Source organism: Pseudomonas sp. NFACC56-3 (assembly GCF_900100025.1).
GTDB classification, from domain to species: domain Bacteria; phylum Pseudomonadota; class Gammaproteobacteria; order Pseudomonadales; family Pseudomonadaceae; genus Aquipseudomonas; species Aquipseudomonas fluorescens_AA.
The window spans coordinates 57,672-173,014 of sequence record NZ_FMTK01000009.1 but is presented as its reverse complement, the minus strand read 5'-3'; the positions used below and the strand labels follow the sequence as shown (position 1 = coordinate 173,014).

Genomic DNA, 115,343 nt, shown 5'->3' with positions numbered 1-115,343 from the left:
GAAGTACAGGGCCTTGCGAAAGTGCACGGGATGACTGAGGGCGATCTGGTGCGGATCATGGGGCGCCTGATGCGAATACGATGGCATGCTGTTGTCGATCAGCGGCACGCTCCGCCAAAAGGCCTTCCTGTCGCGACCCGGGTCGAAGGTATAGCGCAGCCAGTGCTCGGCCTCCTCGTGGTGCTGTTCGGCATTCAAACGATGGGCGACCAGCCAGGGTAGATAGAGGAACAACTCGGTGAAGTAACGGCCATAGGCGCCATGGAAATCCATGCCGTTGGCCAAGTCACCGGGCATCGCGGGTTCCTGCAGGTGTTGCGTCGTCCAGTCGAACAGTTCATCCAGACTGTTTTCGGTACGGCGGATCAGTTCGGTGGCGAATACCGTGTTCAATCGGATTGGCGGGCGAAGTCGGCTGGAGGCGTCACTGGTTTCGATATCGGACTTGGCGAAGTCGATGAACTGGGTGGTTCCCAGGCCGGGTGTCGTGATGTGGGTAATAGTCGGAGGTTGCTGGCGCTTTAAAGGGAGCTTCAGCGTAATAGCCTTGAGGACGGAATAGAGCTTCGTTGCCGGTTCGAGGGGATGGACGAACGCCACCCCGAGAAGAAGGGTGGTGCCGTCGTGACCGGGATCGTTACCGGGCCACTCGAAATCGAAGGACTGCGGCAGGTGCTCTGCGGGTGTGGACTCGGCCACGACGGTCAGGTCTTCGTAGGTCAGGGGCCGGTCCGCTAAGGTGGGTGGTTGCCGGAAGACGACATATTGCCTGTCCAGCGGTTCATCGCAGGAAACGGCGAGGTGCCCCACGTCAAAAGGTTTGGCGTGCTCCGCTTGCAGGGTAATGGTTTCCGAGCCGGTGGTGGAGGAGCTTCCATTCCTGCGTCGGCTCACCTCGATCATTCGCCTTACGGCATCCGTGGAAACGAATTTACCTTCAAGGCTGGTATGGCCGGATAGCGTGATGGCGGGCGAGTGTTCACTGTCTCTCAGTATGTCAGGCGTGTGCCTGAAGGACAGCGTGAAGCTTCGGTCGAGAGAGACCGGGGGGGAGATGAGATAAAAGCCCGAACCTCCAAGAAGCTTCATATAGGGGGTTCGCGGCAGGCTTTTGCCAGGGAATATCAAACTCAATTGGAGGTGAGGTTCAAAACTGGAGGAGTTGTTCATGCTCACGCGCATTCTGTCGCGCTGCAGGTATCGCCCGGAATCTACGCTGATGGTGCCGATGTTTGCCGTCATGTGCAGCGTGAGCCTGGTCCCGTGCCTGGTGTAGCGGAGTTTGATCCGATCGCGATGGGCGCGTCCGAAATCCGACATGGTAGGGGGCATGTCGCTGGGCGGGATGGCTTCCACGAGTTCGAGGTCTGTGGAGGTTTTGGCTTGGATGCGCTGGATGGCAGCGTCCAGGAATGCTTTCTCGGCGGTAGGGTCCGCCGAGCTGAGCGGTTCAAGGCTGAGGTGCTTGTCGATGCAAGTCGTTCTGTTGAAGACGAGGTTGTTGTCGGTGGTGACGCCTGACGCTGCCAGGGATTTATAACCATACAAGGCAAGAAACAGGACGTCTTGCGAACCATTGCTGTGCTGTACCGCAACGGTGCGTATCAATGCCTTGATCGTGTTCACGTCCTTGCTGCCAAGCACCTCATCCTCGCAATAGCCTTGCAACGCCACCCGCGGAGCGCTCCAGTTGCCGTCCCGTTTCTTGAAGCAGTAGCTCAAGCGCAAGAGGGGGTGAGTTTTGCCCGATGACGTGGTGGTGGCCTGCGAAGGGGCGCTGCTTGAAGCGGAGGGATCCTGGTGGATGCATTCGGCCCACGTCACGAACAGGCGATTGTTGAACCAAACCGGTCGGATCGTCTGTTCGGCGGCGCTCTCGGGAATCGGCACATCGGCTTTTTCCCAGTCCGACCAGGCGCATGGATCCGTCTGATCCTGCTTGGGTGTTTTGGCTGGCGGTGATAGGGGCGTGCCATCCAGTGGGCGTTGTGCCATGTTCAGTGAACGCCAGAAGTAGCTGTTTTCGGAGCGGGATTTGGCAATGAAGTAATAGGTGCTGTTGGCAAAGTCCGAGCCGTCGATGTAGCCGTTGAGAATGTTCAGGTTGGCGACTTCTTCGAAGCGAGTCAGGTAGGCCATGACCGCCGTTTGAACGGCATCGGGTTGAATCTGGTTCTGGCTGAGCTCGTTTTCCAGTTGCCGGAAATTCTCGCTTTTGTTGGCCCTCAGGGCGGGGTCGAGATAAGTCGCGGGGAAGTACAGCAATTTTTGATGGGCGGCCCAGATGGGGTACTGATGCATCTCATTGCGCCATGTTTTCAAACGCTCAGCGCCGATACTGGCCGGATCGTAACCGGGCTCCAGATTCATCATGATGCGATTGATGTACTGCTGCAGGCTGGCAATGGCGCAGGCCACGGGCGTGGTGGGCACGTCCTGGCTGACCAGCACATCGAGCAGCCAGTATTCGTAGAGGTCCCGGGCTGTCTTGAGCTGGCGGGTTTTCGTCGTGGCCTGGTCGGGCGCGACCTTGTTCAGGTAAAACGCCAGCAGGGCATCGCGCAGGTTTTCATCGAGCTGCTTTTTCAGGGCAACGGTCATATTCGATCCTTGAATATTGAAGTGGGGTGGTCAATGGCTGGCCGCGATCAGCGCTTCGCCGACGGTTTTCCAATCCGAAGCAGGGCTTTGGGGGGGCAGTGTGGTTGCCTTGAGCAGCAGCTCTGCCGACAACCCTGTGCTGACGCAGCACGCCTGGCAGCGCATGACCCAGTCCAGCGCTTCCATTGACGTCGCACGTCGCGGTTCCAATTGCGCCGTGAGGCGTTGCACTTCTTCGCTGTTCCAGTTCAGAAGGCTGGCCAGCAGGCTGTTGGCTTCTTTTTCCGCCTGTTGGCCGTTCTGGTTGGCGACATGCAGGTAGTGCAGCAGGTTTTCTTCGGACTGCGCCTGGTGACGGGCGCAATGACTGAAGCGCTCGAGCAGATACAGCGTCTGGGGCGTGAGGGCTCTGGAAGTGTTCGAGGCCAGCCATGTCGGGTTTTCCATCAAGGCGTTCAGCGTGCTGCTGCCCAGGTGCAGATGCTGGCAAGCCTCGGCGGTGCGAAGTACTTTTGCCAGCGCCTGCGGCATGATGTCCGGGGCAGCCTTGATGGCCGCGACAAGCGCCTCGGTATCGGTGCCGGCCATTTGCATCACGTGAGGGACGAGCTCGGTGGAAAGATCGGCCATGTCATGCAGCAGGGTTTCAATCAGGTGCTGAGGGTCGTGCTCGGCGTTGGTGTCCGCTCGAAGTTTCGCCAGGCGTTGTTTCAGGTTCTGGCTCAGCGGCAAGCCCGCTTCTGGTTCAGCGAACAGACGACACCACTGCAGCACATCGAGACCGTTTTGCCTGAGCCAGTCGACGGCCCAATCCAGGGCCATCAGCACGTCGAGAATGTCGGGCGTCGAGGATGCCGGGGGAGACAGTCGTCCGGTCGCCAGTGCCTTGCCGTAATCGTCCCCTCCCAATAGTCGGGCCAGCTCGGTGCACTCCAGCGGCGATAGGCCCAGCATCCGGGCGATGCGGGCCTGGCGGTAGAGGGATGAAACCGTGGGCAGGTCGTGTTCCAACCCCGGCAGGTATTGTTCGCTCTGTTGCGCAAGCAATAGCAACGCGTCCTGGGTCATGGGCAATCCGAGGCCGGCACTCAAGTAGCTGAAGGTTTGCTGGTCGGTGACAGCCAGTCGCTTCTTGGGGTATTGCCACACGGGGTTTTCAAGCAAGCGGGTGCGATTGAACACCTGATCGAACAACGGGACTCGTTCCCCGCAGGCTTCAACCGGCATGTCGTGCAGCAAAGAAGCAAACTCTTCCGGCGCGATGCCATGACGTTGGTTCAGGTACCGGTAGACGCCAAGGGTGCGCAACGTGTTGGCACTGAGCGTGTCGCTCCCCTCGGATCGCAGGGCGTTGATGATCAGTGTGTCCAGTTCGGCCACGGGGATACCGGTCCAGCGATGCAGGCGGATCATGCGCTGGAGACGGTCGAAACGTTCATCGGAATAGTGCAGGAAGACGCGCGACGCCCCTTGGGTTTCGATGCGCAGGGCGTCCGTCCGCTCCGACCCGTTGATATAGCTGGCGCCATAAACGCTCTGCGTGGCGTCCGGGCTGTTGATCGAGCTGCGAGGGCTGTAGCGGCCTTGCGCCAGGAATTGTTCCACCTGGTCCGTCGTCAGCCCGGTGCGTTCCTGGAAAAAATCGAGCTGACCCAGGCGTGTGATGTCCTGGGTGCCATAGCTTTTCTTCAGCGCGTCAGGCTTGGTGCTTGAAACGCTTGGCGCGAGCAGCAGGTTCTGTTGTTCCGGGCTGAGTCCGGACAACAGCTTTTGGGCATCGACATGAGATGTCGTGACGCGCCCGTACGTCGAGGGGCCTGGTGAAAATGGCAATTGCAGGCTGATCCGATAATTCAGCTCGCCCAGCGCGGGTTTGCCTGCGCCCAGCCCGAGCAGACACTGGTGATGGTGCAGGTCGTAGGGCAACGAGAAGGGATAGTGCTCGCTGGCCAGCACCTGCTGGACGGTCTCGTTCCTGCCGGTACTGGCCAGGTGCGCCGCGATGTTGCTGCGCAGGGTGTCGTTGATGATCTCGAGCATCGGGCACGTGGCGAAGGCGCTCTTTCGATCGAGCATCAGCTTGCCGAGGTCCGGCCGTCGCTCCTCCAGGGTCATCCTGGCGGCTTGCAATGAGGCCGGTAGCTGCTCCAATTGCCGGGCGAACAGATAAAGGGCTCGCAGATACGCCACGGGTGAGTCGATGGCGGCGATGTCGCCTTCATGGCAGAACTGATCCCAATTTTCTTCAAAGAGTGCCTGATAGCCGGAGGACGCTGGCGTTGAATCCGAATCCGGGCTGTACCGGAAGCTTGGCTGGGTGTCCTTTCTGGGTGATACGCGGTGCTCCTGGTACAGGCGGCTGATTTGTCCGGCATAACTCACCGCGCTGTCATACACCCGGCCGGCATCCGCGTCGCTGTGCTTGGCGAGTTCGAGGGCGAACTGCGTTTTGCCCATGCGCACGATGTCGAACACCGACGTCACACCCATGTGCTGCAGGGCTGTTCTGAATTTGGTTTCTGAAGTTTTGTTGCCGGCAGGGAAGGCGACGAGCCGGTGCAACAGCGAGTCGTTGCTAACGTCCATGTGGGTCTATCTCCTGTTCGAACGGAATGTGCGTTTCGGGAGAAAACCGTACAGGAGCACGCAGAAAAAAACGGTAGGACAGCAGGGGAAGATGTGTACGAAAGGGCGATGCGTGGGGCGGTTTTTAATTACGGTGGCCCTAGGGGCGGGTGAGTGGCCGCTAGACAAGTTGAGCGCTTTAAACTAGCTTGCAATCAATGATTTCATTGATTGCAGGTGTTTCATGGCCAGCCTCACTATTCGAAACCTGGACGATCAGATAAAGGAACAACTGCGTATCGCGGCAGCCTATAACGGCCACTCCATGGAGGAAGAGGCCCGGCTGATTTTAGGGCGTGCCTTGGCAAGGGTGAGTCCTGAAGGTGGATTGGGGAGTCGCATCCGAAACAGATTCAGTGCCCTGGGCGGTGTGGAACTGGACCTGCCTGCGCGTGACGAAAAGGCCAATGCGGCGGATTTATCTGAATGATAGTGCTCGATACCAACGTGATTTCAGAGTTCATGCGTGCAGAGCCGAACGCCAGGGTCCTGGCCTGGGTTGATTTGCAACCTGCAATGGAACTGGTCATTTGCGCTGTTACCGTGGCGGAAATTCTTCATGGTGTCGCCCGGCTGCCTTCCGGCAAGCGCAAGCAAAAGCTTGAAGCCCATGCAATGGCAATGTTCGAAGAGGATTTTGCTGGCAGGATCCTGCCTTTCGATGCCCATGCGGCGGTTGAGTACGTGACCCTCGTTGCGTCATGCGAGGCCAAGGGGAGGACGGCCGGCATGGCTGATGCGCAGATTGCCGCTATTTGCCGTACTCACGGGGCGCTGATTGCAACTCGCAATACCCGAGACTTTGAGTGCTCAGGGGTTGACGTCATCAACCCCTGGAACGCTTGAAGGGGGCTTCATCCATAACGCCCGTATTCCATCGGAACCGGGCGTTGTCCGTGATCAAACCCTGAAGTGGCTGACCATCATCTGCAATTGACTACCCAGCCGCGCCAGTTCCACGCTGGAGGCGGCGGTTTCTTCGCTGGCGGCGGCGGTCTGTTCTGACACGTCGCGCACGTTGATGATGCTGCGGCTGATCTCCTCGGCCACGGCGCTTTGCTGCTCGGCAGCGGCGGCGATCTGCTGGTTCATCGACTGGATGTTCGACACCGTGCGGGTGATGTTTCCCAGGGACTCCCCAGCCTTGCGGGTCAGGGCCACGCTGCTGTCGGTGAGACTGCGGCTGTTGTTCATCACGGCGGCCACTTGCTGGGTGCCGTTCTGCAGGCCGGCCACCAGGCCTTCGATTTCCTCGGTGGATTTTTGCGTGCGCTGGGCCAGGCCACGGACTTCGTCGGCCACCACGGCGAAACCACGCCCGGCTTCACCGGCGCGGGCCGCTTCGATGGCGGCGTTGAGCGCCAACAGGTTGGTCTGCTCGGCCACGGCCTTGATCACGTCCATGACGCTGCCGATCTTGTCGCTTTCCTGTTGCAGCACGGTCATGGCGTCGGTGGAACGCACCACTTCGCTGGCCAGGCGTTCGATCTGGGCGATGGCTTCGCTGACCACCTTGTCACCGGCACGGGCTTCGCCATCTGCGGCGGCGGCTGCCTGGGAGGCTTCTTCGGCGTTGCGCGCCACTTCCTGGACCGTGGCGGTCATCTCATGCATGGCGGTCGCGACCTGGTCGGTCTCGACTTTCTGGCTGTTGACCCCGGCGCTGGTCTGCTCGGTCACGGCGGACAACTCTTCGGCGGCGCTGGCGATCTGGGTCACGCCATCGCGGATGCCGCTGATCAGGTCACGCAGGGTCACGCCCATGCGTGCGATGCCTTGTTGCAGTACACCCAGTTCGTCACGGCGGGTGACGATGACATTCTGCGACAGGTCGCCACTGGCAATGCGTTCGACCACGGCCAGGGTTTCGCGCAGCGGGCCGGTGATCTGGCGGGTAATGATGACGGCCGCAATAACACCGACCAGCAACGCCAGCAAGGTGCTGATCAGTTGCAGGGTGCGGGCCTCGGCGCTTTCAGCGTCGCGGCGGTCGAGTTGGATCTGGTACAGCTGCTCGCTCAAGGTCACGATGGTCGCGCCCTGGTCGGTCATTTCCTTGCGGGCCTGGACCACATCGGCGGTGGCCACTTTGAAGGCCTGCACGGCGCTGCGGTATTGGGTCAGGGCGTTTTCCAGCTGGCGCAGTTCATCCTGGCGGCTGCTGGAGAAATGTTCATTCAGCGGCTTGAGCGAAGCGATGGCGGCGTCCAGTTGGGCGATGGCCTTGCGTTCGGTGTCGGCGTTGCTGTTGGCGGTGTAGCCGCGCACTTCATAGCGGGCCAGCATGAAGGCCTGTTTGGCCTCGGTGATGGCCTGGAACTGGGTGAAACGTTCATCGCTGAGGGCCATTTGCCGCACGTCGGCGTCGAGGTCCTCGATCAGTTTGTAGGCGACGTCGGCGTTCGCGCCCATGACATCGCGGGCGCTGTTGCCGGCGCGATAGGCGCTGCGCATTTTGTTCAAGGACACCTGATAGGCACCGATGACCGCGCTCTGCTCCTTGAGCAGCTTGACGTTTGCCGGGCTCTTGAAACTGCTGAGCAGGGCGTTCTGTTGTGCCACGAAACCATCGAGGGTGGTCTGCACATTTTGTGCGGCGGTTTCGTCGCCATTGGTCAGCATGTATTGCAGGCGGGTGACGCGCAGTTTGGTCAGGCTGGCGTTGAGCTGGGTGATGTCGCTCATCCAGTTGCTGCGCTGGATCAGCCCTCCCAGGCTGGTCCAACTGGTCAGGGCCAGCAGGCAGGTCAGGACCAGCACCAGGCCGAAGCCCAGGCCCAATTTCATGTTGACGCTAATGTTGCCAAACCAGCTATTCATCAAATTCCTCCAGAAACGTTGTGCTGCTTGATCATCGATTGGCTGGAAGATTGTTGTTGTTAAGAGCCAGCAAGAGCATGTAGCAGGGCTGTATCGGCGAGGGGGCCTGGATCTGAAGCTTTTTTTCACATCGGTTTCACTGCCTGCCTACGTTGGCCTCTCTACTGTCGCGCCATCGAATGACTGGGTGGATGCCGTCGGGGCGGCTTGATGTGGAACTGAGACTGAGCCTTTTCGGCCTGACGCGCTCGATCGATGCGCGCTGGTTCGCCCGTTACCGAAACACTCTGGTCGTGCTGGCTTCGGCGCTGCTGGTGATCCCGTTGACCTTCTGGCTGCTGAGCCCGGCAGCGGTGCCGGACCTGGCCCATGGCAACATCGCCGGTGCCCGGGCCTTGGCCGATGGCTGGGCCAAGGGCGAGATGATCGTGCTGGTGCGCCATGTCGAGCGCTGCGACCACTCCAAGGCCGCGTGCCTGAATGAGCGCGAGGGCATCACGGACCGCGCCCGTGCCGTTGCGGTGGGCCTCGGTGCCCGGTTCGAGCAACTGGGCCTGGACAACGTCGACCTTTACAACAGTCCGCTGGTGCGTGCGACCCAGACGGCGGGGTACATGTTCAACAAGGTGAGTACCGGTGACGATTGGCTGATCAATTGCCGGCATGACCTGCTGCGTAATGCCCTGGCCCATAAGGTGGCGGGGCGCAACCTGATTCTGGTCACCCACAGCGAATGCATGCAGGCCATGGAAACCGCGCTCCAGCGCCCGACTTCGGCGTTCGGCTATGGCGCTTCGCTGTTCGTTTCCACTGCCCAGCCCCAAGCGCCACGCTTGCTTGGGTTTATCGAGGCCTCTGACTGGCACTCGGTGGCGTTTCAGTAATTTTTCCCACGATTAGGACCGCTCATGCTTACGTCTGCTCGCGCCCGTTTCTACGGACTCAACCTCGGAATTCCCTTGGTCTGTGCCGCCGTGGTGTTCCTGCTGTTCGATATGACCCGCATCGACATCGCCATCAGCGATCTTTTCTACGATCCGCTGCACCAGGTCTTTCCGCTAGAGCACGTGCGGCTCTTCGAGCAAATCACCCACAAGTGGGCGAGGGTCATCCCGAACTGGACCGGCGAGGCGGCCATAATGGGGGTGCTGTTGTCGTTTTTCTGGCCGATCTTCAAACCGGAAAAGCGCCCCGGGCTGCTTCGCCTGCTGGATAAGGCCCGACTGAGCAAACCATTACGTTTTGCCCACAAGCATCGTCGCGACTTTCTCTACGTGGTCTTCGCCTTTTCCCTCAGTACCGGGGTGATCCATTACCTCAAGGGCCACACCAGCGTGTACTGCCCGGTGGAAACCACCCAGTACGCCGGCAAGATCGAGCGCAAGGAATGGTTCCAGAACTTCGACCTGCTGAACGTCGCCGGTGACGGTCGTTGCTGGCCCGGTGGTCATGCGTCCGGCGGCTTCACGATGCTGGCGCTGTATTTCGTCGCCCGCCGCTACCGCTGGCGTCATTCGAAAGCCTTGATGTATGGGGCGCTGGCCCTGGGGTTTGTCTACGGCACGACCCGGGTCTTGCAGGGTTGGCACTACATGTCCCACACGTTCTGGGCGGGAATTTTCGTCTGGTTGAGTTGTTGGCTGATGGCGTTGCTGTTTTATGGGCGAGCGGCCTTGGAGCAGCCTGTGTCGACGCGACAGCGAACGACGGCAACGCCTGCCTTGCCTGCGTTGGGCAGCACACGTTCGTCAGTCTGAACGCCAGGCAAAAAAAAGCCCGCTGGGAGCGCGGGCTAAAACCTTAGTTTCTTGAATGAGCGAGGGGACTTTACCCAATCCCACGCAGGCGTGGGGTGAAGAAAAGTTCATGAGGCCGCGTTCTTGCACGACCTCATGGGTTTGGCCCCTTCTCACCGCACATCGAACCGATCCAGGTTCATCACCTTGACCCACGCCGCGATGAAGTCCTTGACGAACTGCTCCTGGGCATCCGGGCTGGCATAGACTTCGGCCAGGGCCCGCAGCTGCGCGTTGGAGCCGAAGACCAGGTCAACGCGAGTGCCGGTCCATTTGACCTGGCCGGTCTTGCGGTCGCGAGCTTCGAAGGTTTCCTGGGTGTCGGAAAGGGCTTTCCATTCCACGCCCATGTCGAGCAGGTTGACGAAAAAGTCGTTGCTCAACGTCCCAGGCCGTTGGGTAAAGACACCGTGCGCAGTGTGGCCGACATTGGTATCCAGTACCCGCAGGCCGCCAATCAGTGCCGTCATTTGCGGGGCGGTGAGGGTCAGCAGTTGTGCCTTGTCGATCAGCAGCGCCTCGGCGGACACGCGGTACCGGCCCTTGAGGTAGTTGCGAAAACCATCGGCGATGGGCTCGAGAAAACCGAACGACTCGACGTCCGTCTGCTCCTGGCTCGCGTCCATGCGTCCTGGCGTGAAAGGTACTGTCACGCTGAGCCCGGCATTGTTCGCGGCCTGTTCAATACCGGCGCTGCCAGCCAGCACGATCAGGTCCGCCAGGGAGATTTTCTTGCCGTCGGCTTGGGCGGCGTTGAACTCGCTCCGAACCCTCTCCAGGGTTGCCAGCACTTGGGCCAGCTGTTCTGGCTGGTTGGCTGGCCAATCCTTCTGCGGGGCCAGGCGCAGGCGGCCACCGTTGGCACCGCCGCGTTTGTCGGAACCACGGAAGGTGGAGGCCGCGGCCCACGCCGTGGACACCAGCTGTGAAACCGTGAGGCCCGAGCCCAGCAGCTTGGCTTTGAGGGCGGCGATGTCGCTGTCGTTGACCAGCGGATGGTCGACCGCCGGGATAGGGTCTTGCCACAACAGTTCTTCGTTGGGCAGTTCCGGGCCGAGGTAGCGTGAGAGCGGGCCCATGTCACGGTGGATCAGCTTGAACCAGGCGCGGGCAAAGGCGTCGGACAACTGCTCCGGGTTTTCCAGGAAGCGCCGGGAGATTTTTTCGTAGATCGGGTCGAAGCGCAGCGCCAGGTCGGTGGTCAGCATCGTTGGATTACGCCGTTTGGCCGGGTCATGGGCATCGGGGATGATGCCCGCGCCCGCGCCGTTCTTCGGCGTCCATTGATGCGCGCCTGCCGGGCTCTTGGTCAGTTCCCATTCGAAGCCGAACAGGTTCTCCAGGTAGTTGTTGCTCCAGCGGGTGGGCGTGGTGGTCCAGGTGACTTCCAGGCCACTGGTGATGGTGTCGGGCCCCTTGCCGGTGCCGAAGGTGCTCTTCCAGCCCAGGCCTTGCAGCTCCAGGCCAGCGGCCTCGGGCTCGGCGCCGACATTGTCCGCAGGCCCGGCGCCGTGGGTCTTGCCGAAGGCGTGGCCGCCGGCAATCAGTGCCACGGTTTCTTCGTCGTTCATCGCCATGCGGGCGAAGGTTTCGCGAATATCCAGCCCGGCGGCGACCGGGTCCGGCTGGCCCTCGGGGCCTTCCGGGTTGACGTAGATCAGCCCCATCTGCACGGCGGCCAGCGGGTTCTCCAGGTTGCGTCCTTCGTCAGTGCGGCTTTCTTCGTTGCCAGGTTCGGCCACCAATTGGCCTTCGCCGGGATCCTGCATGGCGGCTTTGTCGGGCTTGCCATAGCGAACATCGCCCCCCAGCCATTTGTTTTCGGAACCCCAGTAGACGTCTTCATCCGGCTCCCAGACATCGGCACGACCACCGGAAAAGCCGAAGGTCTTGAAGCCCATGGACTCCAGCGCGACGTTGCCGGTGAGGACGATCAGGTCGGCCCAGGAGATGTTGCGGCCATACTTCTGCTTGATCGGCCACAGCAGCCGACGCGCCTTGTCGAGGCTGACGTTGTCGGGCCAGCTGTTGAGCGGCGCAAACCGCTGCTGGCCGGAACCCGCCCCACCGCGTCCATCACCGGTGCGGTAGGTGCCTGCACTGTGCCAGGCCATGCGGACAAAGAGCGGTCCGTAGTGGCCGAAGTCCGCTGGCCACCAGTCTTGCGAGTCGGTCATCAGCGCATTCAGGTCTTGTTTCAAGGCCTGGAAGTCCAGGCGCTTGAACGCTTCGGCATAGTTGAAATCCTCGCCCATTGGGTCGGACAGCGAGGAGTGCTGGTGCAGGATCTTCAGATTCAGTTGGTTCGGCCACCAGTCGCGGTTCGTCGTGCCACCGCCAGCGGCGTGATTGAATGGGCATTTCGATTCGTTTGCCATGAGAAGCTACCTTTGGTCGTATTCATCCAGCTATCCGGCCCGGCGGGCTTCGAATAGCGACAGGCGAAATAAATGACACAGGGCGCAGGGCTCACAGTTCGCTCAACTGATCATGTTCTGCCACGCGGCAACGTCTAATTGCCAATACGATGGCCCACGGCAAGCCCAGTACGTTTCTGAACGCTTCCTATCTCTTGTCAGGTTTCACGGGCCGGATTACACCAGCCTGAATTCAGGCTAGTTCCCCTCTGGCAGATAGCTAATAGGCGCAGTATTAACGCTCGATAGGGACAATCTTTTATCGGCGTCCGGGGGTGAGGCAGATATGAGCGGCGCCTGCCGTGACGGGCCCCATCATGAACAAATGCCCGCGCAGCACGGCCTTCCACGAAGCGGGTCATGCCCTGGCCTTCTGGTGGAACGGTCAACCGATAAGACGCATCAGCGTGCGTGCCAAGGTCGAAGCCTGCGCGGGGCCTCTGTTCGACCTGCGCGGCAAGCCTCGATTCATGATCAAGGCGTTGCCACTGGCCCCATCCGACTCGGATGAAGGCCACTACTCGCTAGCGCTTCACTGTTTCCTCAAGAGAGAAGCGTCCCAGTGGGTTTTGTTGGAAGTGCTCGATGTTCTTGCGTGAAATATTGATGTACGGGCTGTAGTAGAGATCGATCCAGTTGACGTCCTGCTTGGCGATTGCCTGAAGGTCGGTATACATCTGCTTGCGCTTGGTCGGGTCCACTTCTACTCGCGCGGCCGCGACCAGATCCTTGACCTTGTCGTTCTTGTAGCGGGTCATGTAATTCATGTTGGTGTCATGTCCCAGCACGAAGGTGGTCTTCTGGTCCGGGTCGAGGATGTCGTTGGTCCAGTACATCACGGACAGATCGTAGTCGCCGTCGATCAGCATCTGCCAACTCTGGGTTGGGTCGACTTTCTGCAAGGTGGCTGTCACGCCGACTGCTGCGAGCTGTTGCTGGACCAGCACGGCGATCTGCTCGTCGGCTTCATTGCCCGCATTGACCACATAGTTGAGCTTCAGGCCTGAAGCGCCTGCATCTGCCAGCATTTTTTTGGCTTTCTCCGGGTCGTACGGGCGCTGCAGATTATCGGCATTGTGATAAAGCGCTCCTTTAGGAATGTAGGAGTACGCCACCTGGCCATGGCCGAACGTCACGGTATCGACCAGGGATTTTTTGTTGATCGCAAAGTCCAGGGCCTGACGTACTTCAGGCTTGCCCAGCAGTCCGTGCTCATGGTTGATCAGCAGATGATCCTCACGGGTGGAGGGATCCATGTGTACGACCAGGTTGGGATCTTTCTTCAGGGTTTCGACGCGCGAGAAGGGCACGAAGATCGCCGAATCCAGTTCGCCGGCCTGTACCTTCAACATCCGCGTATTGTCATCCGGGATGGAGATCCATTCCACGCCATCCAGGCTCACCTTGTCGGCCTGCCAGAAGTTGGGGTTCTTCTCCAGCACCACGCGATCACCGCGTAGCCACTCCTTGACGATAAAGGCGCCAGAAGCGACGGGGTCCTGGGCATAGGCTTCCTCACCCATTTTCTCCATGGCCTTTTGCGACAGGATGGAGACGTTGGGCAACGCCAGTTGCGCGAGGAAGGGCACTGAAGGGCTCGTGAGTGTCACCACCAGTGTCTGCGGGTCGGTTGCCTGGGCCTTGTCGATAATCTTGTAGGAGTCGCTCCACAGTGACCCTTTGTTGTCGCGGATGCGCAACAGACTGAACGCTGCATCGCTGGCGGTAATCGCTGAGCCGTCGGAGAACTTGGCCGAGCGCAGTTTGAAGGTATAGGTCCTGCCATCGTCGGAAACCTGCCAGCTTTCGGCCAACCCCGGTACCAGCTTGGTGCCGGTGTTGTCGACGCGCACCAATACGTCGTAGACATTGGAGAACACCCAGTTATCACGGTTCTGCGCGCTTTTGATCGGGTCGAACGTCGTACTTTCTTCACGGCAACCGATGGTCAGCACGCCTGCTGCCTGGGCGACACCGGCCGCCAGTGTGCAAGCGGTCAACGTCGCGGCGGTCAGCAACTTCAAATGTTTCGATCGCATGGTCAAACTCCCTATTGGTGAATGTTTTTAGAGCAATGGCTCTCCGAGCACGCAGCTATAACGATGTCCATTGATGTCATGGCTGGGGGGCGGCGTTTTCGCGCAGATGGGTTGTGCATACCGGCAGCGCGGGTGAAAAACGCAGCCGGATGGAAGGTTCAGGGGGCTGGGGGGCTCGCCAGGCAGGGGTTCGCTCAGCAACGGTCGAGTCGGGTCGATGTGGGGAATGGACTGGATCAGCGCGACGGTATAAGGATGCCGCGGGCTGCTGAACACGGCCTCCGTGGGGCCTTGCTCGACGATCTCGCCGAGGTACATTACGGCGACCCGATCACAGAGCCGCCGAACGATCGCCAGGTCGTGAGCGATGAACACTATCGCCAGGTTCATGCGCTGTCGCAGCTCCAGCAGCAGGTTGATGATCTGTCCCTGGATGGAAACGTCCAGCGCGGCCACGCATTCATCGGCGATGATCAACCGTGGCTCGATGGCCAGTGCCCGGGCGATCCCTACACGTTGGCATTGACCGCCACTCAACGAACCCGGTTTGCGGTGGGCCAGCTCCGGTCGCAGGCCGACCAGGTTCAGCAGTTCATCGACCCGCTGGCGAATCAGCGAGGCAGGAGTCGCACAGCGCACTCGCAGCACTTCAGCCAGGGTGTCGCCAATGCTCATCCGTGGATTGAGGGCGGTATAGGGATCCTGAAAAATCATCGCGGTTTCGTGGCGCAGTCGCTCGATGTCGATCCGCTTGCCTCGGGCCATATCCACGCCATCGAACAGGATTTGTCCGGCGCTGACCTCAGTGAGGCGCAAGATGGCCCGACCCAGGGTGCTCTTGCCGCTGCCCGACTCCCCCACCAACCCAAGCACCTCCCCGGTGGCCAGACTCAGCGACACGCCGTTGACGGCTTTCACCCATTGCCTGTTGATTCCGAACGGACCACTGCCTGGGGCGGCGAAGCGCACCTGCAGATCTTTCACGTGCAACAGGCTCATGACGAAGCTCCCACAGGCAGCGGGTAATGGCAGGCCACCCGGTGTGCCTCTGTCGTGACTTGCATCTGTGGCAACAGCCGCGTGCACTGGTTGCCCTGTTGAAGGCAGCGAGGATTGAAGCGGCAACCCGTGGGCAGCGCATTCAGCAGAGGAGGCTGGCCGGCGATGGTTTTGAGCATGGCATGGCCGGCGCTGGTAGCCGGTTGGCAGTCGATCAGGGCCGCCGTATAGGGATGTCGTGGGTGAGCCAGCAGATCAAGCTTGTTGCCGTGCTCGCAGAGCCGACCGGCGTACATCACCGCGATGGAATCACAGGTCTGGGCGACGATCCCCAGGTCGTGGGTGATCATGATGATTGACAGCCCACGTTGGTCGCGCAAATCCAGGAGCAGGCGCAGGATCTGTGCCTGTACCGTGACATCCAGGGCGGTGGTCGGCTCATCGGCGATCAGCACCTGGGGGTTGCAACCCAATGCCACGGCGATCATGGCGCGTTGACGCATGCCACCGGAAAACTCATGGGGATAACTGTCGACCCGCGTTAGCGGATCGGGAATGCCCACCTGGCGTAACACATCAATGGCCTTCGCCCGTGCTTCACGTTTGGACGCCCCCTGATGCAGGCGTATGCCCTCGCCGATCTGTTCGCCAATACGCATCAACGGGTCAAGATGACTGCCGGGATTCTGAAAAATCATCCCGAGCCGCCGACCCCGTATGCCCCGCATGTCGGCTTCATCCAGTGTCAGCAGGTCCTTGCCGGCAAGGCGCACGGCCGTGCCTTGGACCCGCAGGTTTGCAGAGGGCAGCAAACGCATCAAGGCCCGGCAGGCCATCGTCTTGCCTGAGCCGCTTTCACCCACCAGACCGAGGATTTCGCCTTCGGCCAAGTCAAATGACACGCGATCCACCAGCGTGACCTCGCCCTCACCGTGGCCGGCGATCACGCTGAGGTCCTCGACGTGCAGCACCGGTGTGCTCATGGGCGTTCTCCGAGGTGCTCGGCGACACCGTCGGCCAGCAGACTGAAGCCCATGGCCAAGGTGACGATCGCCAGTCCCGGGAAGGTGCAGATCCACCAGGCGCTGGTGATAAAACTCTGGCCTTCGGCGACCATCGTGCCCCACTCGGCGGTGGGGGGCTGAACCCCCAGGCCGAGATAGCTGACCGCCGCCCCATTGAGCAGTACCAGTACCGCATCGGACATGGAAAATACGATCGAACCGAACATGGCATTGGGCAACAGGTGCCGAAACAGAATGCGTCCATGGCCGAAGCCCAGGCTTTTGGCCGCCAGGGCGAAATCGCTGTGCTTGAGCACCAGGATCTGCGAACGGATCAGCCGTGCATAGGACACCCAACCCACCAGGGCCATCGCAATATAAAAGCTGCTCAGGCCGGGGCCGAGGATGGCCATGATTGCCAACATCAGCACCAGGAAGGGGAAGGCCAGGATAATATCGATCAGGCGCATGCAGATCGTGTCGAACCGGCCACCGATATAGCCGGCCAAGGCGCCGACGCAAGTGCCGATCAAGAACGGGAACACCACTCCGATCACGGAAATCTGCAAGTCGATGCGCGCACCCCAGATCACTCGGGAAAGAACGTCGCGACCGAAATTGTCCGTGCCGAACGGATGGGCCAGGCTCGGCCCCAGCAGGCGAATATCGGTGTTCTGGGCAATCGGATCGAAGGGCGCGACCCAGGGTGCCAAGAGTGCGAGCAACAGCCAGCCAAACAGAATCGCCAGGCCTAGCACGGTGGCCAGGCGACCGTTGCGCAAGCCGAAGCGCAGCGCAAGACGCCAGGCGGGACTGAGGGTCTGGCCGCTCATCGCATGTTCACCCGCGGATCAATCATCACGGTCAGCACATCGGCGAGGAAATTGACCGTGACGGTGGCGAGGGCCAGCACCATGGCCACGCCTTGGACCACCATGTAGTCGCGGGTAAAGATGCCGCGTACCAGCAATTGACCGATGCCGGGAATGGCAAACAGACTTTCGATGACCACCGTGCCGCTGATCAACCAGCCGATATTTACCGCCAGCAGGTTGACCGCCGGTACCAGGGAGTTGGGCAGCACATGCCGACGAAATATCGCCCGCTCGGACAAGCCCCGGGCCCGTGCGGCGGTGGCATGATCGGCTTGTAGCTCCATGAGCATGCTGGCGCGCAGGTTGCGCACCAGAACGGCGGAGAGTGCCAAGGCAATGGTCAGGCACGGCAAAACCATGTGATGCAGTTTGTCCCACCCTGTACGTCCATAGCCTGAGACCGGGAACAGTCCCAACTGCACACTGAGCAGCAGGATCAACATGATGCCTAGCCAGAACGCCGGCATGCCGAGCCCTGCCGTGGTGAACAGGCGAATCAGATGATCCTGCCAACCGCTCTTGTTGCGTGCCGCTACCGTGGCCAGCGGCACGGCAATCAGCAGCGCCAGCAGTACGCTGCCGAGCACCAGGAACAGGGTTGGCTCAATGCGGGTACTGATCAGCTGCAAGGCGTCGACTTTGTAGAGCAGCGATTGGCCGAGATCGCCTTTGAGCAGGTTCTTGAGAAAGTAGAAGTACTGCATCCACAAGGGCTGGTCGAGACCGTACTGGGCACGAATCCTGATCAGCGCCTCCGGCGTGCTGCGCGAGCCCAGCAGCGCCCTGGCGGGGTCCCCGGGGATCGAGCGCACGAGCACGAAGGTGATCATGCTGATGCCAAACAGCACCGGCAATAGCTGTAGCGGGCGCGACAGTATGAAACGGTAGCGCGCCAGGTTCATGGGCTAGTTCCGATGGCGGTGCAGAAAGTCCAGCAGGACCGGGAAGTAGGCGTGGGGCTCTTCGTAGAACGGCATGTGGCTGCTGTTGGGGAACACATTCAGTTGTACATCCTTGAGTGCCATTTTCATGCGCATCGCACAGGCTGGCGTCAGTTCATCATGTTGACCGGTGGTGATCAGCACAGGCATTTCGAAGCCGGCCATCTGCTCGATGCGATTCCAGTCCTTGAGATTGCCGGTATAGAGAAATTCGTTGGGGCCCTGCATGGTCATGTAAGGCCCCATGTTCCAGTCGCCCAGGGAACGTGTCACCGGTGCTGGCCACTCGTCCAGGCGGCAGACATGACGATAGTTGAGCAGGGTGATGGCCGCCTGGTATTGCGGATGATCCAGGGTGCCCAAGGCTTCGTGGCGCTGCATCATCGCGACGGTCTCACTGCCCAGGGCAGCCCGTAGACGCTCCAGCTCCAGGGACAGATGAGGAATATCGCCGGCGGTATTTTCCAGGATCAGGGTTTTCAGCGATTGAGGGTGATGAATGGCGTACTCGATCGCCAGCCAGCCACCCCAGGAGTGCCCCAGCAGGTGCACCTTGCCCAGGTCGAGGGCTTGGCGGACGGTCTCTACCTCCGCCACATAGCGGGTGATGTCCCACAGGGATTCGTCAGTAGGCCTGGCCGAGGCGCCGGTACCCAACTGATCGAAAGCGATGACCCGCAAGCCCTTTTCCTTGAGCCAGCCATGGCTGTCACGCAGATAATCGCAAGGCAATCCCGGGCCGCCATTGAGGCACAACAGCACGTCGTCGCCGTCGCCAAAGCCATAGGCCACCAGACGATGACCATCGACTTCCACGTCGTACCGCTGGTCTGGCTCGATCTCACGCCACATCATTGCTCTCCTGCTCAGGTGCGCCCGTTGGCTAAACCTTACCGAGGAAGCTACGCGCCCATAAGCTAGCAATTCTTATAGGTTTGATCCCTGGCATTCCCTCGCTCAGGCGTGGCATTCTACTTGCACGATTTCAGGATTGAAATTAATAAGGGAGCTGAATGGATGCAGGCCAAGCTGTCTGACTTCAATACCCGTCTTTTGTCTGGCAGGAGCCTGGACGAACAGCTGGATAACACCCTGGGGATGGTCCAGGCGCTAGGCTTTGAAGCCTTGGTGTACGACTACAGTCCGGTGCCGCTGGATCATGATGGGGCACTGATCACCCCGACTGTGCTGAAGTTGCGCAATACCCCCCATGATTGGCATTCGCTCTGGTGTGAAGCAGGTTATTACCAGATCGACCCCGTCCAGCATCTGGCAATCAATGCCATATCTCCTTTTGTCTGGTCCTATCGACCGGAGGCCGACACGGTGCTGCAGTCGTTCATCGGCCAGAGTCATGCACCGGTCGTGAGCTACCTGCGGGATTCGCGCATGACCTGTGGCGTGACGGTGCCGATGCATTTGCCCAAAGGTGGCTTTGCGACATTGACCGGGCTGCGCACCGATACGAAGGGGAGCATCCTGCAGGATGTCCGGCAAACGCTGGGCGACTTCAGCCTGATTTCCCATGCCTTGCAAGAGGCGGCTTTTCCGCTGCTCGGCAAGGAGGCCCGCGCATGCCCGGTTCGCCTGACCAAGCGCGAGCGTGAGTGCTTGAGATTAGCCGCTGAAGGGTTGACGGCGGCGGACATCGCCCGGCAACTGAATCGTTCCTTGGCCACCATCACCCTCCACCTGACTTCTGCAATGCACAAGCTTGGCGCCAGGAATCGAGTCCAGGCCGTGGTCAGGGCGGTGCACTATCGGTTGCTCGATAGCTGAAATCGGGTAAAAACCTATCTGTTTCTCTAGTTATTCCGCCGTCCAGTCCCCGGTATCGTGTTCCGCAGGATTTCTAGGGAGTGGCACGAAATGGATGTTCCCGTAACGCACGAAGGCTTTGCGCCTTTTGGTCCGTATCAGACCTGGTATCGCATCACGGGCGATTTCAGCAGTGGCCGTACGCCGCTGCTGATCCTGCATGGCGGCCCGGGCTGTACACACGATTATGTCGATGCCTTCAAGGATGTTGCCAACAGTGGCTATCCGGTGATTCATTACGACCAACTGGGCAATGGGCGTTCCACCCATCTTCCGGAAAAAGACCCCTCGTTCTGGAACGTGGCGCTCTTTCTCGATGAGTTGGAGAACCTGCTGGATCACCTGGGCATTCGCGACCATTACGCACTGCTGGGGCAATCCTGGGGCGGCATGCTGGCCAGCGAACATGCGGTGCTCCAGCCTGCGGGCTTGCGCGCGTTGATTATCGCCAACTCCCCGGCGGACATGTCCACGTGGCTCCTTGAAGTCAATCGCTTGCGCCAGCTTCTACCCCTTGAGGTGCAGCAAACGCTGCTCAAGCACGAGCGGGCCGGAACCTTGACGTCTACCGAGTATTTTGAGGCCGCTCGGGTTTTCTACGACCGTCATGTCTGCCGTGTCACGCCCTGGCCCGATGAAGTCGCCCGGACCTTTGCCCAGATCGATGCCGATCCTACCGTTTATCACGCCATGAATGGCCCCACCGAATTCCATGTGATCGGCAGCATGAAGGACTGGTCCATCACCGATCGCTTGCCTCGGATCAGCGTGCCGACCCTGCTGATTTCAGGCCGATACGATGAAGCGACGCCGTTGGTGGTCAAACCCTATGTGGATCATGTTCCCGACATTCGCTGGGCGTTGTTCGAACACTCCAGCCATATGCCCCATATCGAGGAACGGATGGCTTGCATGGGAACCGTGGTGAGTTTCCTGGATGAGCGTCTGTAGGCGTCTGCGCAATCCGAGCAGTCGTTTTGTGTTGTGTTTTTCGACGCGTCCTGTGAGACGCGTCTCTTTTTTGGATGGAAAATTCCCGCTCTCTTGAACCGAAAGCGATATGCAGGGTCTGGTGTGCGCGTGGTTTTGCGCATCAGCAACGTGAGTGTTTCATGGGGGGTAAGCCGGCATTCGGCTCTTCGTCCGCTCACGAGCTTGCTGTCATTTCTGTATCGAGGGATCGAACATGTTCTCACCCGCCCTGTGGGCGAGGTCGTGCCTGGCTTTGCTGTGCCTGTTCACAGGGGGGTATTAAATAATGAATACGTGGTCGGATTTTGTTCGAGCTCTTGGCCAAGATGAAGGAGGGCCAATGGTGACGGAGCTGTACCAGAAGGTAGGAGAGCCGCCAGCTATTTCAGAGACCCGGATAGCTATAATGATCCCGAAGGGAAGACAAGGTTTTATAAGTTTATTAAGCCCGGCTTGGAGCTGGGATTTCGTTCGGGGGAAATTAAACCAAATTCATTTTTTCGTGCAGCGCCACGAAGGGTATTCGGCATACAAGGCAGATGTTCTTGGTCGTAAAGCTTAAGCATGGCGTGTTCAAGATGTTATTGCAAAGCTAGGCCCACCTAGCAAAGAGGCCCTAGGTAGGGTTGATATGCTAATCGGCTATGTACAGCCATGGCTAAAGTACGATTTTGAAACACACGCTCTACGCATGGAGTTTTCGGAAAATGGCCCGCCTATGGAAAGCAACACTTGTGTGAAGTGTTACTCTAGGCTGAGCAACAGATAAAGTGCTGGGGTTTTTAGTTGATGCAAATAATCGTGGGGCTGTTTTTTGTTCTGTGGGTTATATTCGTTTTCTCCAAAGTGTTGTTTTGTTTAATAAGGCGGAGGTAAGGGGGGACTGATTTTAGCGAAAAAGGGAGGAATTTGAATGGCGCTTGCTTAGCCTTCTTCAAGTGTCCGTTCTTCCTGATCTCGGCCCTTGCTGATCGAATCAATTTGCCCCTTTGTTGCTGTCCGCATCGTCACACAATCAGTTATTTATTCGGTTAGAAAGTTCACGAAGGCGGATTAGAGTTCTAGATAAACTCGGGGAGCGCTCTGCAGCTCTTTGAGGTTGCCACATGTCATTCACCCATTCACCAAGTAAGGCATTGTAGCCAATCCCCTGACCTGCCACGGCTCCCCGCTGTGCGACGAGTTCATCTCTGATTGCTTTCGGAGCATGTTGGGCTAGTGAAAGTAATGTTTTCTTCGGATCGAAGAGCTCGTCAGGCCTACTAGGTACTGGGCTTTTTCTACCTAGAAGGTGCTGAATCCCAACTTCATCTGCAAGCAGCCAAGATTCAACCTCTCGAACGGCGACCCGGAACAAGAAATTTTCAGGTCTGTGAAACTTTCCTGACCACTCAGTTATAAGGGCATTTGCGCATTTTTTTGGTCTAAATCAGTAATCAAGAAAACTGGTGCTTGTTTTGCCATTTGGCAAAAGTTCCCAACTCTACTTTTGAGATAGCCGAAGCCATTTCGCCTCAAGCATTGACCTACCTCTAAGCCAGCCTCTGCAGCTAATCGGATGCCTACTCTTTCACTTAGCTCATCCTCGGTCGCGAGGAAAATCCAACTCATCGCCACAGGCTCATCTGTTCACTTAAATTTGGATGTGTTTTAGGAAGCACAACCTCGGCAACTGATAGTCCGCTTTCGAGTGCAAAGGACTCTTTGTCATCAATGCCTCTGACTCTTGTTCCCTCTAACTCTGGCTCCAGTAATAACACCCCTCTGCCGTCAATGCCTGGATTACTCAGAAGTGCTTCGCTGTGAGTGCTTATGAGAACTTGACGTTGCTTCTTTCCGCGTAGTGCGCGTTGTAGGAGTCGGGGTATTTCTCTCACTATCGAATCGTTCAAAGACAGCTCCGGTTCTTCGAGGAGTAAAAGTGAGTCTCCCTCAAGCAGAACCCAAAGTAGTCCAAGAAGCCGTAGTGTTCCGTCAGAAAATTGCTCTTCTCGCTGCCAGCCAGCATTAGGGCGATAGTGGCTATAACGCGCTTCTAAGTGAGGGTGTCCCTTTATTTTGTCTGGAGCAAATCGCAACTCTTTAAACTGAGGTACAGCTATAGTTAAAGCGGATTCAATTTTTTTGAGTCTGGCATCTCTTGTTTTGGCTGGTGTTAATGCTATACGTTCAAGAAAACCCTGTCCGAATGGATCATCCTCTAATCGCTGTCCTCCAAGTTGCTCTGCATATTTTAATAGTTGTGGGACCAAGTGAAGGTAGGTTGTTTCGCCGAAAAAAATCGCTAGCTCGCGAAACTTTGCGTTAACTTGAATTTGCTCTAGTGCTGTTTGAGTTAGGCGCATGGTGTCCTCAATGTCGCCTTTGTTCGGTCGATCTAAGACTAGTTTTTCCTTTTGCCATACTTGTTCTATGGAGATGAGTGTGCGCTGTGCTCCCTTACCTTCGGGTTTGAATCCTAGAATGTATCGCCAGAGCGGCTCGGCATCATCTGCGTTATCGGATAAATGAATTTCAATCCGGACTTCTGGGTCGCGCCGAGCGTGTAGGCATCTAAGTTTCTGAACTCCGCCCCTGTCATGGATAGCTTTTTGCAGTCCGCCGCCTTGAGGTTTACATATGTCTCGTAAAAACCTGAAGACATCAAGGAGATTTGATTTTCCCGCAGCATTTGCGCCTAGCAGATAAGTACGTTCGCGCAGCGGGATATCCACATTTCGGAAGTTACGCCAATTTTTCAGTATTAGGTGGGTGACGATCATTGAGTCAGTCTCAGGTTGAACAAGGTCGGCTACAGCGCTAAATTCCTAGAGATCTTGAGGTTGCTGAAAATCGCGCTCGATGTTGGTAAGGTGGATTGGCAATAATAGGGGGTTGTGCCCCTGAATATTAAAGGGAAAAGCAACAAGAACTCAAAGGATAATGCGGAGATTCTGGAGAAAAATCGTAACCTGGCTTGATGATGAGAGCGCTTCGCTCAGATTGATCGGTCCCCGAGCAGATTCTCATTTTTGAAGGGAGGTAATCTGTTCCATGTGCATGCTGATACCGGTGTAGGTTTTTGCCCTAGCTACTAGTGAAATAGTCAGTAAGTGCGTGTGCTGATAAAGCATTTGAACGAAACGGGCGACCCGAAAGGTCGCCCGTTTTCATTTACTCAGCCGCCTGCGCCCGCAACCGCCTCCCAATAACATCCATCACGTCACACCCATCGCGCAACGATATCGTCAGCATTTTGCAAAGGTCGGAGAGCACCAGCGTGTCGGAGCTGATTTCCGAGCGAAACGCGATGTTTTCCAGCAGTTGGGTCACGGTGCGGATGCGGTAGTCGGCGGTTTCGAAGAGGACGTCGAGCGGGGCTTCGGTGTCGATGAGCAGGGTGGCGGGGATGCAGTCGATGCCGGTGATGGGCATGTATCTATTCATAAGTTGTGGCCTCGTTAGTAAGTAAGAGCTACCCACTGTTCGTCGCCAAACGAAAAGGTGGCAGCTGTACGCAGGTTGGCGAACCGGAACGAGGCACCGGCAGACCCGGAGATCTCCCGCGCACAACTGCCATTGCGGCGGCAGTATCGCGGATGCGGGAGCGCCTGCAAACAAGCAATCGCTCTCGCACCTCGTTGCCGGGTCGCCAAACCCGAGTCGCCATTAGGACGACGACGGAATATAGGCCGCATTGTCCGGGTGCTACAAGACGCCGCTTTCCGAGCTTGATGTAGGACGTTTAGCCTGTCTGTGGTGGTATTCGTTACGTGGGGTTGGGCTGCTGGCGGCGGCGAGGTGTTTGCTTCCGTTTGGGGGCGGAGCGTTCATAGAGGGGGGCTGCTGCGCAGCCCAGCGGGAGCAAGCTCCCTCGCCACAGGGGATTTGTACAGCCTTTAGGTGGGTGAGTTGTCCTGAGGGGCGCCGTCGTTGATCTTCTGCTAGAAATCTGTAATTCGGAACAAGGCCCGGGTACCTCGTTTTCCGTCTCAATATCCTCTTCAGCAAGGCTCTTTTTTGTGCTTCCCTTATGGCCACTTTTCTCTTTCGCAGCCGGCCCAGCGCTCGCCCACTTCGGACTAGTAAACCGTGCACAACCCCACCCGCAACGCGCTGACCACCCAACTCACCACCCACCCCGATGACATCACCACACGTGCCGCGCTTTACCGCGATCTGCTCGACACCGCCGAGGTTTCATTGGACGGCGTACGCCTCGCCGCAGGCCTGTGCGATCCGGCCGCTAACGTCGTGATTGCTCAGTTGAACACCACGGCACATACCAACCGCCCCGGGCCGTTGCTGGCGCAGCTTCGTAACTTGCCGGTCGATCATCTAGAGTTGGATAACGCCGAGCTGGCCTGGTGCGACGCCCTGGCTGGGCTGCCCTTGCGCACGTTGGTGCTCAACAGCCCACGTTTCAGCTGCGATCCAAGTGTATGGCAACGCTTGCCAGGCCTCGCTCTCGAGAACCTGGAAATCAGCGGATTCTCCCGAGACGATAACGCCACCAGCCTGCCTTCCCTCGAACGGCTGCGCCGGCTGACGTTAAGCACCTATGGCGAAGACTTCGACGACAAATTCTTCAAGCAACTCGGCAATAGCTCGCTGCAAGAACTGTCGCTGAACCGTTGCGATGACGTCACCGACGATGGCCTTCTCGGGCTGTCAAACCTCAGGTTGCGATCACTCACGTTGGAACGCGTCGGCGAGCTGACGTCCCGTGGGATGGCGCACTTAGGCAGTCACCCCCTTGAGCAACTGTCCCTCGGTTGGAACGGTGCAATTCTGGAGGACCCTGCATGGCTCTCCGGCCTGAGCGCATTGCGCTCCCTGAGCCTGGATCAATGTTACGCAACGGATGCCATGCTCCACGCTATCTGGGACCTGCCCATCGAACGGCTTTCGCTCCAGTCTTCGTATGTTGGCGAGGACGACCTTGAGATATTGGAAGGTATGCCACTCGCCGACCTGAATCTCAAATCTTCACAACAAGTGATCGAGCGGCTCGATGTGCTGCACAGGTTTCCACTCAAGCGCCTGGGGCTTTCCGATGTGCAAGGCATCGATGCAGATACGTTGAGCGATCTGCGTGGTTTGGCGTTGGAGTCCCTGGACCTGTCATTGAACGACCTCACTTGGAAGGAACTGAAACAACTCGCCGGCCTGCCACTGAAGCGGCTGAATCTCAGCTTTTGTCGCGGCGTGGATGGGAAGGTTCTGCGCAAGCTTGTCGAGTTGGGTTTGCCGTTGGAGCAACTTGAAATAAGCGGTCTGGATCTGCGCGATGCCGACCTGGCCTGCTTGTGCGATCTGCCGCTGCGGCGCCTGGGTTTGTATGACAGCCCTTGGCTCACCGACGCCGGAGTGGCCCACCTTGCTCGGCTGCCGTTGAGTGATCTGACGATCTCGGCAGATCCCGGGGAATCGCGGATTACCTCAGCCGCAGTGCCGGTGTTGGAGCAATTGCCGTTGCACACACTGTGGTTGCTGAACTGTTCCGGGATCAGTGCCGAGGGTTGGGATCGGTTGGCCAGGTTGCCGGCTCGCGTCAGCGGCCCGGGTATTTGATGCTCGCCGCAGTCTTGCTCTGTAGATTCAAACCTGGGAGCAAGTTGTGCTCCCACAGGTTTTCGCCGTTCGATGACTGACCCGCATCAAGCCGAGCCCCATCATGAACGGCCAACTCTTTACCAGTTGTAACTCAACTTAGCGGTGACTTCACGGCCCGGGTTGTAGTAGTTCGCGGTCCCCGAACCAACCACATGTTGCTCATCCAGAAGGTTGCTGACGTTGATCGCCAGGTCAGTGCCTTTGAAGAGTTTGTAGTTGAAGGCCGCATCGAAGAGCGTCGTGCCATCGCTGGTGCCGGTGTTGGCCGCGTCGAAGTAATAGGAACCCACATAACGCGCACCCAGGCCAACGCTGACATCGGTGTCGGAGATGTTGTAATAGCTCCATAGCGACGCGGAGTGTTTGGGGGCCGTGGCGAACTCATTTCCTTTGAGTGAACTGCCGTCGTACAAAGTACCGCGCAACACTTCGGACTCCATATAAGAGTAGCCACCCACCAGGCTCAGGTTGGGGGTCAGCTCAGCCTTGGCTTCCAGGTCCAGGCCGCGTACCCGTGATTCGCCAACGGTTTGTTGCTCGATGACACCGCTGGGCAGTACGACGGCGATGCTGACATTTTCCTGGGTCAGGTCGTAGACCGCCGCCGAGAACAACGCGTCCATGCCGATGGGCGCATATTTCACCCCCACTTCATATTGCCTGCCTGTCTTGGGGACCACGCCGACCGTGGGTGGCGAGACCGACTCGACCATGCTGACGTAGGTCGACACTTCGTCGTTGACGATATAGGTCAGTGCGCCGCGATAGGAGGTTTCCGAGAAATCATCCGACTCCTTTACGTTGTTGATGTCGGTACTGGACAGATCCAGCGAGTCGTTGCGCACACCGGCGGTGACGATAAAGCGCTCAAAGAAGGACAGGTTCTGCTGCAGGAACACGGCCTTGGTTTTCGTGTCGAGCTTGTCGTTGCTATAGGGCGCTACGCCGCTGGGTACACCTGTGAACACGGGGTTGGCCAGGTCGATGGAGCCTGTCGTGGCATAGACGGAGCGCTCTTCGGTCGAAGAGTCGCCGTACTCCACGCCCACCAATGTACTGCTGTCGATGTTTTCGAAGCGGGCATCGTATTGCAGCATCAAGTTGCCGTTCAGTTGCTCGGCGTCGCTGTCAGTGCCAAAGATATAACGCGGGACTGTGGTGCCGGTGCGGGTAGGGGAGTCGCTGAGGAACACATAGCCGAAATCATCGGTCAGTTTGCTGTAGCGCAAGTTGCTGCGCAGCACGAAGCCATTGTCGAAATCATGGCTGAAGGTGCCGCTGATGTTGGTGCGCTCGACATCGTGGAAGTTGTAGCTGGGCTCGCCGTAGAACTTGTCACGGTCGTATTCCTTGTCCAGCGGGTAGCCGCCGCTGTTGGGAGAGCTTTGGGTTTTCAGGTAGTCCACGATCACCGAGGCCGAGGTGAAGTCCGTCGGTGACCAGGTCAGGCCGCCCATCAGGAACTTGTTGTCGTCCCGTGAATGGTCGTACTCGCGATCGCTGTCTTGCATCTTTGCCGTGAAGCGACCGGCCACGGTTTTTTCTTCGTTCAGCGAGTCGCCGACATCGATCCCGGTTTCGACATGGTCGAAAGAACCGTAGGTGACGTAGCCCTGGCCGAACTTGTCGAAGCGTGGCTTCTTGCTGACAAAGTTCACCGAGCCGCCCGGGTCGGCCGGGCCGAACAACGTGGAGTTGGCGCCGCGTATTACTTCAACGCGCTCATAGGCGAAAGGCTCCTCGCGCACGCCGCGCATTGAACCCAGGGTCAGGCCGTCCCGATAGGTCGTGGCCTGGAAGCCGCGGATCTGGAAATAATCGTTACGGTCGTCAGTGCCGTAATAATCGGTAATCACCCCGGGCGTGTATTGCAGCAGCTCTTCGGTCGTGCTCACGCTGCGTTGCTTCATTTCCTTGTCGGTCACCACGGAAACCGAGGCGGGCGTGTTGAGGATGCTGGTGGCCACCTTGCCGCCGACCCAGAGTTCCTGGGCGACCACCGAGTTGGCGTCTTCGGTGCCATCGACCCTGGCCTTGGCGTTGACGAGGATAGGCGCAAGGCGATATTCCTCGAGTTCGGCATCCGCCTTGGTTTGCGGCGTCAGCAAGTAAGCGTTCGGGCCTTGCTGCTGTATGGCGATGTCGCTCCCCTGCAACAGAGACGACAGCGCTTCGGACGTATCGAGTGTGCCGCTCACGCCCCGGGTATTGCGGTTCGCTACGCTTGAAGCGTCGAAGGAAAGACTGATACCCGCCTCGCGGGCAAAGCGGTCAAGCGCCGGTGCCAGGGGACCGGCGGGAATGTTCCACTGATGAACCTGGGTCTGCTCAACGGTCGAGGGCTGCGCCAGGGACGGTAGCGCATAGCTGCTGACGATGACGCCGAAGATCGCACCGTGGATGGCACGATTCAGTCGATGACGCTGGGGAACCGGGGACGCACTCATTAACTCGCTCCGTGGAAAGGGGATCGGCAGATCGGCCTGTAGGTCGGCCTTTTCTTACATGCCGAACGAGAATGAGAAATCACCTCATTTTTATTTGATGTTGATAGGCGGCGACGAAAACACTCAGCTGGCGGCGCTCAACGTCACCCAATATTGGGTTCGATAATCGATCCGCAGGTGCAGTGACTGCGCAACCAATGCCAATACCTGGTCGGTGTCGGCGAGCTGAAAGGTGCCGGAAACCCGCAGGCCCGAGACCTCTTCGGCGCAGCGCAACAGGCCAGGGCGATAGCGCGACAAGGCCCCGATGAAATCACCGAGGCGCATATTGCGTGCGCTGATCACTCCGTCGCTCCAGCTCCATACATCCAGGCCGTTATCCTTGAACTCACGAATGCCACCTGAGGTGAACAGCCGCTGGTTGCCGGCCTGGACGGTGTCGTTGACCGCAAGGGTTTTGCTGGAGCCAGGAAATACGCTGACTGCGCCGCGTTGCACCGCCAGAAGGGTCCCGTCGTTACGCTCGTACGCCAGGAAACGGGCATCCAGAGTGCTGATCAATCCGTCGCGTGTTTGTACCCAGAAAGGGCGCAGTTGGGCCGAGCCCGCATCGGCGCCGGTATTGACGATGATTTCGCCGCGCCGCAGAACGATCAGGCGCCGCTGCGGGTTGAAATAGCTGTCGATCGCACTGTCGCTGTTGAGCTGGACAAGGCTGCCATCATCGAGCTGGAAGCGCTTTCGCTCGCCGGTCTTGCTGTGCTGCTGGGCCAGCATGGCCGGCAGCGGTGTGTAGTCGCGGCCCAGCCAGGTCGCGCCACCCAAGGTGGCCAATGCACCCAGTAGCTTGAGGCTTTGGCGCCGATGCAGGCCTGAGCGGGCACCTTTGAGGGTGTGCCGGGCCAAATCAGGTGGTACGCCCGCGAAGTCATCGCCAAGCGCTTCCACGCGCTGCCACGCTAATCGATGTTCCGGACGCTGTTGCAGCCAGTGCTCGAAACTGCGCTGGGTTTGCTCATTGGCAGGGTTGAAGCGCAGGCGTACCAGCCAATGGATCGCCTGATCGACCATGGCTGGATCCAGCGCTTGCGCTTCACTGTTCGGCATAACGCAAGCGATAGCAGTGTTGCAGGGCCTTGGCCAGGTCGCGTTCCACCGTGGAGCGGGAAACGCACAGTTTTTCGGCTATTTGCAGGCAGGTCAGGCCGTCGAGCTGGGCGAGTAGAAAAGCCTCGCGAACCCTCGGTTTGAGCAGGTCCAGCAGGCGGTCGATCCGCTCGAGGCTATCAAGAATCAGCAGTCGCTCTTCTTCAGAGGGGGCCGCTTGTGGAGGGAGCAGCGCGAGGCTCTCGAAGTAGGCGCGTTCGAGCTCGCGACGGCGATACCGATCGATCATCAGCCCACGGGCGATGCTGCTCAGATAAGCCCGGGGTTCGCGCAAGGGGCTCAATTGACGCGACTTGAGCAGACGTACAAACGTGTCCTGCGCCAGGTCCGCCGCGCTTTCGTGACAGCCGATGCGCCGGCTCAGCCAGCTGTGCAACCAGGAATGGTGGCTGCGATAGAGCAGGGTGAGGTCGGCATTGCCCAGTGTGTCGTTGCTGCGCATCAGCATCCCGGAAACATACATAATTGATAATGAATCGCATTATATTCAGGCGGCTGACGTCAGTGCAAATGTGCCGGAGCCTATGGTCGAGACGGGCCCTGGCATCCGGGCCCTGATAGGAATAGGCAATGCTGCAAGGCAAACCGGCATAGGTGCCGAGGTGTTGCGCCGATAGCATGGCCTCGTTCCCACCTGATTGGAGGCTCGCCATGAGCAGCAGAAAAACCCTATTCATCACCGGCGTCAGCAGCGGCCTGGGCAATGCCCTGGCGCGGGAAGCGCTTGCGGCGGGCCATCGGGTGATCGGCACCGTGCGCAGTGAAGCGGCGCTGCAGGCCTTCGAGGCACTGTCCCCGGATCAGGCCCATGGCGTGCTCCTGGATGTCACTGACTTCGAGCGGATCGACAGCGTGGTCGCTGTCACACAAGCCCGCCACGGCCCGGTCGACGTACTGGTCAACAATGCCGGCTATGGCCATGAGGGCATCTTCGAAGAGTCACCCTTGCAAGAGATGCGACGCCAGTTCGATGTCAACGTGTTCGGCGCGGTGGCGGTGACCAAGGCGTTCGTGCCGTATTTTCGCCAGCGTCGTGCCGGTCATATCCTCAATATCACCTCCATGGGGGGCACTATCACCATGCCGGGCATTGCCTACTACTGCGCGAGCAAGTTTGCGCTGGAAGGTATCTCCGATACGCTGAGCAAGGAACTGTTGCCGTTCAACATTTTCGTGACCGCCGTGGCACCGGGTTCGTTTCGCACCGACTGGGCGGGGCGTTCGATGCAACGCACCCCGCGAAGCATTGTCGACTACGACGCCAGTTTCGACCCGATACGCAAGGCGCGGGAAGAGAAAAGCGGCAAGCAGCCGGGTAACCCACAGAAGGCGGCCCGAGCGATGTTGCAACTGATCGACAGCCCGACACCGCCGGCCCACTTGCTGCTGGGCAGTGATGCCCTCAGCCTGGTGCGCGACAAGCTGAGCCGGGCGGCCAGGGAGATCGATCAATGGGAAGCGCTGAGCCGTTCGACGGACGATTGAATGGCAAGCAAGAGGCTCGTCAATGACCCAGGTGGATGCCTGCACCGCGCGAATGGTGCGGTTGATGGAAAAGCTCGCACCGGTAGAGGGCTACAACCTCAGCGCGCTGGAGGACATCCGTTTTCTGCGTTCGAACCGACCGCTGACGCGCACGCCGGTGTTGTATGAGCCCGGCATCGTGATCCTGTGCCAGGGACGCAAGCGTGGCTATCTGGGCGACGACGTCTATGTCTACGACGCCCAGCATTACCTGGTGGTGTCTGTCCCGGTTCCCTTCACCATGGAGACCGACGCCAGCGCCGCGGAGCCCATGCTGGCGGTCTACATGCGCCTGGACCTGCAACTGGCCAGTGAGTTGATGTTGCAAGTGGACGAAACCCTGGGCCCCAGCGATGCACAACCCAAAGGCATGTACGCCTCGCCCATGGACGACTTGCTGCGCACCTCGACGCTGCGTTTTCTGGAGGTCATGAGTCGCCCGGGTGAAGCGCAGATCCTGGGACCTTCGCTGATACGGGAAATCTACTACCGGATCCTGACCGGCGAGCAGGGCGGCTCGATGCGCGCCGCGCTCAGTCGCCAGGGGCACTTCGGCAAGATCACCCGGGCGATACGCAAGATCCACAGCTGCTACCACGAGCATCTGGACGTCGAAACACTCGCCCACGAAGCCAACATGAGCATCCCCAACTTTCACCTGCACTTTCGCAGCGTGACGGACTCCACGCCCATGCAGTACTTGAAATCGACTCGCCTGCACCAGGCGCGGTTATTGATGCTGCGCAACACCATGAGCGCCTCGACGGCGGCGTTCAACGTCGGCTACGAAAGCGCCTCGCAATTCAGCCGCGAGTTCAAGCGCCTGTTTGGCCGCACGCCACAGGCGGAGATTGAATGGATGAAGGCGACTTATGCGTTGCCGGCGCCTGCCGGGCCGTCCATTTATGTGTCGTCGCATTAAGGGGCGGTGGTGGGGCGCGCCAGCGTTGATACTGCCCAGCTATAAAAAAGCACGGGTGATCGGTGCCTTTCAACAGGTCGTCTTTACCTATCGTGAACAATCATGCGTGTCGGCGGGCGCCCATTGGCTGCCAGTGGAGTGCAAGTCGGAACTCGTTGTTGCCATTGATCACTGGCTTCAAAGTAAAAAGCTTTGATGCCCCCGAACCGGTCATTCGTGACGGGCAGAAAACGACCAGAATCTTCCCCGTCACAACGGACCGGAATGGGCCAAAACTCTCATCGTAACTCCACAAAAAAAAGGCATGGTTTTCACTGTTTTCAGCGTCGCGCGGACAGCTGTTGTGGCGCCAAAAATGCATCGTGGAAATAGTTACGGAACGCCTGCATCGCCGGGCTGAATTCGCGCTCGCGATGCCACGCCAGTCCGACACTCATCGGCGTCACCTCGTCGGTGACTGTCAGGGTTTCGATGCGTTTTCCTTCCAATGACCAGGGGCGGTGCACCAGGTCCGAGAGGATTGCCACGCCGCTGCCATTGGCGACCATGCTGCGCACCGCTTCGACTGAACTGGTACGCACCCGCACGTTTGGCTGTTGATGCGCCTGTTCCCAGTAGCGCATGGCGCTTTGTTCGGCTTCGTCGACGGTCAGCAGGATGTAGGGTTCTTTCGCGACGTCGGCGAGGCTGACCGCCGAGCGTTCGCACAACGGATGGCGGCTGGGCAGCCATAACCGCCGTTCGGAGTTGAAGAGAATCTCTGAAACGATGTCCGGGTGCGTGAGGTTGGCGGTGAGCACCACGGCCATATCGAAACGACCTTCCAGCAAGCCTTGTTCAATGGCTTGCCGTTCCTGTTCATGGACTTCAATCGCCACGTCCGGATGCCAGTGTTCCAGGCGCTGCAAATGGTGCGGGAGGAAATAACCGATCACTGTGTAGCTCGCCGCCAAGCGCAACACGCCGCTGGCGCGGATGTCCGGCAACGGGCTGTTCAACGCGTCATCGACGCTGCGCAAAATCACGTAGGCCCGATTCAAAAAGTGCCGCCCGGCGTCGGTCAGGCTCATGCCCTGGGCCGAGCGCTGGAACAACAGCGTGCCAAGAATGCCTTCCAGTTCCTTGATCGCCGTGGTCACCGCCGACTGGGAAATATTCAGATGAATCGCGGCCTGAGAGATTTGCCCGATCTCGGCGGTGGCGACGAAATAGCGGACTTGGCGCAGGGTCAAGGACATGAGCACTCCGGGTGACGGTGTATCTGTTTTTCAGAAGATGGTCTATCTGATAATAGATCTTCCCAAGGGGGTGTGAGGAATCTAACTTGGCCTTCACGAAGTCACAAGCGTTGGGAGCAAGCGTCATGCAGGCAGTAGACTTCAACTCGGACATGGGCGAAGGCTTTGGTCCCTGGACCATCGGCGATGGCGTCGACAACGAGCTGATGGGTTTTATCAGTTCGGCCAACATCGCCACCGGTTTTCATGCCGGCGACCCCAGCACCATGCGCCGCACCGTCGAGCAGGCCAAGCGCCTGGGCGTGGCTATCGGCGCGCATCCGGGGTTTCGCGACCTGGTTGGTTTTGGCCGTCGGCACATCCATGCGCCGGCCCAGGAACTGGTCGACGACATGCTCTATCAGTTGGGTGCCCTGCGTGAACTCGCCCGGGTTCAAGGCGTGGCCCTGCAACACATCAAACCCCACGGCGCGCTCTACATGCACCTGGCCCGCGACGAAGAGGCCGCCCGTTTGCTGGTGGAAAACCTCCAGCGCCTGGAGCCGGAATTGCTGTTGTATTGCATGCCCGATTCGGTGATCTGGCGGGTTGCCACGGAACTTGGCCAACCGGTGATTCGCGAGTTCTACGCCGATCGCGAATACGACCTCAGCGGCTCCATCGTCTTCACTCGCAATGTGCGGGCCTACGACCCGGCCCACGTCGCCGAGCGAGTGCTGCGTGCTTGCCAACAAGGCGTGGTGCGCACCGCCGAGGGCGAAGACCTGGCGATTGAATTCGATTCCATCTGTTTGCACAGCGACACGCCGGGCGCCCTGGCGTTGGTCGAAGCCACGCGTCATGCACTGGGTGGCGCGGGCATAGAGGTCCGAGCACCGCGCTGAGACCGAACGAAAAACACCTGGCACACAGACGCCAGGGTTTGCCCATCGATTCACTTTTTGCCTGCCTTTCTATAACTATTCCAAGAGGAACAGACATGGCTGAACACACTGTAATCACCCCGTTGCCGGGGACCTTCTACCGTAAAGCCTCTCCGGAATCGGCGAACTTCGTCGAGGTCGGCGCGCAGGTCAGCGCCGACACGGTCATTGGCCTGATCGAGGTCATGAAGCAGTTCTCCGAACTGCCCGCCGGGACGGCTGGTCGCCTCAGTGCCTTCTTGGTGGAAGACGGTGATCCGGTGGCGCCGGGTCAAGTCGTCGCAACACTCGACGACGAGTGAGGGGGCGATCATGACCCAAGCCATTCGTAAACTGCTGGTCGCCAACCGTGGCGAGATTGCCGTGCGGATTATCCGCGCCGCCAAAGAACTGGGCATTCCCACCGTTGCTGCATGCAGCGCGGCGGACGTCGATTCCCAGGCCGCGCGCATGGCCGATGAGGTGCTCATTCTTGGCCCGGCCCGTGCCGACAAAAGTTACCTGAACGTCGAGGCCTTGCTCGGCGCCTTGAAAGCCACGGGCGCCAACGCGGTGCATCCCGGTTACGGCTTTTTGTCGGAGAACGCTGATTTCGCCGAAGCGGTGGTGGCTGCCGGCGCCATATTCGTCGGCCCGAGCGCGGAGACGATCCGGCGCATGGGCGATAAAGCCGAGGCACGGCGTACCGCACACGCCAATGGCGTGCCGGTGGTGCCGGGTTCGCCGGGTGAATTGTTCGACCTCGAGTCGGCGCTGAAGGCTGCTCAATCCGTTGGCTTCCCGTTGTTGATCAAAGCTTCGGCCGGTGGCGGCGGCCGCGGTATTCGGCTGGCGGAAAACGCCGAGCAACTGAGCGAAGAATTTCCCCGTTCCCAGCGCGAAGCCCAAGCGGCGTTTGGCAATGGCGCGGTGTATCTGGAGCGATTTATCAGCCGGGCTCGGCATATTGAAGTGCAGGTGTTGGGCGACGGTCAGCACGCGGTGCATTTGTTTGAGCGCGAGTGTTCGCTGCAACGGCGCCGACAGAAAATCTTCGAAGAAGCGCCATCGCCAGTGCTCAGCCAACAGCAACGGGAAACCCTCTGCGAAAGCGCCGTGCGCCTGACCGAATCGTTGGGCTACAAGGGTGCCGGCACCCTGGAATACCTGTATGACGACGCCACTGGCGAGTTCTTCTTTATCGAGATGAACACGCGGATTCAGGTGGAGCATCCGGTCAGCGAACTGATCACCGGCATCGACCTGGTCCAGGCCATGTTGCGCATCGCTGGCGGCGAGCCGCTGGGCTTCAAGCAAAGTGACATCCGACTCAACGGCGCCGCCCTGCAAATGCGCCTGAACGCTGAGGACCCGGCGCGGGATTTCTTCCCGAGCCCAGGCCTGGTCGAGGAACTGATCTGGCCGAGCGGCGAGGGCATTCGCGTCGATACGCATCTGTATCAAGGCTACCGTGTGCCGCCGTACTATGACTCGTTGCTGGCCAAACTGATCATTCACGGTGCGGATCGCGCCGAAGCCCTGGCCCGAGCGCGAATGGCGGTGGCGCACACCACGCTCACCGGCATGGCCAACACCTTGGCATTGCACGGTGAATTGCTGGAACAACCGTGGCTGCACAGCGCCGACTTTCACACCGGCACTCTGGAAACCTGGTTGGCCGAGCGCCGCAGCGGAGGTGAAGCATGAGTACTCCCATCCGCTACAGCTTTGGCGCCGATGAGCATTTGTTTGCCGAAGTCAGCGACAGCATGTCCCTGGACGCGTTCTTCAAAGGCTTGGCCGTCACCCGCGCCGTGGAACAGCAGGCGCTGGATGGCGTGCTCGATATCTGTCTGGCCAACGCGTCATTCCAGATTCGTTTCGACCCGGATCGCATCGCCCCTCACGCCTTGCTCGAAGCGGTGAAAATCGCCGAGGCCGGAGCCGTTGCCGAGCGCACGTTGCAGACGCGGATTATCGAGATTCCGGTGCTCTACAACGATCCCTGGACCCACGAAACCTTGATGCGTTTTCGCGACCGCCATCAAGACCCAAGCGCCACGGACCTGGAATACGCCGCACGAATCAACGGTCTGGCCGACGTCGATGCATTCATCGCGGCCCACAGTGGCGCGCCGTGGTTTGTCTCGATGGTTGGCTTCGTTGCCGGGTTGCCGTTCATGTTCCAGATGGTCGAGCGCGAGCGTCAGTTGCAGGTGCCCAAGTACCTGCGCCCGCGCACCGACACACCGAAATTGACCCTTGGTCACGGCGGTTGCTTTGGTTGCATTTACTCGGTGCGTGGCGCAGGCGGTTATCAGATGTTTGGCGTCACTCCCGCGCCGATCTACGACCCGCAACAAAACCTCGCGTACCTGAAAGAACACATGGTGTTTTTCCGTCCAGGCGACATCGTGCAGTTCAAACCGATGGACCGTGAGGCCTACGACCACGCGGTGGCCGAAGTGGAGGCCGGTTGCTTTGATCTGCGGATTCGGCCGGTGGAGTTTTCGCTGGACGCGTTCCTCGCCGATCCCGTTGGCTATCCCAAGTCGTTGCAGGAGGTGTTGGCATGATCAAGGTCCTCAAACCCGGTCTCGCCACTTCGGTACAAGACCTGGGCCGCGAAGGGTATTACCACTTGGGCATTCCGCCGTCCGGCGCGCTTGATCATTACGCCTTGAGTGCGGCCAATCAATTGGTCGGCAACCCGGCAGGTTTGGCGGCGCTGGAATGCACGCTGCTCGGGCCTGAGTTGGAGTTTCAGCAGGATGCATTGGTGGCGGTCAGCGGCGCGCACATGACGCCACGGGTCGATGGCGTGGAAATGCACCACGACACCGCGTTCACCGTGAAGGCCGGGCAAGTGCTGCGCTTTGACTTTCCCAAGGCGGGTGCCCGCGCTTATGTGGCGGTGGCCGGCGGCATTGATGTGCCGGTGGTGCTCGGCAGTCGCTCCACCTATGCGCTCGGCGCACTCGGCGGTTTTCAGGGGCGACGCCTGATTGCAGGCGACGAATTGCCAGTGGGCGTCGCCAGTGGCAAGCGCCGCGCCGGGGCCAGTTTGCCCATGGCGTTACGGCAATCGTTGGGTGGCGAAATCACCCTGCGGGTGGTGCCCGGTTTGTACGACCACCGCTTGACCGAATCGGCGGCGAAGCGCTTTTTCGCCGAGCCGTGGACGGTCGGTTCGGAGGCCGACCGCATCGGCTATCGCTTCAAGGGCGGCAGCGCGCTGAGCTTTCAGCCCCGGGAGCAGCCGTTTGGCGCCGGTTCCGATCCGTCGAACATCGTCGACAGTTGCTACCCGATCGGCTCGATCCAGGTGCCCGCCGGGCTCGAACCCATCGTGCTGCACCGTGATGCGGTGTCCGGTGGCGGCTACGCGATGATTGGCACGGTGATCAGCGCCGACCTCGACTTGATCGGCCAGATGCAACCCAACCAGAAGGCCCGCTTTGTCGCGGTAACCCTCGAAGAGGCGCTGCAAGCGCGACGTTCCTATAAGAAAAAACTCAACTGCCTGAGCAAGCTGTTCCCTTCCTGATTCTGCCCGCCGTCTAGCGCGGGCCATGCCAAACGGTACGCCAACGCCGCACTTCGGTGCGGTGACGGCTACCCGCGCTTCAACCTCTGACTGGTTTTGGAGTTCACGCATATGGCTGCTTTATCGCAATCGAGTCAAACCGGGCAAGACCCGGCGCATCATCCTGTTCCCACCGAAGCGCGCATGGGCCGACTGTCCCTGACCATGGCCTGGTGGGCGGTGTGCAGTGCGATGTTTTACATCGTGGTGGGTGCTTCATTGGCGTTGTCGTTCGGTGCGCGCAATGCGCTGATCGGCATGGTCCTGTCGGTGATCAGTTATGGACTGGTCAACAGCGTGCTCAGCCGCTTTGCGGTTCGCAGCGGTTTGTCGGTGGCGTTGTTTTCACGGCTGTTGTTCGGCAGCACCGGGGCGTGCCTGGCGACGTTGATTTTCTTCTCGACCGCGATCTATTACGCGGTGTTCGAAGGTTCGGTGATTGCCGTCGCGCTCAATCACCTGTACCCGGAACTGGTCTATCCGCTGGCGGCATTGGTGGTGGTGCTCTACAGCGTGCCCATGATCCTGGGCAGCGTGCAGCACTGGCTGGACAAGCTCAACGGCCTATTGCTGCCGGTGTACCTCGGTGGTTTGCTGGTGGCGGTGGGGCTATCGATCAGCCGTTATGGCTACCAACCGCAATGGCTGGATTTCGGCCCGGCAACGCCTGGTGCATTCGGCTGGTGGGATTGTTTTGTCGCCTACATGGGCGTCTGGGTGTTGATGCTGTTCACCTTCGACTATGCGCGTTTCGGCAAGCCTGAAGACGCCGAGTACCACGGTCGCTGGAACTTCGGCATGCCGTTCTACGCGGTGACGTTTCTGCTCAACGGCGCGGCGGGCATTTACCTGGTCAGCAGCATTCCCCACGAAGGCGCGCTGAACGAAGTCTCGGTGGTGATGGCGATTTTGCAGTTGATGGGCCTGTGGGGATTGCTGTTTGTCTGGGCCACGCAAACCCGGATCAACACCGCCAACTATTACTTGGCGACCCTGAACATGCAGGCGTTCTTCGGCCGATTTGGCCTTCGCGGTTCGTACCTGATGTGGGCAGTGGCGGTGGGGGTGATCGTCTACGGTTTGATGCTCGCGGACGTGTTTGCCTACATCCTCAAGGCGTTGGCCTATCAGGGGATTTTCGTGGTGGCCTGGGTGGGTGTGGCGTTGGCGCAGATTATCTACGGACGCAGTGACGTGGCAGCGCTCGAGGGGGTGGCCGCGTTTAACCCGGTGGGCTTGACGGCCTGGTTTGGCGCCACCGCATTGGGTCTTGCGTTGATGTTTTCCGGCGCCGGCCCGAGCAGCTTTTCCGCGCCATCTACCGTGATAGCTGCATTTGCCTTGCAAGTAGGCTTGTCCCATCGAAGCCGGTTGCGGATACGGTTGGCAGAGTAGAGTTTTGCAGTCACTCATCCCATACCTGCCTGCTCTAACAAGGTAGAGCAGGCAATGGGAAGCTCATTACAAATTCGCTGAATGCTTTCCCGAATTGGGTAAGCAGGCTCCGCCGCTTTATTTTCGACGAATGCCTTCCACATTCATCGTTAGACCTCGCCGTCACTCGTCACTCGAGCTCGTGGTCAGGTGCGCTTGGAAATTAGCCGAATCTGCAAAACTAACAATCGTTAGGTAGGTGTTGACTTGGAGGAGGGTGAGGGATAGATTCGCTCTCACCTAACGATCGTTAGGTAGATTTTTTCTCTTCCTTCTGGAGCTGACCATGACCGCTAAACTGCAACTCTTCACATCTCCATCCGCCTTCCCCAACCCTCAACGCCTGCGTTTGTTCATGCATGAAAAGGGAATAGCGGACCTGTTCGAAGAAACGATTTATGACATGGCTCCCGGAGGGGAACAGCGTGGATGGCGTCACCTCAATATGAATCCATGGGGTGAAACGCCCACGCTGAAGCTCGCAGACGGTAGTTTCATTTCCGAAACGGCAGCTATCGTTCGCTACCTCGATCAGTCCTATCCGGGTCGCAAGATCATGGGCGAGACCGCATTGGAGCAAGGGCTCGATAACATGTGGGATAACCGGGTCTGGGTGCATATCCTTTACCGGATTGTGACGGCGTTTCACGTGTTGCACACCGGGTTGGGCTTCAAGCTTGAACTGACGAAGAATGAGGCGTGGGGCGAGCACTGTCGCAAGGAAGCGTTAGCTCATGCAGCGTTGGTCAATCGTCATCTGTCCGATGGCCGTGAATGGTTGCTGGGCGGCAACGCTCCAACCTTCTCTGACATCACGCTGGCAACCGCGATTGCATTCTCCAAGTTCCCGGTCAATGCCACCCCTTTGGATGAGCGTTTCGAGTTCATCGACGCCTATTGGAAGCGCTGGCAGAAACGCCCAAGCTTTCAGGCTGCCTATGCTGATCGGAGCAGCGGCATTCCGGAATTGGATTCGCCGTCTAAGTGATCTCGCCCTGTGTGAGTAGAGTCGTCGGGACCGCAATGCATGGCGCTCCCGGCGGAGCTATTTCTGATTCGGGGCGCCAGGGATGATGGGAGGTGTGACAAGGTGCCTCATGTGCATGAGTTGAATTGATAACGTCCGATGACAGATGCATAGCGCGGCTACCTAACAAAAGGTAGGCTTTTGATTTAGCATGGTGGTCATCCGATCACTCGACCAAAGAACAAAGGCAAAGCAATGACGATCAACGCCCGAGAAGCCATTCTGCTGGCGGCGAGAAATATCGCTCAGTCCCAAGGTTACAACGGCTTAAATTTCCGCGATCTGGCCAGTAAGGTTGGAATCAAGCCCGCGAGTATTTATTACCACTTCCCGAGCAAGGCTGATCTTGGTTTTGCTGTCGCCAGGCGGTATTGGGAAGACGGCGCGGCGGCACTTGAGGCGATCTCTCAGGAAACGCCAGATGCTCTCGAGGCGCTGCGTCGTTTTCCCGAGATTTTTCGTCGTTCACTTGAGGCCGATAACCGTCTCTGTCTGGGCAGCTTCGTGGGCGCTGAAACCGACAATTTGCCGGCAGAGATGACTCAGGAAATTCAGGCTTTTGCGGAGGTGAATGTGGCTTGGCTGAGCAAGCTTCTCGTAGCCGCCAACGTATGCGAGCCAGAAGACAGTGAGAAGCGGGCCCGTGCGATTTTTTCGGCCGTGGCGGGTGCTCAGCTTATTGCCAGAAGCCGATCGGACATTTCGCTATTTGACACGCTGATAGATACCTATCGTGCATACGGACCATTACCAGCATAAGTGGCTGCTACCGCGACCCAAGGCGGACACTCTCTCGACTTCTGCAAGGTTTACAAGAAACCGTTGCGCAATCTGGTGCGAAATCCTTTTTGACAGGAGATCTTGATGTGCGGGCAATGGACACGCCAGTGGCAGCTTTCGATAGCAGCCATCGGTTACCGGTAGCCTTCGACCCCAATCGGTACTTCGAAGGTACCTGAGGGGCAAAATGGACTGTTGTTGATGACGAGCCCCATCCATCGAGGGGCTCGCTATAGGGCCGTTGGTAGCAAATTGTGGAGCTTTAGTGGCCAGTCGAACGCTGGGCCTGAACGTCAGCAGCGCTAACCGGTGTGCCCGTGTTTCCCCACCCTGTGCGGATAAAGGTGACCACGTCAGCCACTTCCTGATCGGATAGACGCCAAGCGAAACCCGGCATGGCGAACGCCGTCGGCGCATGCTGGTTGCCGGGGAGGTAGCCGCCAGCGAGCACGATGTGAATCAGCGACGTCGCGTCCTTGCCGTTGACGACCGAGTTGCCGGCCAGCGCCGGGAACACTTGCGCGTAACCGTTGCCATCACTGCGATGGCAAGCCATGCAGTTGTCTGCGTAGGTCCGGGCCCCGATCGCTTGCACGTTCAGGTTGGCCATCTGTTTGGCGGTGTCGGAGGCGCCTGATGCTGCGGGCGCAGGGCCAGAAGCGGGCAGGCTCTTGAGGTAGCGAGCGATGGCCAGGCGATCCTCATCGGTCAGATACTGCATGCTGTGCTGAACCACATCGGTCATGCTGCCGAACACTGCCGTACGGTCGGTGCGACCTGTTTTGAGGAACTGGGCGATTTCCGCCTCGCTCCACGCGCCCAGACCATCATGGGTGTCGCCTCGCAGGTTCTTGGCCACCCAGCCTTCCAGCGGCGCGCCACCCGAGAGGAACTGACCCTGCGCATCGGCGGACAGGGCCTTTTCCTGCATGCCAATGCCACGCGGTGTATGACAGCTGCCGCAATGGCCCAGGCCTTCGACCAGGTACTGACCGCGCGCCAGTTGAGGATCCGACGAGGCTGGCACCGTGCTCGCCACTGCCGGTGCGAATGTCCAGCGCCAGATCGCCAACGGCCAGCGCATGCTCAGAGGCCATGGGATATCGGCATCGCGGTTGGGCGTTGCGGCTGGCTTCACCGCGTTCATGAAGTAGGCGTAGAGGTCGGCGATGTCCTGATCGGAGACTTTGGCATATGACGGAAACGGCATCGCCGGATACAGGCTCGCGCCATCGCGTCGGATGCCGTGACGCACTGCCTTGTCGAAGTCCTCCAGCGTGTATTCCCCGATACCGTGCACCGGATCGGGGGTGATGTTGGTGGCGTAGACCGCGCCGATGGGCGTTTCCAGGCCCAACCCGCCGGCGTAGGGCTCGCCGCCCTTGGCCGTATGGCAGGCCATGCAGTCGCCCGCGCGGGCCAGGTATTCACCCCGCTGCACCGCCTGTGGATCTACCGACGCGGCCATGGCATGCAGACTGATCGAGCCCAGGCACAATGCGCTCCACTTCAAAAGTGTGTTCAACGTTATCATCTCAGGCCTCCACCAACGGCTTGCCGGGGTTCTTCAGGTAGTGCTGTCTGATGGCATTGGCCGACCAGTAGGCGAGGGCACCGACGAGTCCCGTCGGGTTGTAACCGATGTTCTGCGGAAAGGCAGACGCGCCGATCACGAACAGGTTGGGCACATCCCAGGACTGCAGATAGCGGTTGACCACGCTGTTGGACGGGCTGGTGCCCATGATGGCGCCGCCGGTGGTGTGCGTGCTCTGGTAGAAGCGGGTGTCGTACAGCGTGCCGATCTTCTTGGCGTTGACCTGATAGGACTCAGGATTCATGGCCTTGGCGATTTCCGCCGCTTTGCCTGTCACGTACTGCGACATCTTGATGTCGTTGTCATGCCAATTGAAGGTGACGCGCAACAGTGGCTGGCCGAACGAGTCGCGATACGTCGGGTCGAGATCCAGGTAGGTGTCTCGGTAGGTCATCACCGAGCCTTGGGTGTAGATGTTCAGGCTGCGCTGGTAATTGTCGGCCACTGCGGCTTTCCAGCCTTTGCCCCAGTTCGGCGCGCCCTTGGCGACGCTGGTCTGCCCGATTGGCCGTCCGCCGGTGCGGTGGTGACCGATGTTGGCGCCGCCGATGAAACCGAGGCCGGTGTGGTCGAAATTGTCGCCGTTATAGTTGTCGATGGCCGATCCGCCCGCACCGGTGCCGATGAAGGGGTTCAGGTAGGTGCCCTTGGGCATGACCACGTTGACCGCGCCGAGCATCTGATAGGCGTAGTTCTTGCCCACGACACCTTCGCCGGTCTGCGGGTTGTAGGGCTTGCCGATGCCGGAGAGCAGCAGCAGGCGCACGTTGTGCAACTGGAACGCGCTGAGGATGACCAGCCGTGCCGGTTGCTCGGTCTCGTTACCTTGCGCATCGATGTAAGTGACGCCTGTCGCCTGCTTGCCGGTGGAGTCCAGGTTGACCTTGGTAACGTGGCAAAGCGCGCGCAATTCGAAATTCTTGCGGCGGCGCAAAACGGGAAGAATGGTGGTCTGCGGCGAAGCCTTGGAATACATGTAGCAACCGTAGTTTTCACAGAAACCACAGAAGTTGCACGGCCCCAGACGTACTCCATAAGGGTTGGTGTAGGGAGCCGATGCGTTGCCGGCCGGGATTTTGAATGGCGAGTAACCCAGGCTCTTCGCGGCGTTTTCGAACAGCGAGTCGCCATATACCGGCTTGAGCGGTGGCAGCGGGAATTCCTTGCTGCGCGGGCCCTCGAACGGGTTGCCGCCTTCGATGAGCTGACCCTTGATATTGCCCGCTTTGCCGGAGATGCCGGCGACGTCTTCGAAGCGGGTGAAGAAGGGTTCGAGCTCTTCGTAGCTCACCCCATGATCCTGAATGGTCATGTTGTCAGGAATCATGTTCTTGCCGTAGCGCTCGGTGTAATGGCTGCGCAATTTCAGGTCACTGGGCAGTGGACGCCAGGTCAGGCCGTTCCAGTGGAAGCCCGCGCCGCCAACGCCGTTGCCCAGCAGGAAAGTGCCTTGCTGGCGATACGGAACCGCGACGTCGGAGGGCGTATGCCGAATGGTGACGGTTTCCTTGGACAAGTCCTGATACAGCTTGCCGCGCACCGTGTAGGCGAGTTCGTCGATGACTTTCGGGTAGCTCGCGTCGTCAGGGGTGTCTTGATCAGGCCCACGTTCCAGGGCGACCACGTTCAGCCCAGCCTCGGTCAATTCGGCGGCGAGAATCGATCCCACCCAGCCCAGACCGACGACTACGGCATCGATTTCCGGTTTCTTGATAGCCATCTGCCCTTACCCCTTGAGTCCGTTGATGGACACAGGGCCGAGCGGATACCGCTCGTTGGGACGATCTACCCAGTCCATGAAATCTGCGCGTGCACCGGGGAAGCCGATCATTTTCCACGCTGCCATGTGTTGGTTGCCGCCGTATTTGGGGTCGGCGAAATAGCCTTCCTTGACGTTTTTCAGCAGCAGCGCGAAGAACATCTCGCCCGGCACGTTATTCAGTTTGAGCTGGCCTTTTTCCAGCGCCGTCAGCGTCGCGATCCGGACCTGTTCAGGCAGCTCGGCGAAACGCTTGCCATGGGCGCTCTGGCAGGCAGCGTCGACCTCTGCGATGCCCAGGCGATAGATCTCACGCGGCACCAGCTTGAACTGGAAGCCCATTTCCACAGGTTGGTCGGTGATGAAAGGGCCCTGCATGTACCAGAGTCGGCCATAGGCGTAAGGGGTTTCCATCTGGCGGTCAAGAAACTCGGGAACGCCCGCAGACACTGCGCCAGGACCTTCTTCGTCTTCGGGGATGATGACAGCGCACGCTGCATTGACGAATTGCCACTCGGCAGCCGTGAAATAGCTTGGTTCGTAGGCATTCGGCGCATGAGCCGGTTTGTCTTCCGCGACGGCGGCCTGTGCCGGGGCCGGAGCCACTATCTGCGTCGTCGAATACCCGCCCAGGCTTACGGCGGGGATCAGAATTGCGCTTCGACGCAGGAATTCGCGTCGGGAATTGGGTGTATCGGTCATGGTTGCTCCGTCAGGCGTGCGGCAGAAGGTGCTTGTGAAGTGGCCTGTTGACCATCTTGGACGTTTGGGAAATTCAGGGAGGATGCCGGCGCTGTGGACGCGTTCGTTAAACGGCCACAGCTGCATCCGGGCGAAGAATGGTATCTCAGTGAAATGGCAAATAATAGAATGTCGTTTCACTAATTCGTTATTTTAACTACGGCTTATATTTTGAAACCAGCCACCAGGCGCGTAAGCGAATGGCCCAGTTGCTCCAGTTCTTCGCTTGCCGAGACGGTCTGGCGGGCCTGCTCGGTGGAAACGATCGACAAATTGCGAATGTTGATCAGGTTGCGATCCACTTCCCGGGCCACCTGGGCCTGCTCTTCCGAAGCGCTGGCGATCACCATGTTCTGCTCGTTGATCTGCAGCACACTGTTCATGATTTCCCGCAGGGCATCGCCGGACTGACGTGCCAGGGTTCGCGTCTGTGTCGCTTGCTCGGTGCTCTCCTTCATGGCGGAGACTGCGTGATCGGAGCCCTCCCGGATGGTGGTGACCATCGATTCGATTTCGAAGGTGGATTGTTGCGTCCGGGCCGCCAGGGCGCGCACTTCATCGGCCACCACCGCAAACCCGCGACCCGCTTCGCCGGCACGCGCCGCTTCGATTGCAGCGTTCAGCGCCAACAGGTTGGTCTGTTCGGCGATGCCGCGGATGACATCCAGCACTTTGGCGATTTCACGGACGCGCTCGGCGAGGCCTGCCACCCGTTCCGCGCTTCGCGCCGCGTTGCGCTCCATGGACTCGATCGCTTCGATGGTTTCACCGACGCGAGCGTTGCCTTGCTCGCTGGCCGTGCGGGATTCTTGCGAAGCCTGCGAGGTGGCCACCGCGTTGCGTGCCACTTCCTCCACGGCGGCGGTCATCTCTGTAACAGCGGTCGCCGCCTGCTCGATTTCATCGTTCTGTTGAGCCAGGTTCTGATTGGACTCCGAAGTGACCGCCCGCAATTGGCTGGACGAGGACGCAATAACTTCGGCCGAGCGCGCAATTTCCTGCAAGGTGTTCTTGAGGTTGGCCTGCATGGTCAAAAGCGTGCCGTTGAGCCGGGTGACTTCATCCCGGCCGTCTGTTTTGATCGTTTGCGTCAGGTCCCCCGCCGCCACTTTTTCTGCCGCCGACAGGGCGATGCCGATAGGGCGCACGATGCTGCGACTGATCAGGATGGCCACGGTGATTGTGATCAGCACCGCGAGCACGATGATCAGCGCGACATTGTTGCGCGAGCTGTGGTAGGTCTGGGCTGACTGTTCGAACAGCTCCTTCATGTTGCGGTTGTTCAGATCTGTGAGTTCGTAAAGCTTGGGAAACGACTGTTCAGAGTTCTGTCGCAGCGAGCCATTGAGTAGTTCGATCATTTCTTTTTCACGACCTTGCTTGCCCAGCTCGATCAGTTGACGGATACCCGGCTCGGTCGCTTGCAGAAGTGGCTTGATGGTTTCAAACAGTGCGCGCTCGTCTGGATTATCGATGCTGGCCGAGTAGGCGGCCTGCGCTTCGCTGTATTTCTTGAGCTGGATTTCCAGGCGACGGGTGCTGTCTTCGCGCATTTCCGCAGAGGGATAGAACGCCAGCTTGAGCGAGTTGACCCGCAGACCCAATATGGCTTCGCGCATGGCGCCCAATGCAGCTGACGAGGGGATGCCGGTCTGCTGGATGGTGCGATTGGTGTTGTCGATGAGGGACATCTTGAACAAGCCGTAGAGGCCGACGATGACCACGATGGAGGCGATCAATGTAAAGCTGATCGCAGATCGTGCAGAAATGGAGATATTGCGGATCATGGTGCGAACCTCGGCGCGAGATAAAGGATGAACCTGCCACGGATGTGGAAACATCTTTATGTCGGCGTAGGCGCTTAACTCTTAAGGGTTTAATGAAACGATATTTCGAAATTGTGGTAATGCCTGTAACCCTTGGCTTCCAGAAGTGAGGTCGGGGGGCATTGGCGTGAGCACAGGTGGCAACGTGTAACGCAGGGATTAGTCCCGTCCGGTAGCTATCCACTTTCAGCTATCGGATAATGCCGTCCAGTTTCGCTTTCGACGTTCAGTCAGTCGCCAAGGAGAGTCAACGATGGTCAAAACGCGTCCGCGCCCAGCGGTCAACGGTGTGGCATCAGCCGATCGGGTGCTCACCGTTCTGTCCGCATTCCGGATCGGCGATACCGCTTTGAATCTTGTCGAACTGGTCGAGCGTACCGGTCTGATCAAGAGCACCATCATGCGGCTGATGGTTTCTCTGGAGACGTATGGTTTCGTCAATCGGATGGCTGATGGTCGGTACATGCTTGCCAGCGAAGTGATGCGCCTGAACGCGGTGTATCAGGAGGCGCTGGATCTGGAGCGACACGTCGTGCCCAGGCTGCACCAGTTGACCGACGAAACGGGCGAGACGGCCTCTTTTTACGTGCGTCACGGTGCCTATCGTCTTTGTCAGTATCGGGTCAACTCACCGCACCGCCTGCGTTTGCACCTGCAGCAAGGGGAAATGCGCCCCATGGATGGCGCGGCGGGCGCTGAGGCGTTGCGAACGCCGTTCAGCCGTGCAAAGGATGGGCTGGAGCCGCTTTACTCAAGCGGCGCCACCGACCCACACGCAGCCTCGATGGCTTTGCCGATCTACGGCCCATTACAGGAAGTCATCGGCGCTCTGGTGCTATCCGGCCCGGCGGCCCGACTGACCAGCGACTATGCCAAATCCATCCGGAATGTATTTGTTGCAGTGGCTGAGGACCTGACTCGCAGCCTGGGCGGCAAATCCACTCGAGAGGAAAAGGGCATGCATCACGCCCCAGCCCCGGAAGATATCAACTGAAGCCGTACAGGCTGACCGGGTTGTCCCGCAGGATACGTGTCCGGTCGTGCTCCGATGGTGCCCAGTGGTAGAGCAGGTCAAGAATGTCTGCATCGTTGGGCTTGTTTTCGGCCGCGGTGGGGTGGGGCCAGTCGCTGCCCCACAGCATTCTTTCCGGGTTTATTTTCACCAGCGCCTGCGCAACCTGTCCAACGTCGCTGTAGCTGGGAGCGCCAACCTTGGATCGAATGTACGGGCCTGACAGCTTGACCCACGTGCGCTGGTTGTCCAGCAACCGAGTTATTGCAGCGAACGCATCCGACTTCACGCCCTCTGGCTGAGGCACATGGCCCATGTGATCGATGACCAGCCGGGATGGCAGCTTCGCCAGACGGCTTTCCAGATCGGTCAGTTGCGTGCCAGGCGCAACGACCTGAACGTTCCAGCCCAGTTCGTTGACGCGCGCCGCCAGTTTTTCAAGATCGTCAAGGTTGGCGCCGCCGTAGCTCAGGTTGAAACGAATGCCGCGAACGCCCGCAGCGTGGAGTTCTTCCAGCTCCTTGTTGGAAATTGTGCCCGCGACCACCGCAACGCCACGAGCGTCGCCTTTCGCGCCTAGCAAGCCATTGAGCATGACCCGGTTATCGGTGCCATAGGTAGACGGTGTAACAATGACCATGCGCCTGACGTGAAGGCGTTGCTGCACCTGACGATAATCCTCCAACGAGGCATTGGGGGGCAGCAAAGTGGCCCCCGATGCTGCCGGATAATGATCATCGTACAGGTGCATGTGGCAATCCACGCTTCCTGCCAGAGGTACGAGCAAAGAGCTGTTTTCGCCGCTGGAATAGCGGAATCCCGCGAATGCATTAAGCGACATGAAGGCCCCGAGTGAAACGCTACCTTGAACGAACTTACGTCGAGTTATGGTCATGCTGAACTTCTCATTGTTGTTGTGGTGTTCGAAAAGAAAAAAAGGTGCTCAAGTTCAACCTCGGCATCTGGGCAACCTTCTGCGCTAAAGACCAATGTCATGAGGTGCGCGAGATCGTCCTGGTTTTCGATCATCAGCTCGAACCAGCGACGCAGCTTGACGCCACGTTCTTTGGCGGTCAGTGCACGCTCTTGGCACGGTGCCCAGAGTCTCGTTGTTTAACGGGTCGCCTTCAGACGGACGCGCTACGCTCGCGTAGTTCCATGTTGAGAATGCGGTCATTCTCGGAGTAGTCCACTGGGCAATCGATCACGTGCACGCCCGGTGTCTTGATGCAATGTTCCAGTAGTGGCAGCAGGCCGTCGGCGCTTTCCACGCGGTGGCCGTTCGCACCGTAGGCTTCGGCGTATTTGACGAAGTCCGGGTTGCCGTAATCCAGGCCGAAATCGGTGAAGCCCATGTTGGCCTGCTTCCATCGAATCATGCCGTAGGCGTCATCACGCAAGATCACAACGGTAATATGCATGCCTAGACGGACTGCGGTCTCCAGCTCCTGACTGTTCATCATGAAGCCGCCGTCGCCGCACACCGAGATGACCGGACGATCCGGGTGAACCAAGTGGGCTGCCATGCCCGATGGTAAGCCGGCGCCCATGGTCGCCAAGGCGTTGTCCAGCAACACGGTGTTCGGCTTGTGCGCCTTATAGTTGCGGGCGAACCAGATTTTGTAGATGCCGTTGTCCAGTGCGACGATGCTTTCGGATGGCAGTACACGACGGATGTCAGCCACCAGGCGCTGTGGGTAGATCGGGAAGCGATTATCGTCGCCACCCTCGGCGATCTGCTCCTCGTTGGCTTCGCGGATCTCCAGCAGGCGAGTGAAGTCCCAGTGGCTGGTGTCGGTCAGCGCTTCGCCGATCTGCCACACGGCATTGGCGATGTCACCGATCACTTCGATCTGTGGGAAGTACACCGCGTCGACTTCGGCGGAGCGGAAGTTGATGTGGACGACCTCGGTGCCGCCACGAACCATGAAGAATGGCGGCTTCTCGATGACGTCGTGGCCGATGTTGATGATCAAGTCAGCTGCTTCAATGGCGCGATGCACGAAATCACCAGATGACAACGCGGCGTTGCCCAGGAAGCGCGGATGGCGCTCATCGACCACACCTTTACCGAGTTGGGTCGTCACGAACGGTATGCCGGTCTTGTCGATCAGTTGCTGTAGAACCTTGGCGGTCATCTTGCGGTTCGCGCCAGCGCCGATCACCAGGATCGGACTGCGCGCCTTCTGCAGTTTCTCGACAGCGGCTTCGACTGATTTGTGCTCGGCCAGCGGACGACGATGCAGGCTGGGCGGGATCGGCATGCTGTCGGTTTGCTCAGCGGCGATATCTTCCGGCAGCTCGAGGTGCACGGCGCCTGGCTTTTCTTCCTCGGCGAGGCGGAAGGACTCGCGCATGCGCGCCGGGATGTTATCGGCGGAAGTGAGCTGATGGGTGTATTTAGTGATCGGGGCCATCATGTCGCAAACATCGATGATCTGGAACCGACCTTGCTTGGACTTTTTGATCGGCTTTTGCCCGGTGATCATCAGCATCGGCATGCCACCGAGATAGGCGTAGGCGGCAGCTGTGACCAAGTTGGTCGCTCCAGGGCCAAGCGTTGACAGACTGACACCCGTCTTGCCGGTCAGGCGACCGTAGGTGGCCGCCATAAAGCCGGCCGACTGCTCATGCCTGGTCAGCACCAGCTTGATCTGAGATTTGCGCAGCGATTCGAGAAGATCCAGATTTTCTTCGCCCGGTATACCGAATACGTACTTCACGCCTTCGTTTTCGAGACATTGCACGACGAGATCCGCGGCCTTGGCCATGTTACGGGGTACCTTGATCGAGGTTGTGGGGAGCCCTGGGAGGGCAAAATTATCGAGATGACGAGAGCGTTGCTGCGCCCGATCCATGGGCGCAGCAGAAGCGCTTTTCCAAGTTCAGTTGGCGTTGATCGAGCTGGGTTCTTCAACGGCCCGCCGTCTGAGCTTGCGACCCATCAGCAGTACCGCAATACCCCCGAAGGAGCACAGGGCAGCCAACGGCAGCATCGCCAGCGCGTAGCTTCCGGTAGCGCCATGGATCGAGCCATAGACGTTAACCATCACGCCTCCCCCAATCAGGTTCGCTAAGGCACCGACTGCTGCCAGGCCCGCCGCAGCCGTGCTGCTGGATAGCCATGTCGATACCAGTGCCCAGAACGGGCCTTTCATCGAGTAGGCGCCGATAAGCACCATGGTCAGTAACAGCACAGTGGCTGGCAGAGAAGAGGTCACCAGCGCCAGCAGCAGGCCGGCGGCGATCAGCAGAAGCGTGAGCGATGTGTGCCAGCGACGTTCGTTGGTTCGGTCGGAACTGCGCCCCCAGATGATCATTGCGACCGAAGCGATCCCGTAAGGAATGGCATTGGTGAAACCGATCTCCAAGTTGGACAGACCGAAGGTCTTGAGCAACTGAGGCGCCCAGACGCTCATGGTGCTGCCTGCCGCGGATGCTCCCGAGTAGATCAGCGCCAGCACCCAGATGTCCTTGTGCTTGAGCAGCTTCCAAAGCGACATGTGACCGATGTTGGTTTTGCGCTGCTTTTCTTCATCTAGTCGGTTGACCAGCCAGTTGCGCTGCTCCTCGCTGAGCCATTTTGCCTGCTCTGGACGGTCGGTAAGAACGAACAAGCACGCGATCCCGAGCAATACAGCAGGGATGCCTTCCAGAATGAACAGCCAGTGCCAGCCGCGCATGCCCATCCAGCCGTCCAGCGTCAGCAGGAAACCGGACAGGGGCGAGCCCAGGAAGTTGGCGCCGGGAATGGCAACCATGAAGATCGCGACCATGCGAGCCCGGTAGGCCGAAGGCAGCCAATAGGTCATGTACAACAGCACGCCCGGGAAGAAGCCAGCTTCTGCAGCGCCCAACAGGAAGCGCATGACGTACAGCGAGTTGGCTCCCTGGACGAAAGCGGTACCTGCGGAAATGATGCCCCAGGTGATCATGATGCGGGCGATCCAGATTCTTGCGCCGAATTTCTGCAGCGCAAGGTTGCTGGGCACTTCGATCAGAAAGTAGGAAACGAAAAACAGGCTGCTGGCAAAGCCGAAGATGGCTGGCGTCAGGCCCAGGTCATGGTTCATTTGCAGCGAGGCCATTCCGATGTTGCCCCGATCGATGATTGCGATCAGGTAGCAGACGATTAGAAAGGGCAGCAGCCGCCAGGCGACTCGATGCATGGTGGCGCGTTCGAGTTCGCTGACGGGGGCGGTGGCAGGCTTTACGGCCATTGTGCTCTCCTGGGCTTATTTTTTTTGGAGAAACGATTCGGAACGGACTCGTGCCGCCGTTCTGCGGCACTCATACGATCGTGAGGTCAGTCAGTCATCAAGTGACGGTTTACGACGCATCTAGGGTCCATGGCTTCACATTCCCAGACCTTGATGACCTGTTGCAGGGCCAGCAGACCGACGCGGTCGCGGGCTTCGCTGGTGTTGGCGCCAACATGGGGTGTCGCCACCAGGTTGGGCAAGCTCCAGAGTTCGCTGTCCGCAGGTGGCGGCTCAGGGTGGAATGTATCCAGGCCTGCGCCTGCGATCTGCCCGCTGCGCAGTGCTTCGACCAGAGCCGGAGTGTCGACCAACTCGCCGCGAGCGGTGTTGATCAGAATGCTGCCCGGGCGCATGCGCTTGAACTGGGCGGTGCTGAACAGGTTGCGATTCTGGTCGGTGAGCGGGCAGTGCAGGCTGATGATGTCGCTGCTCTCGAGCAGTCTGTCGAAATCGTCTTCACGCTCGACATGCGCGCGATCAGGCAGGGCTTTCAGGAAGGGGTCGTAGACCTTGACCTTCATCTGCAGCGGAGTCACCAGGTCCATCAGGATTCCGCCAATCGAGCCCAGACCGATCAGGCCCAGGGTCTTGCCAAAAAGCTCGGTGCCGTTGGCCGTCGATTTGTCCCAGTGACCAGCACGCAGCCGCGCGTCTTGGTAGGCAGTCTGACGTGCAACGCTGAACAACAGCGCGAATGCGTGCTCTGCCACCGACTGTGCGTTGGCGCCCACAGCGATTGTGACCGGCACGCCACGCTCTGCCGCGGCCTGAATGTCGATGGAGTCATAGCCCACGCCGTGTTTGGCAATCGCTTTGAGATTGGCTGATGCCTTGATCATCTCCGCTGTGAGCTTGCCTTGGCGAACGATGATCGCATCCGGCTGCTCGTCACGAATGATGGCGGTCAATTCTTCCGCGGGCATATAGGGCGTGGTGGGAATGATCCGGATGCCCAGGCTGTCGGCGTGGTTCATGGCATCGGCTGTCAGGGCAGGGCCTGTCAGCAAGATTTTGCGAGTCATGGATATCTACCTTGTTTTTATCGTGAATACCGACCCATGAGGTCGTCATGTGTTGAGATTAAACCTAGCACAATGAAATGCCATTTCAATACCGAAAATAAATTTACGACGAAAGGCCTAGGATATCGAGATAAAAATCGTTGAATGCTAAATAATGAAATGCGATTCTATTATTTCGGCCGGGTACTTCCCGTCGGCACACCACAATTTTAAGAGAGAGATGCCATGTCTATCGGATTCCGAGTCCTGAATGCCACACGTAAAGTCAGCGCAGAGTGGATTTCACGCTATCGCGAAGTACCCGTCGCCAACGTGAGCGATTCCATGCACCGCATGACCGCCGGTGGTGCACGTCTGCGGCCTATGCACCGTGAGGGCGTGCTGGCGGGAGCTGCACTGACGGTCAAGGCGCGGCCGGGCGACAATCTGATGCTGCATTACGCGATCGACATCGCCCAGCCTGGCGATGTGATTGTGGTCGATGCAGGTGGTGATCTGAGCAACGCTCTGATCGGCGAGATGATGGTCGCCTACGCCGTCAAGCGTGGCGTGGCTGGCATCGTGATCAACGGGGCCATTCGTGATGCCGGTAGTATCGGCGCCGGTGATTTCCCATTGTTCGCGGCAGGCATTTCCCATCGCGGTCCTTACAAAGACGGTCCGGGTGAGATCAATGTGCCTATTGCTATCGATGGCATGGTCATTGAGCCGGGCGATCTGATGATCGGTGATGAAGATGGTCTGCTCTGCGTGCCGTATGATCACGTGGCTGAGGTGTACGAGCGCGCCACCGCCAAGCATCATGCGGAGCTCAAACAAATGGATCAAATTGCTCGGGGCGAAAACGACCGCAGTTGGGTCATCGAAGTTTTGAAAAAGAAGGGCTGTCAGCTGCCGGAGTAATTCGGCGTGAATGCATGACCATGTGCGAGCCGCCTGCTTCCTATCCAAAGCGGGCGGCCTGAGGCCCGCGACAGAGGTCTGAATGACGTCCCCTACCGCTCCCCATAAACCTTGGCCGACACCTATTCGGGCTCTGGCGCATCGTGATTTCCAGGTTTACTTTCTCGGCCAAGCGGTTTCCACGCTAGGCAAATGGGTGCAGCAGGTCGCGTTGACCTGGCTGGCCTATCACCTCACCGGTTCGGCCTCATTGCTGGGGTTACTGACCTTTTTATCGTTGGCGCCGCAGCTGTGTATCGGCCCGCTCGCCGGAGCCTGGACCGATAAACACGACAAGCGTCGGCTCCTGTTGATCGCCCAGGCTTTCCTGGCTGCTCAGTCGCTGTTTCTTTCGGTGATGACCTGGCTGGGCGGCATGAACAGCTATTGGCTCATCGCGATGGCGCTTGTGCTTGGCGTGCTCAATGCGTTCGAGACGCCTCTTCGCCAAGCGCTGATCGGCAGCTTCGTTGCAGAGCCGGCGGACTTGCCCAATGCGCTGGCGCTCAATGCCATGCTGATCAATGCGGCGCGTTTCATTGGCCCCCCGCTGGCGGGCGCGCTCATCGCGTACAGTGGCGAAGCGGTGTGCTTCCTGGTCACCGCCTGTGCATTCTCCCTGTTGTTGTTTGCCTTGATGAAGGTCAAAGGGGTGCCCTCGGCCCGGGTGGCCGGCAAGACCGGGCAGATCTTCCGTGAGGGCCTCACCTATATGTGGGGCACGCTCGAAGTACGCCGCTTGTTGCTGGGCGTGGTCGTGGTCAATCTGCTGTCATCCATCTATGCGGTGTTGCTGCCTGTCATCACCCGCCAGTCCTATCAAGGCGACGCCACCACGCTTGGCTGGTTGTGGGGCGCGGCTGGAGCCGGTGCTTTCGTGGCCTCGCTCTGTCTGGCGTTGGGCGGTTCGTTACCTCGACTTGCCCGTTTCATCGTGGTTGCCGCCGCGTGCTGCGCGTGCGGCCTTACCGGCCTGGCGCTGAATATCCCATTGGGATGGGCCATGTTGTCCTTGGCGATTCTGGGTTTTGGCATCACTGCCAGCAACGTCAGCAGCAACATGCTCCTGCAGAGCCAGGCGCCTGCCGAGTTGAGAGGTCGTGTGGTCGCCTTCTATCTTTCCATGCGCTTCGGCTTCGAGGCTGTGGGTGGCCTGTTCGCAGGGGTTGTTTCGGTTTTCTGGGGAGCCCCGGCGACGATGGGGATTGCCGGGGCGTTGTTGCTGGGCTATATGCTGTTCGATCACTTCTACTGGCGAGCGCGTTCGCGACCCACTAGCACTCAGTAGCGGGTTTTGCAGCAGCATCGGACTTTGCCTGCTGCTTGGCCGGATCGCCCAGCCACAGCATCAGGCAAGTGCCCAACATCAGAATAGATGCTACTGCATAGAACGGTCCGGAATACGACTGGGTGGTGTCCTTGATCAGACCGATCATGAAGGGGCCGACGAACCCGCCGAGGTTACCGATCGAGACGATCAGTGCCAGACCGCCCGCAGCCGCACGTCCGGTCAGGAACGACGACGGGATTGCCCAGAACGTCGCCTGGAACGACAGAATGCTGGCAACCGCCAAGGCCAGGCTGGCGATCTTCAATACCGGTTGGTCGATCAACGCCGCCGCGACCAGTGAGATCGCGGCGAACGCGAGGGCTCCCACTACATACGGCAGACGGTGCTTGCTGCGGTTAGCCAGTCGAGCCCAGATCGTCATGGATATTGCGCCCAAGACATAAGGCAAGGCGGCGATCAGCCCGACGGTGCTGTTCTCCATGCCAAGGCTCTTGATGATCTGTGGCATCCAGATGCCTATGCCGATCGAACCGACGATGCAGCAGAAGTTGATGGCTGCCAGCACGAAGACCTTTGGATTGGTCAGTGCGCCGCGCAAGGTGTTGCCATGAGAGGCGCTGATCGAAGCCTGCTCACTGCTCAATTTGTTTTGCAACCAGGTCTTTTCCCGCTCACTCAGCCAACGCGCCTTGGCCGGGGTGTCCACCATGACGAACAGGCAGGCAATGCCCAGCAATACGGCAGGGATCGCTTCGGCGACCAGCAAGAATTGCCAGTTTTTCAGGCCCAGGATACCGTGCATGTCCAGCAGCCATCCCGACAGCGGGGAGCCGAAGATATTGGCGGTCGGGATGCCCAGCAGGAACGCTGCCGTGGCCTTCGCCCGCCATTTGCCCGGAAACCAGTACGTGAAATACAGGTACACGCCTGGGGTGAAGCCTGCCTCTGCAAGCCCCAGCAGGAAGCGCATGATGCTGAAGCTGACGGGGCCCGTGGCGAACGCCGTCCCCATCGAAATCAACCCCCAGGTGATCATGATTCGCGCGATCCAAATGCGTGCGCCGAAGCGCTGCATCAGCAGGTTGCTCGGGATTTCGAAAATAAAGTAGCCAAAGAAGAACAGGCCCGCCGCCCATCCGAACATGGTGGCGGTCAGGCCAAGGTCTTTGTTCATGCTGATGGCGGCGAAGCCGACGTTGGTTCTGTCGAGATAGCTGATCACGTAACAGACAAAGATGAACGGAACGATGCGCAACAGAACACGGCGCAGCAGCTTTTCACCTTCAGCATCGGAGAGCGGGGCGGTGGTCATTTTTTCCGGAGTCATGGCGTCACTTCTTTTATCGTTGTTGTAGAGGACTTGTATGTGGTCTCGCGGCCGCTTTAGCTATGTGAATACATCTGCAGGCCTTTTACAGGTGTGCGAACCTGCAGGATGGAGCCCGACTCCGATTCGGTGATGAACAGCGTGCGGCCGTCAGCGCCCCCGAAAGCGAGGTTGGTGTTGCTGATGCCTTCGCAGGAAACATAGCGCTGGATCGGTTCGCCGACCCTTGAGAGTCGCCAGACCGACCCAAAACCGGTATGGGCGATATACAGATTGCTTTCGTCATCGAGCGCCAGGCCGTCCGGGCCACCGAGCCCGCCGTGCAACTGCGCGAAGACGCCGACCTTGCTAATGATCGAGCCGTTACCCAGCGGGATACGCCAAATCTGTTGTGCGCGAGTGACCGCAATCAGCAAATGATTGAGTTTGGGGTCGAACACAATCCCGTTCGGGCTGGGAATGGTATTGATCAGGCAAGTGAGGTTGCCAGCAGCATCCAGTTTGTAAACGCGTCCGGTAGGGTCTTGCAGGCCGGTCTGGCCTTGATCGGTGAAGTACATGTCGCCCGCTGGCGAGAACACCAGATCGTTCACCCCCTTGAAGCCTTCCGAGCCAGCCGATTCCAGAAACGGCTCGATCTTCCCGGTTTGCGGATCAAGCAACATGATGCCGCGCTTGTAATCGGTGATGAAAATCCGACCGTCCTGGTGAATTTTCAGGCCATTCGGCCAGCCGTCGTATTCACTCACCAGCGTCCACTCGCCAGTGGGGGAAATTTTGAAAATACGGCCGTAGGGGATGTCCGTGACATAGAGATTGCCTTCCCTGTCGAAAGAGGGGCCCTCTAGGAATGAATCGATTATTTTCCCCTGCCGATTGGCGTCGGCCCATGTCGTGCGGCGTGGATTGCGAAAGCGCTCAGGGAGGCGAGTGAAAACAGTTGTTTCGGTGGCGGTTGGGGCGGGGAAGAAGCTCATAAGTGCTCCTGCAGCGATCCGGCCGTGGCGGCGCGGAATTATTGTTAAAATAGAATTGCGTTCCAAAAATAAATCATTTTTGGATTGTGCGCGAGCGCTTTTGCAAGCACGTCGTCGCCTGCCACGGTGGGTAAGCCGACGCAAGAAGGGTGTAAGACGAAGGTGTTTTTGGAATTTGATTTTGATAATGCCACTGATAAGACGCCCATACGCTCATCAGCAATTCGAAATTTATCAGCACGGCGGCAGATAGCTCAGCGAAGGAGGGGGAGAAGGTCTCGGTTAAATGACTGCACGTTCAACCTGGCCGAAGGCGAGACGCCTGAATCCAGATAGCCGTAAATGTAGATCTTCAGCAGGATCGCGGGATGGTAAGCAGGCTGGCCAGTATCAACGGGAATGGCGCCATCAAAACCCAGGTTGACCAGGTCCGGTTCGTCGACGAAGACGTCGACTACGCGTACCGGATTGGTATCGCTGACGTAATCGTCGAGGCTCTCGGGAAGTAAGGTGCCTTGGCCTCGATGTTCACCTTGGATAAAACGCTTCATGGGCGATCCCTGTTTTGGTTCTGGTTATCCGTTCGCACGCTGTCATGGGTTTGAAGCTACCTTCGGCATTCATGGAATGCAGAGCTTTTTGCAAACACATCCGCCATGAAGTCCATGAAAACGATGGCTCGCTTGGGCAGCAGCCGATTCGCTAGGTAAACGACCTGAATCGGTACCCGTGGTGCTACGTAGTCGCTAAGCAGCAGCTGAAGATTGCCACTTCTTAACCCTTCCTCATAAAGCCATTGAGGGCCTTGCGCGATTCCTAATCCTGCATTGACATACTCACGTATCGCCTCGGGTGAATTGACCCGCAGGCGACCGGAGACCGGGACATCAATGTCTTTAAACCGCCAGTGAGTACCGGTGGATAGCAGAGTGTAAATAAGGCAGTCGTGTTCCTTCAGGTCATCAGGGGAAGAGGGAGAGCCACGTTTCTCCAAGTACTCGCGGCTGGCCACACACACACGCTCGAACCACGCCAGTGGCCGGGCACGCATTGCGCTGTCCTCCAGGTGGCCAATGCGAATCGCGAGCTCGGCTCCCTCGTCGACCAGATTGACGTAGCGATCATTGATCTGGAGATCGAGCGACACTTCTGGATAGAGCTCCAGAAAGCTAGCCACATGGGGCACGATAAAGGTATGCGCCAATGCAGTCGGGCATGCGACGCGCAGTAACCCAGACGGTGCCACGTTCCCTCTTAGAGAGGACTCTGACTCTTCTACTGAGTCCAGAATACGTCGCGCATCTGCGTAGTACCGCTCACCTTCCGGTGTGAGCGTCAGCTTTCTTGTCGATCGATGAAGCAGCCTGGTTTGCAGATGATCTTCGAGTGCGGCGATGTAACGGCTGACGTTCGGTTGTCCGAGTCCAAGATCGCGTCCCGCAGCCGAAAAACTGCCGGTCTCGACGGCGCGTACGAAGCAGCTCATCAGTAACAACCGATCCATCACACGTCCTTTTTCATGCGGATTTTGTATGAGATTTATTCTATCTGGCTATTTTATCAACGCTATAGCATGAGTATGTAATTGCTCTCAGATGGTCAGTCGCCCGACTGGTCGTCACAAATGGGAGGAAATTGACATGTCCCGTTTACAAGGCAAGCGTACGCTCATCACTGGTGGCACAAGTAGCATTGGTCTGGAGACCGCAAAGCAATTCCTCGCAGAAGGCGCTCGGGTGATCGTCACTGGTGTTAATCCTGAGTCAATTGCAAACGCCCAAGCTGTCTTAGGCAGCGAGGTCTGGTGTTACGAGCCGACTCCGCCAGTGTCACAGCCCAGAAGGAGCTGGCCCACGCTGTTCAGTCTCCTTGCGGGCGGCTCGACGTCGCCTTCCTCAATGCTGGCGTATCCGTCTGGATGCCAATCGAAGACTGGAACGAGGAGATGTTTGATCGCTCCTTTGACATCAATGTCCAAGGCCCTTACTTCCTCCTGCAAGCACTGCTGCAGGTCTTCTCCAACCCTGCTCGGTAGTTCTTAACACCTCGCTCGGTCAGCCCGAATCTGGGCGCCGCGCGTTCATCCATTTATGCCCGCAACAAAGGTTGCCCTTCTGAACATGTCGAAAACGCTCTCTAGCGAGCTTCTACCGCGTGGTGTTCGAGTAAATGCGGTCAGCCCTGGTCCGATCGACACGCCGCTGTACGACAAGGCGGGTACGCGTGGCAGCGTACGGTGTCCTTGGCGTGAGGTTGCGAGCGGTCGGCAGGACGCCGGAGGCACGTTGCTGAAAAGTCGCTAAGGTATGGATTTATTCACATGAGCCCACAACGACTTTCAGCGCGATATTCTATATTCCAGATACAGAGAAGCCCGCACTGGGCGGGCTTCTCTGGGTCTTGAAGTGGTGGGCCGGGGTAATCTGAACTAGATTCTTAGGTTAATGATTTAATTGACTAATGTGAGTTTGTAAATTTCTTTGGAATACCAGCTGGAATACCGCGAGGAGTTGGATTGAGCGATATGCTTCGTATCCGTATCTTACCGAGGACGGTCAAAAGCATCATCTGTTTACTCGAAACCGGGCAAGCTGAGCATGCCGCCTGTGGTGCGTTTGCCAAAGCCGTTGGGCATGAGGATTTTGTGCTTCTTTATCTCGGCGAGTACCGCCAACCATTCGGTTTTGCAAAAGCGCAGCTTAGTGTCGTTCCAGCTATGCATGACTTCGCTCACGATGGCTTCATCGGAAACCAGGCGGCCTTCGAGAATAAAGTCGTTCCAGGCGGCATAGAGCGTCACAGTCATTTCGCAACGATCCGTATCCCAGTCCCGCATTAGCTCGATGACCTGCTCAATGCTGGTGCGTTCAGCGGCCGACCAGGCGCTGCTATACGCCTGCCGATGCAGCCCTGCTTGGGAAAGCGGGCGGTAAGCATAGCCAACAGTCTCGCGCTCGATGCGCTCATACCACTGATGGTTTTGCATCTCGCCTTCGACTTTATTCATCAACTGGCGATCGTGGGGGCCGGCGGCGTCTCGCAGGTAGTCACCTTGTATAGCGGCGAGCCTGGCCGCATGTTCGGCTAAGTAAATCACCTTCTGCAGTTTGCGTTGGCCGAAGGTACGTTGGCTATGCAGTCGATGAGTGATTTCTGCCGCGAGCAGGGTGCGGGCTAGTTGCCGGTCCACGGTCATGGGAGTTTGTTGGCCATCCTCGGCAAGAGCTTGTTCGACCAGGGTGCTGGCCAACTGCTCGTTCAGTTGGCGGGCCTGGGTTAGGCGAGTTTTGAGTTGGTCACAGAGGACCATAAGTTGGTCGACTTTAGCGACGATGCGCTGTTGTTCGGCGCGAGGCGGTAATGGGATGTTGAGTTGCTCAACATCACCGACACGCAGATGCTTAACTGTCGAACCAATTGCAGATGTTGATGCTCTCTCCAACAGGTGCGGTTCGGTCAGAGTGATGAGTAAATATCGATTGTCGATGTAGTCATGCATCGTCCTAACCAGCATTGTTCTTTGGCCGAGGCAGAATTTTGCACCATCTGGGATGATAGCGGCTTCTCCCATCGGCGCTTCACGAGTGAACATGATATCTCCGGGCTCAGGCGGGCACCGTCGTGACCAGTACTCATAGGTTTCGTCGTTAACGTACTTGAGATCATCAAACCGGAATTCTCGATTTCTGATGTTGCTAGTCCGGATTATTGGGATGCCTTCAGTAACATATGGCGCAGTCTTATTGTGGCAATCCACAAGCATCCGACTGCAGTCAATCAAATGTACCGCCTGCCATGATGCAGGTAGGGGGAATGGCGGCGATGCCTCACTCAAAGCCGACAGTTTTCTCAGCATCGTTTTGCACTCAGGTGAAGAATCTTGCTTACTGAGCAACCACTCCGACCTTTCCTTCCTAAGCTGAGTCATTAGCTCGCTTGCAGGCTCATCGCGGGGATCTTGTGGAACCAGTTTACCCATCACGGCCAGGTTCAGCAGGGCTTGCTTGAGCGCGTCGATGCTGGGTCCGGTGGTGAAGAGGGTGTGGAGATTTTCGGCCAGGCGCTGCCAGTTTGACGCGAAGTCTGTGGCGTCACTGGCTAGAACCAGGCTATTGAGTACCGTTTGCACCAGCTGGGCGTGGGCGCTTTCGGCGTCGGTCTGCTGGGCTTCCAGGCGGTCGCACAGGGCCATCAGCTCATCGACTTTGGCGACGATGCGGTGTTGTTCGGCGAGTGGTGGAAGCCCTGTTGCGGTGGCGATAATTTTCTCTCGTGAAATGTTTGGCTGCGCCCCACCAGCCCCCTGCCCAATGAAATTCAATTTAAGTGCTTTTAGGGTAAGCAGCAAATATCTATTGAACACACCGTTGAACGGCGTGCAGGCGCAGACAGCCTGATTTGTTGTGCCTTCCACGCTTAAGATTGCTGTTTTACCAATGGTCGCTCCGTACATCGCAATGAGTACGTCGCCCGGTTTATTTCGACGCAATGAGCACTCTTTAAGCGCTAGCTCAGTTACCGACTCTTCCGAACATGAAATGAAGTCTGCAACCAGCTCGCCCGATTTGAACCAAGGCATTTCACCGCCGTAGTAACTTGAGTTTCCCCTAGCAGGAGTTGCCCCAGCCCCCCAATCACCAATCTGGCCTAGCCGTACCCACTCCCAGCCAATGGGTAGCTTGAACTGCATTTCATCTTGTTTTATATCGGGTAACGGCCTTCCCTTTCGAATGCTCTTATTTTCAATGAGTAACGCTTTCTCTTTCGCAATACTCTTCAGCAGCTCACTTGCAGGCTCATCACTGGAGTTTTGCTCAAGCAGCTTGCCGCGCACCGCCAACTCCAAAATCAACTCACGCAGCTTTTTGATGCCATTGGGCGCGCCGGCCAGCAACGGCAGATTGTCGGTGAGCAACGCTGTCATACCTGACGCTCCAGAGCTTCGGCCAGCACTGCCTTAAGCTGGTCGCGCAGGTCGCTGATTTCGCCTTGCAGCATGGCGTAGCTACGCAGCAGCTCGTCCGGGTCGTGGCTGATCTGTTCGCCGATATGCGGATTTTTGCAGTCGAGGTTCCAATTGCGGGCCTGCAGCTCTTCGACGCTGATCTGCCAGGCGAATTCGTTCGCCACACGTGCGGCAAAGCCATCTGCCTCGCTGCCCCACCAGGCTTCTTCTACGGCGAACTCCTCAATGCGCATGGGGCGGGTCTTGGAGTAATTCTTTACCCCGGCCGGGTATTGGTGCTCGTAGAACCAGACCTTTTTGGTCGGCGCGCCCTTAGTGAAGAACAGCAGGTTGGTCTTGATGCCGGTGTATGGGTTGAACACGCCATTTGGCAGTCGAACGATGGTGTGCAGGTTGCACTCGGTCAGCAGCTTTTCCTTTATCCGGCTTTTGATGCCTTCGCCAAACAAGAAGCCATCGGGCAGTACCACAGCGGCGCGGCCACCGTCTTTCAGCAACTGCATGATCAGCACCAAAAACAGGTCGGCGGTTTCGCGGGTGCGGAAGGCGGCGGGGAAGTTAGTTTCGATGCCGTCCTCTTCCATGCCACCGAACGGCGGGTTAGCCACGATGCAGTGCACGCGCTCGCTCGGGCCCCAGCTGATTAGCGGTTTGCTCAGGGTATTGTCGTGACGGATCTGGCTGGGCACCTCGATGCCGTGCAGGATCATGTTGGTGGTGGCAAGCAGGTGCGGTAGCGGCTTTTTCTCCACGCCAAAGATACTGGCTTGTAGGGCGCGTTCGTCTTCGGCGGTTTTTACATAGCGGCTGCGCTTGTGATCAATGGCACAGGTGAGGAAGCCGCCGGTGCCGCAGGCCGGGTCCATGACCTTTTCGTCCAACTTCGGATCGACCATGCGCACCATAAATTCGGTAACTGGGCGCGGGGTGTAGAACTCGCCTGCGTTGCCCGCGTTCTGCAGGTCGCGCAGCAGTTGCTCATAGAGATTGCCGAACTCGTGGCGTTCCTGGGCCTTGTTGAAGTCCACGCCCTCTTGAATCTTGTTAATCACCTGGCGCAGCAACTGCCCGGATTTCATGTAGTTGTACGCGTCTTCAAACACGCTGCGCACCACAAAGGCCGAGGGCGTGTTGCTGTACTCGTGCAGGTTCTGCAGTTGGGGAAACAGGTTGTTGTCGATAAAGTCCTTGAGCGCGTCGCCGGTCATGCCTTCCGGATCGGCGGCCCAAGTACGCCAACGGCAACTGTCGGGAATGGGCGAGCGGTAGTTGTCGTCCATCAGCTCCCATTCCAGCTCGCGGTCATCGAAGATCTTCAGGAACAGCAGCCAAACCAGTTGGCCGATACGCTGGGCGTCGCCGTCTACGCCAACGTCTTTGCGCATGATGTCCTGGATGGACTTGATGGTGGAGCTAATGGACATGAAGTTCTCTCAACGCGTACCGCAAGGGGGCGAAATTCTACCGGATAGTGCGAGCGACTGCCTTGGCATGTCGTCGGTGCTTAGCCCTTAGCTTGCGTAAAGCTCGTCTTCCAGTTCGTGAATAGCCTTGTTGTAGCCAGCCTTGCCGCCAAAGGCCTTGACCAACTCGATGGGCGCACCGATCTGACTGAATGGGTCAAGCTGCAGGATTTTGATGTCCTCAATATGCTCGATGCCGGTATCGGCGTATTTATCCAGCAAGGCCTCCAGTACTTGGCGGGCTGCACCAGAATACTTGGCGAAATAGTTGCGCTTTTTCACCTGCTCGGCTCGCTCGCGGCGTGATAAGGCAGGCTGATCGAAGGCGACGTGGCAGATCAGGTCGAACGGATCGAGCGGCTTGCCCTGTTTCTTTTCCACTTCTTCGGCCAAGGCTTCCCACATCACGCCCTGGACGGCCATCTCCTCGATGATGACTTTCTTTTGCTCGGAATCACTCCAACGCCGAAGGAAGTCATCCAGTGAGGCGAACTGCTTTTGTACACAGGTGCGGGTGTAGTCGTGCAGCGATTCGGTGATCAGTCGGCCGTCCGGGCCGTAGTACTGCACGCGCTCGGCGATGACATAAATCGGGACGTTGTCGATGACGTACTTGGTGCGTTTTTTGCCCTCATCTTCGCCGGTAAAATCCAGATCATCGCCCTCGTTATCGTTGCCTGCGCTGATGCCATCTTCGTCGGCAAACGGGTCATCCGGTGGTACGGGAGAGTCATCACCTTCTGGGGCGTAGATCACCACCGGGTCGCCGTCGAAGGCCGGGTCGGCAAACAGCTCGGTGGCCTTTTTGAAGTCCATGATGGTGAACCAGTACTTGCCGTAGTCCTCGTTGATGCGAGTGCCGCGACCGATGATTTGCTTAAACTCGGTCATCGATTTGATGTGCTGGTCGAGCACGATCAGCTTGCAGGTCTGAGCATCGACGCCGGTGGTCATCAGCTTGCTGGTGGTCGCAATTACCGGGTAGCGTTCTTCCGGGTTGATGAAGTTATCCAGCTCGGCCTTGCCTTCCTGGTCGTCGCCTGTGATACGCATGACGTATTTGCGATTCTCGGCCATGCGCTCGGGGTTGAGGTTGACCAGTGCCTGCCGCATGCGCTCGGCGTGGTTGATGTCGTCGCAGAAGACGATGGTTTTTTGAAACGGATCGGTGGCCTTGAGGAGTTCGGTGACTTTCTGCGCCACCAGTTGGGTGCGGGCCTCGATAACCAGGGTACGGTCCATATCCTTGAGGTTGTAGATGCGGTCTTCGATCAGTTCGCCGTTTTTGTCGAGCATGCCCTTGGGCGGACGCCACCCTTGCAGATCTTTGTCGAAGTCGATACGCACCACTTTATAGGGAGCGAGGAAGCCGTCCTCGATTCCTTGCTTCAGTGTGTAGCTGTAAATTGGCTCACCAAAGTAAGTGATGCTCGATACCTCTTTGGTCTCCTTCGGTGTGGCGGTGAGGCCGATATGGGTGGCGCTGGAGAAGTAATCGAGGATTTCACGCCAGGCTGAATCCTCGGAAGCGCTGCCACGGTGGCATTCGTCGATCACGATCAGGTCGAAAAAGTCGCGGGAGAACTGCTTGTAGATGTTCATCTCATCATCAGTGCCGGTGACGGCCTGATAGAGCGACAGATAGATCTCGTAGGAGGTATCAATCTGGCGTTTGGCGATTTTGGTCATCGCCTGGCCGAAGGGCTTGAAGTCGTTGTTCTTGGTCTGGTCGACCAGGATGTTGCGGTCGGCCAGAAACAGGATGCGTTTGTTCTGTTTGGATTTCCACAGCCGCCAGATGATTTGGAAGGCTGTGTATGTCTTACCGGTGCCCGTAGCCATCACCAGCAGGATACGGTCTTGACCGCGCGCCACAGCCTCGACGGTGCGGTTGATGGCATTCATCTGGTAATAGCGAGGCATGCGCCCGGAGCCGTCGTCGTAGTAGGGCGCTTCGATCTTGTGCTGGGCGGTATTATCCAGCCCCTTCCACTGGCAGTAGCGCTGCCAGAGTTCGGTGGGGCTGGGGAATTGATCGAGGGTAAGTTCGGTTTCTACTTGGCTGCCTGTGCCACTGCGGTCGTGAAACAGGAAGCCATCGCCATTGCTGGAGAACACGAACGGTACGTCCAGCGCCTCTGCATAGCCCATAGCTTGCTGCATGCCGGAGCCAATTGAGTGCTTGTTGTCCTTTGCCTCGATTACAGCGATAGGCAGGTTGACCTGATGGTAGAGGATGAAGTCTGCGCGGCGTGCTTCGCCGCGGCTGTGCAGTTTACCCCGGACGATGATGCGGCCTTTGGTAAAACTGACTTCCTCGCGCACCTGCTTATGCATGTCCCATCCAGCTTGCTGAACGGCTGGGGCAATGTACTTGCTGCAGATGTCCCGCTCGGAAAGCGACTTTTTGTCCATAACCCCAATTCCCTTTCAAACCGGCCTGGTCGCTCCATTCCGGCACTGCTGATCGTGCTCGATGGGTGTAAATGTACCTTGTTTGATAGTGGCACGGGGGAAGATCAGATTTTGGTGGTTGAAGCTGTAGGCAAGATGAGTCGAGGCCATGACAGCGCGAGTGTTTTGCGTCGTCCAGATTCTTTTATCTGGGATCGTTCTCTGCAGCGGGCTGAAGATGGCTAGGGTGGATAGGACCACAAGCGAATCGTTGGTACTGAATTAACTTCCGTCGGCGTACATCACCAATTTGGCGGAGCATGTTCGGTCGTTCCCGATCCATGTAGGCCGCTGGAAACAGCGCCGGATCGTAGGGGATGGCGTCCAGCACGTCGATTCCATATTCGACATAAACACGCTTGCCGAGCGGTGTTAGAGCCAAAGCCTTAATTCGGTGGATATGCTCTGATATGGCTCGGTAGCCGTCATGTGCAAGCAGGTCGCGCAGGTAATGGTTCGAGGCACGAAGTGCGATCTTCACCCGCACGGATTCCCTGTGCCGCCGATCCTGCCAGTAAGCAAATAGGTTGAACAGGCGAGACTTTAGACATGTGATGGGGTCGATGACGGCGACTTGCACGCCTTCGATATCCAGGACGGATAAATACTTGAAAATCTCCTTTTTGGGCGCGCCCCCGACGCTGTCCATTTCCAGGATATCGACGATGACCTCTTTACCGTCAACCCAGTCAATGTACGCGGCGGCAATATTTATCGTGTTGTCTTCCATCTTCGCTTTGCGAAAAGGGACGCCCATCATGCGGGCGCAATAATCAATAGAGTTGGGCTTGCCGATAAAGTCCAAGTCATCGCTGGTGACGAATCCGACATCCTCGCCTGTCATTTCGTCAATGAGGTATTGCCGAGCCCAAAGCGTAAGCGATTGTCCGCCTACGATCACAAGGCCGTAATCGGTGACAGCTGATTGAATTGAGGGGCGGTAGACGCGCTGAATTAGATCGAGCAGGAAAGCGAAGAGCTCTGAACGTTCAAGTAGGGCGAACGGAGCGTCTTCGTTTACCGCTTCGGGCATCAGTTGCTTAGCGCAGAGAATCGTTGTGGGCGAGCGATTGAAGCAGAGTTGCCACGAAGGGCGGCTTTGGCACGGGCAGCAGCCATTTCAAGCATCTGAGGGTCAGCTGCATAGATAGCATCAACCTGACGGTCACGTGAGCTGCTTTTAAGGCTCATCATTTCCGCAAAGCTAAGGTCTTTTGAATGCTGGTGGCCGCTGATCATGGCGAAAGTACCCATAAGGGTGGAGATATAGACTTGGAGTTGAGGTTAGCACATTCAGTCTGTGCATTTACAGGTGAAGGGCTGTGATTGCAAGGATTTAACCGACGAAATGCATTACCTTGCGATCATTCTGTGTGAAAAAACAGTTGTTTTTCGCTCACTAGGTACCAACAGGAGGGCTGGCGTAGCCAGCCCTCCTGTTGGTACCTAGTGAGCCTTTAACGCATTAAAAGACGATCTTTAAGAATCTAATCAGTTGTCAAGGGAAATGTCAACTGTACTGTGGTGTGGGGACTGTAGCGTTAGCTAAGCCTAGCAGCTCCGGCATTGAGACGCGCTGACCTACATTGGTGATTCGTAATCGAAAATAGCATGCACCGAAAATAGGTTGCCCGATGACCGTGAAGGTGAGGATCTCGCTGAGCAAGTAGCCCTACGATATCGAGCCATTGCTCCTGACCCGGAGCTGGAGGCCGTCACCATCGCTGAGGACGTAATCCTTGTCTTTGGCCTTGACTGTCTTGAGCTGACGGTCGGAGAGGCGGAGGGCTGGAGCAGGCATGAGAGCTTCCTCTGACACCGTTTTGGTATTCCAAAAAATAGCACCGGATGCCTTGGAATACCGTTTGGAATACAAAAAACGCTGGAATTCAAAAAACCTCGAAAGACCCTGGCAGCGCTGAAACCCTTGTATTCAGTGGATTTCAGGCACAAAAAAAGACGTCCGTGGACGTCTCTAGATGATGAAGTGGTGGAGCCGGGGGGATTTGAACCCCCGTCCGCCAGTACTCTGCTGTCGGTACTACATGCGTAGCCGTGTCTATTAAGTTAACCCTCAGCGACCCGACGGGCAGGGTGCTTTGGGCGAGTTGTGTAAGTTTTAGCCGCTTCGTCCACAACGTACTGCACGGCGATTCCGTTCTATATGACAATCACTTTGGGTTTACGGACATCCCCTAATGATTGCTGGACCCGAAGGTACCAGAAGCTCAGGATCTAAGGCTGCTTACGCAGCGATAGCGAATTCCTGGCCGTATTTATCGTCATTGGCAACTATAGAAGTTGCAACAGTGGATTTACGAGTTCTGTTACCAACTCGGCATGCACCTAAAGTTTCGCAACCGGCGTCGAATCCTAAACGGCCCCGAACCTGTCGCTCCATGAGTCTGTGGGAGCGGCAGGCATGTGCAGAGTGTACGCCAATCTGCCGGCAAGGCCAACCCGGAGGTTGGCCTGCCTATCGGTCACTTGTTGGTGCCGTCGGAAGTTTTCCTGATTTCCAGGATGGTTTGCTGGGTTTCAGCAACGCAGTCGTCAATTTTGCCTGCTGCCTTGAGTTCCTTTGCCTTTGTTACGCTGGCTGTCGCACGGGCAGTGAGGTCGGCCGATGACTGGTACTGTGTTTTGGCATTTTCGATGGTTTGGATATTGGCTTCGCACAGGTCGTCCGGCTTGTCGGCGGCGAACGAAGTGGAGGCCATCATCGAGGCAGTAACGAACAGACCTAGCAGTACAGAGCGTTTCATATGTCTCTCCTTGAACTGAGGGCCCAGGCATCGCTGGCCATCAGGACGGCTACCAATTGAGGGAAGGTCCCGCCTTGCAGGACTTGATCAGTGGACTGTGACCGTTCGCCAGGGTTCTATTTTTCTTCAGGTCACCCTGGCCTGGGTCACTCGATCCACCAGGTAGACCAGCCCGTGGTAGTCGATTGCGCCGTGTTGCGTAAGACCGATCTCACAGGTGCGGCTGGTGGAAATCCCTTCGCTGCAATGCTGCACCGCGTCCTTCAACGAGCGCAGCGAGTGGGCGTTCAACTCTGGCGTGGTGAAGCCCTTGTCGCCGGCGAAACCGCAACAATGAATGCCTTCGGGGATGACCACGTTTTTACTGCATTTGCGCGCCAGGTCGATCAGCGCCTGGCTTTCGCCAAGGTGCTGCGTGCTGCAGGTGACGTGCACGGCGATGGGCGCCTCTTGGGGAGTGAAGTCGAGACGATCCATCAGATGGGTGCGGATGAAGCGCACCGGGTCGTACAGATCCAGGCGCACGTCCCCCAGGTCCTGGACTAACCGCAGCGTGCAGGGGCTGGTGTCGCAGTAGATGGGGTCGAGCCCGCCGCGACTGGCGTGCAGCAAGGCACCGATCAGTTCCTGGCGCTTGTGCTCGGCCTGTTCTGTGTAGCCTTTGGAAGCAAAGGGTTGGCCGCAGCAGAGGCTGTCCACATTGTCTGGAAAGACCACTTGATAGCCGGCCTTTTCCAGCAGGCCGCGGGTCTTGTCGTACAGCGACATCTGCTCCTTGTCCGCCGCCGTCGGGCCCATGACCCGCGACACGCAAGCCGCCAGGTACACCACTCTCGGGCGTTCGTCCGGCGCGGTGGGGCTGAAACGGATGGCCTTTTCCGGCTGTGGCATGGCGCTGGTCCATTGTGGCACCTGGCCCTTGGACAGGCGCGTCAACGAGGCCGACAGTTTCGCCAGGCGGGGGGCGCCCAGCAGCATGCGCGCACCGTTGGCGACGTGCAGGGCAAAGCGTGCGCCTTGCAGCGTGGTGGCGAAATTTCCTTCAATCCAGTTGGCGGTTTTCGTCTTCGTCGCGTCACGACTGCGCAGTTTTTTTACCAGTTCGCCGGTATTGATGCCTACCGGGCAACGTTGCGCACACAGACCCGTGGCGGCGCAGGTATCGATGCCCTGGTATTGGTAGGCACGTTCCAGTTCGGTGGTGTCCGTTCCGGCGCGTTTTTTCGCTTGGATATCCCGCCAGATGACGATGCGCTGGCGTGGGCTCAAGGTCAGGTCTTTGGACGGGCACACCGGCTCGCAGAAACCGCATTCGATGCACTTGTCCACGATTTCATCGGCGGCCGGCAGGGGCTTGAGGTGCTTGAGGTGGATCTGCGGATCTTCGCTGAGCACCACGTCCGGGTTGAGGATGCCATTGGGGTCGAGCAGTCGTTTGAGCTGCCACATCAACTGGTAGGCATCACTGCCCCATTCCAGCTCGACAAAGGGCGCCATGTTGCGCCCGGTGCCGTGTTCGGCCTTCAGCGAGCCGCCGAATTCCACTGCCACCAAGTGCGCCACGTCATCCATGAACGCCTGGTAGCGTGCGACTTCTTCGGCGCTGTTGAAGCCCTGAGTGAAGACGAAGTGCAGATTGCCTTCCAGCGCATGTCCGAAAAGGATCGCTTCGTCGTAGTGATGTTTGTCGAACAACTCGATCAGTCGGTTTACGCCAATGGCCAGTTGTTCCACCGGAAAGGTCACGTCTTCGATGATCACCGTGGTTCCGGTTTTACGGACCGCGCCCACGGCTGGAAAGGTGTCTTTGCGGATCGCCCAGAGCCGGGCGTTTTCCCGCGGGGCTTCGGTGAAGTCGACCTGTTTTTCCACCGCGAAGCCGGCCAGGGCGGTCATGATCCGGGCCAGCTGTTCTTGTAGTAACGACGAAGACGCCGCGCGGGATTCGATCAGCAAGGCGCAGGCATTGATCGACAGATGCTGTACAAAATCCGGCATGCCCGGTTTGTCCTGCACCGAGCGCAGGCTGCGGCGGTCCAGCAGTTCCACGGCCGCTACCGGCTGGCTTTTCAGCACGGTGACGGCGTTGCAGCAGGTTTCCACGTCCGGGAATACGATCAGCGCCGAAGCTTTGTTCGGATGGTCAATAACGGTGTTGTAGGTCACCGCGCTGATGAAGCCGAGGGTGCCTTCGGAGCCCACCAACAGGTGGCTCAAGATATCCACAGGCTCGTCGAAATCCACCAGGGCATTGAGTGACAGCCCGGTGGTATTTTTCAGACGGTATTTGTGGCGAATTCGGGCGGCCAATTCGGTGTTGGCGCGGGTTTCGCGACCGAGGGTGGCCAGGCGTTCCAGCAGTTCGCCATGGCTTGTACGAAAAGCCGCCACGCTGTTGTCGTCTTCGGTGTCCAGACGTGTGCCATCGGCCAGTACCAGGCGGATGCCGGCCAGGGTGTGATAGGTGTTCTGCGCGGTGCCGCAGCACATGCCGCTGGCGTTGTTGGCGACGATGCCGCCGATCTTGCAGGCGTTGATCGACGCCGGATCAGGGCCGATCTTGCGCCCGAACGGGGCCAGCCAGGCGTTGGCCTGGGCGCCGATCACGCCGGGTTGCAAACGAATCTGCGTGCCTTGCTCGCGAATCTCGCGACCGTTCCAGTTATCCCCCAGCACAATCAGTACCGAGTCGCTGATGGCTTGGCCGGACAGGCTGGTGCCGGCGGCGCGGAAGGTGACCGGGACCTGGTCCCGTTGGGCGAGTTTCAGCAGGGCAATCACTTCATCTTCGGACTCGACGCGTACCACCAGTTTCGGAATCAGCCGATAGAAACTGGCGTCCGTGCCGAAGGCCAAGGTCGACAAGGGGTCGTCGAAACGTCGCTTCTGTGGGATCAGCTGTTGGACGTCACGCAGGAAAGGGGCCGGAAGGGTCATTGGTCCTCCAGAATCAAGACCACCAGATCCTTCGGACCATGGGCGCCATAGGCCAGGACTTGTTCGATGTCGGCGGTTTTCGACGGGCCGGACACCAGCAGGGCATTGGTGGGCATGCCTTGGGCCCACTCGAATTCCTGTTGCACTTCATAAAAGTTGTCGCGGATCTCGCTGGCCTTGAGCAGGGCGAAATGCACCGGCGGCACCAGGCTCATCATCCGTGGCTCTTCCCGCGTTGGCCAGAGAATCAGGCTGCCGGTGGCGGCGATGGCGCCGAGGGTTCCGGTGAGGCTGGCCGGGGTGTCGTTGAACAACTCGGCTTTCCATTCCTCAATGGGGCGGTCGTAAGCCTTGAGGGTTGGCAGGTTCGGATTGTTCGCCCAGAACTGTGCGATTTTTTTCCCGTGTGCGGTGGTCGGAGCGATGAGCAGGCTCGGCAATTGACGGTCGCGCAGCAATTGCGCGAGCAGGGCCGGCCAACCTTCCTCGGAAGTCAGGTGGATTTCGGTGTGGACCGCTTCCATCAGCTTGCGCAATTGCGGGATTCGTTCCTCGGGCGCATAGCGGTAGGTTTGCGTCACCAGTTCGACATCGAAATTGTCGGCAACCGGCGTGGTGCCTGTCAGGCTTTTACGCAGTTTGGCGAGGATATTTTCCTTGGCGCTCATTGGCGGTCTCCCTGCTGGTTCAGGTGTTCGCGAGCCAGGTCATGCAATGAGCGGGCGGCGGGTTGGGGGGCGCTGTGGTTCTGGGTCCATGGGCCGAGGTTTTTCGGTGTCAGGGCGCGCAGGCGCGTGGCGAGGAACCCGAACAGCCGGTACAGCCGCGGCGAGCTGTTGAGCCAGGCCCAGGCATTCCAGATGAAACGCTCCTTGGGCGAATATTTGCTGCCCTGGCCGCGCATCACCGGGTTCGGGCTGTCCGGTGCCTTGACGTTTTCTTCCCGCAGCCGCCGCAGCAGTGCGGGGATCGGGATTTTCACCGGGCACACTTCACCGCAGGCGCCGCATAGCGAAGACGCGCTCGGGTGGTCCGGCACCTTGGCCAGGCCGACCATGTGCGGTGTGATGATTTTTCCGATAGGCCCCGGGTACACCTCGCCGTAGGCATGGCCGCCGATTCGGGTATAGACCGGGCAATGATTCATACAGGCGCCGCAGCGAATGCAGTTCAGCGTCTGGCGCAGTTCGCTGTCGGCAAACGCCTGGCTGCGGCCGTTATCGAGCAGGACGAGGTGGACTTCCTGGGGGCCGTCCAGCTCATCGGCCTTGCGCGGCCCGGAGATCATGTTGACGTAGGTCGTGATGGGCTGGCCGAGGGCGGAGCGGGTCAACAGCGAGAGCAGTGGCACGACATCGCGCAGGTTCTCCACCACTTTTTCGATGCCGGTCACGGCGATGTGCACCGGCGGTACGGTGGTGGACATCCGCCCATTGCCTTCGTTTTCCACCAGCAGCAGCGTGCCGGTTTCGGCGACGGCGAAGTTGACGCCGGAGACGCCGACGTCGGCTTCGAAGAATTTCTGCCGCAGTACCTTGCGGCCGATCTGAATGAGTTGGTCGACGTCCTTGGTGTACTCCACGCCGAGTTTGTCGTGGAACAAGGACGCGACCTGACCGGCATTCTTGTGGATCGCCGGCATAATGATGTGTGAAGGCTTCTCGTGGTCGAGCTGGACGATGTATTCCCCCATGTCGGATTCGAGACATTCAATGTCCCGAGCCTCGAGGAAATGGTTCATCTCCATCTCTTCGCTGACCATCGATTTGCCCTTGATCACTTGACGCGCCTCGTGAGCGCGGATGATCGAGAGGACGATGCCATTGGCTTCGTCCACCGTCTCCGCCCAGTGCACGTTCACACCGTTGCGGGTCAGGTTGGTTTCAAGTCGCTCGAGCAGGTCGGGCAGCTTGGATAACGCACGGGCGCGGACGGCATTGCCCAGCACCCGCAGATGTTCTCGTTCGTGGGCATCGCTGAAGGACGCTGCCCGCTTGGTCATCAGTGAATCCATCGCGCTGCGAAAGTTGTTTCGCAGTTGCGTGTCGTCCAGGGCCTTGTGGGCCCGGGCGCGAAAATCTTCCTGCGCCTGAATCGGTACTTCAACGGTCGGGATCAGCGTCGGCGTGCTCATGCGGCACCTCCGGTACGCTGCCAGAGGAAGCTCGCCAGGTGCTTGCCGCGCAACGCCTCCTGCTGTTTTTCCAACGCGCCGTTGATGTTCATCAAGCAACCGCAGTCGGCGCTGACGACCTGATGTGCGCCGGATTCCTTCAGCGCTCGGGTCTTGTCGGCCACCATCGCGCCGGAAATATCCGGCATGCGGACGCTGAACGTCCCACCAAACCCACAGCACTCGCTTTCGTGGCTGTGTTCGACTCGCTCCACATTACGCAACTGCGCCAACAATGCGCGGCCGTGCAAGTGGGTGTTCATCTCACGCCGTGCCGAGCAAGACGTATGCAGCGCGACCTTCACCGGCTCGCCGCTGTCGTTCAACCGCACCTTGCAGACCAGCAGCAGGAACTCGGCCAGTTCATAGGTCCGGGCCGCCAGGGCCTGCACCTGTTTGAGGGTTTCCGGCTCGTCCTTGAACAGGTCGGCGTAATGCTCGCGCAACATGCCGGCGCAGGACCCCGAGGGCACCACCACCGGATAGTCTTCGGCAAACAGGGCCAGTTGCGCCCGTGCCACCGTCCGCGCCTGCTCGGTGTACCCCGAGGTGTAGGCCGGTTGTCCGCAGCAACTTTGCCCTTGCGGGTAGTCCACCCGGATCCCTTCGCGTTCCAGCAGATGAATCGCATCCATCCCGGCTTCGGGATAGAACAGGTCCACCACGCATGTGCCGAACAGGTAGACCCGACGCGGCTTCTCGCTGGGGTACTGCCGAGGCTCGGCCAAGGGCGGGGCGACACGGGTCGCGTTCGGTACGGCGTTGTAAAAAAGCTCGCTCATCAGGCGTGTCTCCGGGTGGTCCCGGTTATCCGTCCGCTGAGGCTGCTGAATATAGCCAGGAAATCTTTCAGCAGCCTTGCAGACCCGGTTGTGAATAGCAGACGCCGAATCACGGTTCGGCGTCGGTTTTTCCAGTATTGCGTGTAGGACTCAATGAACCAGCATGCCGGTGAACCAGTAGGCCTGGGCCAACGTGATCAAGCCGACAATCGTTGCAAAGAATAGGCTGTGTTTGAGAGTGAAACGGAACAGATCCGATTCCTTGCCCACCAGCCCGGTCGCGGCGCAGGCCACCGCGATCGATTGTGGCGAAATCATCTTGCCGGTCACGCCGCCGCTGGTGTTGGCCGCGACGAGCAGAGTGTCGTTGACGCCGATCTGGTGCGCGGTGGTGGCTTGCAACGAGCTGAACAGCGCGTTGGATGAGGTATCGGAACCGGTCAGGAACACGCCCAGCCAACCCAGGAACGGCGAGAAGAACGGGAACGCCGCGCCCGTGCCGGCCAACACCAGGGCCATGGTCGACGACATGCCCGAGTAGTTGGTGACGAAGGCGAAGGCCAGCACCATGCCGATGGACAGGATCGGCCAGCGCAGCTCGAACAGCGTCTCTTTAAAAGTGGTAAGACCAGTTTTGATGTTGATCTTCAGTACCAGCATCGAGATCAGTGCGGAGAAGAAAATCGCTGTGCCGGTGGCGGAAACCGGATCGAGCTTGAACACGGCCGGAATGGCGGTGGGGTTGATCACGATGGGGGCGACCTTGATCACCATCTGGTCCAGGTGCGGGATGGCGAAGTTGAAGACCCAGCCGTACATCGAGCCGCCCGCGGCGAACATGGCCTTGAACGGCTTGAGGGTCCAGATCGTGACCAGCACGGTCAGGATCAGGAACGGCGACCAGGCCTTGATGATTTCCCCAAGGCTGTAGGGCGAAGCCACGGTGCTGCGCGGCTGGCCGAAACCGCCGACGCTGGCGGTGACCGTTGCGCTGGAAGTCGCGCCGGCAATCTGGGCGCCGGCGGTGCGCTTGGGCTGCCAGACTTTCAGGAACAGGGTCAGGGAAATCAGGCTGGCCAGGGCCGAGGTGATGTCCGGCAGTTCCGGGCCGATGAAGTTGGAGGTGAAGTACTGGGTGATGGCGAAGCTCAAGCCGGCCACCAGCGCTGCTGGCCAGGTTTCCCGCACGCCGCGCAGGCCGTCCATCATGAACACCAGCCAGAACGGCACGAACAGCGACAACAGGGGCAGTTGACGACCGGTCATGGCGCCGATCTTGAAGGCATCGATCCCCGTGACCTGGCCGGCCACGATGATCGGAATGCCCAGGGCGCCGAACGCCACCGGGGCGGTGTTAGCGATCAGGCACAGGCCTGCGGCGTACAGGGGGTTGAAGCCCAGGCCGACCAGCAGCGCGGCGGTGATCGCCACGGGGGCACCGAAGCCGGCGGCACCTTCCAGGAATGCGCCGAAGCAGAAACCGATCAACAGCACTTGCAGGCGCTGGTCATCGGTAATCGACAGCACCGAGCTGCGAATCACTTCGAACTGGCCGCTCTTGACGGTCAGTTTGTAGAGAAACACCGCGGCGACGATGATCCAGGCGATGGGCCACAGGCCGTAGGCAAAGCCATAGCCGGCAGCGGCGAAGGCCATGTCTGCGGGCATGTTGAACGCGAAAATCGCCACGGCAATCGCCAGGGCCAAGGTAATGCTGCCGGCCACGTACCCCTTGAGGCGAAACACCGCCAAGGCCAGGAAGAAAAATACGATGGGAATAACGGCCGCGAGTGCGGACAAGCCGAGGCTGCCGAGCGGGCTGTAGAGCTGTTGCCAGGTTTGCATCATGGGTGGGCCCCTAATTGTTGTTGGTCAGGCACGGGTCAGCGGGCTTGGACAATTGGTAATACCAATTTACAATCGCTGTTGGCTAGGGTAAAAGCCTTGGTTGTCGTGTGTCAATTTGCCGCCCTGAAACTTTCGTCGAATAAGCGGTGCAGAGGGCATCTGATCCGTTCGAACAAATGGCTTTTGGTGGGTGTGGGCACGGCCCGGATGGGCCAGAATAGAGAGCCCGGCGAGCCGTCGGGATCGTGGAGAATTGAGTTATGGGGTTTGATCAGATTCGTCAGCGCCGTTTGTCTGACGATATTGTCGAGCGGCTTGAGGGCATGATCCTTGAGGGCACGCTGAAGTCCGGCGAGCGCCTGCCGGCCGAACGGACCCTGGCCGAACAGTTCGGCGTGTCACGTCCTTCGTTGCGCGAGGCGATCCAGAAACTGGCCGCCAAGGGCTTGCTCGTCAGTCGCCAGGGCGGCGGTAACTATGTCGTCGAGTCACTGGGCTCGACCTTCAGCGATCCGCTGCTGCAACTGCTGGAAAGCAATCCCGAAGCGCAACGTGACTTGCTGGAGTTTCGCCACACCCTGGAGGCGTCTTGTGCGTATTACGCGGCACAACGGGCCACGGATGTGGATCGCGAACGGCTGACGGCAGCCTTCGACGAGCTGCAGGATTGTTATTCGCGCCACGACGAGGTCAGCCGGGCGGAGGAGGGCGCGGCAGATGCCCGGTTCCATCTGGCGATCGCCGAGGCCAGTCATAACGCAGTCTTGCTGCACACCATTCGCGGCTTGTTCGACCTGCTCAAGCGCAACGTCGTCACCAACATCGGCGGCATGTACAAGCAGCGCAGTGAAACCCGCGACATGCTGATCAGCCAGCACCGGGAATTGTACCAAGCCATTATGGACGGGCATGCCGAACAGGCGCGGGAAGTGTCCAGCCGACATATCTTGTATGTGCAGGAAGTCCTGGAAGAAGTGCGCCAGGAAGTGCAGCGGGTGGCGCGAGCGGAGCGGCGTAAAGGGATGTAGGTCGCGAGTTCGGTGGTGATTGGGCTTCTGCATTCGCGAGCAAGCCCGCTCCCACACCGGATCACTGCTGTGCACATATTCTGTGTTCGCAAAAAATCCAATGTGGGAGCGGGCTTGCTCGCGAATACGCTCTCAACGGCGAAAGAATCAGTCTTCCTTGCCCTTGTTGCGCACCGCGCGCTGCAGCTCGCGGCCGGCGTCGCGTTCGCGCTCGGTATCGCGCTTGTCGTACTCCTTCTTGCCTTTGCCCAGGGCAATTTCGCACTTGATCAGGTGCTTGCTCCAGTACAACGAGGTGCAGACGCAGGTGTAGCCCTTCTGCTGCACGGAGGCGAAAAGCTTTTCCAGCTCGCGCTTGTTGAGCAGCAGCTTGCGCGAGCGTACCGGGTCGGCAATCACGTGGGTGCTGGCGGTGGTCAGCGGCGTGATATGACTGCCCAGCAGCCAGGCCTCGCCGTCCTTGAGCAGCACGTAGCTGTCGACCAGTTGCGCCTTGCCGGCACGCAAGCTCTTTACTTCCCAGCCGGCCAGGACCATGCCAGCCTCGAAACGCTGTTCGATGAAGTAATCGTGTCGCGCCTTTTTATTTTGCGCGATGGTCCCTGTGGGGTGTTTCTTCTGTTTAGCCATAGGGGCGGCATTATAGGCAGTTGCGGGCGTGTCGGCTACGGTGAACCTGCGTGCTTGAGCACGTTGAGTGAATCCCGGACAATGCGGCCTCTTTTTTGAACGCTTGGGCGTGATCACGATGTCGACAGACAAGGTTTCTGTCCACGGCAGTTGGGCTAGCCGCTGGGTCTTCATACTCGCGGCGACCGGTTCTGCCGTGGGGCTGGGTAGTATCTGGAAGTTTCCGTACATGGTCGGCGTCTACGGTGGCGGCGCCTTTGTATTGATGTTCCTGGCGTGCATCGCGCTGATCGGCGCACCGGTGATGCTGGCCGAGACCCTGATCGGGCGTCGGGCCCGGCAAAGCCCGGCCAATGCCCTGAAGGTACTGGCGGTAGAGGCTGGCCATTCGACCAAGTGGTCGTGGGGCGCCTTCGCCGGGATGATCACGGCGCTGTTGATCCTGTCTTTCTATAGCGTGGTCGGTGGCTGGTCCCTGGACTACATCATCGACATGGGGCGCGGGGATTTCCAAGGGGCCACGCCGGACCAGGTGGGCGCCTACTTCGGCAATGTAATCGCCGATCCCTGGAGGCTGACCCTCTGGCACACGATCTTCATGGTCCTCTCGGCGGTGGTGATTGCCCGGGGCGTGGTGGCCGGGCTCGAGCGCAGCCTGCGGATCATGATGCCGTTGCTGTTCGTGATGATCCTGGTGCTGCTGGGCTACAGCATGACCACCGGGCATTTCATGGAAGGCGTGCATTTCATGTTCGACTTCCAGCCGGAGAAAGTCCTGGACGGCCTACTGCCGGCCATGGGGCATGCGTTTTTCTCCCTGAGCGTCGGGGTCGGTTCGATCATGATCTACGGTGCCTACATGCCCAAGAACGCCTCCCTGACCCGAACCGTCTTTGGCGTCGCGCTGCTGGACACTTTCGTGTCGTTGCTGGCGGGCGTGGCATTGTTTCCGATTGTGTTCGCCGCGGGCCTGAACCCCAGCGAGGGGCCAGGGTTGATGTTTGTCAGCCTGCCCTTCGCCTTCGGCAGCATGGCTTTCGGCCAGGTGATGGGCGTGGTGTTTTTTGTGCTGGTGGCCATCGCGGCCTGGAGCTCGGCCATTTCCCTGCTGGAGCCCATGGTGGCTTACTTGGTCGAGCGGACCCGCATCAGCCGCGCCTGGGTGACTTTCTGGCTGGCTTTCACTTGCTGGTTTGTCGGCCTGGGTACGGTGTTTTCCTTCAATATATGGAAGCAAGCGAAGTTTTTCGTGAACGAAGGTGGGTTGTTCCATCTCTATCAGTGGGGGGCAACCGGAGGGCTGGATTTCTTCGGCGTGATTGATTTCTTCACCTCACGGATCATGCTGCCATTGGGTGGTTTGTGTTTCGTGGTGTTTGCAGGATGGGTCATGGGGCGTGATGCGGTGCGTGATGAACTGTCGCTGCGCAGCCCGGTATTGTTTGCCTTGAGCCTGTTCTTGATGCGCTATGTGGCGCCCATCGGCATTCTCGTAGTGTTTGCCGCCCAGCTGTGGAAGTGACGCTTACATGACGACACATATTCAACGCTCGGCCTTGCTGCCTTACCCGGCGCAGGCGCTGTATGACCTGGTCAACGATGTGGCGAGCTACCCGGAGTTCTTGCCGTGGTGCTCATCCGCCGAGGTGCTGGAAAGCTCCGAAACCCAGATGCGCGCCAGCCTCAACATTGCCAAGAGTGGCTTGAGCCAGCGCTTCGTCACGCGTAATACGCTGGTGCCGGGGCAGTCCATCGAAATGAACCTGGAAGAGGGGCCCTTCAATCAGCTCCACGGCGTCTGGGTGTTCAAGCCGTTGGGGGAAAAGGCCTGCAAGATCAGCCTGGACCTGTCGTTCGACTACGCCGGTCCGCTGGTGCGGGCGACGTTGGGGCCGCTGTTCAATCAGGCTGCCAATACGCTGGTTGACGCGTTCTGCCAGCGGGCCAAGCAGAATGCAGAGCTCAAGCGTTGATTGAGATAGAAGTGGTGTATGCCGCGGTGGATCGCCAGGTCTTGCGCACATGTGTGGTGCAGGAAGGCACCAGTGTTCGCGCGGCGCTGCAGGGCTCGGGGATTGCCGATGCCTTCCCGGAGCTGGATCTGGCGACGTGCTCGGTGGGGATTTTTGGCAAGGTGGTTGCCGATCCGGCTAATCAAATGGTGCAAGCGGCGGATCGATTGGAGATTTATCGACCTTTGCTGGCTGATCCGAAGGAAATTCGTCGCCTGCGCGCGGCCAAGGCTGCCCTGGCGCGACAATCGGAGCAATGACCTGATCTGAATCGCAGGCAATAAAAAACCCGGCATGCCGGGTTTTTTCATGCCGCAATTTATTGCGGCGAGGTGTCCAGAGGCTCTGGTGTCGGGACCGGTACGGTCTCGACTTTGTCCACGTCCTTCTGGATCTGGTCCAGCAACGAACCTGGCTTGGCCGGTTTTTCCGGTTTCGGCTGTTCGGCATTCTGGGTCGGATCGGTCACGGTGGTGCCGCTGTCCTTGCCCATGATGGCCTCGTCGCGGCTCACGCCAGGCATGAAGTCGCCCGACAAGCTGACAAGTTGGTCGTCAGGGCTGAAGATAACGCTGATGCGTTCCTGTTGGCGCTCACCGCCGCCTGGCTGCAAGCTGTACAGATAATCCCAGCGATCGGCATGGAACGTGTCGGTCAGCAGAGGGTTACCCATGATAAACCGTACTTGCCGGCGGGTCATTCCCGGGCGTAACTGGTCTATCATGTCCTGCGTGACGACATTGCCCTGCTGGATGTCGATTTTGTAAACCCCGGGGAATGAACAACCGGCGAGTGCGAGCAGTCCCACAAAGGTGAAACTGGTTAGCAAGAGCTTGGTGTTTTGCATCGGTGGGCGACTTCCACTATCTTGGCTGGGACAACGTAAACGCCGATCATACCCGCATTAAGAGAAGCTGCGAAGCAGCATCGCGAGAAAGCTGACCATGGTTGAAAATAGCGAACTACGCAAAGCCGGCCTCAAAGTGACCCTGCCACGGGTCAAGATTCTACAAATGCTCGATTCCGCAGAGCAACGCCACATGAGTGCCGAAGATGTCTACAAGGCGCTTATGGAGGCTGGTGAGGACGTCGGTCTGGCCACGGTTTACCGTGTTCTGACCCAGTTCGAGGCAGCTGGCCTTGTGGTGCGACACAACTTCGACGGAGGCCATGCGGTCTTCGAACTGGACGATGGCAAGCATCACGACCATATGGTCAACGTCGAGACCAGCGAAGTCATCGAATTCTTCGACGAAGAAATCGAGCGGCTGCAGAAAGCAATCGTCGAGAAGTATGGTTTCGAGATGGTCGATCACAATCTTGTACTGTACGTACGCAAGAAAAAGTAAGCATGTCGCGCGGACTTGAGGTTCGCGAAACGAACGAAGGCGACCCCAGGGTCGCCTTCGTGCTTTCTGTCGTTCTCAGATTTTCGCGGTAACGACCATTTTTTTCGCGTGGGCCAGGGATTCCTTGGTGAGGTCGATACCCCCGAGCATTCGCGCCACTTCTTCCACCCGCTCGTTTTTGTTGAGCTTGGACACGGCGGTGCGAGTCGCGTCCTCGTCACGCACTTTGTGCACGAATAAGTGCTGGTGTCCCTGGGCGGCGACCTGAGGCAAGTGAGTGACGGTCAGCACCTGGCCGCGTTCCCCCAGTCGGCGCAGCAGCTGGCCGACAATTTCCGCGGTTGGGCCACCGATGCCCACGTCCACTTCGTCGAATACCAGTGTCGGCACACGGGAGGTCTGCGCGGTGATGACCTGGATGGCCAGGCTGATTCGCGACAACTCACCGCCGGAGGCGACTTTGGCCAGGCCCTTGAGCGGTTGCCCGGGGTTGGCGCTGACCAGCAGTTCCACCTGTTCCAGCCCATTGGGTTGGAGCTCGTCACCGGCATTGGGGCGCAATTCGATGGTGAAGCGCCCGCCCGGCATGCCCAGGCGCTGGATCTCCTGCTCCACGGCACTGGCCAGCCCTGTCGCGGCCTGGCGCCGCAGTTCACTGAGCTCCTTGGCCTTTTCCTGGTAATGACGGGCATAGGAAGCCAGTTCGTCCCCCAGGCGCTCGATGGATTCATCGTTGGCGTTCAGGGTTTCCAGTTCTTCCAGCAGGCGCTGCTGGAGTTCGGCAACGTCGGTTGGCTGGATGCGGTGCTTGCGCGCCAGCGTATAGATGGTGTCCAGGCGCTCTTCCAGGTACTGCAGGCGGGCCGGGTCGGCATCGAAATGATCGAGGAAGCGGTTCAGTTCCCCAACGGCCTCCTCGACCTGGATCTGCGCGCTCGTCAGCAGGTTGGTCGCTTCGTTCAGGGCGCCCACCGAATTGTTCACGCTGGAGAGTCGGTTCAGGCTCGCTGTCAGGGCATTGAGCACATTGCCCGAGTCGCTCTCGCTGCATTGTTCGACCACCTGGCGGCAGATGCCCAGCAGGGTTTCGGCGTTGGTCAGGTTCTTGTGTTCCTGCTCCAGTTCTTCCAGTTCATTTTCACCCAGGGACAGGTTTTCCAGTTCTTCGAGCTGGTAGCTCAATAGCTGGTGACGGGCACGCTGTTCGTCGCCGGAGTTGGAAAGGCGATCGAGCTCCTGCCGGGTCTGGCGCCAGCGTTGGGCGGCCAGTTGGACTTGCCGGGCCAGGTCGGTGGCGCCGGCGTACTCATCCAGCAGGCGACGATGGGTATCGGTCTTGAGCAGGGATTGGTGTTCATGCTGGCTGTGGATGTCGATCAACAGTTCGCCAAGGGCCTTGAGATCGCCCAGGGGGCAGGGCGTGCCGTTGATGTAGCCTCGGGAGCGGCCTTCGGCGGTGATGACCCGGCGCAGGATGCACAGGCCGTCGGTGTCCAGGTCGCGTTCGGCCAGCCAGGCGCTGGCCTCGGGGATGTCGACCAGGTCGAACGTCGCCAGGATGTCGGCCTTGTCCGCTCCGGGGCGCACCACGCCGCTGTCGGCGCGGTCGCCCAGCGTCAGGCCCAGGGCGTCGAGCATGATCGACTTGCCCGCGCCGGTTTCACCGGTGATCACGCTCATGCCTCGATCGAGTTCGAGGTCCAGATGTTCGACGATGGCGTAGTTGTGTACGGACAGGTGCACCAGCATAAGGCCGCTCCCAGGCTTTAGGTCTGGTTATTTATACAGTGTTTTGTTTCGGCCTGACAATGCCCGCGCTTAGCTCGATTTGCTTGGGAAAGTGATTTTCTTAGCGCCGCAAGGAATGATTATGCAGCTGCTTTTTGTAAGGTTAATTCGTCGGATGGCCCTTGAAGCTGGAAAACCCGGCCCCATATACCGGGGCAGAAGCGCGAGTCGAGCTCGCGGACGAAGTTGAAAGGAGAAATCTCTATGGCTGACGAACAGACGCAGGACACGCAAAATCTAGACGCCAATCAGGCCTCCCAAGATTCCGGTGAGGACCTGACGGCACGTGTACAAGTGCTCGAGGAGCAACTGGCCGGTGCGCAGGATCAGGCGTTGCGTGTAGCCGCCGACCTGCAGAATGTCCGCCGCCGCGCCGAGCAGGATGTAGAAAAGGCTCATAAATTCGCCCTGGAGCGTTTTGCCGGCGACCTGCTGCCGATCATCGACAGCCTGGAGCGCGGCCTGGAGCTGTCCAACCCGGACGACGAGAACATCCGTCCGATGCGTGAAGGCATCGAGCTGACCCTGAAAATGTTCCAGGACACCCTCAAGCGTTATCAGCTCGAAGCCCTTGATCCCCACGGCGAACCCTTCAACGCCGAACATCACCAGGCCATGGCGATGCAGGAAAGTGCCGACGTCGAGCCAAACAGTGTCTTGAAGGTTTTCCAGAAGGGCTATCTGCTGAATGGCCGTCTGCTGCGCCCGGCCATGGTCGTGGTCAGCAAGGCACCGGCACCGGTTTCGCCTTCTATTGACGAGCAGGCTTGAAATCGGGCGCAGCGGCCCCATCTATAAGTCAAGCGTTTAAGTGCTACCGCAGTTAGCCACCACTGCTGCGGCAACAAAATCCAAGTTCCGGGAGAGTTAACATGGGCAAGATTATCGGCATCGACCTGGGGACCACCAACTCGTGCGTCTCCGTGCTGGAAAACGGCAAGGCCAAGGTTATTGAAAACGCTGAAGGCGCGCGTACCACGCCGTCGATCATCGCGTACGCCAATGATGGCGAAATTCTGGTTGGCCAGTCGGCCAAGCGTCAGGCAGTGACCAATCCGCATAACACCCTGTACGCGGTGAAGCGTCTGATCGGTCGCAAGTTCGACGAAGAAGTCGTTCAGAAAGACATCAAGATGGTGCCTTACAAAATCGCCAAGGCTGACAACGGCGACGCTTGGGTTGAAGTGAACGGCCAGAAAATGGCACCGCCACAGATCTCGGCCGAGATCCTCAAGAAAATGAAGAAAACCGCCGAAGACTACCTCGGCGAAGCGGTGACCGAGGCGGTCATCACGGTTCCAGCCTATTTCAACGACAGCCAGCGCCAGGCGACCAAAGACGCCGGCCGCATCGCGGGCCTGGACGTAAAACGTATCATCAACGAACCGACCGCGGCCGCTCTGGCCTACGGTATGGACAAGGCCAAGGGCGACCACACCGTGATCGTCTATGACCTGGGTGGCGGTACCTTCGACGTCTCCGTGATCGAGATCGCTGAAGTCGACGGCGAGCACCAGTTCGAAGTACTGGCAACCAACGGTGACACGTTCCTCGGTGGTGAAGACTTCGACATCCGCCTGATCGACTACCTCGTCGACGAGTTCAAGAAAGAAAGCGGCATGAACCTCAAGGGTGACCCGCTGGCCATGCAGCGCCTGAAAGAAGCCGCTGAAAAAGCCAAGATCGAACTGTCCTCGAGCCAGTCGACCGACGTGAACCTGCCGTACATCACCGCAGACGCCACCGGTCCTAAGCACCTGAACGTAAAAATCTCCCGCGCCAAGCTCGAAGCGCTGGTGGAAGATCTGGTTCAGCGCACCATCGAACCTTGCCGCATTGCCATGAAAGACGCCGGTATCGACGTTGGCTCGATCAACGACGTGATCCTGGTGGGCGGCCAGACCCGTATGCCGCTGGTTCAGAAGCTGGTCACCGACTTCTTCGGCAAAGAAGCCCGTAAGGACGTGAACCCGGACGAAGCCGTTGCCATGGGTGCTGCCATCCAAGGCGCTGTTCTGGCCGGTGACGTGAAGGACGTTCTGCTGCTCGACGTCAGCCCGCTGACCCTGGGTATCGAAACCATGGGTGGCGTGATGACCGCGCTGATCGAGAAAAACACCACGATTCCTACCAAGAAATCCCAAGTGTTCTCGACGGCCGACGACAACCAGGGCGCCGTGACCATCCACGTGCTGCAGGGTGAGCGCAAGCAGGCTGCCCAGAACAAATCCCTGGGCAAGTTCGACCTGGCCGAGATTCCACCAGCGCCACGTGGCGTGCCACAAATCGAAGTGACCTTCGACATCGACGCCAACGGCATTCTGCACGTCGGCGCGAAAGACAAGGCCACCGGCAAGACCCAGTCGATCGTGATCAAGGCCAACTCCGGCCTGTCCGAGGAAGAGATTCAGCAGATGGTTCGCGATGCTGAAGTCAACGCCGAGGAGGACCGCAAGTTCGAAGAGCTGGCCAGCGCCCGCAACCAGGGCGACGCCTTGGTGCACTCGACCCGCAAGATGATCGCCGATGCTGGCGAGAAAGTGACCGCGGAAGAGAAAACCGCCATCGAAGCGGCCGTGGTTGCCCTGGAAGCCGCTGTGAAAGGCGACGACAAGGCGGCCATCGAGGCGAAGATCGAAGAGCTGTCCAAGGTCTCCGCGCCAGTGGCTCAGAAGATGTACGCCGAGCAGGCTCAGCCCGCTGAAGGCGCGGCTGCCCAGGGCGAATCGGCCGAAAAAGCCGACGATGTCGTGGATGCCGAGTTCGAAGAAGTGAAAGACCACAAGTAATCGCTTGTTGGTCGGCCGGTTGACTGCACTTGTGCGGTGGCTGGTAGGATGTCGCCGCGCGGGGGCTTGCTCCCGCGTTGGCGTGTCTGGAGCTAGGGAATTTTTACAGCATGCGACAGTGTTCGGATGTTGGCGGTGCGTTCGGGAATGCTCCTGCTTTCCGGCGATGGACACTGCGTTTTGGCCGGGGCCCTGGCTGAAATATTTAAAGACCAGGATCGTTGAATTGACGTGAGTTGGGTCCGGGCCTGTATTGGGGCTCAACGAGTTTGGCAAGGCTCAGGAGAGGTTTGCCGGACGTCCTATAAGAGTGCAAAGACTAATGGCGAAGCGTGATTTTTACGAAGTATTGGGTGTCGAGCGGGGGGCCAGCGAGGCAGAGCTGAAAAAGGCTTATCGTCGCCTGGCGATGAAGCACCACCCGGACCGTAATCCCGGCGATAAAGCGTCGGAAGAGATGTTCAAGGAAGCCAACGAGGCTTACGAAGTTCTGTCCGATTCCAGCAAGCGCGCGGCCTATGACCAGTACGGGCATGCCGGTGTCGACCCGAGCATGGGCGGCGGCGGTGCCGGTTTCGGCGGCCAGAACTTCTCCGATATTTTCGGCGACGTGTTCAGTGATTTCTTCGGCGGCGGTCGCGGCGGTGCCCGTGGTGGCGCCCAGCGTGGCAGCGACTTGCGCTACACGTTGGAGCTGAACCTGGAAGAAGCGGTGCGCGGTACCACCGTCAATATCCGTGTGCCGACATTGGTCAACTGCAAGCCGTGTGATGGCTCGGGTGCAAAGAAGGGCTCCTCGCCCGTGACCTGCCCGACTTGCGGCGGCATCGGCCAGGTTCGCATGCAGCAGGGCTTCTTCTCGGTCCAGCAGACCTGCCCGCGTTGCCATGGCCAAGGCAAGATCATCTCCGACCCGTGCGACTCCTGCCATGGCGAAGGGCGTGTCGAAGAGTACAAGACGCTGTCGGTCAAAGTGCCGGCCGGTGTCGACACCGGTGACCGCATTCGCCTGTCCGGCGAAGGCGAGGCGGGTGCCCAGGGTGGTCCGACCGGCGACCTGTATGTGGTCATCAACGTGCGCGAGCATGCGATTTTCCAGCGCGACGGCAAGCACCTGTTCTGCGAAGTGCCGATCAGCTTCGTCGACGCGGCCTTGGGTGGCGAGCTCGAGATCCCGACCCTCGACGGTCGCGTCAAGCTGAAAATTCCTGAGGGCACGCAGACCGGCAAACAATTCCGGATTCGTGGCAAAGGCGTCGCGCCAGTGCGTGGCGGTGGTGCGGGCGACCTGATGTGCCGTGTGGCGGTGGAGACACCGGTCAACCTGAGTCGGCGTCAGCGTGAACTGTTGGAAGAGTTCCGCGGCACGCTGGCGGATGACAACAGTCACTCCCCGAAAACCACCGGTTGGTTCGAAGGTGTGAAGCGCTTCTTCGGCGACCTTTAAGGAGTTCGCATGCGACGTATAGCTGTGATGGGCGCTGCGGGGCGCATGGGCAAGGCGCTGGTCGAGGCGGTGCAGCAGCGCTCGCCGCTCTCCGGTCTGACGGCGGCCATCGTTCGGCCCGACAGTACGTTGGTGGGCGCCGATGCTGGCGAGCTGGCTTCGCTGGGGCGTATCGGCGTGCCGATGTCCGGTGGCCTGGAGAAGGTGCTTGACGAGTTCGATGTGCTGATCGACTTCACCCTGCCGGACGTGATGCTGAAAAACCTCGCGATCTGCCGCAAGCATGGCAAGGCCATGGTGATTGGCACCACGGGGCTGGATGCTGCGCAAAAGCAACTGCTGGCCGAGGCGGGCAACGACATCGCAATCGTGTTCGCGGCGAACTTCAGCGTGGGCGTGAACCTGTCGCTGAAGCTGCTGGACATGGCGGCCCGGGTCTTGGGCGACGATGCCGATATCGAAATCATCGAAGCGCATCACCGGCACAAGATCGACGCACCTTCGGGAACGGCCTTGCGCATGGGTGAAGTGATTGCCGATGCGTTGGGGCGTGATCTGCAGAAAGTCGCCGTGTATGGGCGTGAAGGGCATACCGGTGCCCGTGAGCGCGACACCATCGGTTTCGCCACTGTGCGCGGTGGTGATGTGGTAGGTGATCACACGGTGTTGTTCGCCACTGAAGGCGAGCGCCTGGAAATCACCCACAAGGCCTCCAGCCGGATGACCTTCGCCAAGGGCGCCGTGCGTGCCGCGTTGTGGCTGGATGGCCGCGAGCCAGGCTTGTACGACATGCAGGACGTTCTCGACCTGCGTTGATGCCATTGAAGGCGGGGTTCAGGTTATACTGCGCCCCGTTCTACACCGCTTCGCGACGGCCTGTCGCATTCCCCTGCCTTTAAGGCTCATTAGCGGTGGACCAAAAAAGCCTTTTTCTGTAAGCTACAGCTTTAGTGTGTCCACTAAAAGCGCGCAGAATAATTCAGTGAACAAGCGGGGTGACGTGTCCATACGTCACTCCGCTTTTTTACAACCTGCGATCGCCCTTTCAGGCTTTATTTACGGGAGGTCTTCTTGACTAAGCCAGCCATACTCGCCCTTGCTGATGGCAGCATTTTTCGCGGCGAAGCCATTGGAGCCGACGGTCAGACCGTTGGTGAGGTGGTGTTTAACACCGCAATGACCGGCTATCAGGAAATTCTTACCGATCCTTCCTACGCCCAGCAAATCGTTACCCTGACTTACCCGCACATCGGCAACACCGGCACCACGCCGGAAGACGCCGAGTCCGATCGTGTCTGGTCCGCCGGCCTGGTCATCCGTGACTTGCCGCTGGTAGCGAGCAACTGGCGTAACACGATGTCCCTGTCCGATTACCTGAAAGCCAACAACGTCGTGGCGATCGCCGGTATCGACACTCGCCGCCTGACCCGCATTCTTCGGGAAAAAGGCGCGCAGAACGGCTGCATCATGGCTGGCGACAACATTTCCGAAGAAGCCGCCATTGCCGCTGCCCAGGGCTTCCCTGGCCTCAAGGGCATGGACCTGGCGAAAGTCGTCAGCACCCAGAAACAATACGAATGGCGCTCCACGGTCTGGGACTTGAAGACCAACAGTCACGCGACGATCGAGGCTTCCGAGTTGCCCTACCACGTGGTGGCGTACGACTACGGCGTCAAGCTGAACATCCTGCGCATGCTGGTCGAGCGTGGCTGCCGCGTCACTGTGGTACCGGCCCAGACCCCGGCCGCCGATGTCCTGGCCCTCAAGCCCGACGGCGTGTTCCTGTCCAACGGCCCGGGTGACCCGGAGCCGTGCGACTACGCGATCCAGGCGATCAAGGACGTGCTGGAAACCGAAATCCCGGTGTTCGGTATCTGCCTCGGTCACCAGTTGCTGGCTCTCGCTTCGGGCGCCAAGACCTTGAAAATGGGCCACGGCCACCACGGTGCCAACCACCCGGTGCAGGACCTGGATACCGGTGTGGTGATGATCACCAGCCAGAACCACGGTTTTGCGGTGGATGAGGCGACCCTGCCGGCCAACGTGCGTGCGATTCACAAGTCGCTGTTCGACGGCACGCTGCAAGGTATCGAGCGTACCGACAAGAGCGCGTTCAGCTTCCAGGGCCACCCTGAAGCGAGCCCGGGCCCGAACGATGTGGCGCCGCTGTTCGATCGCTTCATCAACGAGATGGCCAAGCGACGCTGACCGCGTGAAGCCCGAGGGCGGCCCCGAGTGTGGCGGCCCCTTCGGGCGCTTCAAAGATTGTTCGACGGCCTAGCCGACTGACCTGCGGATTTGAGTGACAAACCCATGCCAAAACGTACAGACATAAAAAGCATCCTGATTCTCGGCGCTGGCCCGATCGTGATCGGCCAGGCCTGCGAATTCGACTACTCCGGCGCCCAGGCCTGTAAAGCCCTGCGCGAAGAGGGCTACCGCGTCATCCTGGTGAACTCCAACCCGGCCACCATCATGACCGACCCGGCCATGGCCGACGCCACCTACATCGAGCCGATCAAGTGGCAGACCGTTGCCAAGATCATCGAGAAGGAGCGCCCGGACGCGCTGCTGCCGACCATGGGTGGCCAGACCGCGCTCAACTGCGCCCTGGACCTGGAGCGCGAAGGTGTCCTGGAGAAGTTCGGTGTGGAAATGATCGGCGCCAACGCCGATACCATCGACAAGGCCGAAGACCGTTCGCGCTTCGACAAGGCGATGAAATCCATCGGCCTGGACTGCCCGCGCTCGGGCATCGCCCACAGCATGGAAGAGGCCAACGCCGTCCTGGAACGCCTCGGCTTCCCATGCATCATCCGTCCGTCCTTCACCATGGGCGGCACCGGCGGTGGCATCGCCTACAACCGGGAAGAATTCGAAGAAATCTGCGCCCGTGGCCTCGACTTGTCGCCGACCAAGGAACTGCTGATCGACGAATCCCTGATCGGCTGGAAAGAATACGAAATGGAAGTTGTCCGCGACAAAAAGGACAACTGCATCATCGTCTGCTCCATCGAGAACTTCGACCCGATGGGCGTGCACACCGGTGACTCGATCACCGTCGCACCGGCCCAGACCCTGACCGATAAGGAATACCAGATCCTGCGTAACGCCTCCCTGGCGGTACTGCGCGAGATCGGCGTGGAAACCGGCGGCTCCAACGTCCAGTTCGGCATCTGCCCGAACACCGGTCGCATGGTGGTCATCGAGATGAACCCGCGGGTCTCCCGTTCGTCGGCCCTGGCGTCCAAGGCCACCGGTTTCCCGATTGCCAAGGTCGCCGCCAAGCTGGCCGTGGGCTACACCCTGGACGAGCTGTCGAACGACATCACCGGTGGCAAGACCCCGGCGTCCTTCGAACCGTCCATCGACTACGTCGTGACCAAGCTGCCGCGCTTCGCCTTCGAGAAGTTCGCCAAGGCCGATGCCCGCCTGACCACCCAGATGAAGTCGGTCGGTGAAGTCATGGCCATCGGCCGGACCTTCCAGGAGTCCCTGCAGAAAGCCCTGCGCGGCCTGGAAGTGGGTGTCTGTGGCCTGGATCCGAAGCTGGACCTGAACGACCCGGAAAGCATGAGCGTGCTCAAGCGCGAGCTGACCGTGCCGGGTGCCGAGCGCATCTGGTACGTGGCCGATGCCTTCCGCGCCGGCATGACCGTCGAGCAGATCTTCGGCATGAACATGATCGACCCTTGGTTCCTGGTGCAGATCGAAGATCTGATCAAGGAAGAAGAGAAGGTCAAGACCCTGGGCATGTCCAGCATCGATCGCGACACGATGTTCCGCCTCAAGCGCAAAGGTTTCTCCGACATGCGCCTGGCCAAGCTGCTGGGTGTGACCGAGAAGAGCCTGCGCACCCATCGCCACAAGCTGGAAGTGTTCCCGGTCTACAAGCGCGTCGACACCTGCGCAGCCGAGTTCGCCACCGATACCGCCTACCTGTACTCCACGTACGAAGAAGAGTGCGAAGCCGCGCCATCGACCCGGGACAAGATCATGATCCTGGGTGGCGGGCCTAACCGGATCGGCCAGGGCATCGAGTTCGACTACTGCTGCGTACACGCGGCACTGGCCCTGCGCGACGACGGTTACGAGACCATCATGGTCAACTGCAACCCGGAAACCGTGTCCACCGACTACGACACCTCCGATCGCCTGTACTTCGAGCCGGTGACCCTGGAGGACGTGCTGGAAATCGTCCGTGTCGAGAAACCAAAAGGCGTGATCGTCCAGTACGGCGGCCAGACTCCGTTGAAACTGGCCCGTGCCCTGGAAGCCGCCGGCGTGCCGATCATCGGTACCAGCCCGGATGCGATCGACCGCGCCGAAGACCGTGAGCGCTTCCAGCAGATGGTCGAGCGCCTGAACCTGCGCCAGCCGCCAAACGCCACCGTGCGCAGCGAAGACGAAGCGATTCGTGCCGCCGCCAAGATCGGTTACCCACTGGTGGTGCGTCCGTCCTATGTACTGGGCGGTCGTGCGATGGAAATCGTCTATCAGGAAGACGAACTCAAGCGCTACCTGCGCGAAGCGGTCCAGGTGTCCAACGACAGCCCGGTGCTGCTGGACCACTTCCTCAACTGCGCCATCGAAATGGACGTGGATGCGGTCAGCGACGGCAAGGATGTGGTGATCGGCGCGATCATGCAGCACATCGAACAGGCCGGTGTTCACTCCGGTGACTCCGCCTGTTCGCTGCCGCCTTACTCGTTGCCGGCGCACATCCAGGACGAAATGCGCGAGCAGGTCAAGAAAATGGCCCTGGAGCTGGGCGTCGTCGGCCTGATGAACGTGCAACTGGCCTTGCAGGGCGAAGACATCTACGTCATCGAAGTCAACCCGCGCGCTTCCCGGACCGTGCCGTTCGTCTCCAAGTGCATCGGCGTTTCCCTGGCGATGATCGCGGCGCGAGTCATGGCCGGCAAAACCCTGAAAGAGCTGAACTTCACCAAAGAAATCATTCCGAACTTCTACAGCGTGAAAGAGGCGGTGTTCCCGTTCGCCAAGTTCCCTGGCGTGGACCCGATCCTCGGCCCGGAAATGAAGTCCACCGGTGAAGTGATGGGCGTGGGCGATACCTTCGGTGAGGCGTTTGCCAAGGCCCAGATGGGCGCCAGCGAAGTGCTGCCGACTGGCGGCACGGCGTTCATCAGTGTGCGTGATGACGACAAGCCACTGGTTGCAGGCGTGGCCCGTGATCTGATCAACTTGGGCTTCGAAGTGGTCGCCACTGCCGGTACTGCCAGGCTGATCGAAGCCGCGGGCCTGAAAGTGCGCCGCGTGAACAAGGTGACCGAAGGGCGTCCGCACGTGGTCGACATGATCAAGAATGACGAAGTCACGCTGATCATCAACACCACCGAGGGTCGTCAATCGATCGCCGATTCCTACTCCATTCGTCGCAATGCGCTGCAGCACAAGATCTACTGCACCACGACTATTGCGGCAGGCGAAGCGATCTGCGAAGCGCTCAAGTTCGGTCCCGAGAAGACCGTACGTCGCTTGCAGGATCTACATGCAGGATTGAAGGCATGAGCATAACCAAGTACCCGATGACTGTTCAGGGCGCGAAGGCCCTGGAAGAAGAACACGCTTTCCTGACCAAGGTCGAGCGCCCGCGCTTGAGCCAGGCTATCGGTGAAGCGCGTGAGCTGGGCGATCTCAAGGAAAACGCCGAATACCACGCTGCCCGAGAGGAGCAGGGGATGGTCGAGGCGCGTGTCCGAGACATCGAAGGCCGCATGCAGAATGCGGTGATCATCGATGTCACGACGATTCCACATACCGGCAAAGTGATTTTCGGCACCACGGTGGAAATCGCCAACGTCGAGACGAATGAAAGCGTGACTTACCAGATCGTTGGCGAGGACGAGGCAGACATCAAGCTCGGCAAGATTTCCGTCGGTTCACCCATTGCTCGTGCCTTGATTGCCAAGGAAGAGGGCGATGTGGTGGCGGTGAAGACACCGGGTGGTGTCATCGAGTATGAGATTGTCGAAGTCCGTCACATCTGAACGAAGGCGCCCGCTGCGAGCGGGCGCCATGATCTGGCAGCTCACCCAGATGTTGTGGGTGGGCGGTGTCTGGTTGTTGCACATCGGTTTGCTGCCGGTGCTGGGTCGAGTGGGCCTGGCACCGCTGCTCATCGATGAAATCGCAGGCATGCTCACGGCGCTGCTGGTGGGTTTTTCCGCGGCGTGCGTGATGTTTCAGGCATTGGTGCTGGTTCAGGCCGAAGGCCTTGCCAGCCTATGGCGCGACATTCGTGGGCAATTGCTGCTCATGTCGTTGTACGCGTGCGGGATGTTCTTTGCCGTGCATCTCGGCTGGCCGGATGCGAGCCAGTGGCAGGTATTCAGTTACCTGGTGCTGGGTTTTTCCGGTCTGGTGCTGGTCTTGCAGCCGGTTCCGGGGTGGAGCGGCAGGGTGTGCGAAGCACACCCTTGACCCTTGGCGTCACTTGAAACGGTGAACGTTCGACAGTTGCTTGTTGACGCTGAAATTCTTGCGATAAATCAGCGCCATCTTGCCGATGACCTGCACCAGGTCTGCCTTGCCGGTCTTGCACAATTCGGCAACGGCAGCCAGGCGGGCTTCGCGATCGAGGATGTTGAGCTTGATCTTGATCAGCTCGTGATCGCCCAGGGCGCGTTCCAGTTCGGCGAGTACACCTTCAGTCAAACCGTTGTCAGCCACAGTCAAAACCGGTTTCAGATGGTGGCCAATGGATTTGTATTGTTTCTTCTGCTCTTGAGTGAGCGGCATAATCTGACCCCTGCGTCTGATCTTGTAAAAAGCGGCGGCCAGTTTACCCGAGCAAGTCCGGGACCGCCCACTTAATCACGACCCGTTTTATTTTTTAGAGGTGGCCCGTGGCCCGTTCCAAGACTAGCCAGAACTGGCTCAGAGAGCATTTCAACGATCCGTACGTCAAAATGGCGCAAAAAGACGGCTATCGCTCTCGTGCCAGCTATAAATTGCTGGAGATCCAGGAAAAGGATCGCCTGATCCGTCCAGGCATGACCGTGATCGACCTCGGCGCGGCGCCGGGCGGCTGGTCCCAGGTTACCAGTCGTCTGATTGGTGGCCAGGGCCGCTTGATCGCTTCCGACATCCTGGAAATGGACAGCATCCCTGATGTGACCTTTATCCAGGGCGATTTCACGGAAGACGCCGTACTGGCGAAAATCCTGGAAGCCGTCGGAAATACGCAAGTTGACCTTGTGATTTCCGATATGGCCCCCAATATGAGTGGATTAGCGGCTGTCGACATGCCTCGTGCCATGTTCCTCAGCGAGCTGGCCCTGGATCTTGCCGGGCGGGTTTTGCGTCCAGGCGGTGATTTTCTGATCAAGGTCTTCCAGGGTGAAGGCTTCGACGAATACCACAAGGGCATCCGCAAGTTGTTCGACAAGGTGCAGATGCGCAAGCCATTGTCGTCCCGTGACCGTTCTCGCGAGCAGTATCTGCTGGCACGGGGCTTTCGCGGTGTCGAAGGCGCGGCCAGTGATGAGCGTCTTTGAGCGGGGCGATAGTTTTTTTTGTCTCGCATTGAAAAAGCCGCGTAATCAAAATTATGCGGTCAAAGTTTCACAAAGGGTTACAGACGGCGCCTGCCAGAGTCGTAGGTAATGTAGTAAGTTAGGCCGGTGAATATCATGCGAAGCGCGCGCCAGTAGCGGAGCTTGCTTCAGAGGGTAGTTAATTGAACGATATGGCAAAGAATCTGATCCTGTGGTTGATCATCGCCGCTGTCCTGGTGACCGTGATGAACAACTTCTCCAGCCCTAACGAGCCGCAGACCCTCAACTATTCCGACTTCATCCAGCAGGTCAAGGATGGCAAGGTCGAGCGCGTAGCCGTTGATGGCTATGTGATTACCGGCAAGCGCACCGATGGTGACAGCTTCAAAACCATTCGTCCGGCAATCCAGGACAACGGCCTGATTGGCGACCTGGTGGACAACCATGTCGTGGTCGAAGGCAAGCAGCCCGAGCAGCAAAGCATCTGGACCCAGCTCCTGGTGGCCAGCTTCCCGATCCTGGTGATCATCGCCGTGTTCATGTTCTTCATGCGCCAGATGCAGGGCGGCGGCGGTGGCAAGGGCGGGCCGATGAGCTTTGGCAAGAGCAAGGCCCGGCTACTTTCCGAAGACCAGGTGAAAACCACCCTGGCCGACGTCGCAGGCTGCGACGAAGCCAAGGAAGAAGTGGGCGAACTGGTCGAGTTCCTGCGCGATCCGGGCAAGTTCCAGCGCCTGGGTGGTCGTATTCCCCGCGGCGTGCTGATGGTAGGCCCGCCAGGGACCGGTAAAACCTTGCTGGCCAAGGCGATTGCCGGTGAAGCCAAGGTGCCGTTCTTCACGATTTCCGGTTCCGACTTCGTCGAAATGTTCGTCGGCGTGGGCGCCAGCCGTGTTCGCGACATGTTCGAGCAGGCCAAGAAACACGCACCGTGCATCATCTTCATCGACGAAATCGACGCCGTTGGTCGCCATCGTGGCGCCGGCATGGGTGGCGGTCACGACGAGCGCGAACAGACCCTCAACCAGTTGCTGGTCGAGATGGACGGTTTCGAAATGAACGACGGCATCATTGTGATCGCCGCCACCAACCGTCCTGACGTGCTCGACCCTGCGCTGTTGCGTCCAGGTCGTTTCGACCGCCAGGTCGTGGTGGGACTGCCGGATATTCGTGGTCGCGAGCAGATCCTCAAGGTCCATATGCGCAAGGTGCCGATGGGCGACGACGTCGCTCCGGCCGTCATCGCGCGTGGCACGCCGGGCTTTTCCGGTGCCGACCTGGCGAACCTGGTCAACGAAGCGTCGCTGTTCGCCGCTCGTACCGGCAAGCGCGTCGTGGAAATGAAGGAATTCGAGCTGGCCAAGGACAAGATCATGATGGGCGCGGAGCGCAAATCCATGGTCATGTCGGAGAAAGAAAAGCAGAACACCGCGTATCACGAGGCGGGTCACGCGATCGTTGGTCGTGTCGTGCCTGAGCATGATCCGGTCTACAAGGTCTCGATCATCCCGCGCGGTCGTGCCCTGGGCGTGACCATGTTCCTGCCGGAAGAGGATCGCTACAGCCTGTCCAAGCGTGCATTGATCAGCCAGATCTGTTCGTTGTACGGCGGTCGTATCGCTGAAGAGATGACGTTGGGCTTCGACGGTGTGACCACGGGTGCATCCAACGACATCATGCGCGCCAGTCAGATCGCTCGGAACATGGTCACCAAGTGGGGCCTGTCCGAGAAGCTGGGGCCGCTGATGTATGCCGAAGAAGAAGGGGAAGTGTTCCTCGGTCGTGGTGGCACTGGCCAGCATGCAAGCTTCTCCGGCGAGACGGCCAAGCTGATCGACTCCGAGGTGCGTAGCATCATCGACCAGTGCTATGGCACTGCCCGGCAGATCCTCACGGACAATCGTGACAAGCTCGATGCCATGGCTGATGCCCTGATGAAGTACGAAACCATCGATGCTGAGCAGATCGACGACATCATGGCGGGTCGCGAGCCTCGCGAGCCTCGTGACTGGTCGGGCGGTGGTACCGGTACCTCCGGTACGCCTCCGGCGGTGCAGGGTGAGCGTCCGGAAACACCGATTGGCGGTCCCGCCGCTGATGTCTAAGGCTTGAAATGACTTCTGTTCAGTCCTCGACCCGGTTGCCTTGCGGCAACCGGGTTCTTGATTTGGCCCATGCACATGTCATGGGCATTCTCAATGTCACGCCTGATTCCTTTTCCGATGGTGGTCGATTCAGCCAGCTCGATGCTGCGCTGCGGCATGCCGAGGCCATGGTGGCCGCTGGCGCGACACTGATCGATGTGGGGGGGGAATCGACCCGGCCGGGTGCGCGCGCGGTTTCGCCCATCGAAGAGCTGGAGCGGGTGGCGCCGATTGTCGAGCGCATCCATCGCGAACTCGATGTCATTATCTCGGTCGATACGTCCACGCCTGCGGTCATGCGCGAGACTGCGCGACTGGGAGCGGGCCTGATCAACGATGTTCGGTCCTTGCAGCGCGATGGTGCCCTGGACGCCGCGGCGGCCACCGGGTTGCCGGTATGCCTGATGCATATGCTCGGCGAGCCGGGGACCATGCAGAACGACCCGCACTATGATGATGTGACCAGGGAGGTGGGTGAGTTCCTGGCGGCGCGCCTGGATCAATGTGCTGCCGTGGGCATTCCCCCCGAGCGGATCATCCTTGATCCCGGGTTCGGTTTTGCCAAGACCTTGGCGCACAACCTGAGCCTGTTCAAGCATATGGAAGCCTTGCACGCCCTGGGGCGGCCCCTGTTGGTTGGGGTCTCGCGAAAGAGCATGATAGGCAATGCCCTGGGTCGGCCGGTGGGAGAGCGCCTGTATGGTGGTCTCGCCCTTGCGGCCTTGGCCCTTGCCAAAGGTGCACGCATATTGCGCGTGCACGATGTAGCCGAAACGATGGATGTCGTGCGGATGATCGCAGCTGTGGATTCAGCCGAATAAGAATGACGGAGCACTTATGAGCAAGAAATACTTTGGCACCGACGGTATTCGTGGTCGGGTCGGCGAATACCCTATTACCCCTGATTTCATGCTCAAGCTTGGCTGGGCGGCGGGCATGGCATTCCGCAAGATGGGCGCCTGCAAGGTGCTGGTCGGCAAGGACACGCGAATTTCCGGCTACATGTTCGAATCGGCGCTCGAGGCCGGTCTGACGTCGGCGGGCGCCGATGTGATGCTGCTGGGCCCGATGCCGACCCCGGCCATCGCCTACCTGACCCGTACGTTCCAGGCCCAGGCGGGCATCGTGATCAGTGCCTCGCACAACCCCCACGATGACAACGGCATCAAGTTCTTTTCCGGCCAGGGTACCAAGCTGCCGGATGACATCGAGCTGATGATCGAAGAACTGCTGGACGCGCCGATGACCGTGGTCGAGTCGAGCAAGATCGGCAAGGTGTCGCGGATCAACGATGCCTCGGGTCGCTACATCGAGTTCTGCAAAGGCAGCGTGCCGACCGGTACCAGCTTTTCCGGCCTGAAAATTGTTGTCGATTGTGCTCACGGCGCCACCTATAAAGTCGCGCCAAGCGTCTTTCGCGAGTTGGGTGCCGATGTGGTGGTGCTTTCCGCCCAGCCTAATGGCCTGAACATCAACCACAACTGTGGTTCCACCCATACCGAGGCGTTGCAGGCTGCAGTGCTGGCCGAGCAGGCCGATCTCGGCATCGCCTTCGATGGCGACGGTGATCGGGTCCTGATGGTCGACCACACCGGTACGGTCGTCGATGGTGACGAACTGCTGTTCATCATCGCTCGTGACCTGCATGGGCGCGGCAAGCTGCAGGGCGGCGTGGTCGGTACCTTGATGAGCAACCTCGGGCTTGAACTGGCCCTGGCGGACCTGGATATCCCGTTCGTGCGGGCCAACGTCGGCGACCGCTACGTGATTTCGGAGTTGCTGGAGCGCAACTGGGTGATCGGGGGCGAGAACTCCGGCCACATCGTGTGCTTCGACCATACCACCACCGGTGATGCGATCATTGCGGCCCTGCAGGTGCTGATGGCGCTCAAGGCGCGCAACGAAGGGCTCGCACAGTCGCGCCAGGCATTGCGTAAATGCCCGCAAGTGTTGATCAACGTGCGTTTCGGCGGCGGTGTAAACCCTCTCGAACATGCGCAGGTCAAGCAGGCTAGCGAACGTGTGACAGCGGCGATGGCGGGGCGTGGGCGCGTGTTGTTGCGCAAGTCCGGCACAGAGCCTTTGGTGCGTGTCATGGTCGAAGGCGAGGACGAAGCGCAAGTTCGCGGTTATGCCGAAGAGCTGGCAAAACTGGTTACTGAAGTTTCTGCCTGAATTCGGCTTGCCAGTCATGAATCGGTTGGGTAACATCTGCGCCCACTTTGACCGACGAGGTACAGCATGCGTCGCCCTATGGTAGCTGGTAACTGGAAGATGCACGGTACCCGCGCCAGCGTCGCTGAGCTGATCAATGGCCTTCGTCATCTGGCCTTGCCAAGCGGTGTTGACGTCGCGGTATTCCCGCCTTGCTTGTATATCAATCAAGTGATTGATGGCTTGAAAGGCAAGTCGATTTCGGTCGGCGCGCAGAACTCTGCGGTGGAATCCATGCAAGGTGCGTTGACCGGTGAGATTGCACCGAGTCAGTTGGTGGATGCAGGTTGCTCCCTGGTCCTGGTTGGACATTCCGAGCGTCGCCAGATCATGGGCGAGCAGGACAAGACCTTGATCCGCAAGTTTGCTGCGGCCCAGGCCTGTGGTCTGATTCCGGTGTTGTGTGTAGGGGAAACCCTCGCGCAGCGTGAAGCCGGCAAGACCCTCGAGGTTGTCGGGCGTCAGCTCGGCAGCATCATCGAAGACCTGGGTGTCGGTGCTTTTGCAAAGGCAGTCATTGCCTACGAGCCGGTCTGGGCCATTGGTACCGGGCTGACTGCTTCGCCGCAACAGGCGCAGGATGTGCACGCAGCCATCCGCGCGCAGTTGGCGGAAGAGAATTCTGAAGTGGCACGAGGTGTGCGGCTTCTATACGGCGGCAGCGTGAAGGCGGCCAATGCGGCCGAACTGTTCGGCATGCCGGATATCGATGGGGGGCTCATTGGTGGAGCGTCCCTGAATGCAGATGAGTTCGGTGCGATCTGTCGCGCCGCGGGAAACTGAAAAAATGCTGGAAACAGTCGTAGTCGTTTTTCATCTGCTGGGTGCACTGGGCGTAGTTGCTCTCGTATTGCTGCAGCAGGGTAAAGGTGCGGATGCTGGTGCGTCTTTCGGTGCAGGTGCTTCAAATACTGTGTTCGGAAGCCAAGGTTCCTCTACCTTTCTTAGTAAGTTTACTGCTATACTTGCCGCCGGTTTCTTCATGACCAGCTTAGGGTTAGGTTACTTTGCTAAAGAGAAAGCTCACGAGCTGACTCAAGTAGGTTTGCCAAACCCAGCGGTACTGGAAGCGCCCAAGCAACAACCGGCTTCTGATGATGTCCCGGTGCTTCAAGAGCAAAAGTCGGCCAACCCGGCGACTGACGTGCCTCCAGCTCAAGAGCAGAAGTAAGAAGGTTTCAAACGCTGTATTGCCGAGGTGGTGGAATTGGTAGACACGCAACCTTGAGGTGGTTGTGCCCATAGGGTGTAGGGGTTCGAGTCCCCTTCTCGGTACCAATTATCAGGAGAGCCCGCGATTGCGGGCTTTCTTGTAGGTGGAAGGGTTACATTGACCCTGTAAAGGATCGGTCGTATACTTCCGCCCCAGCTTTGTCGCGGGATGGAGCAGTCTGGTAGCTCGTCGGGCTCATAACCCGAAGGTCGTCGGTTCAAATCCGGCTCCCGCAACCAGTTTCAGGGGCCCCTTCCAAGGGGCTTTTTGTTAGCTGGACACTTTATAACGCCGCTATTCGACGGCGTTTCAGGGATGGGCGATTCGCCCATTTTTTTTTATTTGCACAGCATGCACAAACATGCACGAGGGGGTTCAGGTGTCGAGCAAGCTAGAACAGTTGCAGGCCTTGTTGGCCCCGGTGGTCGTGGCCCTTGGCTATGAATGCTGGGGTATTGAGTTTTCGGCTCAAGGTCGCCACTCACTGTTGCGCGTTTATATCGATAAGGAAGGCGGCGTGCTGGTGGACGATTGCGCCATCGTCAGCCGTCAGATCAGCGGTGTACTGGATGTCGAAGATCCAATCACCTCCGAATACACCCTTGAAGTTTCCTCGCCTGGCATGGAGCGCCCCCTGTTCACACTTGAACAGTTCGCTTTGTTTGCCGGTGAACAAGTGAAGATCAAGCTGCGCTCGCCTTTCGAAGGTCGACGCAACTTCCATGGCCTTCTGCGCGGTGTAGAAGAGCAGGACGTCGTGGTGCAGGTAGATGACCATGAGTTCCTGTTGCCGATCGATATGATCGACAAGGCCAACATTATTCCCAGTTTTGACTGATACGTGCCAGATACTGCGGATCCCGCGGATCCAATGGCTTGCGAAAGGCGAGGCGTACGATGAGCAAAGAAGTACTGCTGGTTGTTGAGTCGGTATCCAATGAAAAGGGCGTACCGGCTAACGTTATTTTTGAAGCGCTGGAGCTGGCTCTGGCCACTGCTACCAAGAAGCGGTTCGAAGACGAAGTTGATTTGCGTGTGGAGATCAATCGCCACACGGGTGCCTACGAGACTTTCCGTCGCTGGACGGTCGTCGAGGAAGCCGACCTGGACGATCCGGCTATCGAAACCTGGCCAAGCAAGGTTGCAGAAACGCATCCGGGCGCCAAGGTCGGTGATGTCGTCGAAGAAAAAATCGAATCCATTGAGTTCGGTCGCATCGCTGCACAGACTGCCAAGCAGGTCATCGTGCAGAAAGTTCGCGAAGCCGAGCGTGCACAAGTGGTCGACGCTTATCGCGAGCGCCTGGGGGAAATCATCTCCGGCACCGTGAAAAAGGTCACCCGCGACAACGTGATCGTCGACCTGGGCAACAACGCCGAAGCGTTGCTGGCTCGCGAAGACATCATCTCTCGCGAAACTTTCCGGGTTGGCGTGCGTTTGCGTGCGCTGCTCAAGGAAATCCGCACCGAGAATCGGGGCCCGCAGCTGATCCTGTCGCGTACAGCGCCGGAAATGCTGATCGAGTTGTTCCGCATCGAAGTGCCGGAAATTGCTGAAGGCCTGATCGAAGTCATGGCCGCCTCCCGTGATCCGGGTTCGCGTGCCAAGATCGCGGTCCGCTCCAAGGACAAGCGCATCGACCCGCAAGGTGCCTGCATCGGCATGCGTGGTTCGCGTGTCCAGGCCGTATCCGGCGAGTTGGGCGGCGAGCGCGTGGACATCGTCCTGTGGGACGACAACCCGGCTCAGTTCGTGATCAATGCCATGTCGCCTGCTGAAGTGGCGGCAATTATCGTCGACGAAGATGCCCACGCCATGGACATCGCCGTTGGCGCAGACAATCTGGCTCAGGCCATCGGTCGCGGTGGTCAGAACGTGCGTCTGGCCAGCCAATTGACTGGCTGGACCCTGAACGTGATGACCGAATCGGACATCCAGGCTAAACAGCAAGCTGAAACCGGCGATATCCTGCGCAACTTCATCGAAGAGCTTGAAGTCGATGAAGAACTGGCGCAGGTGCTGGTGGATGAAGGCTTTACCAGCCTGGAAGAGATTGCCTACGTACCGGTGGAGGAAATGCTCAACATCGACGGCTTTGACGAGGAAATCGTCAACGAGCTTCGCGCTCGGGCCAAGGATCGTTTGTTGACCAAAGCCATCGCTACTGAGGAAAAGCTGGCAGACGCCCATCCGGCCGAAGACCTGCTCTCGCTTGAGGGCATGGACAAGGATTTGGCGATGGAACTGGCGGTGCGCGGCGTAATTACCCGCGAAGACCTGGCCGAGCAGTCTATTGACGATCTGCTCGACATCGACGGCATTGACGATGATCGTGCCGGCAAGTTGATCATGGCCGCCCGAGCCCACTGGTTCGAGTAATTAGGCGCGGCCTGAGGAGAGAAGTGCATGACGCAAGTCACGGTGAAACAACTGGCCGATGAGGTCAAAACACCGGTAGAGCGCCTGTTGCAGCAGATGCGTGAGGCAGGTCTGCCGCACACCGCCGCCGAGGAACATGTGACCGACAGTGAGAAGCAGTCCCTGCTGACTCACTTGAAGAGCAGTCACAAGGCTAAAGTGGAAGAACCGCGCAAGATCACTCTGCAGCGTAAAACCACCAGCACCCTGCGTGTTGCCGGTAGCAAAAGCATCAGCGTTGAAGTACGCAAGAAGAAAGTCTTCGTACAACGCAGCCCGGAAGAAATCGAAGCCGAGCGCAAACGCGAACAGGAAGAACGTCGCGCAGTAGAAAATGCTGCTCGTCAGAAGGCTGAAGAAGAAGCCAAGCGTCGCGCCGAAGAAGAAGCGCGCCGCCAGCCTGCTGCTGCGCAAACCGCTCCGGTAGAAGCCGTCGAGGCTGTTGCCCCGGTCGCCGAACCTGTGCGCGAAGCGGTGCCCGTCGTGGCACCGGCGCCGGCTCCGGCCGATACCCGTAAGCGCGATGAACAGCGTCGTCCAGACAAGCCACGTGCCGACGACAACCGTCGTGGAAGTGGCGATGGCGAGCGCAAGAACGCGCCTCATCGTGCATCGGTCAAGGAAAAGGCACCAGCACCTCGTGTTGCGCCACGTACCACCGACGAGGAAAGCGATGGCTTCCGTCGCGGCGGTCGCGGCAAGGCCAAGCTGAAGAAACGCAACGCCCACGGTTTCCAGAGCCCTACCGGCCCTGTCGTGCGTGAAGTGAAGATCGGCGAAACCATCACTGTGGGCGATCTGGCCCAGCAGATGTCGGTCAAGGCTGCTGAAATCATCAAGTTCATGTTCAAGCTGGGTACGCCAGCCACCATCAACCAGGTACTGGACCAGGAAACTGCCCAACTGGTTGCTGAAGAGCTGGGCCACAAAGTGACCCTGGTCAGCGACACCGCCTTGGAAGATTCCCTGGCCGAGTCCCTGAAGTTTGAAGGTGAGGCGGTCTCCCGTGCACCGGTCGTGACCGTCATGGGCCACGTCGACCACGGTAAGACCTCCCTGCTCGACTATATCCGTCGTGCGAAGGTAGCAGCAGGTGAGGCTGGCGGTATTACCCAGCACATCGGCGCCTACCACGTTGAAACCGACCGCGGCATGGTGACGTTCCTCGACACCCCGGGTCACGCCGCGTTTACCGCGATGCGTGCCCGTGGTGCCAAGGCGACCGACATCGTGATCCTGGTGGTTGCAGCGGACGACGGCGTCATGCCGCAAACCATCGAAGCCGTTCAGCATGCCCAGGCAGCTGGCGTGCCGCTGGTGGTTGCGGTGAACAAGATCGACAAGCCGGGCGCCGATCTTGATCGCATCCGTAGCGAACTGTCGGTCCACGGCGTGACCTCCGAAGAGTGGGGTGGCGACACTCCATTCGTTCCGGTCTCGGCGAAGATGGGTACCGGCGTCGACGAACTGCTCGAAGCCGTTCTGTTGCAGGCCGAGGTTCTGGAACTCACCGCTACGCCTTCGGCTCCTGGCCGTGGTGTGGTCGTTGAGTCCCGTCTCGACAAGGGCCGTGGCCCGGTGGCGACCGTCCTGGTCCAGGACGGTACCCTGCGTCAAGGCGACATGGTGCTGGTCGGCTCGAACTATGGCCGCGTGCGCGCCATGCTCGACGAGAACGGCAAGTCCATCAAGGAAGCCGGTCCGGCTATCCCGGTCGAGATCCTCGGCCTGGACGGCACCCCGGATGCTGGCGACGAGATGAGCGTTGTGGCTGACGAGAAGAAAGCCCGTGAAGTGGCTTTGTTCCGTCAAGGCAAGTTCCGCGAAGTCAAACTGGCTCGCGCTCACGCCGGCAAGCTGGAAAACATCTTCGAGAACATGGGGCAGGAAGAGAAGAAGACGCTCAACATCGTCCTCAAATCCGACGTCCGTGGTTCGCTCGAAGCGTTGAACGGCGCCTTGAATGGCCTGGGTAACGACGAAGTGCAAGTGCGTGTGGTCGGCGGCGGTGTCGGTGGTATCACCGAATCCGATGCCAACCTGGCACTGGCCTCCAACGCTGTACTGTTCGGTTTCAACGTGCGTGCCGATGCCGGCGCTCGCAAGATCGTCGAGCAGGAAGGCCTGGATATGCGTTACTACAACGTGATCTACGACATCATCGAAGACGTCAAGAAAGCGTTGACCGGTATGCTGGGCAGCGACGTGCGGGAGAACATCCTGGGCGTGGCCGAAGTTCGCGACGTGTTCCGTTCGCCGAAGTTTGGCGCCATCGCCGGTTGCATGGTGATCGAAGGTGTCGTTCACCGTAACCGTCCGATCCGTGTACTGCGTGAAGACATCGTGATCTTCGAAGGCGAGCTGGAATCCCTGCGCCGCTTCAAGGATGACGCTTCCGAAGTACGTGCCGGCATGGAGTGCGGTATCGGCGTCAAGAGCTACAACGACGTCAAGGTCGGCGACAAGATCGAAGTCTTCGAGAAGGTCCAGGTTGCTCGCAGCCTCTGACTCGCGCACTTCAAGAGCCGCACCGGGCAGTCGCATGAACATGCACTGCCTGGCTGGCGGACTCTAAACGCAACGCCCGGTCTGGCTTTTGCCAGGCCGGGCGTTTGCCGCTTTCAGACCTCGCGGGTTTCACCGTGGGGCAGTAACAGGTAACAAGACATGGCAAAAGAATACAGCCGTACCCAACGAATCGGCGATCAGATGCAGCGTGAGCTGGCCCAACTGATCCGTCGCGAAGTCAAAGATCCGCGCGTCGGCCTGGTCACCATCACCGCAGTGGAAGTCAGCCGTGACGTCGGTCACGCCAAGATCTTCATCACCGTGATGGGTCAGGACAGCGCCGAAGAAATCGCCCAGAGCATCAAGGTGCTCAACTCGGCTGCCGGCTTCCTGCGTATGCAGTTGGCCCGGGAGATGAAGCTGCGCAGCGTCCCACAGTTGCACTTCCACTACGACGAAAGCGTCGCACGGGGTGCGCATCTGTCGGCACTGATCGAGCGCGCCGTGGCGCAAGACAGCCAGCACCCGGTTGCGGCTGACCCCGAAGACACCAAGGAGTAATCGGTGGCTCAGGTCAAACGTATCCGTCGTAACGTCAGCGGTATCATCCTGCTCGACAAGCCGCTGGGGTTCACCTCCAACGCGGCGTTGCAGAAGGTTCGCTGGCTGCTCAATGCTGAAAAGGCCGGGCACACCGGTAGCCTCGATCCGCTGGCCACCGGCGTGCTGCCACTGTGCTTTGGCGAGGCGACCAAGTTTTCCCAGTACCTGCTCGATTCCGACAAGGGTTACGAAACCCTGGCGCAACTGGGCAAGACCACCACCACGGCGGATGCCGAAGGTGAGGTTTTGCTGGAACGCCCGGTGACCGTTGGTCAGGCGGATATCGAAGCGGTCTTGCCGGGTTTTCGCGGGCAAATCAGCCAGATACCGCCGATGTACTCCGCTTTGAAGCGTGATGGGCAGCCGTTGTATAAACTGGCCCGTGCAGGCGAAGTAGTGGAGCGCGAACCGCGTTCTGTTACTATTGCGCGCTTGGAATTGCTGGCCTTTGACGGTAATACTGCGCGGCTGGCCGTGGATTGCAGCAAAGGCACCTATATCCGGACCCTGGTGGAGGATATCGGTGAGCAGCTCGGCTGTGGCGCGTACGTGGCAGAATTGCGACGGACCCAGGCCGGGCCTTTCACGTTGGCCCAGACGGTCACGCTGGAAGAGCTCGAAGCGGTGCATGCCGAAGGCGGCAACGAGGCGGTCGACCGTTTCCTGATGCCATCGGACAGCGGGTTGCTGGATTGGCCGCTCCTGCAGTTCTCGGAACACAGTGCGTTCTACTGGCTCAACGGCCAGCCGGTACGCGCCCCGGATGCGCCGAAGTTCGGCATGGTCCGGGTACAGGATCACAACGGTCGTTTCATCGGTATCGGTGAAGTGAGCGAAGACGGGCGCATTGCGCCGCGTCGACTGATTCGGTCGGAATGACCGGAACCAGCCTGCGTAACAGCAGGTTGGCGAGTGTGGCTGTTAACAGGCACGGTCACTACTCATTTATAGATACAGGGATTTGTCCCTGGCCTGTTGAAGCTGTTTCCTCGGAACAGTTTCCTGACTAGAAGGATTGCCTCATGGCTCTCGACGTTCAAGAAAAAGCTCAAATCGTAGCTGACTACCAGCAAGCTGTTGGTGACACTGGTTCGCCAGAAGTGCAAGTTGCACTGCTGACCGCCAACATCAACAAACTGCAAGGTCACTTCAAGGCCAACGGTAAGGATCACCACTCCCGTCGTGGTCTGATCCGCATGGTAAACCAGCGTCGTAAGCTGCTGGACTACCTGAAAGGCAAGGACGTGAGCCGTTACAGCGCTCTGATCGCTCGCCTGGGTCTGCGTCGCTAACAAGCGATTGCGCTAGAGGTTGGTGGTCTGTCGTGCGTCAGTGGGTATCCCGCTGGCGCATGGCAGGCTCCCAGCCTCAAGTTTTATCTGGATACACGTTTTACCCTGGACAAGCGTCGGGCCGATTCCCGTCATTGCCCAAGAATTTCGCAAGAAGACAAGTTCCCCAAGAGCCACAAAGAAGGTAGGACACCGTGAACCCGGTAATCAAAAAATTCCAGTTCGGTCAGTCGACCGTTACCCTCGAGACTGGCCGTATCGCCCGTCAGGCCTCCGGCGCAGTGCTGGTCACCGTTGACGACGACGTCAGCGTATTGGTGACCGTTGTCGGTGCCAAGCAAGCCGATCCAGGCAAGGGCTTTTTCCCTCTGTCTGTCCACTACCAGGAAAAGACTTACGCTGCCGGTAAGATCCCTGGCGGTTTCTTCAAGCGCGAAGGCCGTCCTTCCGAGAAAGAAACCCTGACTTCCCGACTGATCGACCGTCCGATCCGTCCGCTGTTCCCAGAAGGCTTCATGAACGAAGTGCAGGTTGTCTGCACCGTCGTGTCCACCAGCAAGAAAACCGATCCGGACATCGCTGCGATGATCGGTACCTCGGCTGCCCTGGCTATCTCCGGCATTCCTTTCGATGGCCCGATCGGCGCTGCCCGCGTCGCGTTCCACGAAAGCACCGGCTACCTGCTGAACCCGACCTACGAGCAACTGAAAGCCTCGAGCCTGGACATGGTCGTGGCCGGTACTTCCGAAGCCGTGCTGATGGTTGAATCCGAAGCCAAAGAGCTGACCGAAGACCAGATGCTGGGCGCCGTGCTGTTCGCCCACGACGAGTTCCAGGTGGTGATCAACGCTGTCAAGGAACTGGCCGCCGAAGCCGCCAAGCCAACCTGGACCTGGGCTCCGCAAGCCGAAGCCACCGAACTGCTGGCTGCGATCCGTGCCGAGTTCGGCGAAGCGATCTCCCAGGCCTACACCATCACCGTCAAGGCCGACCGTTATGCGCGCCTGGGCGAGCTGAAAGACCAGGTCGTTGCCAAGCTGTCCGGTGAAGAAGGCCAGCCGTCTGCCGCTGAAGTGAAAGCCGCTTTCGGTGAAATCGAATACCGCACCGTTCGCGAAAACATCGTCAACGGCAAGCCGCGTATCGACGGTCGCGACACCCGCACCGTACGTCCGCTGAACATCGAAGTTGGGGTCCTGCCCAAGACCCACGGTTCGGCACTGTTCACCCGTGGCGAAACCCAGGCCCTGGTCGTTGCCACGCTGGGCACCGCCCGCGACGCGCAACTGCTGGACACCCTGGAAGGCGAAAAGAAAGACCCGTTCATGCTGCACTACAACTTCCCGCCGTTCTCGGTGGGCGAGTGTGGTCGCATGGGTGGCGCCGGTCGTCGCGAAATCGGTCACGGCCGTCTGGCCCGTCGTTCGGTTCAGGCCATGCTGCCAGCCGCTGACGTGTTCCCGTACACCATTCGCGTGGTATCGGAAATCACCGAGTCCAACGGTTCGAGCTCGATGGCTTCGGTCTGCGGCGCTTCCCTGGCCCTGATGGACGCTGGTGTGCCGATGAAGGCCCCGGTTGCCGGTATCGCCATGGGTCTGGTGAAAGAAGGCGAGAAATTCGCCGTCCTGACCGACATCCTGGGTGACGAAGACCACCTGGGCGACATGGACTTCAAAGTGGCCGGTACCGCCAAGGGCGTCACCGCACTGCAGATGGACATCAAGATCAAGGGCATCACCGAAGAGATCATGGAAATCGCCCTGGGCCAAGCCCTGGAAGCGCGCCTGAACATCCTCGGCCAGATGAACCAGATCATCGGTCAGTCCCGTACCGAACTGTCGGAAAATGCTCCGACCATGATCGCGATGAAAATCGACACCGACAAAATCCGTGATGTCATCGGTAAAGGCGGCGCGACCATCCGTGCGATCTGTGAAGAAACCAAGGCTTCGATCGACATCGAAGACGACGGTTCGATCAAGATCTTCGGCGAAACCAAGGAAGCGGCAGAAGCGGCACGCCAGCGCGTCCTGGGCATCACTGCCGAAGCCGAGATCGGCAAGATCTACGTCGGCAAGGTTGAACGCATCGTCGACTTCGGCGCGTTCGTCAACATCCTGCCGGGCAAGGACGGTCTGGTTCACATCTCCATGCTGAGCGATGCTCGCGTCGAGAAAGTGACCGACATCCTCAAAGAAGGCCAGGAAGTGGAAGTGCTGGTACTGGACGTGGACAACCGCGGCCGTATCAAGCTGTCCATCAAGGACGTCGCAGCAGCCAAGGCATCGGGCGTTTAATCACCCCATCGCCTAAGCGCTGAACAAGCAAACGCCCCGACTGGTTCGGGGCGTTTTGCTGTGTGACGAAAATCCCGGCCAGGCAGGTTGCCTGGCCACCGGAGACGGTGCTAGTTTTAGCCACCGCCCGTGTAGCTCAGTCGGTAGAGCAGCGCACTCGTAACGCGAAGGTCGCAGGTTCGATTCCTGTCTCGGGCAAGATTTCCCCTCGTTATTTCACCTTCCTGCTCAGTTCCTCGACCGTGCGTTTGAGCTGGTCCATCTCTCGATCCTGATCGCTGAGTTCCCGTTTCAGGGACGAAATCTCGCTGTTGCTCGAACTCGAACTGGAGCCGCTATTGCGCTTGAGCTCTTCCACTTGTTTGCCAAGGTCGTTCAGGTCGCGTTCCTGTTCCTTGATAGTGCGCTTGAGCTCGTCAATCTCTTTGCTGCTGGAGGTGGAACTGGAGCCGCTGTTGCGTTTGAGTTCTTCGATCTGACCAGCCTGTTCGCTGAGGGTGCGCTTCTGGTTTTCCAGTTCGTCGGTATTGTTCTTCACGCTTTTCGGCAGGCTTTCCAGAACGCTGGCGCTGACATCGGTCTTGACGAGCTTGTACTGATCGGATTGGTCGTAGTGAAGGGCGGGAATAAAGTCGTGGTAAGACGGCTCATCGGAGGAGACTTCAACCGCCGCTTGAGCAACGTCAGTCAAGGTCAGGCTGCCAAGCAGCAAGGTCGCGGTGGCAAGTTGGATCGACGAGCGTTTCGAAAAGCTGCGCATCACTGGGGTTCCTTGTGAAGTGCCGGCATGGCACATGGCTATGACTGGTTATTTTGACAGATGTTCCCGGGTCCGCAGCGCTTCTTCTGCACAGGTTTTTTTGTGGGATAGATGTAAAGAACCGTGTAAATCGTCGGCAAAACATCCTATATTCGTTGCCTGCATGTGCATCGCCCAGCAGTTTTCAGATGATCCACGAATGGTTCTGAAGGCCAGATAAACCGGGCTTCACACGGTTTTTTGCGTCAGAGAGATCCTTGATGATCCAGATCCATCTTCCATTCCCCCGATCAACGAGAACGCCATGACTGTTAAAGCATTGACCCAGGAAGCCAGGCACGAAGAAGCGCTGAAGAAGTACGTGCTGGATGCGCCCCAGTTGCTGGAAGAGATCAAGGACTTGTCCGCCGACGATCAGAAAGATCAGATCCAATGGGCATTCGAGGACGAGGCCGAAGCCCAGGGGCTGCAACCCTGGGAGTTGACGCTCAAGTACACCAGCACGCCTGAAGAGTTCGAGGCGCAGCGCCTTGCGTTGCACAAGGAGGCGGCCGAGGTGCTGGGTGTGGAATGGGATGAGTACTGCGAGATGAACAATCTGGTGGTCTGAAAAAAACGCCAGCCTTTCAAGGCTGGCGTTTTTTGTTGTCAGAGGCTCAAGCGCATCGACAGATCCACTGCCTTCACATCCTTGGTCATCGCGCCGATCGAGATGTAGTCCACCCCGGTCTCGGCGATCGGGCGCAACGTGCTCTCGTTGATCCCGCCGCTGGCCTCCAGCTTCGCCTTGCCGCCATTGAGACGCACGGCTTCACGCATGTCGTCCAGGCTCAGTTCGTCGAGCATGATGATGTCGGCGCTGGCCGCCAGCGCTTCGTTCAACTCCGCCAGGCTTTCCACTTCGATTTCCACCGGTTTGCCCGGTGCGATCTTGTGGGCGGCCGCGATGGCCTGGGCGATTCCGCCGCAGGCGGCGATGTGGTTTTCCTTGATCAGGAAGGCGTCGTACAGGCCGATGCGGTGGTTATGGCAGCCACCGCAGGTGACCGCGTACTTCTGGGCCAGGCGCAGCCCGGGCAGGGTCTTGCGAGTGTCCAGCAGCTTGACCTGGGTCCCGGAGACAAAGTCGGCCAGGTAACGGGCCCGCGTGGCGACGCCCGAGAGCATTTGCAGGAAGTTCAGGGCGCTGCGTTCGCCGGTCAGCAACGAGCGGGCCGGGCCCTCCAGGTGGAACAGCGCCTGATCGGGAGTGACCCGGTCGCCGTCGTGCACTTGCCAATGCACCGCGACACGCGGATCCAGTTGCCGGAACACGGCATCGACCCAGGCCGTGCCGCTGATGATCGCCGCATCGCGGCTGATGATGGTGGCCTTGGCCAGGCGTTCGGCGGGGATCAGTTGCGCGGTGATATCGCCGCTGCCGACGTCTTCAAGCAACGCACGGCGCACGTTGGCTTCGATTTCGGCGGTCAGATCGGCGAGGCGTAGATTCGGCATAACGGGCTCCACAAACAAAGTGGCGTGATTATAGGGTGTCGAAACCTGCATTTGGTCGCGTCCTCGCAACATTTCCTCATTTTCCCGGTCACTTATTTGCGCCGTATTTCGAGCTGGTTCACAGAGTCTGCTGGTACGACAGGGTTGTTTTACCCGATAATCCGCCTTTCGATTGACGTCATAGCTTTGACGTTGCGAACCGAAAACCGTTTCAGGAGGCCAGGATGCACAACGACGGGAATGTAGTGCCTTTGCACAAGGTGGCTACCGATCAGGCGAATCGTTCGCCGCTCGCCCGCCTGCCTGTGATTCTGCTTCAGGTTCGCGACAAGGCCGCCCAACAGCTGCGCCTGGGCTTGCAGGGGCTGTTCGATAACGCCGACGACACCTTGTTTGAAATGGCCGACCGGGCGCGCGACGACGTCGAGCAGAACCTGTACTTCGAGGCCATGCGGGACCTGCGCCTGAAGCGCAAAAGCATCGAGCGGGAATTCATCGAGCAGTTTTTCGAGACCTTCGTCAGCCTGACCCAGTACGACCTGACCCACGCCAGCTTGGTGCCTGCCCTGGCGCCGGAGGGCCAGACACAGCGTTCCCACGATGAGCTGGAACGTCATCTGGCGGTCGAGGCCATGGTCACTCGGGTGCTCAGGCGCGATGGCGTGTCGCTGGAGCAACTGACGGCCCGGCTCGGTGTACTGCTGGACCGGCCGCTGGCCAACCAGTACAACCCCCTGAGCCCGGCACTGCTGTGCGAAAAGTTCCTGCAGGCCGGGCGTAACCTGGGCGTGGGCATCAAGGTCAAGCTGATCCTGCTCAAGCTCTTCGAGCGTTATGTGCTCAGCGAGTGCGACCAGCTCTATACCGAGGCCAACCAGTTGCTGGCCGCCACGGGCATCTTGCCGGAACTCAAGGTGACCCCGGCTCGTCGGGCATCGGATCGCTCCGAGGATACCCCCAGGCCCAACGCCGAAATCGCTGTCCAGCCCAGCGATGCCGAGGTCGACGACAGCGTGCAGGAAGTGTTCGCCGCCTTGCAGAAGCTGCTGATGCAAGTGCGTGGCAGTGTGGCGCCGACCCTGGAAGCCAGCGCGCCGCCCCAGCCGATCTCGACCCGTGACCTGCTGCGGCTGCTCTCGCATTTGCAGCAGTACGTGCCAGCGCCTGCCGTGCAGGACGAATTCGACCTGCGTAGCCAGCTCGAACAACTGTTGACCCGGGTCAGCGTCAGGAGTGGCAAGTCCCGGGTGGTCGAAGGCGCCGATGAAGACGTGATCAACCTGATCTCGATGATGTTCGAATTCATCCTCGACGACCATAACCTCCCAGACTCCTTCAAGGCCCTGATCGGCCGCCTGCAGATCCCGATGCTCAAGGTCGCGGTGCAGGACAAGAGCTTCTTCAGCCGTGGCAATCATCCGGCCCGGCGGCTGCTGAACGAAATCGCGGCCGCCGCCACGGGCTGGGGCGATTGCGACGATCATCAGCGCGACAGCCTGTATTTGCGCATCGAACAAGTCGTGCAGCGCCTGCTGAATGATTTCGTCGATGACCCGGCGATTTTCTCCGAGCTGCTGGCCGATTTCCTGGCCTTCACCAGTGACGAGCGGCGGCGCAGCGAGTTGCTTGAGCAGCGTATCCGCGACGCCGAAGAGGGCCGGGCCAAGGCCGAACTGGCGCGCCAGCGGGTCGAAGGGGCGCTGAACCAGGTGATGCTGGGCAAAGTCTTGCCGCAAGCCGTGGTGGAGTTCGTGCAACACGCCTGGAGCCAGGTGTTGTTGCTGACCTGTTTCAAGCACGGCAAGTACTCCGCCGAGTGGCAGGCCGACGTCCTGACCCTGGAGCATTTGATCTGGAGCGTCCAGCCGCATGACGAACCGGACGCCGGCCTGCGTTTGCTGGCGATGGTGCCGGAGCTGCTCAAGGCCCTGCGTGAAGGCCTGAGCCGTTCGGCGTTCGACCCGTTCGCCACCAGCGAGTTTTTCAGTGAGCTGGAAGTCCTGCATGTGCAGGCGCTTGAACGCACGGGCCAGGCAACGGAACAGGCCCAGCCGTTCGATTCGCCGGTCATGGTCGAGGTGCTGGAAAAAATCGTCCTGCACCCTCCGCAAAAAACGGCGGGGGAGAGCGTGGCGGTGCATTTGCCGGCGGATGATGT

At 59.1% G+C, this 115,343-nt stretch carries 94 protein-coding genes, 3 tRNA genes, 1 other RNA gene and 5 pseudogenes (2 of these 103 cut by a window edge); 54 read left to right on the top strand and 49 right to left on the bottom strand.

Features of this window, described 5'->3' with window-relative positions; translation table 11 throughout:
• A protein-coding gene (locus BLO80_RS14955; protein WP_092328696.1) for a Tc toxin subunit A-related protein crosses the window boundary here: on the bottom strand, window positions 1-2,601 show its 5' portion. It extends 1,974 nt beyond the left edge of the window; the window shows 2,601 of its 4,575 coding nt (coding positions 1-2,601); its start codon is at window positions 2,599-2,601; its stop codon lies beyond the left edge, outside the window.
• Between the two features lie 30 nt (window positions 2,602-2,631).
• On the bottom strand, window positions 2,632-5,187 hold the full coding sequence (locus BLO80_RS14950; protein WP_092328693.1) for a Tc toxin subunit A: 2,556 nt from the start codon (window positions 5,185-5,187) through the stop codon (window positions 2,632-2,634).
• 223 nt (window positions 5,188-5,410) lie between these two features.
• On the opposite strand from BLO80_RS14950, the gene BLO80_RS14945 reads away from it, so the two are divergent.
• The gene (locus BLO80_RS14945; protein ID WP_092328691.1) at window positions 5,411-5,656 is read left to right on the top strand and encodes a FitA-like ribbon-helix-helix domain-containing protein; all 246 of its coding nucleotides are present in this window, start codon (window positions 5,411-5,413) and stop codon (window positions 5,654-5,656) included.
• Window positions 5,653-6,072 carry a type II toxin-antitoxin system VapC family toxin gene (locus BLO80_RS14940; protein ID WP_092328688.1) on the top strand — a complete coding sequence of 140 codons (420 nt, stop codon included), beginning with the start codon at window positions 5,653-5,655 and terminating at the stop codon, window positions 6,070-6,072. Before BLO80_RS14945 ends, BLO80_RS14940 begins: the two co-directional genes overlap by 4 nt.
• Window positions 6,073-6,126: 54 nt before the next feature.
• On the opposite strand, the gene BLO80_RS30660 is transcribed toward BLO80_RS14940, so the two are convergent.
• Window positions 6,127-6,831 carry a methyl-accepting chemotaxis protein gene (locus tag BLO80_RS30660; RefSeq protein ID WP_371914577.1) on the bottom strand — a complete coding sequence of 235 codons (705 nt, stop codon included), beginning with the start codon at window positions 6,829-6,831 and terminating at the stop codon, window positions 6,127-6,129.
• Window positions 6,832-7,032: 201 nt separating this feature from the next.
• Window positions 7,033-7,911 (bottom strand): annotated as a pseudogene (locus BLO80_RS30655) (methyl-accepting chemotaxis protein); the annotation flags it as partial.
• A gap of 347 nt (window positions 7,912-8,258) precedes the next feature.
• Here BLO80_RS30655 and BLO80_RS14930 point away from each other — a divergent pair.
• Both BLO80_RS14930 and BLO80_RS14925 read left to right on the top strand, forming a co-directional pair.
• Window positions 8,259-8,930, top strand: a complete 672-nt coding sequence (locus tag BLO80_RS14930; RefSeq protein ID WP_092328754.1) for a lipopolysaccharide core heptose(II)-phosphate phosphatase PmrG — start codon at window positions 8,259-8,261, stop codon at window positions 8,928-8,930.
• 24 nt (window positions 8,931-8,954) lie between these two features.
• Window positions 8,955-9,803, top strand: a complete 849-nt coding sequence (locus BLO80_RS14925; protein ID WP_092328683.1) for a phosphatase PAP2 family protein — start codon at window positions 8,955-8,957, stop codon at window positions 9,801-9,803.
• A 152-nt stretch (window positions 9,804-9,955) separates the two neighbouring features.
• Here the strand turns inward: BLO80_RS14925 and katG are convergent, their stop codons facing one another.
• The 7 genes from katG to BLO80_RS14885 form a co-directional block, all read right to left on the bottom strand.
• Window positions 9,956-12,220 (bottom strand): catalase/peroxidase HPI, encoded by a 2,265-nt coding sequence (gene katG / locus BLO80_RS14920; RefSeq protein ID WP_092328681.1) that lies wholly within the window; start codon window positions 12,218-12,220, stop codon window positions 9,956-9,958.
• 563 nt (window positions 12,221-12,783) lie between these two features.
• Window positions 12,784-14,298, bottom strand: coding sequence for an ABC transporter substrate-binding protein (locus tag BLO80_RS14910; RefSeq protein ID WP_092328675.1), 1,515 nt, complete (start codon window positions 14,296-14,298; stop codon window positions 12,784-12,786).
• 27 nt (window positions 14,299-14,325) lie between these two features.
• Window positions 14,326-15,297, bottom strand: coding sequence for an ABC transporter ATP-binding protein (locus BLO80_RS14905; RefSeq protein WP_092328673.1), 972 nt, complete (start codon window positions 15,295-15,297; stop codon window positions 14,326-14,328).
• The gene (locus BLO80_RS14900; protein ID WP_092328670.1) at window positions 15,294-16,280 is read right to left on the bottom strand and encodes an ABC transporter ATP-binding protein; all 987 of its coding nucleotides are present in this window, start codon (window positions 16,278-16,280) and stop codon (window positions 15,294-15,296) included. The genes BLO80_RS14905 and BLO80_RS14900 overlap by 4 nt, the downstream gene beginning before the upstream one ends.
• Window positions 16,277-17,134: an ABC transporter permease gene (locus BLO80_RS14895; RefSeq protein WP_092328668.1), complete on the bottom strand. Its 858-nt coding sequence runs from the start codon at window positions 17,132-17,134 to the stop codon at window positions 16,277-16,279. Before BLO80_RS14895 ends, BLO80_RS14900 begins: the two co-directional genes overlap by 4 nt.
• On the bottom strand, window positions 17,131-18,078 hold the full coding sequence (locus BLO80_RS14890; protein WP_060739260.1) for an ABC transporter permease: 948 nt from the start codon (window positions 18,076-18,078) through the stop codon (window positions 17,131-17,133). The genes BLO80_RS14895 and BLO80_RS14890 overlap by 4 nt, the downstream gene beginning before the upstream one ends.
• A 3-nt stretch (window positions 18,079-18,081) precedes the next feature.
• Window positions 18,082-18,969: a proline iminopeptidase-family hydrolase gene (locus BLO80_RS14885; protein WP_092202037.1), complete on the bottom strand. Its 888-nt coding sequence runs from the start codon at window positions 18,967-18,969 to the stop codon at window positions 18,082-18,084.
• Window positions 18,970-19,134: 165 nt separating this feature from the next.
• Between BLO80_RS14885 and BLO80_RS14880 the strand changes: the two genes are divergently transcribed.
• The 3 genes from BLO80_RS14880 to BLO80_RS14870 all read left to right on the top strand — a co-directional run bounded on the left by BLO80_RS14880 (window position 19,135) and on the right by BLO80_RS14870 (window position 21,469).
• On the top strand, window positions 19,135-19,896 hold the full coding sequence (locus BLO80_RS14880; protein WP_092328665.1) for a LuxR family transcriptional regulator: 762 nt from the start codon (window positions 19,135-19,137) through the stop codon (window positions 19,894-19,896).
• A 90-nt stretch (window positions 19,897-19,986) separates the two neighbouring features.
• Window positions 19,987-20,886 (top strand): proline iminopeptidase-family hydrolase, encoded by a 900-nt coding sequence (locus BLO80_RS14875; protein ID WP_092328663.1) that lies wholly within the window; start codon window positions 19,987-19,989, stop codon window positions 20,884-20,886.
• A gap of 307 nt (window positions 20,887-21,193) precedes the next feature.
• The gene (locus tag BLO80_RS14870; protein WP_175459503.1) at window positions 21,194-21,469 is read left to right on the top strand and encodes a hypothetical protein; all 276 of its coding nucleotides are present in this window, start codon (window positions 21,194-21,196) and stop codon (window positions 21,467-21,469) included.
• Between the two features lie 1,045 nt (window positions 21,470-22,514).
• Here BLO80_RS14870 and BLO80_RS14865 read toward each other — a convergent pair.
• Window positions 22,515-23,669, bottom strand: a complete 1,155-nt coding sequence (locus BLO80_RS14865) for an AAA family ATPase (protein ID WP_092328660.1) — start codon at window positions 23,667-23,669, stop codon at window positions 22,515-22,517.
• A 391-nt stretch (window positions 23,670-24,060) separates the two neighbouring features.
• Window positions 24,061-24,333, bottom strand: a complete 273-nt coding sequence (locus tag BLO80_RS14860; protein ID WP_092328657.1) for a hypothetical protein — start codon at window positions 24,331-24,333, stop codon at window positions 24,061-24,063.
• A 645-nt stretch (window positions 24,334-24,978) separates the two neighbouring features.
• On the opposite strand from BLO80_RS14860, the gene BLO80_RS14855 reads away from it, so the two are divergent.
• A complete protein-coding gene (locus BLO80_RS14855; protein ID WP_092328655.1) occupies window positions 24,979-26,460 on the top strand; it encodes a leucine-rich repeat domain-containing protein in 1,482 nt (493 codons plus the stop codon).
• A 119-nt stretch (window positions 26,461-26,579) separates the two neighbouring features.
• Here BLO80_RS14855 and BLO80_RS14850 read toward each other — a convergent pair whose 3' ends face one another.
• The 3 genes from BLO80_RS14850 to BLO80_RS14840 all read right to left on the bottom strand — a co-directional run bounded on the left by BLO80_RS14850 (window position 26,580) and on the right by BLO80_RS14840 (window position 30,558).
• Complete coding sequence (locus tag BLO80_RS14850) at window positions 26,580-28,949, bottom strand: TonB-dependent siderophore receptor (RefSeq protein WP_092328652.1); 2,370 nt, start codon at window positions 28,947-28,949, stop codon at window positions 26,580-26,582.
• 123 nt (window positions 28,950-29,072) lie between these two features.
• Window positions 29,073-30,056, bottom strand: coding sequence for a DUF4880 domain-containing protein (locus BLO80_RS14845; RefSeq protein ID WP_092328649.1), 984 nt, complete (start codon window positions 30,054-30,056; stop codon window positions 29,073-29,075).
• Window positions 30,043-30,558 (bottom strand): sigma-70 family RNA polymerase sigma factor, encoded by a 516-nt coding sequence (locus tag BLO80_RS14840; RefSeq protein ID WP_060743083.1) that lies wholly within the window; start codon window positions 30,556-30,558, stop codon window positions 30,043-30,045. The genes BLO80_RS14845 and BLO80_RS14840 overlap by 14 nt, the downstream gene beginning before the upstream one ends.
• A 209-nt stretch (window positions 30,559-30,767) precedes the next feature.
• Here BLO80_RS14840 and BLO80_RS14835 point away from each other — a divergent pair, with 209 nt between their 5' ends.
• The gene (locus BLO80_RS14835) at window positions 30,768-31,601 is read left to right on the top strand and encodes an oxidoreductase (protein WP_092328647.1); all 834 of its coding nucleotides are present in this window, start codon (window positions 30,768-30,770) and stop codon (window positions 31,599-31,601) included.
• A 22-nt stretch (window positions 31,602-31,623) separates the two neighbouring features.
• Window positions 31,624-32,562, top strand: a complete 939-nt coding sequence (locus BLO80_RS14830; protein WP_092328644.1) for an AraC family transcriptional regulator — start codon at window positions 31,624-31,626, stop codon at window positions 32,560-32,562.
• Between the two features lie 320 nt (window positions 32,563-32,882).
• Here the strand turns inward: BLO80_RS14830 and BLO80_RS14825 are convergent, their stop codons facing one another.
• Window positions 32,883-33,800 carry a LysR family transcriptional regulator gene (locus tag BLO80_RS14825; protein ID WP_092328642.1) on the bottom strand — a complete coding sequence of 306 codons (918 nt, stop codon included), beginning with the start codon at window positions 33,798-33,800 and terminating at the stop codon, window positions 32,883-32,885.
• Between the two features lie 125 nt (window positions 33,801-33,925).
• Here BLO80_RS14825 and BLO80_RS14820 point away from each other — a divergent pair, with 125 nt between their 5' ends.
• The 8 genes from BLO80_RS14820 to BLO80_RS14785 all read left to right on the top strand — a co-directional run bounded on the left by BLO80_RS14820 (window position 33,926) and on the right by BLO80_RS14785 (window position 41,508).
• The gene (locus BLO80_RS14820) at window positions 33,926-34,684 is read left to right on the top strand and encodes a 5-oxoprolinase subunit PxpA (protein WP_092328639.1); all 759 of its coding nucleotides are present in this window, start codon (window positions 33,926-33,928) and stop codon (window positions 34,682-34,684) included.
• Window positions 34,685-34,779: 95 nt separating this feature from the next.
• Entirely contained in the window at window positions 34,780-35,025 is a 246-nt protein-coding gene (locus BLO80_RS14815) for an acetyl-CoA carboxylase (RefSeq protein ID WP_092328637.1), read from the top strand.
• Window positions 35,026-35,035: 10 nt separating this feature from the next.
• The gene (locus BLO80_RS14810) at window positions 35,036-36,409 is read left to right on the top strand and encodes an acetyl-CoA carboxylase biotin carboxylase subunit (RefSeq protein ID WP_092328634.1); all 1,374 of its coding nucleotides are present in this window, start codon (window positions 35,036-35,038) and stop codon (window positions 36,407-36,409) included.
• Window positions 36,406-37,278, top strand: coding sequence for a 5-oxoprolinase subunit B family protein (locus BLO80_RS14805; protein ID WP_092173235.1), 873 nt, complete (start codon window positions 36,406-36,408; stop codon window positions 37,276-37,278). The genes BLO80_RS14810 and BLO80_RS14805 overlap by 4 nt, the downstream gene beginning before the upstream one ends.
• Entirely contained in the window at window positions 37,275-38,249 is a 975-nt protein-coding gene (locus tag BLO80_RS14800) for a 5-oxoprolinase subunit C family protein (protein ID WP_092328631.1), read from the top strand. Before BLO80_RS14805 ends, BLO80_RS14800 begins: the two co-directional genes overlap by 4 nt.
• A 111-nt stretch (window positions 38,250-38,360) precedes the next feature.
• Entirely contained in the window at window positions 38,361-39,683 is a 1,323-nt protein-coding gene (locus tag BLO80_RS14795) for a purine-cytosine permease family protein (RefSeq protein WP_092328629.1), read from the top strand.
• 325 nt (window positions 39,684-40,008) lie between these two features.
• The gene (locus BLO80_RS14790) at window positions 40,009-40,710 is read left to right on the top strand and encodes a glutathione S-transferase family protein (RefSeq protein WP_092328626.1); all 702 of its coding nucleotides are present in this window, start codon (window positions 40,009-40,011) and stop codon (window positions 40,708-40,710) included.
• Between the two features lie 234 nt (window positions 40,711-40,944).
• Entirely contained in the window at window positions 40,945-41,508 is a 564-nt protein-coding gene (locus tag BLO80_RS14785; RefSeq protein WP_092328624.1) for a TetR/AcrR family transcriptional regulator, read from the top strand.
• Between the two features lie 283 nt (window positions 41,509-41,791).
• Here BLO80_RS14785 and BLO80_RS14780 read toward each other — a convergent pair whose 3' ends face one another.
• The 5 genes and pseudogenes from BLO80_RS14780 to BLO80_RS30645 form a co-directional block, all read right to left on the bottom strand.
• Window positions 41,792-43,063, bottom strand: a complete 1,272-nt coding sequence (locus tag BLO80_RS14780) for a c-type cytochrome (protein ID WP_092328621.1) — start codon at window positions 43,061-43,063, stop codon at window positions 41,792-41,794.
• Window position 43,064: 1 nt separating this feature from the next.
• Window positions 43,065-44,843: a GMC family oxidoreductase gene (locus BLO80_RS14775; protein ID WP_092328618.1), complete on the bottom strand. Its 1,779-nt coding sequence runs from the start codon at window positions 44,841-44,843 to the stop codon at window positions 43,065-43,067.
• A gap of 6 nt (window positions 44,844-44,849) precedes the next feature.
• A complete protein-coding gene (locus tag BLO80_RS14770; RefSeq protein ID WP_092328616.1) occupies window positions 44,850-45,584 on the bottom strand; it encodes a gluconate 2-dehydrogenase subunit 3 family protein in 735 nt (244 codons plus the stop codon).
• A 203-nt stretch (window positions 45,585-45,787) separates the two neighbouring features.
• Window positions 45,788-46,651, bottom strand: a complete 864-nt coding sequence (locus BLO80_RS30650; protein WP_371914576.1) for a methyl-accepting chemotaxis protein — start codon at window positions 46,649-46,651, stop codon at window positions 45,788-45,790.
• A pseudogene (locus tag BLO80_RS30645) lies at window positions 46,646-47,410 on the bottom strand (MCP four helix bundle domain-containing protein); the annotation flags it as partial. The pseudogene BLO80_RS30645 and the gene BLO80_RS30650, both read right to left, overlap by 6 nt.
• Window positions 47,411-47,702: 292 nt before the next feature.
• On the opposite strand from BLO80_RS30645, the gene BLO80_RS14760 reads away from it, so the two are divergent.
• Entirely contained in the window at window positions 47,703-48,443 is a 741-nt protein-coding gene (locus tag BLO80_RS14760; RefSeq protein ID WP_092328611.1) for an IclR family transcriptional regulator, read from the top strand.
• Here BLO80_RS14760 and BLO80_RS14755 read toward each other — a convergent pair.
• The 5 genes and pseudogenes from BLO80_RS14755 to BLO80_RS14735 form a co-directional block, all read right to left on the bottom strand.
• Window positions 48,436-49,356 (bottom strand): amidohydrolase family protein, encoded by a 921-nt coding sequence (locus BLO80_RS14755; protein WP_092328608.1) that lies wholly within the window; start codon window positions 49,354-49,356, stop codon window positions 48,436-48,438. The two genes, BLO80_RS14760 and BLO80_RS14755, sit on opposite strands and share 8 nt — an antisense overlap.
• A 47-nt stretch (window positions 49,357-49,403) precedes the next feature.
• Window positions 49,404-49,544 (bottom strand): annotated as a pseudogene (locus BLO80_RS14750) (aldehyde dehydrogenase); the annotation flags it as partial.
• 44 nt (window positions 49,545-49,588) lie between these two features.
• A complete protein-coding gene (locus BLO80_RS14745) occupies window positions 49,589-51,232 on the bottom strand; it encodes an acetolactate synthase large subunit (RefSeq protein WP_092328606.1) in 1,644 nt (547 codons plus the stop codon).
• Window positions 51,233-51,346: 114 nt separating this feature from the next.
• A complete protein-coding gene (locus BLO80_RS14740) occupies window positions 51,347-52,681 on the bottom strand; it encodes an MFS transporter (RefSeq protein ID WP_092328603.1) in 1,335 nt (444 codons plus the stop codon).
• An 86-nt stretch (window positions 52,682-52,767) separates the two neighbouring features.
• Window positions 52,768-53,745 (bottom strand): hydroxyacid dehydrogenase, encoded by a 978-nt coding sequence (locus BLO80_RS14735; protein ID WP_092328601.1) that lies wholly within the window; start codon window positions 53,743-53,745, stop codon window positions 52,768-52,770.
• Between the two features lie 225 nt (window positions 53,746-53,970).
• Here BLO80_RS14735 and BLO80_RS14730 point away from each other — a divergent pair, with 225 nt between their 5' ends.
• The gene (locus tag BLO80_RS14730; RefSeq protein WP_092328598.1) at window positions 53,971-54,648 is read left to right on the top strand and encodes an RraA family protein; all 678 of its coding nucleotides are present in this window, start codon (window positions 53,971-53,973) and stop codon (window positions 54,646-54,648) included.
• A gap of 82 nt (window positions 54,649-54,730) precedes the next feature.
• The gene (locus tag BLO80_RS14725) at window positions 54,731-55,975 is read left to right on the top strand and encodes an MFS transporter (RefSeq protein WP_092328595.1); all 1,245 of its coding nucleotides are present in this window, start codon (window positions 54,731-54,733) and stop codon (window positions 55,973-55,975) included.
• On the opposite strand, the gene BLO80_RS14720 is transcribed toward BLO80_RS14725, so the two are convergent.
• The 4 genes and pseudogenes from BLO80_RS14720 to BLO80_RS14705 form a co-directional block, all read right to left on the bottom strand.
• On the bottom strand, window positions 55,962-57,305 hold the full coding sequence (locus tag BLO80_RS14720) for an MFS transporter (protein WP_092328593.1): 1,344 nt from the start codon (window positions 57,303-57,305) through the stop codon (window positions 55,962-55,964). The genes BLO80_RS14725 and BLO80_RS14720 overlap by 14 nt on opposite strands.
• Before the next feature lie 56 nt (window positions 57,306-57,361).
• The gene (locus BLO80_RS14715; RefSeq protein ID WP_092328590.1) at window positions 57,362-58,282 is read right to left on the bottom strand and encodes an SMP-30/gluconolactonase/LRE family protein; all 921 of its coding nucleotides are present in this window, start codon (window positions 58,280-58,282) and stop codon (window positions 57,362-57,364) included.
• 299 nt (window positions 58,283-58,581) lie between these two features.
• Window positions 58,582-58,833: pseudogene (locus tag BLO80_RS14710) on the bottom strand (transposase); the annotation flags it as partial.
• A gap of 56 nt (window positions 58,834-58,889) precedes the next feature.
• Window positions 58,890-59,786 carry a LysR family transcriptional regulator gene (locus BLO80_RS14705; RefSeq protein ID WP_092328588.1) on the bottom strand — a complete coding sequence of 299 codons (897 nt, stop codon included), beginning with the start codon at window positions 59,784-59,786 and terminating at the stop codon, window positions 58,890-58,892.
• A 91-nt stretch (window positions 59,787-59,877) separates the two neighbouring features.
• On the opposite strand from BLO80_RS14705, the pseudogene BLO80_RS30470 reads away from it, so the two are divergent.
• Window positions 59,878-60,317 (top strand): annotated as a pseudogene (locus tag BLO80_RS30470) (SDR family NAD(P)-dependent oxidoreductase).
• A 28-nt stretch (window positions 60,318-60,345) separates the two neighbouring features.
• Window positions 60,346-60,585, top strand: coding sequence for an SDR family oxidoreductase (locus BLO80_RS30290; protein ID WP_371914575.1), 240 nt, complete (start codon window positions 60,346-60,348; stop codon window positions 60,583-60,585).
• Between the two features lie 269 nt (window positions 60,586-60,854).
• Here the strand turns inward: BLO80_RS30290 and BLO80_RS14695 are convergent, their stop codons facing one another.
• From BLO80_RS14695 to BLO80_RS14645, 12 genes are all read right to left on the bottom strand, one after another.
• Window positions 60,855-63,206 (bottom strand): restriction endonuclease subunit S, encoded by a 2,352-nt coding sequence (locus BLO80_RS14695; RefSeq protein WP_092328585.1) that lies wholly within the window; start codon window positions 63,204-63,206, stop codon window positions 60,855-60,857.
• Window positions 63,203-64,672 (bottom strand): type I restriction-modification system subunit M, encoded by a 1,470-nt coding sequence (locus BLO80_RS14690; RefSeq protein WP_092328583.1) that lies wholly within the window; start codon window positions 64,670-64,672, stop codon window positions 63,203-63,205. Before BLO80_RS14690 ends, BLO80_RS14695 begins: the two co-directional genes overlap by 4 nt.
• Window positions 64,673-64,759: 87 nt before the next feature.
• Window positions 64,760-67,126: an EcoAI/FtnUII family type I restriction enzme subunit R gene (gene hsdR / locus BLO80_RS14685; protein ID WP_092328580.1), complete on the bottom strand. Its 2,367-nt coding sequence runs from the start codon at window positions 67,124-67,126 to the stop codon at window positions 64,760-64,762.
• 184 nt (window positions 67,127-67,310) lie between these two features.
• Window positions 67,311-68,198, bottom strand: coding sequence for a hypothetical protein (locus tag BLO80_RS14680; RefSeq protein ID WP_092328578.1), 888 nt, complete (start codon window positions 68,196-68,198; stop codon window positions 67,311-67,313).
• Complete coding sequence (locus BLO80_RS29295; protein ID WP_139197003.1) at window positions 68,198-68,404, bottom strand: hypothetical protein; 207 nt, start codon at window positions 68,402-68,404, stop codon at window positions 68,198-68,200. The genes BLO80_RS14680 and BLO80_RS29295 overlap by 1 nt, the downstream gene beginning before the upstream one ends.
• A 749-nt stretch (window positions 68,405-69,153) precedes the next feature.
• Window positions 69,154-69,550: a transfer-messenger RNA gene (gene ssrA, locus BLO80_RS14675) on the bottom strand.
• A 98-nt stretch (window positions 69,551-69,648) separates the two neighbouring features.
• Window positions 69,649-69,930: a hypothetical protein gene (locus tag BLO80_RS14670; RefSeq protein ID WP_092328575.1), complete on the bottom strand. Its 282-nt coding sequence runs from the start codon at window positions 69,928-69,930 to the stop codon at window positions 69,649-69,651.
• A gap of 126 nt (window positions 69,931-70,056) precedes the next feature.
• The gene (locus tag BLO80_RS14665; protein WP_092328573.1) at window positions 70,057-72,867 is read right to left on the bottom strand and encodes an FAD-binding and (Fe-S)-binding domain-containing protein; all 2,811 of its coding nucleotides are present in this window, start codon (window positions 72,865-72,867) and stop codon (window positions 70,057-70,059) included.
• Window positions 72,864-73,535 (bottom strand): LutC/YkgG family protein, encoded by a 672-nt coding sequence (locus BLO80_RS14660; RefSeq protein ID WP_092328571.1) that lies wholly within the window; start codon window positions 73,533-73,535, stop codon window positions 72,864-72,866. Before BLO80_RS14660 ends, BLO80_RS14665 begins: the two co-directional genes overlap by 4 nt.
• On the bottom strand, window positions 73,532-75,001 hold the full coding sequence (locus BLO80_RS14655; RefSeq protein ID WP_092328569.1) for a LutB/LldF family L-lactate oxidation iron-sulfur protein: 1,470 nt from the start codon (window positions 74,999-75,001) through the stop codon (window positions 73,532-73,534). Before BLO80_RS14655 ends, BLO80_RS14660 begins: the two co-directional genes overlap by 4 nt.
• Window positions 74,998-75,822, bottom strand: a complete 825-nt coding sequence (locus BLO80_RS14650; RefSeq protein WP_072411336.1) for a (Fe-S)-binding protein — start codon at window positions 75,820-75,822, stop codon at window positions 74,998-75,000. The genes BLO80_RS14655 and BLO80_RS14650 overlap by 4 nt, the downstream gene beginning before the upstream one ends.
• A gap of 150 nt (window positions 75,823-75,972) precedes the next feature.
• Complete coding sequence (locus BLO80_RS14645; RefSeq protein ID WP_092328752.1) at window positions 75,973-77,667, bottom strand: lactate permease LctP family transporter; 1,695 nt, start codon at window positions 77,665-77,667, stop codon at window positions 75,973-75,975.
• A gap of 263 nt (window positions 77,668-77,930) precedes the next feature.
• On the opposite strand from BLO80_RS14645, the gene BLO80_RS14640 reads away from it, so the two are divergent.
• Window positions 77,931-78,698 carry an FCD domain-containing protein gene (locus tag BLO80_RS14640; protein WP_072411334.1) on the top strand — a complete coding sequence of 256 codons (768 nt, stop codon included), beginning with the start codon at window positions 77,931-77,933 and terminating at the stop codon, window positions 78,696-78,698.
• A 147-nt stretch (window positions 78,699-78,845) separates the two neighbouring features.
• Here the strand turns inward: BLO80_RS14640 and smpB are convergent, their stop codons facing one another.
• The gene (gene smpB, locus BLO80_RS14635; RefSeq protein WP_042730880.1) at window positions 78,846-79,328 is read right to left on the bottom strand and encodes an SsrA-binding protein SmpB; all 483 of its coding nucleotides are present in this window, start codon (window positions 79,326-79,328) and stop codon (window positions 78,846-78,848) included.
• A gap of 118 nt (window positions 79,329-79,446) precedes the next feature.
• On the opposite strand from smpB, the gene BLO80_RS14630 reads away from it, so the two are divergent.
• Genes BLO80_RS14630 through BLO80_RS14620 form a run of 3 tightly spaced genes read left to right on the top strand, consistent with a single transcriptional unit; the run spans window position 79,447 to window position 81,600 of the window.
• Window positions 79,447-80,850, top strand: coding sequence for a sodium-dependent transporter (locus tag BLO80_RS14630; RefSeq protein ID WP_060743081.1), 1,404 nt, complete (start codon window positions 79,447-79,449; stop codon window positions 80,848-80,850).
• 7 nt (window positions 80,851-80,857) lie between these two features.
• Window positions 80,858-81,301, top strand: coding sequence for a type II toxin-antitoxin system RatA family toxin (locus BLO80_RS14625; protein WP_060739231.1), 444 nt, complete (start codon window positions 80,858-80,860; stop codon window positions 81,299-81,301).
• Entirely contained in the window at window positions 81,298-81,600 is a 303-nt protein-coding gene (locus BLO80_RS14620) for an RnfH family protein (RefSeq protein WP_092328567.1), read from the top strand. Before BLO80_RS14625 ends, BLO80_RS14620 begins: the two co-directional genes overlap by 4 nt.
• A 59-nt stretch (window positions 81,601-81,659) precedes the next feature.
• Here the strand turns inward: BLO80_RS14620 and BLO80_RS14615 are convergent, their stop codons facing one another.
• A complete protein-coding gene (locus tag BLO80_RS14615) occupies window positions 81,660-82,187 on the bottom strand; it encodes an outer membrane protein assembly factor BamE (RefSeq protein ID WP_092328564.1) in 528 nt (175 codons plus the stop codon).
• A 97-nt stretch (window positions 82,188-82,284) separates the two neighbouring features.
• Here BLO80_RS14615 and fur point away from each other — a divergent pair, with 97 nt between their 5' ends.
• Window positions 82,285-82,689: a ferric iron uptake transcriptional regulator gene (gene fur / locus BLO80_RS14610; RefSeq protein WP_026013299.1), complete on the top strand. Its 405-nt coding sequence runs from the start codon at window positions 82,285-82,287 to the stop codon at window positions 82,687-82,689.
• Between the two features lie 75 nt (window positions 82,690-82,764).
• Here fur and recN read toward each other — a convergent pair whose 3' ends face one another.
• Window positions 82,765-84,438 (bottom strand): DNA repair protein RecN, encoded by a 1,674-nt coding sequence (gene recN, locus BLO80_RS14605; protein WP_092328562.1) that lies wholly within the window; start codon window positions 84,436-84,438, stop codon window positions 82,765-82,767.
• A 243-nt stretch (window positions 84,439-84,681) separates the two neighbouring features.
• On the opposite strand from recN, the gene grpE reads away from it, so the two are divergent.
• The 8 genes from grpE to BLO80_RS14565 all read left to right on the top strand — a co-directional run bounded on the left by grpE (window position 84,682) and on the right by BLO80_RS14565 (window position 95,160).
• Window positions 84,682-85,248 (top strand): nucleotide exchange factor GrpE, encoded by a 567-nt coding sequence (gene grpE / locus BLO80_RS14600; RefSeq protein ID WP_092258762.1) that lies wholly within the window; start codon window positions 84,682-84,684, stop codon window positions 85,246-85,248.
• 101 nt (window positions 85,249-85,349) lie between these two features.
• Window positions 85,350-87,266, top strand: a complete 1,917-nt coding sequence (gene dnaK, locus BLO80_RS14595) for a molecular chaperone DnaK (protein ID WP_014336568.1) — start codon at window positions 85,350-85,352, stop codon at window positions 87,264-87,266.
• A 322-nt stretch (window positions 87,267-87,588) separates the two neighbouring features.
• Window positions 87,589-88,713: a molecular chaperone DnaJ gene (dnaJ, locus tag BLO80_RS14590; RefSeq protein WP_060739226.1), complete on the top strand. Its 1,125-nt coding sequence runs from the start codon at window positions 87,589-87,591 to the stop codon at window positions 88,711-88,713.
• Between the two features lie 9 nt (window positions 88,714-88,722).
• Entirely contained in the window at window positions 88,723-89,529 is an 807-nt protein-coding gene (gene dapB, locus BLO80_RS14585; RefSeq protein ID WP_060739225.1) for a 4-hydroxy-tetrahydrodipicolinate reductase, read from the top strand.
• A 255-nt stretch (window positions 89,530-89,784) separates the two neighbouring features.
• A complete protein-coding gene (gene carA, locus BLO80_RS14580; protein WP_092328559.1) occupies window positions 89,785-90,921 on the top strand; it encodes a glutamine-hydrolyzing carbamoyl-phosphate synthase small subunit in 1,137 nt (378 codons plus the stop codon).
• Window positions 90,922-91,026: 105 nt separating this feature from the next.
• Window positions 91,027-94,248: a carbamoyl-phosphate synthase large subunit gene (gene carB, locus BLO80_RS14575; RefSeq protein ID WP_092202117.1), complete on the top strand. Its 3,222-nt coding sequence runs from the start codon at window positions 91,027-91,029 to the stop codon at window positions 94,246-94,248.
• Window positions 94,249-94,250: 2 nt separating this feature from the next.
• Window positions 94,251-94,727, top strand: a complete 477-nt coding sequence (gene greA / locus BLO80_RS14570; RefSeq protein WP_092328749.1) for a transcription elongation factor GreA — start codon at window positions 94,251-94,253, stop codon at window positions 94,725-94,727.
• Window positions 94,728-94,755: 28 nt separating this feature from the next.
• Entirely contained in the window at window positions 94,756-95,160 is a 405-nt protein-coding gene (locus BLO80_RS14565) for an MFS transporter (protein ID WP_092328556.1), read from the top strand.
• Window positions 95,161-95,169: 9 nt separating this feature from the next.
• On the opposite strand, the gene BLO80_RS14560 is transcribed toward BLO80_RS14565, so the two are convergent.
• Window positions 95,170-95,478 carry a YhbY family RNA-binding protein gene (locus BLO80_RS14560; protein ID WP_003177852.1) on the bottom strand — a complete coding sequence of 103 codons (309 nt, stop codon included), beginning with the start codon at window positions 95,476-95,478 and terminating at the stop codon, window positions 95,170-95,172.
• 107 nt (window positions 95,479-95,585) lie between these two features.
• Here BLO80_RS14560 and rlmE point away from each other — a divergent pair, with 107 nt between their 5' ends.
• From rlmE to BLO80_RS14480, 16 genes are all read left to right on the top strand, one after another.
• On the top strand, window positions 95,586-96,236 hold the full coding sequence (gene rlmE / locus BLO80_RS14555; RefSeq protein WP_060739222.1) for a 23S rRNA (uridine(2552)-2'-O)-methyltransferase RlmE: 651 nt from the start codon (window positions 95,586-95,588) through the stop codon (window positions 96,234-96,236).
• A gap of 191 nt (window positions 96,237-96,427) precedes the next feature.
• Window positions 96,428-98,341, top strand: coding sequence for an ATP-dependent zinc metalloprotease FtsH (gene ftsH / locus BLO80_RS14550; RefSeq protein WP_092328553.1), 1,914 nt, complete (start codon window positions 96,428-96,430; stop codon window positions 98,339-98,341).
• An 8-nt stretch (window positions 98,342-98,349) separates the two neighbouring features.
• Complete coding sequence (gene folP / locus BLO80_RS14545; RefSeq protein WP_092328551.1) at window positions 98,350-99,201, top strand: dihydropteroate synthase; 852 nt, start codon at window positions 98,350-98,352, stop codon at window positions 99,199-99,201.
• A gap of 16 nt (window positions 99,202-99,217) precedes the next feature.
• On the top strand, window positions 99,218-100,555 hold the full coding sequence (gene glmM, locus BLO80_RS14540) for a phosphoglucosamine mutase (RefSeq protein ID WP_092202126.1): 1,338 nt from the start codon (window positions 99,218-99,220) through the stop codon (window positions 100,553-100,555).
• Window positions 100,556-100,621: 66 nt separating this feature from the next.
• Entirely contained in the window at window positions 100,622-101,377 is a 756-nt protein-coding gene (gene tpiA, locus BLO80_RS14535; protein ID WP_060739219.1) for a triose-phosphate isomerase, read from the top strand.
• A 4-nt stretch (window positions 101,378-101,381) separates the two neighbouring features.
• Window positions 101,382-101,765 (top strand): preprotein translocase subunit SecG, encoded by a 384-nt coding sequence (gene secG / locus BLO80_RS14530; RefSeq protein ID WP_003197714.1) that lies wholly within the window; start codon window positions 101,382-101,384, stop codon window positions 101,763-101,765.
• 21 nt (window positions 101,766-101,786) lie between these two features.
• A tRNA-Leu gene (locus BLO80_RS14525) sits at window positions 101,787-101,872 on the top strand.
• Between the two features lie 97 nt (window positions 101,873-101,969).
• A tRNA-Met gene (locus BLO80_RS14520) sits at window positions 101,970-102,046 on the top strand.
• Between the two features lie 140 nt (window positions 102,047-102,186).
• Entirely contained in the window at window positions 102,187-102,645 is a 459-nt protein-coding gene (gene rimP, locus BLO80_RS14515; RefSeq protein WP_175459501.1) for a ribosome maturation factor RimP, read from the top strand.
• Between the two features lie 59 nt (window positions 102,646-102,704).
• Window positions 102,705-104,186, top strand: coding sequence for a transcription termination factor NusA (gene nusA / locus BLO80_RS14510; RefSeq protein WP_003177868.1), 1,482 nt, complete (start codon window positions 102,705-102,707; stop codon window positions 104,184-104,186).
• Between the two features lie 27 nt (window positions 104,187-104,213).
• Entirely contained in the window at window positions 104,214-106,733 is a 2,520-nt protein-coding gene (gene infB, locus BLO80_RS14505; protein ID WP_092328546.1) for a translation initiation factor IF-2, read from the top strand.
• 159 nt (window positions 106,734-106,892) lie between these two features.
• Window positions 106,893-107,294, top strand: a complete 402-nt coding sequence (gene rbfA / locus BLO80_RS14500) for a 30S ribosome-binding factor RbfA (protein WP_060739217.1) — start codon at window positions 106,893-106,895, stop codon at window positions 107,292-107,294.
• 3 nt (window positions 107,295-107,297) lie between these two features.
• The gene (gene truB, locus BLO80_RS14495) at window positions 107,298-108,215 is read left to right on the top strand and encodes a tRNA pseudouridine(55) synthase TruB (RefSeq protein ID WP_060739216.1); all 918 of its coding nucleotides are present in this window, start codon (window positions 107,298-107,300) and stop codon (window positions 108,213-108,215) included.
• A 143-nt stretch (window positions 108,216-108,358) separates the two neighbouring features.
• Entirely contained in the window at window positions 108,359-108,628 is a 270-nt protein-coding gene (rpsO, locus tag BLO80_RS14490; RefSeq protein WP_011332409.1) for a 30S ribosomal protein S15, read from the top strand.
• Window positions 108,629-108,822: 194 nt separating this feature from the next.
• Window positions 108,823-110,928: a polyribonucleotide nucleotidyltransferase gene (gene pnp / locus BLO80_RS14485; RefSeq protein ID WP_092328543.1), complete on the top strand. Its 2,106-nt coding sequence runs from the start codon at window positions 108,823-108,825 to the stop codon at window positions 110,926-110,928.
• Between the two features lie 125 nt (window positions 110,929-111,053).
• Window positions 111,054-111,126: transfer RNA gene (locus tag BLO80_RS14480), tRNA-Thr, on the top strand.
• Between the two features lie 13 nt (window positions 111,127-111,139).
• Here BLO80_RS14480 and BLO80_RS14475 read toward each other — a convergent pair.
• The gene (locus BLO80_RS14475; protein ID WP_092328541.1) at window positions 111,140-111,688 is read right to left on the bottom strand and encodes a hypothetical protein; all 549 of its coding nucleotides are present in this window, start codon (window positions 111,686-111,688) and stop codon (window positions 111,140-111,142) included.
• 304 nt (window positions 111,689-111,992) lie between these two features.
• Between BLO80_RS14475 and BLO80_RS14470 the strand changes: the two genes are divergently transcribed.
• Window positions 111,993-112,298: a DUF6388 family protein gene (locus BLO80_RS14470; protein WP_072341097.1), complete on the top strand. Its 306-nt coding sequence runs from the start codon at window positions 111,993-111,995 to the stop codon at window positions 112,296-112,298.
• Between the two features lie 38 nt (window positions 112,299-112,336).
• Here the strand turns inward: BLO80_RS14470 and nadC are convergent, their stop codons facing one another.
• Entirely contained in the window at window positions 112,337-113,185 is an 849-nt protein-coding gene (nadC, locus tag BLO80_RS14465) for a carboxylating nicotinate-nucleotide diphosphorylase (protein ID WP_092328538.1), read from the bottom strand.
• A gap of 224 nt (window positions 113,186-113,409) precedes the next feature.
• On the opposite strand from nadC, the gene BLO80_RS14460 reads away from it, so the two are divergent.
• Window positions 113,410-115,343 carry the 5' portion of a DUF1631 domain-containing protein gene (locus tag BLO80_RS14460; RefSeq protein WP_092328535.1) on the top strand. Its footprint extends 280 nt past the window's final position, so 1,934 of the gene's 2,214 nt are visible here — the first part of the coding sequence; it begins with the start codon at window positions 113,410-113,412; the stop codon falls past the right edge of the window.

Coding starts and splice junctions, on each gene's coding strand:
- katG (WP_092328681.1), bottom strand. CDS start 12,220: ATGGCAAACGAATCGAAATGCCCATTCAATCACGCCGCTGGCGGTGGC.
- BLO80_RS14725 (WP_092328595.1), top strand. CDS start 54,731: ATGACGTCCCCTACCGCTCCCCATAAACCTTGGCCGACACCTATTCGG.
- BLO80_RS14660 (WP_092328571.1), bottom strand. CDS start 73,535: ATGAGCGCCAAGGAAAATATCCTCGCCAAACTGCGTAAAAGCCTGACA.
- BLO80_RS14615 (WP_092328564.1), bottom strand. CDS start 82,187: ATGCAAAACACCAAGCTCTTGCTAACCAGTTTCACCTTTGTGGGACTG.
- BLO80_RS14695 (WP_092328585.1), bottom strand. CDS start 63,206: ATGACAGCGTTGCTCACCGACAATCTGCCGTTGCTGGCCGGCGCGCCC.
- dnaK (WP_014336568.1), top strand. CDS start 85,350: ATGGGCAAGATTATCGGCATCGACCTGGGGACCACCAACTCGTGCGTC.
- BLO80_RS14885 (WP_092202037.1), bottom strand. CDS start 18,969: ATGTGGCGTGAGATCGAGCCAGACCAGCGGTACGACGTGGAAGTCGAT.
- tpiA (WP_060739219.1), top strand. CDS start 100,622: ATGCGTCGCCCTATGGTAGCTGGTAACTGGAAGATGCACGGTACCCGC.
- BLO80_RS30650 (WP_371914576.1), bottom strand. CDS start 46,651: ATGCAGGCCAACCTCAAGAACACCTTGCAGGAAATTGCGCGCTCGGCC.
- BLO80_RS14945 (WP_092328691.1), top strand. CDS start 5,411: ATGGCCAGCCTCACTATTCGAAACCTGGACGATCAGATAAAGGAACAA.
- BLO80_RS14740 (WP_092328603.1), bottom strand. CDS start 52,681: ATGGCCGTAAAGCCTGCCACCGCCCCCGTCAGCGAACTCGAACGCGCC.
- glmM (WP_092202126.1), top strand. CDS start 99,218: ATGAGCAAGAAATACTTTGGCACCGACGGTATTCGTGGTCGGGTCGGC.
- folP (WP_092328551.1), top strand. CDS start 98,350: ATGACTTCTGTTCAGTCCTCGACCCGGTTGCCTTGCGGCAACCGGGTT.
- BLO80_RS14890 (WP_060739260.1), bottom strand. CDS start 18,078: ATGAACCTGGCGCGCTACCGTTTCATACTGTCGCGCCCGCTACAGCTA.
- rpsO (WP_011332409.1), top strand. CDS start 108,359: ATGGCTCTCGACGTTCAAGAAAAAGCTCAAATCGTAGCTGACTACCAG.
- BLO80_RS14670 (WP_092328575.1), bottom strand. CDS start 69,930: ATGAAACGCTCTGTACTGCTAGGTCTGTTCGTTACTGCCTCGATGATG.
- nadC (WP_092328538.1), bottom strand. CDS start 113,185: ATGCCGAATCTACGCCTCGCCGATCTGACCGCCGAAATCGAAGCCAAC.
- BLO80_RS14690 (WP_092328583.1), bottom strand. CDS start 64,672: ATGTCCATTAGCTCCACCATCAAGTCCATCCAGGACATCATGCGCAAA.
- BLO80_RS14870 (WP_175459503.1), top strand. CDS start 21,194: ATGAATACGTGGTCGGATTTTGTTCGAGCTCTTGGCCAAGATGAAGGA.
- BLO80_RS14815 (WP_092328637.1), top strand. CDS start 34,780: ATGGCTGAACACACTGTAATCACCCCGTTGCCGGGGACCTTCTACCGT.
- secG (WP_003197714.1), top strand. CDS start 101,382: ATGCTGGAAACAGTCGTAGTCGTTTTTCATCTGCTGGGTGCACTGGGC.
- BLO80_RS14860 (WP_092328657.1), bottom strand. CDS start 24,333: ATGAATAGATACATGCCCATCACCGGCATCGACTGCATCCCCGCCACC.
- carB (WP_092202117.1), top strand. CDS start 91,027: ATGCCAAAACGTACAGACATAAAAAGCATCCTGATTCTCGGCGCTGGC.
- BLO80_RS14790 (WP_092328626.1), top strand. CDS start 40,009: ATGACCGCTAAACTGCAACTCTTCACATCTCCATCCGCCTTCCCCAAC.
- grpE (WP_092258762.1), top strand. CDS start 84,682: ATGGCTGACGAACAGACGCAGGACACGCAAAATCTAGACGCCAATCAG.
- BLO80_RS14800 (WP_092328631.1), top strand. CDS start 37,275: ATGATCAAGGTCCTCAAACCCGGTCTCGCCACTTCGGTACAAGACCTG.
- BLO80_RS14780 (WP_092328621.1), bottom strand. CDS start 43,063: ATGATAACGTTGAACACACTTTTGAAGTGGAGCGCATTGTGCCTGGGC.
- BLO80_RS29295 (WP_139197003.1), bottom strand. CDS start 68,404: ATGATCAGCGGCCACCAGCATTCAAAAGACCTTAGCTTTGCGGAAATG.
- BLO80_RS14665 (WP_092328573.1), bottom strand. CDS start 72,867: ATGACCCTTCCGGCCCCTTTCCTGCGTGACGTCCAACAGCTGATCCCA.
- BLO80_RS14565 (WP_092328556.1), top strand. CDS start 94,756: ATGATCTGGCAGCTCACCCAGATGTTGTGGGTGGGCGGTGTCTGGTTG.
- BLO80_RS14795 (WP_092328629.1), top strand. CDS start 38,361: ATGGCTGCTTTATCGCAATCGAGTCAAACCGGGCAAGACCCGGCGCAT.
- smpB (WP_042730880.1), bottom strand. CDS start 79,328: ATGGCTAAACAGAAGAAACACCCCACAGGGACCATCGCGCAAAATAAA.
- BLO80_RS14835 (WP_092328647.1), top strand. CDS start 30,768: ATGAGCAGCAGAAAAACCCTATTCATCACCGGCGTCAGCAGCGGCCTG.
- BLO80_RS14805 (WP_092173235.1), top strand. CDS start 36,406: ATGAGTACTCCCATCCGCTACAGCTTTGGCGCCGATGAGCATTTGTTT.
- BLO80_RS14840 (WP_060743083.1), bottom strand. CDS start 30,558: ATGCGCAGCAACGACACACTGGGCAATGCCGACCTCACCCTGCTCTAT.
- BLO80_RS14625 (WP_060739231.1), top strand. CDS start 80,858: ATGACGACACATATTCAACGCTCGGCCTTGCTGCCTTACCCGGCGCAG.
- BLO80_RS14850 (WP_092328652.1), bottom strand. CDS start 28,949: ATGAGTGCGTCCCCGGTTCCCCAGCGTCATCGACTGAATCGTGCCATC.
- BLO80_RS14880 (WP_092328665.1), top strand. CDS start 19,135: ATGCAGGCCAAGCTGTCTGACTTCAATACCCGTCTTTTGTCTGGCAGG.
- recN (WP_092328562.1), bottom strand. CDS start 84,438: ATGCTGGTGCACCTGTCCGTACACAACTACGCCATCGTCGAACATCTG.
- nusA (WP_003177868.1), top strand. CDS start 102,705: ATGAGCAAAGAAGTACTGCTGGTTGTTGAGTCGGTATCCAATGAAAAG.
- BLO80_RS14645 (WP_092328752.1), bottom strand. CDS start 77,667: ATGCAAACCTGGCAACAGCTCTACAGCCCGCTCGGCAGCCTCGGCTTG.
- BLO80_RS14770 (WP_092328616.1), bottom strand. CDS start 45,584: ATGACCGATACACCCAATTCCCGACGCGAATTCCTGCGTCGAAGCGCA.
- ftsH (WP_092328553.1), top strand. CDS start 96,428: ATGGCAAAGAATCTGATCCTGTGGTTGATCATCGCCGCTGTCCTGGTG.
- BLO80_RS14760 (WP_092328611.1), top strand. CDS start 47,703: ATGGTCAAAACGCGTCCGCGCCCAGCGGTCAACGGTGTGGCATCAGCC.
- BLO80_RS14900 (WP_092328670.1), bottom strand. CDS start 16,280: ATGAGCACACCGGTGCTGCACGTCGAGGACCTCAGCGTGATCGCCGGC.
- BLO80_RS14650 (WP_072411336.1), bottom strand. CDS start 75,822: ATGAGCGAGCTTTTTTACAACGCCGTACCGAACGCGACCCGTGTCGCC.
- BLO80_RS14865 (WP_092328660.1), bottom strand. CDS start 23,669: ATGATCGTCACCCACCTAATACTGAAAAATTGGCGTAACTTCCGAAAT.
- BLO80_RS14680 (WP_092328578.1), bottom strand. CDS start 68,198: ATGCCCGAAGCGGTAAACGAAGACGCTCCGTTCGCCCTACTTGAACGT.
- infB (WP_092328546.1), top strand. CDS start 104,214: ATGACGCAAGTCACGGTGAAACAACTGGCCGATGAGGTCAAAACACCG.
- BLO80_RS14730 (WP_092328598.1), top strand. CDS start 53,971: ATGTCTATCGGATTCCGAGTCCTGAATGCCACACGTAAAGTCAGCGCA.
- BLO80_RS14820 (WP_092328639.1), top strand. CDS start 33,926: ATGCAGGCAGTAGACTTCAACTCGGACATGGGCGAAGGCTTTGGTCCC.
- BLO80_RS30660 (WP_371914577.1), bottom strand. CDS start 6,831: ATGACCGCCACGGTCCAGGAAGTGGCGCGCAACGCCGAAGAAGCCTCC.
- BLO80_RS14655 (WP_092328569.1), bottom strand. CDS start 75,001: ATGAGCACGCCGACGCTGATCCCGACCGTTGAAGTACCGATTCAGGCG.
- BLO80_RS14830 (WP_092328644.1), top strand. CDS start 31,624: ATGACCCAGGTGGATGCCTGCACCGCGCGAATGGTGCGGTTGATGGAA.
- BLO80_RS14475 (WP_092328541.1), bottom strand. CDS start 111,688: ATGCGCAGCTTTTCGAAACGCTCGTCGATCCAACTTGCCACCGCGACC.
- BLO80_RS14785 (WP_092328624.1), top strand. CDS start 40,945: ATGACGATCAACGCCCGAGAAGCCATTCTGCTGGCGGCGAGAAATATC.
- BLO80_RS14950 (WP_092328693.1), bottom strand. CDS start 5,187: ATGGACGTTAGCAACGACTCGCTGTTGCACCGGCTCGTCGCCTTCCCT.
- BLO80_RS14940 (WP_092328688.1), top strand. CDS start 5,653: ATGATAGTGCTCGATACCAACGTGATTTCAGAGTTCATGCGTGCAGAG.
- BLO80_RS14895 (WP_092328668.1), bottom strand. CDS start 17,134: ATGAGCGGCCAGACCCTCAGTCCCGCCTGGCGTCTTGCGCTGCGCTTC.
- BLO80_RS14875 (WP_092328663.1), top strand. CDS start 19,987: ATGGATGTTCCCGTAACGCACGAAGGCTTTGCGCCTTTTGGTCCGTAT.
- BLO80_RS14640 (WP_072411334.1), top strand. CDS start 77,931: ATGGGGTTTGATCAGATTCGTCAGCGCCGTTTGTCTGACGATATTGTC.
- rbfA (WP_060739217.1), top strand. CDS start 106,893: ATGGCAAAAGAATACAGCCGTACCCAACGAATCGGCGATCAGATGCAG.
- dnaJ (WP_060739226.1), top strand. CDS start 87,589: ATGGCGAAGCGTGATTTTTACGAAGTATTGGGTGTCGAGCGGGGGGCC.
- BLO80_RS14630 (WP_060743081.1), top strand. CDS start 79,447: ATGTCGACAGACAAGGTTTCTGTCCACGGCAGTTGGGCTAGCCGCTGG.
- BLO80_RS14755 (WP_092328608.1), bottom strand. CDS start 49,356: ATGACCATAACTCGACGTAAGTTCGTTCAAGGTAGCGTTTCACTCGGG.
- BLO80_RS14560 (WP_003177852.1), bottom strand. CDS start 95,478: ATGCCGCTCACTCAAGAGCAGAAGAAACAATACAAATCCATTGGCCAC.
- dapB (WP_060739225.1), top strand. CDS start 88,723: ATGCGACGTATAGCTGTGATGGGCGCTGCGGGGCGCATGGGCAAGGCG.
- BLO80_RS14910 (WP_092328675.1), bottom strand. CDS start 14,298: ATGCGATCGAAACATTTGAAGTTGCTGACCGCCGCGACGTTGACCGCT.
- BLO80_RS14720 (WP_092328593.1), bottom strand. CDS start 57,305: ATGACTCCGGAAAAAATGACCACCGCCCCGCTCTCCGATGCTGAAGGT.
- BLO80_RS14925 (WP_092328683.1), top strand. CDS start 8,955: ATGCTTACGTCTGCTCGCGCCCGTTTCTACGGACTCAACCTCGGAATT.
- BLO80_RS14810 (WP_092328634.1), top strand. CDS start 35,036: ATGACCCAAGCCATTCGTAAACTGCTGGTCGCCAACCGTGGCGAGATT.
- BLO80_RS14715 (WP_092328590.1), bottom strand. CDS start 58,282: ATGAGCTTCTTCCCCGCCCCAACCGCCACCGAAACAACTGTTTTCACT.
- fur (WP_026013299.1), top strand. CDS start 82,285: ATGGTTGAAAATAGCGAACTACGCAAAGCCGGCCTCAAAGTGACCCTG.
- BLO80_RS14905 (WP_092328673.1), bottom strand. CDS start 15,297: ATGAGCCTGTTGCACGTGAAAGATCTGCAGGTGCGCTTCGCCGCCCCA.
- BLO80_RS14470 (WP_072341097.1), top strand. CDS start 111,993: ATGACTGTTAAAGCATTGACCCAGGAAGCCAGGCACGAAGAAGCGCTG.
- BLO80_RS14735 (WP_092328601.1), bottom strand. CDS start 53,745: ATGACTCGCAAAATCTTGCTGACAGGCCCTGCCCTGACAGCCGATGCC.
- BLO80_RS14705 (WP_092328588.1), bottom strand. CDS start 59,786: ATGGATCGGTTGTTACTGATGAGCTGCTTCGTACGCGCCGTCGAGACC.
- BLO80_RS14745 (WP_092328606.1), bottom strand. CDS start 51,232: ATGGCCAAGGCCGCGGATCTCGTCGTGCAATGTCTCGAAAACGAAGGC.
- hsdR (WP_092328580.1), bottom strand. CDS start 67,126: ATGGACAAAAAGTCGCTTTCCGAGCGGGACATCTGCAGCAAGTACATT.
- BLO80_RS14825 (WP_092328642.1), bottom strand. CDS start 33,800: ATGTCCTTGACCCTGCGCCAAGTCCGCTATTTCGTCGCCACCGCCGAG.
- BLO80_RS14775 (WP_092328618.1), bottom strand. CDS start 44,843: ATGGCTATCAAGAAACCGGAAATCGATGCCGTAGTCGTCGGTCTGGGC.
- BLO80_RS14845 (WP_092328649.1), bottom strand. CDS start 30,056: ATGCCGAACAGTGAAGCGCAAGCGCTGGATCCAGCCATGGTCGATCAG.